Origin of the sequence: Nocardia sp. NPDC050697 (genome assembly GCF_040654395.1) — a bacterium.
Taxonomy (GTDB): domain Bacteria; phylum Actinomycetota; class Actinomycetes; order Mycobacteriales; family Mycobacteriaceae; genus Nocardia.
The window spans coordinates 339,592-450,152 of record NZ_JBFAHY010000004.1 but is presented as its reverse complement, the minus strand read 5'-3'; the positions used below and the strand labels follow the sequence as shown (position 1 = coordinate 450,152).

The window sequence follows — 110,561 nt, the reverse complement described above, 5'->3', positions numbered from 1 at the left end:
CCCGGTAATCGCAGATCAGCCTGCGCACCGGGGAGCGGCGGGCCGCCTCGATCCAGTCCGGCGCGATCCCGGCGCGTTCGGCCTCGCGCCGCACCAGCGGGTCCTCCGGATCGAGGAAGAGGTCGAGTTGCGCTTCGTACAGCGCCTTCTCGTCGCGCACCGACGCCGCCGCGACCACCTTGTCCGCGTCGTAGAGCAGCACGCCGATGTAGCGCAGCCGCCCGACGCAGGTCTCCGAGCACACCGTCGGCAGCCCCACCTCCACCCGCGGGTAGCAGAACGTGCACTTCTCCGCCTTGCCGGTGCGGTGGTTGAAGTACACCTTCTTGTACGGGCAGCCGGTGACGCACTTGCGCCAGCCCCGGCAGCTGTCCTGGTCCACCAGCACGATGCCGTCCTCGGCGCGCTTGTACATGGCGCCGGAGGGGCAGGCGGCGACGCAGGCCGGGTTCAGGCAGTGCTCGCAGATCCGCGGCAGGTAGAACATGAAGCTCTGCTCGAACTCGAAACGCACCGCGTCCGCGGCCTTCTCGCGGGTCTTGCGGACCATCGGGTCCTCGTCGCCGAACTGCGTCGCGCCGCCCAGGTTGTCGTCCCAGTTCGCGCTCCACTCGATCGCCATGTGCTTGCCGGAGAGCAGCGAGCGCGGCCGCGCCACCGGGTAGTCGTCGCCGAGCGGGGCCTCGTGCAGCGTGCGGTAGTCGTAGGTCCACGGCTCGTAGTAGTCCTGGACCAGCGGCAGTACCGGGTTGGAGAAGATGTTCAGCAGCGTGCGCAGCCTGCCGCCGCCCTTGAGCGCGAGCCTGCCGCGCCGGTCCAGGGTCCAGCCGCCGCGCCAGCGCTCCTGGTCCTCGTAGCCGCGCGGGTAGCCGAGCCCGGGCCTGGTCTCCACATTGTTGAACCAGACGTACTCCATGCCCGCCCGGTTGGTCCAGGTCTGCTTGCAGGTCACCGAGCAGGTGTGGCACCCGATGCACTTGTCCAGGTTCATCACCATCGCCAGCTGTGCCATGACGCGCATCAGTACCGCACCTCCTGGGATCGGCGGCGGAGCACCGTCACCTCGTCGCGTTGGTTGCCGGTGGGGCCGAGATAGTTGAAGCCCCAGCACAGCTGGGCGTAGCCGCCGATCAGGTGGGTGGGTTTGAGCAGCACCCGGGTGAGCGAGTTGTGGATGCCGCCGCGCTTGCCGGAGCGCTCGGCGCGCGGCACGTTCACCGTGCGCTCCTGGGCGTGGTGCATGTAGACGGTGCCCGCGGGCATCCGGTGCGAGACGACGGCGCGGGCGACCACGACGCCATTGCGGTTCACCGCCTCGATCCAGTCGTTGTCGCGCACCCCGATGGCCGCCGCGTCCTGCGGCGACACCCAGATCACCTGCCCGCCCCTGGAGAGCGAGAGCATGAGCAGGTTGTCCTGGTACTCGCTGTGGATGGACCACTTGTTGTGCGGGGTCAGGTAGCGCACCGTGACCTGCGTGGTGCCGTCCGGGCCGAGCTCCGGCTCGCCGAAGAGCCGGTGCAGGTCCAGCGGCGGCCGGTAGACCGGAAGCGCCTCGCCGAACTCGTGCATCCAGTCGTGGTCGACGAAGAACTGCTGCCTGCCGGTGAGCGTGTGCCAGGGCCGCAGCTGCTCGGTGTTCTGCGTGAAGGCGGTGTAGCGGCGGCCGCCGGTCTCGCTGCCCGACCACTCCGGCGAGGTGATCACCGGCACCGGCGCGTGCTGGGTGTCGGCGTAGGTCACCCGGGCGCCCTCGTGCTCGGCGGCGAGCTGTGCCATCGGCTGCCCGGTGCGCCCCTCCAGGGTGCGGAACCCCTGGGTGGCGAGCCTGCCGTTGGTGGTGCCGGAGAGCGCGAGAATGGCGTCGGCCCAGCGCACGGCGGTATCCAGCCGCGGCCTGCCCGCCGCCGGGCCGTCGCGCACCACGCCCCCGGACTTCAGCGCCGCCACCTCGACATCCGGCCGCAGCACCAGCCCCTTGACCGGCAGCCCGCGCTCCTCCGCCAGCGGGCCGAGCGCGGCGAACTTCGCGCCGACCGCGGTGTAGTCGCGCTCGACCACGGTCAGCGTCGGCATGGTCTTCCCGGGGATCGGCGGGCACTCGCCGCGCCGCCAGTCCAGCGCCACACCGCCGGGCTGCGCGATCTCACCGGGTGTGTCGTGCTGCAGCGCGGTCGCCACCAGATCGCGCCGCACCCCGAGGTGGTCCCTGGCGAGCTCGGAGAAGCGCTCCGCGATGGCGCGGAAGGCGTCGAAGTCGGTGCGCGCCTGCCACGGCGGGTCGATCGCCGGGCTGAAGGAGTGCACGAAGGGGTGCATGTCGGTGGAGGAGAGGTCGTGCTTCTCGTACCAGGTGGCGGCGGGCAGCGTGATGTCGGAGAGCAGGGTCGAGGAGGTCATCCGGAAGTCCAGCGAGACCAGCAGGTCCAGCTTCCCCACCGGCGCCTCGTCGTGCCAGGTGACATCGCGCGGCCGTGCCCCCGGCGCCGCCTCGGCCGCGGCGAGCGCGGAGTGCGTGCCGAGCAGGTGCCTGGTGAAGTACTCCGCGCCCTTGGCCGACGAGCCGAGCAGATTGGAGCGCCAGAGCGTGAGCACCCGCGGCCAGTTGCGCGGCTCGTCCGGATCCTCGCAGGCGAACCTCAGCTCGCCCGAGCGCAGCCGTTCGACCGCGCTGCCCACCGGGTCGTCGCCATCGCCGAGGTCGAGCGGGTTGCGGTCGAAGGTCGGGTAGCTCGGCATCCAGCCGGAGCGCACCGACTGCGCCAGGCAGTCCACCGCCGCCATGTCCGCGAAGCGGCCGTCGCTGAGCGGGGAGGCCAGCGCGTCGGCGCGGAAGGTGTCGTAGCGCCACTGGTCGGTGTGCAGGAAGAACCAACCGGTGCCGATCATCTGCCTGGCCGGGCGGGCCCAGTCGATCGCGCCCGCCAGCGTCGACCAGCCGGTGAACGGCCGCACCTTCTCCTGCCCCACGTAGTGCGCCCAGCCGCCGCCATTGCGCCCCTGGCAGCCGGTGAGCTGGAGCAGCGCGAGGAAGGTGCGGTAGATCGTTTCCGAATGGAACCAGTGATTGGTTCCGGCGCCCATGAGGATCATGCACCGGCCGCGGGATTTCACCGCGGTCTCGGCGAACTCGCGGGCCAGCCGCGCGCAGGCCGCCGCGGGTACCGAGGTGTGCGTCTGCTGCCAGGCCGGGGTGCCCGGGTGCGCGGCGTCGTCGTAGGACTCCGGCCAGTCGCCGGGCAGCCCCGGCCTGCCGACCCCGTACTGCGCGAGGACCAGGTCGAACACCGTGGTGACGAGCGGGCCGTCCGATCCCAGCCGGCGCGCGGGCACGCCGCGGGTGAGGACCTCGCCCGCGACGTCGAAGCGCGGCAGCGCGATCGGCACCGGCTCGCCGGAGCCGTGCAGCGAGAGGACCGGTTCCACGCCGTCCAGATCCAGATTCCAGCGGCCCTTCCCGGAGTCGGTCCAGCGGAAGCCGAGCGAGCCGCCCGGCACCGCGGGCGCGCCGGTGCCGGCGTCGAGCACCACGGTCTTCCACTCCGCGCCCTCGGCGTCGTCGCCGAGATCGGCCGCGCGCAGGAACTTGCCCGGGAGGTAGCGGCCGTCCCGCTCGGTGAGCGTCACCAGGAAGGGCAGGTCGGTGAAGCGGCGCACGTAGTCGGCGAAGAAGGGGGTCTCGCGGTCGACGAAGTACTCGCGCAGGATGACGTGCCCCATGGCCAGCGCCAGCGCGCCGTCGGTGCCCGGGTGCGGGTGCAGCCACTCGTCGGCGAATTTCGCATTGTCGGCGTAGTCCGGGGCCACCACCACGACCTTCTGGCCGCGGTAGCGCGCCTCCGCCATCCAGTGCGCGTCCGGCGTCCTGGTCACCGGGACATTGGAGCCCCACATGATCAGGTAGGCCGCGTCCCACCAGTCGCCGGACTCCGGCACATCGGTCTGATCCCCGAAAACCTGCGGCGAGGCCACCGGCAGATCCGCGTACCAGTCGTAGAAGGAGAGCATCGGCGCCCCGATGAGCGCCATGAACCGGGCCCCCGCCGCATGCGAGACCATGGACATGGCCGGGATCGGCGAGAACCCCGCCACCCGATCCGGCCCGTGCGTTCGCACCGTGTGCACGTGTGCCGCGGCGATGATCTCCACCGCTTCGTCCCAGCTCGCGCGCACCAGCCCGCCCTTGCCCCGCGCCCGCTGGTAGCGGCGTCTGCGCTCGGGCTCGGCCTGGATGTCGGCCCAGGCCAGCACCGGATCACCGAGCCTGCGCCGCGCCTCCCGGTACTGCTCCAGCAGGACGCCGCGCACGTACGGGTACCGCACCCGGGTCGGCGAGTAGGTGTACCAGGAGAAGGCGGCGCCGCGCGGGCAGCCGCGCGGCTCGTACTCCGGCCGGCCCGGCCCCACCGAGGGGTAGTCGGTGGCCTGGGTCTCCCAGGTGATGATCCCGTCCTTGACGTAGACCTTCCAGCGGCACGACCCGGTGCAGTTCACCCCGTGCGTGGTGTGCACGACCTTGTCGTGACTCCAGCGATCGCGGTAGAAGGTGTCCCCGTCGCGCCCGCCCCGGTACCGCACCTCGTGCAGGTCGGGTGAGGTCTGCGCGCGCGAGAAGAATTTGCCGGTGCGCAGCAGCAGTGCGTCGGGTTCGCTCATCGGTCCCTCACCTCGTGCCGGTGGAGCCTGTGCCACCCCATCAAAACACGATTAGCTGCCCGATTGCTTGACCTCGGTTCGAGTTGCCGCTGTGATAGCCGGGTGGGTGAGCGATGGTGGCGGGAGCTGCCGCCGGCGGCGGGGTCGTTCGTCATGGCCACCGAGATCGTCTCCACCGGGCTGCATCTGGCCGGGTTCGCGGTGCTCTCCTGGTTGTGGTTCGCGCTCGGGGCCGTGCTGTGGGTGTTGCTGGCCCTGGATTTCCTGGAGCGGCTCTTCCGCGAGCGGGAGCGCTGGCGCACCGAGGCCGACACGCCCCCGGCGCTGACCGCGGTCGCCGCCACCACCGTGCTCGGCACCCGCATCGCGCTGCAGGGCGTCTCGTGGCCGGCTTTCGTCCTGCTTGCGGTGGCCTTCGCGGTCTGGCCCGTGCTGCTGACCACCGTGATCCGGCACTGGGGTGCGCGCATGCCCGGCGCCGCGTTCCTGGTCTGCGTGGCCACCCAGGGTCTCGCCGTCCTCGGCGCCACCCTCGGCGGCTGGCTGGTGTGGCCGGCGTTGGCCTGCTTCGGCGGCGGGCTGCTGCTCTACGTCGCGGCGTTCCTGCACTTCGACATCGGCCAGGTGCTCGAGGGCCGCGGCGACCAGTGGGTCGCCACCGGCGCGCTCTCCATCTCCGCCCTGGCCTGCGCCAAGCTGCTCGTGCACTTCCCGTGGCTGCGCCCGGTGGTGCTGGTGCTCCTCGCCCTCGCCCTGCTCGGCTACACGGTGTTGATGGTCGCCGAGGTCGTGCGCCCGCGACCCGGGTACGACATCCGCCGCTGGGCCACCGTCTTCCCGCTCGGCATGACCGCCGTCGCCTGCTGGACCGCGGGGACCGCCGCGGATATGCCCGTCCTCCGCACGGTCGGCGCCGTCTTGCTCGTGGTCGCCGTCGGCGCCTGGCTCCTCACCTTCGGCGCCCTGCTGTACCGGCGTAGGTCGGGGTGATGCCACGCGCCGGTTGGCCGTCCAGCACCTACGCCGCCGGCGCCAGGCCCCTAGACTCGGGGCCAGGCAGCATCGGCCGCAAGGGGGAACCGGTGGAGAACAGGGCTGAGGGTATGACGCGGCGATGGAAGAAGCGTGGGCGTGAGGCTTTGGATCGGATCGGCCCGAGGCGGTCCGAGGATCGGGTCATCGCCGAGGCGGCGCAGTACTGGACCAGCCCCGCCGAACCGGCCTGGGCCGGGAACTCGCACTGGCGGACGGGGATTCCCGGGCAGTGGGAGAAGGTCGGCCGGGACCACCTCGCCCTCTTCGACAAGCTGACCCGGGTCCTCGACACCCCGCCGTCGTTCGGCACGGTGCTGGAGTGGGGCTGCGGTGGCGGCGCCAATGCCGTCGCCTTCGCCCCTCGCGCGGAGCGATTCGTCGCGGTGGACGTCGTCCGGGCGAGCCTCGACGAATGCCGCGAGCACACGCTCGCCGCCTGCTCGGTGGAGTTCGTGCCGCTCCTCGTCGAGGTCGAGAACCCCGAGGCGGCGCTCGCGGTCGTCGGCCGCGCGAGCTGCGACGTGTTCCTGTGCCTGTACGTCGTCGAACTCCTCCCCTCCGCCGAGTACGCCACCCGCGTTCTGCGGATCGCCCGCGAGGTGCTCTCCCCCGGCGGAGTCGCCTTCATCCAGGTGAAGTACCGCGACAGCGACGGCCGGACCGCGCCTCGTCGGAACTACGCCCGAAACCTCGCCTCGCAGACGATCTTTCCGATCGATCGGTTCTGGAAGGTGGCGGAGGAGTCCGGTTTCCGGCCCGAGGCGGTGCACCTCGTCCCGGAGAACGAGCTCGACCGGAACTACGCGTATTTCCTGCTCAGCGCGGTCTAACGGCTGGGCGGTGGCCGGAAACCCACCGGCCACACCGTCCTGTCGTCGTACTTCACCCCCGCGACGCCGACTCCCGTCAAATCGACACCGGTCAGGTCGGCCCCGCTCAGATCCACATGCTCCAGGGATGTAGCCCGGAAAATCGCCCCGTTCAGGTCGGCGTCCTGAAACCCGACCTCGTTCAACTCCCCTCGCTCGAAGACGGCTCCGGAAAGATCGGCACCCCGGAAGGAGGACCGCCACACATCGGAATCACCCATCACCACCCCCCGAAGGTCGGCCGAATCGAAATTCGTATCGAAGATTCCCGAGGAGTTGATGACAGCCCCGCTCAAATCGGCGCCCCGGAAATCTGTATTCGTCAGCGTCACATCCACCATCAACACCCCGGCCAGACACGTACCGCCTATATCCACAGCATGAATCTCCTCCCCCCTGGTCCGCGCCTCCCCATCCTCCTCGTACCCCCGCCGAGCGATAGCGGTCGAAGCCGCTTCGATATCCGGCCCTATCGCGTCACACGCCGCCCCCGCAGGCGCATGCGTCCGGACAAAAGCCGAAAGCACCGAGAACACCCCCCAGTGATCCCGAGGCGAGTCCACCGCCAACCGCTCCAGCGAGTAGATAGCCCCCAGCCTTATATCCAAATTCTCGGACCCGAGCTGCGAAACCGCCTTGTAGTACCGGTCATTGATCTGCGTCTCCCGCTGCGTCTCCACCTGCAGCCGGCTCGCCTCGAACGACCGCGCCGTGAAGAGCACCGCCCCGATAGCCGTCAACGCGGTCACCAACCCCGCGATCTCCGCGATAGTGATCCCCCGGAACCGCTCGGCCACCCCGCGGAAGAAACTCCTGACCCGCCGAAACCTGACGGCATGCGGGACATGGAGCCGCTGACCAGCCGTACTACGCCCCAACCTGCCCCGCCGCGGCGGCGGGAGATTGCGCCGGGCCCGGCGCGGAACCGGCCGCCGCAGCCCCGCCCCCGCGACTCTGCGCGGTACCGGAGAACTCGATCGACGCGGCGCACCGGGAGTCATCTCGCGATCATGCCGCGCTGACGTTCGATGCGCATCCACCTGGCCCGGCGTTTCTCGTCAGTCGCCACCGTCCTGCAGACTCGGGTGAAATGCATCGGGCAATCACACTTCCCGACTCACCAAGCCTGCCGCTGCTCGAATTCAACACCATCGACCGGGATGACGATCCTCTCCGGCGGCCAGCCAGGATCTGGGATAGATGGCGGCATTCCTAGATTAGCGATCTTCCACTCACCCAGACGCCGGCGCACTAACACCGGCAGCGTGAAGAGGTTCTGACCCGACTCCCAGACCACATACTCCCCATCGGTTGGGGAGAAGAGAATGAGTTCAAAGTCCAGACCGTAACGCCGCGGCTTCTCCGCGAAACCCCAGGAGTCGTCGATACCAGCGGTTATGCCGGCCAACTTCTTCAGCTGCGATTGCAAGAACGGCCCGGAAAGCGCGTGGGCGGACCGAACCCTGCGCAGATCTTTCGCCAGCTCATCGCGATCCAGGCCGAGCAACGTAGGATGCCGGGAATTCGCGAGTATCCAGTCCTGCGCCAGAACCATTCGGAAGTCTTGGTCCATCGCTTCCCACACCGCGGGAAGATCGCCCTCGTTGACAGCCCGAATCCACCGGCGGGCGAACTCGCCGGCACCGTCGGGGCCGAAGTGCGCCTTCATCACCGCCATGACATTCGACAACTCACGGCCCGCAGCCTCGTACACTCTAGTCTTCGGTCCGCACTCCACAGCCCGAACAAATGCCTCGACGGATCGACTGTATTGCTGGGACTGATACAAGTGTTCTCCCAGAGTGAAGGCTGCCCGAGCCGCGACGTCCAAATCTGAACTGCCCGCGAGGTCGGTCAGTTTCTTCTCCGCAGCGACGGAGTCAGTCTCCAGCAGTGCCGAAGCTTGCTCCACCGGGTCATTCTTCAGGCCGAAAACCGGCACGCCCAGCGGCGCGGGAACAACCCCCGGCCGCCCGAAGATCTGCCGAATCAGCGGGACCAGTTCTTCCTCGGACAGCGTCTCCAAGCAGTGATAGCTGGTCTGATTCAAAACCGCCGGAATATGTCGAACAGTTGCGCTTTCGGTAACGATCGGGATGAACTTCACCCGCGGACTCTGGGAGTGGTAGAGCTCTCCGGTGATGATTGAGCCCTCCCAATCGACGCCGACCCCACCTCCTGAGTCTCGCCTACCGCTGTAGCGCTCGGCGTATCTCTCGGTGACCACGACGAGCACGACGTCCGACTTCTCGATCTGCTCGGCCATCCACCGGGGCCATGAGCGCGGCGGATCGTGCTCGACGTACCGATCGATCATCACGTCGACGCCATGGCCGCGAAGTGCGTTCGCTATATCGACGACGCGTCCTTTATGTACGTCGTCATCGTGGCTGTACGAGATGAAACATCGCGGAGCCCGCTCCTCACTCGAGGTCGTTGTCACCCGGCCATTTTCGCACCCGGACCAGGAGGCAGCGTTCGGGGGCAGCGTGGGACCCGCACTGCCCTGAACGTCCCAGGCATCGGAGTTCCAAAAGCTATTTGTGGGGCGGGCGGGGCTCGAACCCGCGACCAATGGATTATGAGTCCACGGCTCTAACCGACTGAGCTACCGCCCCCGACCTCGCGATCACGAGTGCCACCGGATGCTACCGGCTCACCTGATCCCGACACCAGTTGCGAGCTCGGCACTAGGGTGGCAGGACGTACCCGCGAGGTTCCGGAGGCCGTGATGGCGAGTGTGTTCGTGAAGCTGTTGCAGGCGCATCAGTGGCTGTACGAACGCAGTGACGGGCGGGTGGGGCACCGGGTGCTGTTCGGGAATCCGACGCTGCTGCTGCGGACCGTGGGGCGGAAGAGCGGGGAGCCGCGGGTGGCGGCGTTGACGTACGGCCGGGATGGGGACAATTTCCTGGTGACGGCCTCGAACGGCGGGGCGGACAGGCCGCCGGGGTGGCTGGCGAATCTGAAGGCGCGGCCGGAGTGCGAGATCCAGGTGGGGCGGGAGCGGATCCGGGTGACGGCCAGGCCGACGTATCCGGGGGATCCGGATTACCTGCGCCGGTGGACGATCGTGGACGGGGTCAACCAGGGGCGGTACACCGACTATCAGAAGCTGACCGCGCGGCCGCTCGCCGTGGTGGTGCTGTCGCCCGCTCACAACGAGCAGGCGTGATCCGTCGCGTCCGATGCGCGAACGCACCGGACGCCGGGACGGGGGTTAGCGGGGGCCGCTGTCGATGCGCGCCTCCCGGGGTTCGGCATTCTCCCAGCGACTGCGATCCAGCGGGGGACGGCTGGCGAGTTGCACGACTCCGATGACCATGAACAGAACGACTGCTACGACCGCGACCACGATCAGAATTTCCACGGACGGCACAGTAGCCCCGCAATCGAGACGCCGCACCGGGTAGCCGGTCTGTACTTCCATGTTTCCCGAACCCGCGGTCACCCAAACCATTCGGGATGGAGCGCCGGTCGGCATCGGCCCTGCTTGTGCAGATTCACAGCCCGCGACCGGCGCTGAATTGTGATCTCCGACAAATTTTCGGGACGAGTGGGGGGCGCTCTCAGGGGAGGGAAGCGGGACACAGCGGGGCGGCAACCGGATCGGTACCGCTAGCTAACGAGTAGCAACGCATACCGGGTCCGGGTTCTGGCAGAAACGGTCAGGAACCCCCGCCGCAGCTGCTACTGCTGCCGCTGCTGCACGAACTTCCGCTGCTGCACGAGGAACCGCTGCTGCACGAACTCCCGCTCGAGCAGGAGCTACCGCTGGAGCAGGACGAACCGTGCGAGTGGTGGTCGTGCGAGTGGTGGTGATGGTGGTGCGACGACGAATCACCGCCGGAGAACCCGAACCCGCTGTCGGACCAGGACGTACTCGAGCTGCCGGAGTCGGCGGCGCTCCACGGTGAGTGCCCGCCGCTGCCGATCCGGGTGGTGAAGTCGCCGAGCTGGTCGTGCGCGCTGGAGACCAGGCGCCACACCAGGAACCCGATGACGAGGAAGACCAGCACCAGCAGCACCAGCGCGACGACGAGAACGGCGGTCATGGCCGAATGGTAGCGCCGAAACCGGCTCCGAGCAGTACGAATCGGTCCCGCTGGCTACAGTGGGGAGGTGGCGCTCCTCCGTTCCCGCGCGGCCGCGCGGCCCGCGATCGACCTGGGCCGGGTCGACCGTGCCGTGGCGGCACTGGAGCTCGTGGAGCCGGTCTTCAAGACCTGCCCGTGGGAGCCGCGCGACCTGGTGATCACCGGGCTGCGGCAGTGGCTGCGCTGCTGCGGGGCCGCGCTGCGCGACGGCCGGATGATCGGCATGCCCTCGCACGCGGTGGACGAGGCGTGGCACGGGCTCATCCTCTGCACCGAGCGGTACGCGGATTTCTGCGCGGCGGCGTACGGGCGATTCCTGCACCACCGCCCGGACGGCTCGGGGAGCGGTACCGCGGAGCCGGTGGAGCGGCAGCTCGGGCGCACGGTGGTGGCCTGGTCGCTGGTGGCGCGGCCGGGTGAGCGGTGCGTGCTGTGGGATCTGGACACGGTGGTCGGGGTGGCCGAGCCGTGGGGGGTGTGCGCGCATCAGATCGCGGCGGTGGAGTCGGAGCTGGCGCGGCTCGCGGCGGGGTGAGCGCTCAGACGTCGAGCACCAGCCGGCCGCCGTCGGCGCGGGAGACGCACGGGAGGATCTCGCCCGCCGCACGCTCTGCGGGGGTGAGCGCGCCGTCGCGGTGGTCGGGTTCGCCCGCCAGTACCCGGGTGACGCAGGTGCGGCAGAAGCCCTGCCTGCACGAGTAGAGGCGGTCGGGGCGCGCCTCGAGCAGGACGTCGAGGGCGGAGCGGTCGGCGGGAACGGCGAGGATCTCGCCGGTGCGGGCGAGTTCCAGTTCGAAGGGGACGCCGTTCTCGACCGGCGCCGGGCCGAAGCGTTCGACGTGCACCTCGACGCCGGGCAGGGGGCGGGTGGCGGCGAGGACGGTGTCGGTCAGGCCGGTGGGGCCGCAGCAGTAGACGGCGGTGCCGGAGCCGAGGCCGGGGAGCAACTCGGTGGCGTCCGGGCGGCCGTCGCGGTCGTCGGTGCGGATGCGCACCCGATCCCCGAAGCGGGCGAGTTCGGTTCGGAACGGCAGGGATTCGGGGGCGCGGCCGGTGTAGACGAGGGACCAGTCGGCGCCGAGCCGGTCGGCGCGGCGGAGCATGGGCAGGATCGGGGTGATGCCGATGCCGCCCGCCACGAAGCACAGCCGGTGCGCCGGGGAGCCGAAGCCGGGGACGGCGAACGGGAAGGCATTGCGGGGGCCGCGGGCAATCAGTGCGCTTCCGGCGGTAAGGGATTCGTGGATCTCCCTGGAACCGCCGCCGCCGGTGTCGATGCGGCGGACGGCGATGCGGTAGGCGTGGCGGTCGTCCGGGTCGCCGCAGAGCGAGTACTGGCGGAGGCGGCCGGAGGGGAGTTCCAGGTCGAGGTGGGCGCCGGGGTGCCAGCGGGGCAGGGCGCCGCCGTCCGGGGCGCGGAGGGTGAGGGCGACGACGTCGTCCGCGACCTGCTCGCGGCGCGCCACGATCAGCGGCAGCCGGTCAGCGTACACCGCCGTGACCGGGGCGCGGCGGTGGGTCAGCGCGGACCAGCGCAGGCGGGCCGAGGCGAGGGCGTGCACCACGCGGAGGGCGCGGTCCGGGCGGCCGTCGCCGAAGAGATCGGCGGGGAGCGGAGGGTCGGCGCTGCCGGAACGACCGGCGCCGGCGTACGTCGCGGCACGCCGCTCCTGCTGTGCCGCACTCACGAGGCCGCCGCCTTCGCGGCGGGCGACTGCGCGAGATACGCCACCGCCTGCGCCGTCGACCCGACCCCGCCCGGGTCATACCCCGGCACGAAAGTGCTTGCCGCACTCCGCAGCAGCGACGGCACACCCGGCAGCGCCCCACGCCACATGGCGGCCCCCACCCGCACCATCAACACCGGATACCCGTGATCCGGCAGCGCCGGATCCTGCCGCACCAGGAACCGGGTCCCCCGCAGCAGAAGCAGCAGGAACACCGGGAAGGTCAGCGTCATGACCGCCGAACGCCGCAGGTACCCCGCCCCGAAATACACCGCGACGTCGTGCGCCACATGCCGGTGCTCCACCTCCTCGGCCCCGTGCCACCGATACAGATCGGCCATCCGCGGATCCGCCCCGAACCCCTCCAGATCCGCATTGAGCACCCAGTCCCCCAGGTACGCGAAGAAGTGCTCCAGGCAGGCGATGAAGGTGAGCCGCTCGACCAGCATCTGGACGGCGCCGTCCGCCCGCGGCCCGAGCGTCTTCCGGAAGAGGAACTCGGCCTGCCGCAGGTACGGCCCCGGATCGATCCCGGCCGCCGCGAGCACCTCGTGCAGCACCCGCTCGTGGGTGTCGGCGTGCACCGCCTCCTGGCCGACGAAGCCGAGCATGGCGGCGCGCAGCCGCTCGTCGCGGACCAGTGGCAGCGCCTCGCCGTAGGCGGCGCAGAACATCCGCTCGCCCTCGGGGAGCAGCAGGTTCAGCGCGTTGATCAGGTGCGAGGCGATGGGCTCGCCCGGCATCCAGTGCAGGGGCGTGTCCGCCCAGTCGAAGCGCACCGCGCGGGCCCGCAGCGCGACCGCGCCGGGGTCGGCGCGCCGGGCGAGCCGTCGAAGCAGCGTCATCGGTACTCCTTCAGTCCCGCTTACCGTAACCACGGGTACGGAGTATCTGCAACACCCAGTTACAGCAATGAGCGGCGTAAGTTCGGTGCCGACGCTCGACCAACGTGAGGAGAACCGGTGAGCCGACTCAGCGGCAAGGTGGCACTGATCAGCGGCGCGGCCCGTGGCATGGGCGCCGCGCACGCCAGGGCGGTGGTGGCCGCGGGCGGCCGGGTGGTGCTCGGCGACATCCTGGACGAGCCGGGCGCGGCGCTGGCCGCGGAGCTCGGCGACGCCGCGGTCTACGTCCCGCTCGACGTCCGCGATCCGGAGGCGTGGAGCGCCGCGGTGCGCACCGCCGAGGAGAGCTTCGGCGGGCTGCACGTGCTGGTCAACAATGCCGGGATCGCGAACGGGAACCTGCTGCCCGATTTCGAGCTGAGCGAGTGGCAGAAGATCATCGATATCAACCTGACCGGCACCTTCCTCGGCATGCGCGCCTCGGTGCCGCTGCTGCGGAGGTCTGGCGGCGGCTCGATCGTGAACATCTCCTCGGTGGAGGGGATGCGGGGCAGCGCGGGGCTGCACGGGTACGTGGCGACCAAGTTCGCGGTGCGCGGGCTCACCAAGTCGGCGGCGCTGGAGCTGGCGCCGCAGGGCATCCGGGTGAACTCGGTGCACCCCGGGCTCATCCGGACGCCCATGACCGAGGGGATCCCGGAGGACTTCCTGCAGATCCCGCTCGGTCGCGGGGCGGAGCCGGAGGAGGTGTCGGCGCTGGTGGTCTTCCTGGCCTCGGACGAGTCCTCGTACTCGACCGGCGCGGAGTTCGTGGTGGACGGCGGGCTCACCGTCGGGGTGCCGCACAAGTCCTAGTTCAGCCGAGCAGCAGCCCGGCGCCGAGCGCCAGCATGATCAGCGCGATGCCGGCGTCCAGCACGCGCCAGGCGCCGGGGCGGGCGAAGAGCGGGCCGAGCAGGCGGGCGCCGTAGCCGAGCGCGAGGAACCACAGGACGCTCGCGGTCATGGCGCCGGCCGCGAGGTACCACCGGTCCGCGCCCGCGTGGGCCGAGGCGAAGGAACCGAACAGGACCACGGTGTCCAGGTAGACGTGCGGGTTGAGCCAGGTCAGGGCCAGGGTCGTGGCGATGGTCGCACCCAGCGCCGGTGCGGAGCGGCGCATCGAGTCCCGGCCCGGAGCCGGACGGCCTCCGCCCTGAATCAGACCACCGTCGACGGTCCGCGGCGAAGTGTCGCCCCTCGGTGCCGCGCCCACGTGCACCAGCGCAGCCGTGTCGACGCCCGGCTCGGGACCAGCGGCCGGAACCAGCGCCACCGGACTCCAGGCTCGCCGCAACGCCGAGACCGCGTACCCGAACAGGAACGCCGCCCCGGCCCACCGCGCCACCACCAGCACCTCCGGCACCGACCGCACCACCGCCCCGAACCCCGCGACCCCGGCCGCGATGAGCAGCACATCCGAGACCGCGCAGACCGCAACCACCGCGCCCACGTGCGCGCGGCTGATCCCCTGCCGCAGCACATACGCGTTCTGCGCGCCGATCGCCACGATGAGCGAGAGTCCGAAGCCGAAACCGGAGAGGATCGAGGTCACCCCGCCAAACTAGGAACGCCGCACCGAACAGTCCAACTGATGATTTTCACGCACCATTAGAATTCCTGAATATGGATCTGCAGCTCGACCAGCTGCGCGCGCTGAGCGCCGCCGTCACCGAGGGCACCTTCGAGGCCGCCGCCCGCAGCCTGCACATCACCCCGTCCGCCCTGAGCCAGCGCATCAAGGCACTGGAGGACGCGGCGGGCCGCATCCTGGTGCAGCGGGTGAAGCCGGTGCGCCCCACCGCATCCGGCGCCGCCGTGCTCCGCCTGGCCAGGCAGCTGGAGCTCCTCGTCGGCGAGACCGCCCGCGAGCTCGGCGCGGAGTCCGGGACCGGCCCGGTGCGGCTTCCGTTCGCGGTGAACGCCGACTCCCTGGACACCTGGGTGATGCCCGCGCTCGCCCGCACCCCGCCGGGGCTGAGCTTCGAGATCCACCGGGAGGACGAGGAGCACACCACCGCGCTGCTGCGCGACGGCACCGTGGTCGCCGCCGTCACCGCGACGCGGCGCGCGGTGCAGGGCTGCTCGGTGCGCCCGCTGGGCAGCATGCGGTACCGCCCGATGGCGGCGCCGGAGTTCGCGGCGACCTGGTTCCCGGACGGCGCCGACGCCGCCTCCCTGGCCAGCGCGCCGGTGGTGAACTTCGACCGCAAGGACAATCTGCAGGAGGAGTACCTGCGCAAACGCACCCGGCGGGCGGTGACGGCGCCGCGGCACTTCGTCCCGACCCCGCACGCCTACGTGGCCGCGATCCGGCTCGGCCTCGGCTGGGGCATGGTGGCCGAACCGCAGCTGGCGGCGGCGCCGGAGCTGGCCCGGATCGATGGCGACGTCACCGTGGACGTGCCGCTCTACTGGCAGCAGTGGAAGGTGGAGTCGCCCGCCCTGGAGGCGCTGGCCGCCGCCATCGCCATCGCGGCGGCCGGCACCCTCCGTCCGGCCGGCCCCTGATCCGCGACCGGCCCCCCGCAGGTCTCAGCGCATGAGTCTGCGCGCGAGCTTGCTGCCGAACCCGAGCCGGATGGTGCGATCCAGCGTCTGCACCATCTGATCGGCGTACGGGTACCAGATGCTCTCCTTCTTCGGCCCCCAGCGGTCGATCAGCACCGGCTGCGCGTGCGTGAAGCCGCGCAGCGCGTCGATGCCGTTCACCTGCCCGAGCCCGCTGTCCTTGCGCCCGCCGAACGGCGCCTCCGGCACCCCGTAGATGACCGAGGCGTCGTTGTGCACCACCGACCCGGTGTGCAGCTCGCGCGCCAGCCGCACCGCCTTCTCCCGATCCCGGGTGAAGACGCTGCCGCTCAGGCCGTAGGCGCTGTCGTTGGCGCGCCGGACCGCCTCGGCCTCGTCGGCGACCCGCATGATCGAGACGATCGGGCCGAAGGTCTCCTCGCGCATGAGCTCCATGTCGTGCGTGACGTCGACGACCACGGTCGGCTGGAAGTAGACGCCGTCGGCGGTGTCCTGCTCGCCGCCGAGCAGCACGGTGGCGCCCTTGTCCCTGGCGTCCTGCACGTGCTTGCTGACGATGTCCAGCTGGCGATCCCAGAAGAGCGGGCCCACATCCTTGTTCGCGCCGTAGGTCACCGCCGCGGCCTTCTCCCGCACCTTGGCGATGAACTCCTCGGCGATGCTCTCCACCACGTAGACGCGCTCGACGCCGACGCACACCTGCCCGCTGTTGAACATGGACAGGTACACCGCGCCCGCCGAGGCCCGCTCCAGATCCGCGTCCGCGCAGACGATCATGGCGTCCTTGCCGCCGAGCTCCAGCGTGCACGGGATGAGCCGCTCGGCGCAGGCCGCCGCGATCCGCTTGCCGGTCGGCACGCTCCCGGTGAACGAGATCTTGTCGATAGCACCGTTGACCAGGGCAGCGCCGGTCTCGCCGTCGCCGTGCAGCACCTGGAGCACGTCCTCGGGGACACCCGCCTCGTGCAGCACCTTCACCGCCCACTCGCCGGAGTGCGGGGTCACCTCGGAGGGCTTGAGCAGCACCGCGTTCCCGGCAAGCAGCGCCTGCGCGACGGGGTTGATGGAAAGCACGAACGGCCCGTTCCAGGGCGTGATCACGCCGACGACGCCGAGCGGGCGGTACCCGACCACCAGCTTCTTCAGCGGCGCCAGGTACCCGTGCAGCCGCCGCTTCTCGTCGGCGAGGTCCTTGGGCGCGCGGCCGCTCCAGTAGTTCAGGAAGTCGCAGGAGGGCAGGATCTCCACCGCCAGCGCCTCGACCAGCGGCTTGCCGGTCTCCCCGCGCACGGTGGCGGCGATCTCTTCGCGCCGGTCCACCAGCACCTGCACCGCCTGCCGGATGATCGCGGCGCGCTCCTTGATCGGGCGCGCCGCCCAGCCGGGCTGGGCCGCGCGGGCCCTCGCGATCGCGGCGGTCACCTCCTCCGGCGTGCGCACCACGATCTCGCCGACATCCGCCCCGTCCGCGGGCGAGCGCAGGCCGAGCCTGCGATGCCCGTCGGCGGTGGGCGTCAGCGTTTCGACGATGGCCATGCGATCTCCTCACACCGAATGGTGGAACAGGTTCTAATTATGCTCGAGCTTACGACACCGGCGCACACCTGTACACCTGTCCGAGCACACCGGCTGGTCAGCATTCAATCAGTTGATTGACAACGCTGCGGCACCGGTCCACGATCGGTGGGCGATCCCTACCCCACCGGAGGCGCCATGCCGAGCGAACCCGCAGAATCCAGCCTCACCGCGCCCTACAGCGTCGAGTTTCCCTTCACCCGCACGGTGGGCCCCACGCTCGGCGTGTTCTTCGGCGGGCTCCGCGAGGCACTGCTCTTCGGCGCCCGCACCGACCGCGGCACCGTGCTCTGCCCGCCGCTGGAGATCGACCCGGAGACCGCCCGCCCCACCGGCGAACTCGTTCCACTCCCGGACGTCGGCACGGTGCTCGGCTGGACCGGGGTGCCGAGCCGGGAGGCCGACGAGCTCGGCCCCGGCCACTTCGCCTGGGCGCTGATCCGGATCGACGGCACCGAGGGCGCGCTCTTCCACGCGGTCGACGTCGGCGGGGAGCTGGACCGGATCACGCCGGGGCTGCGGGTCAGGGTGCGCTGGCGCGCGGAGCGGGAGGGGAGCATCCGCGACATCGTCTGCTTCGAGCCCCTGGAGGAATCGTGACCCTGCCCGCCCCGGTGACCACGTTCACCAGCCCGTTCAAGATGGACTACACCTACGTGGCGGGCGGCGGGCGCTCGCTCTTCCTGCGCGGCCTCGCCCGGCGCGAGCTGCTGGCCCGGCGCTGTCCCGGCTGCGCGCAGGTGTACCTGCCGCCGCCGGAGTTCTGCTCGCGCTGCCTCACCGAGCTCTCCGCGCCCTTCCCGCTGGCGGGCACCGGCACCGTGCGCACCTTCTGCGTGGTGAACTTCCCGTTCCCCGGGCAGCGGTTCGACCCGCCCTACGCCGTCGCACAGATTCAGGTGCACGGCGCCGACACCAGGCTCATGCACCTGGTGCGCGAGATCGATTCGGCCGCACTGGAGATCGGCATGGAGGTGGAGCCGGTGTGGGCCGAGGAGGCGGAGCTGACGCACTCCCTGGACAGCATCCGCTACTTCCGGCCGGTCGGGGGTTCCGATGCGTGATGTCGCGGTGGTGGCGTACGAGCGCTCGCCGGGGAAGGCGGCCGACCGCGAGGTCGACATGGCCGAGATCCTGCTCCCGGTGATGCGCCGGGCGCTGGCCGCGGCCGGGATCACCCGCGACCGGGTCGACTTCTGGGCCTCCGGCAGCCACGACTTCTTCGAGGGCCGCACCTTCGCCTACATCGATTCGCTGGACGCCGTCGGGGCCTGGCCGCCGATCTCCGAATCGCACGTCGAGATGGACGCCGCGTGGGCGCTGCACGAGGCGTGGACCTGGCTGCAGCTCGGCGAGGGCGAGATCGCGGTGGTGTACGGCATCGGCCGCGCCGCGCTCCCCGCCGACCTGGACCAGGTCATGGCCGCCCAGCTCGACCCCTACTTCCTGGCCCCGCTGCGCCCGCACCGGGACGCCGCCGCCGGGCTGCAGGCCGCCGCGCTGCTCGCCGCGGGCGCGCTGGACGAGAAGCAGCTGGCCGAGGTGGTCGCGCGGAGCCTGGCCGCCGCCGTGGACGAGCCGGGCGCGCAGGTCAGCGGGGTGGTGACGGTCGCGGAGCTGCTGGCCGCGCCGTACGTCGCCAGCCCGCTGCGCGCGCACGACTGCGGCCCCGCGGGTGACGCGGCCGCGGTGCTCGTGCTCGCCGCCGGTGACACCGCGCGGGCGCTCGCGGAGCGTCCGGCGTGGCTGCGCGGCATCGACCACCGGATGGACACGCACTACCTCGGCGCGCGGGATCTCACGAAGTGCGACACCGTGATCCGCGCGGCAGCCAGGGCGGCGGAGTTCGCCGGATTCGGCGCCACCGAGGTGGACGTCGCCGAGCTGCACACCGAATACAGCTACCAGGAGCCATTTCTCGCGTCCGCGCTCGGCCTCGGCGCGACCCCGATCAACCCGGGCGGCGGCCCGCTCACCGGCCGCCCCGCCACCGCCACCGGGCTCATCCGGATCGGCGAGGCGGCCGCGCACATCCTGCGCGGCCGGGCCGGGCGCACGCTGGCGCACGCCACCAATGGCCCCGCGCTGCAACAGAACATGATCTGCCTGCTGGAGGGGGACCGATGAGGACCGCGGTAGTCGGGATCGGGCAGAGCAAACAGGCCAAGCGGCGCGAGGTCACCATCGGCGCCATGGTGCGCGAGTCGGTGGACGCCGCGCTCACCGATGCCCGGCTGGAGTTCGCCGACATCGATGCGGTGGTGCTCTCCAAGACCCCCGACCTGTTCGACGGCGTGATGAACCCCGAGCTCTACCTCGCCGACGCCATGGGCGCCCGCGGGCTGCCGGTGACCAGGGTGTTCACCGGCGGCAGCGTGGGCGGGCACGCCGCCATCTACGGCGCGCACCTGGTGCAGGCCGGGCTGGCCAGGCGGGTGCTGGTGGTCGCCTACTCCAAGGAGTCGGAGGGCGATTTCACCTGGGCGCTCTCCCGCGGGCTGCCGTTCAGCGCGCACCTCGGTGCGGGCGCGGGCGCGCACTTCGCCCCGATCATCCGCGAGTACATCCGCCGCTCCGGCGCGCCCGAGCACATCGGCTGGCAGGTCGCGGTGAACCACCGGCTCAATGCCACCCGCAACCCGTACGCGCACATCCAGCGCCCGGACATCACCGTCGAGGAGGTGCGCGAATCGCGCATGCTCTGGGACCCCATCCGCTACCTGGAGTCCTGCCCCTCCTCCGACGGCTCCTGCGCCATCGTGGTCACCGGCGCGGACGACGCGGGCGGCGGCACGCACCCGCCCGCCTGGATCCACGGCATGTCCTGGCGCACCGAGACCGGCCACTTCGCCGGCCGCGACGAGGTGAACCCGGAGGCGGGCCGCCAGTGCGCCGCCGACGCCTACCGGCAGGCCGGGATCACCGACCCCGCGCGCGAGATCGACACCGCCGAGCTGTACATCCCGTACAGCTGGTACGAGCCCATGTGGCTGGAGAACATCGGGCTCGCCGAGGTGGGCCGCGGCTGGGAACTCGTCGACGACGGCAGCACCGCGTTCGGCGGCGCGCTGCCGGTGAACCCCTCCGGCGGCGTGCTCTCCGGCAACCCCACCGGCGCCACCGGGCTGCTCCGCTTCGCCGAGGCCGCGCTGCAGGTGCGCGGCACCGCGGGCGCGCACCAGGTGGACGGCGCGCGCCTGGCCGTCGGGCACGCCATGGGCGGCGCCTCCCAGTTCCACGCCCTGTGGGTCGTCGGCAGCGACCGGCCCTGATCCGAGGAGAACGCATGAGCAACCGGGTTTACGTCGTCGGCGTCGGCATGACGAAGTTCGAGAAGATCCAGAGCCGGGACTGGACGTACCCGCAGATGGTGGCCGAGGCGGTGGGCGGCGCGCTCGGCGACGCCGGCATCGGCTACGACCGGGTGCAGCGGGCCGCCGTCGGCTACGTCTTCCAGCCCTCGACCGCCGGGCAGCGCGCGCTGTACGAGGTGGGGCTCACCGGGATTCCGGCGGTGAACGTCAACAACAACTGCGCCACCGGCACCTCCGCGCTGCTGCTCGCCCAGGAGTGGGTGCGGTTCGGCGCCGCCGAGGTGACGCTGGCGGTCGGCTTCGAACAGATGACAAAGGAGGCCATGGCCGGGTCGGGCGCACGGCCCGCGGTGACCACCATCGACCGGCACCTGGCGGCGCTGAAGGCCGCGGCGGGGTTCGGCACGGCGCCGCTCACCACCCAGTTCTTCGGTGCCGCCGCGGCCGAGCACATGCGGGTGTACGGCACCACCCGGGAGCAGCTGGCCGCGGTCGCGGTGAAGAACCACGAGCACTCGACCCGCAACCCGTACGCGCAGTTCCAGGACGCCTACACCGTCGAGCAGGTGCTCGCCGACAAGCCGGTGCACGACCCGCTGACCCGCTCGCAGTGCTCCCCCATGTCGGACGGCGCCGCCGCGGCGGTGATCGCGAGCGAGCGCTTCGTCGAGGCGCACGGGCTGGGCGGGCAGGCGGTGGAGATCGCGGCGCAGGCGCTGGTCACCGACGACGCCGAGTCCTTCGCGAGCGGGTCGATGATCGACGTGGTGGGCACGCCCATGACGCGGCGGGCCGGGCGGCAGGTCTTCGAGGCGGCCGGGGTCGGCATCGAGGAGGTGGATGTGCTCGAGGTGCACGACTGCTTCTCCATCAACGAGCTGCTCACCTACGAGGGGCTCGGGATGTGCGCGGCCGGGGAGTCCGGGGCGCTGGTGGAGTCGGGGGGGACCACGTACGGCGGGCGCTGGGTGGTGAACCCGTCCGGGGGGTTGATCTCCAAGGGGCACCCGCTCGGCGCGACCGGGCTGGCGCAGTGCGCCGAATTGTCCTGGCAGTTGCGAGGGTTGGCGCAAGGGCGCCAGGTGCCCGGCGCGCGGATCGGGCTCGCGCACAACCTCGGGCTCGGCGGGGCCTGCGCGGTGACGCTGTACCGCGGTCCGCGGGGGTAGCGGACGCTGCCACACCCCGCGCCGTGCGGCCGGGCCCCGCACGCGTCGGGCCGCACGGGCGGCGAGCCGCATAGGCCGGGCCCCGCGAGGGTCACGCCGTACGGGCCGGGCCCGCGAGCCCGGCCCGCTCGACTCACTTCGCCGGAACCGCGAACACTCCCCTGCCCGTGCCGAGCGGCAGATCGGCGGTGGTCCGCAACCCGGGCTCGGCCGCGACCACATCCGGGATGGCGTTCACGATCCGCCCCGCCGCCGCCACGATGGCGGCGTGGTTGTGATCGCCGAGCTCACTGGTCGGGCAGATGTCGACGGTGTACGAGGGCTCGCCGGTGATCTCCACCCGGTACGAACCCCCCTCCTGCGCCGGCCGCGCCCAATCCGGCCGCAGGTCGTCGCGGAGCCGGGTCACGTGCTCCACCACGATCGCCGGATGGCCCTGCACCCGCCCGACGATCTCGAAGCGCAGCGCCGCCACGCCACCCTTCGGCACGTGCCCGGCCGCGATGTCGAACGCCTCCGGCGCGGGCTCCCGCTCGTAACTCTCGGTGATCTCGTCCAGCTCGATCCCGAATCCCGCCGCCAGCTGCCGCAGCGTCGAGCCCCAGGCGATGGTGAGCACGCCGGGGAGCAGCAGCAGCGGCACCTCGTCCAGCGGCTTGCCGAATCCCATGACGTCGAACATCACCGTCGCGCCGTCGTAGGTCGCGTAGTCCGCGATCTCCAGGCAGCGCACCTGCTCGATCCGCTGACAGGTGGAGGCCAGCGCGAACGGGATGAGGTCGTTGGCGAACCCCGGATCCACCCCGGTGACGAAGAAGCTCGCCCCGCCCTCGACCGCAATCTTCTGCACCCGGTCGATCACCTTCTGCGGCAGCACCTGCCACGGGTACTGGAACGAGACCGGCGCCGAACCGACCACGTTCACCCCGGCGGCCAGGAACTTCAGGCAGTCCTCCAGCGCCTCCATCGGCCTGGTGTCGCCCATGGCGCAGTACACCGCGCACTCCGGCTCCAGCGCGAGCAGCGCGTCCAGGTCGTCGACCGCGGTGACCCCGGTGACCACGTCGAGCCCGGCCAGCTCCCCCGCGTCCTTCCCGACCTTGCCCGGCGTCGAGACCGCGAGCCCCGCGAGCTCGAATCGCGGGTCGGTGACGAGCTGGCGCAGGGCCAGCGCGCCCACGTTCCCGGTGGCGATGTGGACGACGCGGATGGGCATGGAAACTCCTCTGCCGGAAGGTGCCCGAGCACCTGTCTGGAAATCTGTCTGGAACCTGTTCCAGATCCTATGGTAGCGTCGGCCCATGGGACGCGTTGACGGCAAAGTTGCACTCATCAGTGGCGGGTCGAGGGGCATGGGCGCCGCGCACGCCCGGCTGCTGGTGGCCGAGGGCGCGCGGGTCGTCATCGGCGACATCCTGGACGACGAGGGCAAGGCGCTGGCCGAGGAGATCGGGCCCAGCGCGCGCTACGTCCACCTCGATGTCACCCAGCCCGAGGAGTGGGACGCGGCCGTCGCCGTCGCCGTGCAGGAGTTCGGCTCGCTGAGCGTGCTGGTGAACAATGCCGGCATCGTGAACGGCGCCCCCGTGCACAAATTCGACCTCGACCAGTGGCGCCGCATCCTGGACGTCAACCTGACCGGCACCTTCCTCGGGTTGCGCGCCGCGGTGCCCGCCATGAAGAAGGCGGGCGGCGGCTCGATCATCAATGTCTCCTCGATCGAGGGGCTGCGCGGGGCGCCGTGGGCGCACGGCTACGTCGCCACCAAGTGGGGCGTGCGCGGGCTGGCCAAGTCGGCCGCGCTGGAGCTGGCGCCGCTCGGCATCCGGGTGAACTCCCTGCACCCCGGGCTGATTCGCACCCCCATGACGGAGAACATCCCGGACGACATGGTCACCATCCCGATGGGCCGCCCCGCCGCGCCGGAGGAGGTCGCGACCTTCGTGCTCTTCCTGGCCAGCGACGAGTCGTCCTACGCCACCGGTGCGGAGTTCATCGTGGACGGCGGGCTGGTCGTCGGCGTGCCGCACAAGACGTCGTAGGCCGATCGCCACGCACGGGGTCGCCCGCGGGCGCCGAGCGGGCACCGGCCCGCATGCGGGTCGCGGGGCGCTAGGGTCGATGTCGTGACTGCGGGCCGGGAAGCTGCGGAGCCGGGCTCCGGCGCACCGCCCGCGGCGGCCACGCTGCCCACCGACCGCCGCTTGGTGGCCGCCGCCGAGCGGCTCTTCGCCGAGCGCGGCATCGATGCCGTCTCGCTGCGCGCGGTGATGGCGGCGGCGGGCGCCAATGTCGCCTCGGTGCACTACCACTTCGGCTCGAAGGACGCCCTGGTGCGGGCCGTGGTCCGGGCCCGCGGCGGCGAGATCTCGGTGCGCCGCGCCGAGCTCCTCGACGCCGCGGCGGCCGCGGAGCCCTCCGCCCGCGCCCTGGCCGAAGCCTTCGTCCGCCCGGTCGCCGAGGCGATGGCGACCGGCGGCGGCGACTGGGTCACCGTCGTCGCCGACGTGATCACGGTGAACCACAGCGCCCTGCACCCGATGACCGCGGAGTTCGCCGGTCAGGCCAGGCGCTTCACCGAGCTGCTCACCCGGCTGCACCCGGAGATCCCGCCCCGCACCCTGCGCTTCCGCCTCACCCAGGCGATGACCTTCACCTTCCAGACCCTCGGGGACCGCGACCGGCTGCGCGACATCCTCGCGCTCAGCGGCACCCAGCTCACCCCCGCCGAGATCATGGACGAGCTGCTCGACACCGTCACCGCCATCCTCGCGGGCCCGCCGGACCGCTGACCGGCCGGCACCGGGCGCGGCACCCCACCGCGCCCGGAAACCGCTGCCGAGCAGCACGATCCGCTCAGTTCACCTGGCGCGCCGACTCGCCCCAGTACTGCGCGCGCAGCGCCTTCTTGTCCGGCTTGCCGAGCGGGCTCACCGGGATGCTCGCCGCGAAATCCACCGACTTCGGCGTGTACACCGCCCCCTTGCGCTCCTTGACCAGCGCCTGCAGCTCCTCCACCGCGACCTCCTGCCCGTCGCGCAGCACCACCACGGCCTTGACCGCCTCGCCCCACTTGTCGTCCGGCACCCCGATCACCGCCGCCGCGCTCACCGCCGGATGCGCCGAGAGCACATCCTCCACCTCGCGCGGGTACACATTGAAGCCGCCGGAGACGATCATGTCCTTCTTGCGGTCGACGATGTAGAGGAACCCCTCCGCGTCCTGCCGCGCGATATCCCCGGTGTGCAGCCAGCCGAACTGGGTCGCCTCCGCCGTCTGCTCCGGCTTGTTCAGATACCCCTGCATGACCAGCGGCCCGCGCACGCAGACCTCGCCCGGCTCACCCGCGGGCACCTCATTGCCCTGGTCGTCGAGGAGCGCCACGTGCAGCCACGGCACCGGCTTGCCGCAGGAGGCCAGCCGCTCCGGCCGGTCCAGGTCGTGATCCTCCTTGCGCAGCACCGAGATCGTCATCGGGCTCTCGGCCTGGCCGTAGAACTGGAAGAAGATCGGCCCGAACTTCCGGATGGCCTCGGCGAGCCGGGTCGGCGAGATGGCCGAGGCGCCGTAGAAGACCGTCTGCAGGCTGGAGAGGTCGTACTTGTCCAGCTCCGGGTAGTCCAGCAGCGCGTAGAGCATCGTCGGCACCAGCATGGTCGAGGTGATCCGGTACTTCTCGATCGCCGCCAGCACCGCCGCCGGGCTGAAACCGGGCAGCACCACGATCGACCCGCCCTGCAGGCTGGTCGGATTCCAGAACGCGCCGCCCGCGTGGCTCAGCGGCGTGCAGACCAGGAAGCGGGTCTCGTCCGGCCACTGCCACTCCGCCATCTGGATGCGCAGCAGCGCCGCCGCCCCCCGATAGCTGAGCATGACCCCCTTCGACTTACCCGTGGTGCCGCCGGTATAGGCCAGGCTCCCGGTGTCGTTGAGCGACACATCCGGCGCGGTCAGCGGCGCGGGCTCGAACCCGGCCGCCGCCGCGATCAGATCCGTCCCCGCCTCGGTGGGGCCGAGCGCCAGCAGGTTCTTCAGGCTCGGCACCGCCGCCGCCAGCTGCGCCGCCCGCTCCTCGTACTTGTCCGGGTCGTAGATCAGCGTCTCGATATCGCCGTCCTCCAGCGCATACGAGTGGTCCTCCAGCGACCCCATCGGATGCAGCGACACGAACCGCACCCCCACCACGCCGTTCGCCCCCTGCGTGAAGAGCACCTCCGGCCGGTTCGCCGAGAGCAGCGCCACCCGGCTCCCCACCTCGAGACCGAGCGCGCGGTACGCCTGCGCGAAGGTGCTGATCCGATCCCGCACCTCGCGATAGGTCAGCGTCTCGTCGCCGATGTGCACGGCCGTCCGATCGGCGTAGCGGTCCAGCGAGCGGATCAGCAGATCCACCGGCAACGGCTCCCGGTGCAGCGGATCGGGCTCCCGGCTCGGCGCAGGTGTGTTCATCGTGCCCCTCTCGGCGCGTTGTTCTCGGTTGCGCCGGACCACGGCCACGACAACCCGGCCGGCGGACGGTCGAAACTATAACACGTTCTAATTACTGGATCGGAATATTCCGGCGGGATCGGTGGGCATGATCGTCGCCGCCCCCTGCTCCAGCACCAGGCACCGCAGGTCGACGTCCTGTTCCAGCACCGGCGGCCGTTCGAACAGCAGCGCGCCGACCGCGACCAGGAAGGTGCGGATCACGGCGTCGCTGCCGCGCTTCATGACCGGCGCCTGGTACAGCAGGAATCGGGCCCGCTGCCAGGCGGTCACCTCGCCGGGCTCGGCACCGGCGAGCAGGTCGACGGCGTGCCGGAACATCTCCGCCCGCGCCGCGTCACCCGCCGTGACCGCGTAGATCGGGTCCCCGCCGGTCTCGATGAATCGGGTGTCGCCACCGCGCCGGGCGATCCGCGCGACCAGCTCGTCGGCAACCTTCCGCGCGGTCGCGCCCCGGACGAGGCCGCTTCCGGTGACGGTGGAGCCGTCCGGTAGCCGGACCGCGTTGCGCAGGACGTCACTGGTGATTCCTTCGCGCCGGAAGCGCAACTCCGCGGCCCGGCCGTAAGCGAGCATGACCCGGTAGGCGGGCGTGCTCACGCCACCCACGTAGACCCGCTTTCGTTCATCCCATACGGAATGGGCGCGCAGCCGCCCTATCGCGCCGAGGCGGTCGTAGTTGGCGCCGTGCTCATCGATGGCCGACCGGAACCGGTCGGGATGTGTCGGCACCCCTCTTCCGATTTGAGGCGGCATTTCCAGCGCCGTTCGATACCGCCATTGCGTCAATTCCCCATAGGAAACTCGCAGCGCCCGCACGCGCTCGGATTTCGACAATGCCGACCATTCCGCGCCGAGCGCCGCGTGCACCTGTCGTGCCGCCGCGACCTGCAGTTCGGCGAATCGCAGGACCCGTTCGAGTTCAGCCGGGTCGGTGGAACAGCGGGCCAGCTGCGGAGTGGGAAAACAGTCGAGCTCGATCACACCCTTCGTCGCGCGCACCCACCGCTTCCCTTTCACCCATGGTCAGGACATCCACGCCGTGGTACCCCGGTAGCCGAGGGCCAATGCCGTGAGCACCACCGGAATCGGCGCGGAGCACTCCAGGGAGGCTCGTTCCCGCCGCCGGCGCCATCTCGAACACCGGAGTAGGCATATTTTTCGCCCTGTGGTCGGTATTCATGCCGTCCGCTCTTTCCGGTGGAACTATTCGCTCAGCGTAGCCCACGATCTGCCCGCGGAGGCGGTTGCGCGGACACCGCCTCGTCCCCGGAGAACCCCCTGCGTGCGACCGGTATTACCCGTACACTCACAGCAAACAAACAATTCCGGCACCAATACACGCGGGGGAGCTTTGCGCAAGTCATTCGAACGATCGACATCGAATACCCGCGGCCGATGAAACAGCCCAGAAACGACGGCGTCGACCGCCGATTCGGCCAGGAACTCCGCAGATTGCGGATGAAACGCGGCCATTCCCTGGGCGACCTCGCCGAATTCGTGCACTACAGCAAGGGGCACCTGAGCAAGATCGAGAACGGCCACGCCTCGCCGACCGCCCCGCTGGCCCGCGCCTGCGATACCGCGCTGGCCGCCGAGGGCCGCCTCATCGCGCTCGCCGCCACCGATACCAGGCCGGACTCCGGGGTCGAGGCGCCGCCGGGGGCGCCGTGGTCGCTCCGGCTGCACCCGGACGGCGCGGCGACCTTCGAGATCGGCGACACGCCGGGACCCGCGGTCACCGCCGTTCCGCCGCTCGCGGCCTTCGGCACCGACCTGGTGCCCGGCCTCATCGCGCTCTTCGACCAGGCCAGGCTGCTCGGCCGGAGCGCGAGCCCGAGCCTGGTGCTGCCGCTGGTGATCGGCCAGACCCACGTCGCCACCGCGGCGGCGCGGCGCGGCGCGGCCAAGTACCGCTCCCCGCTGCTGCACCACGCCGCGCGCACCGCCGAGTTCGCCGGGTGGATGGCGCAGGAGGCCGGAGACAACCGCGGCGCCGGCTGGTGGACCGAGTACGCCGTCGAACTCGCCACCGCCGCGGGCGATTCCAGCATGGTGAGCTACTCGCTGGTCCGGAAGGCGGTGCTGAGCATGTACCAGGCCGACTCGTCGGCGACCATCGCGCTCACCGCGCAACTCATCGGCAACAGCACGATCCAGCCGCGGATTCGCTGGCTCGGCGCGCTCGGCGCGGCGCAGGGGCACGCGCTCGGCGGCGACGAGGGCAATGCCATGCGCGCCCTGGAGCGCGCCGCCGACCTGTGGGAGCGCGCCCACCGGACCGACCCCGAGCACCACCTCGGCCCCGCCACCCTGGACGGCAGGTCGCTGCTGATCGAGGCCTGGTGCCACTACGACCTGGGCAATCTCGAAGTCGCCGCGCAGCTCTTCGACGAGGGCATGGCGGGCGCCGCCGGGCAGTCCGACCGGGATCGGGCCCGGTTCGGGACCCGCCAGGCCCTGGTGCACGCGGCGCTCGGCGACACCGCCCGCGCCTGCGCGCTCATCGAGCCGCTGCTCGACATCATCCGGGCGGTCGACTCGGTGACCATCCGCACCGATCTGCAGGAATTTCACCGCACGGTGCGCCGGTCCCGCGACGACCCGGCGCTGCACCGCATCCAAGCCGCGCTCGCCGACACCCTCGGAAAGCGCTGAGCCGTTGCCCGTTGCGCGTTCGAGCACGCAACGGGCAACCACTCCCCCGAACGCCCCGCACACCGCATGCTGGAAACAGACAGGAGCAAACCCCTTTGACCGACATCTTTCTGAGCTACCGCAGCGCGGACAGCGCCTTCGCGGTAGCCGAGATCTGGAAACGCCTGGCCGAGAGGTTCGGCCGGGAGCACGTTTTCCGCGACGACGATTCGATCCGGCTCGGAACGGCCTACGCCGCCCCGATCCGGGCGGCGCTCGCCGCGAGCGACGTGGTGGCGGCGGTGATCGGACCGCTGTGGTTCGGCACCGACGCCGGTGGCACCCGCCGCATCGACGACCCCGCCGACTGGGTGCGCTACGAACTGCGCACCGCCTACCAATTGGAGATCCCGGTGATCCCGGTGCTGCTCGGCGACACCCCGCTGCCGACGCCGGAGCAATTGCCCGCCGATATCGCGCTGCTGGCGCGATCGCAGTTCTGGCGCATCGGGCACCGGCAGACCGAATCCGATATCGCCGGGCTGGTGCGGCGGCTGCTGCACGAGGCCGGCCACACCGAACAGCCCCGACAGGAGGACCCACCGACCCGCCCGACCTACTACGCGGACCGCGGCAGCACGAACACCATCGCGGACCGTGGCAGCACGATCGTCACCAACCACTACGGCAACCAGTCCGTGACGAACCGGGGCATCCACTGATGTCACACCCCCACCGGTCCGCATCCCCCCGATCGGCACCGGCCCGGCTCGGCGCGGCACCCGTTCCCGTCGCACAGTCGAGCACCGCCCCGCCGAGCGGCCTCGTCCTCCGGGTGTGTTCCCGCGATCCGGAGGACCGCTGGTCCTGAGCCGCCCGCCGGATTCGGGTGCGCGGCCGGTGCGGGATTCTCCCGAAGGAACAGCGCATGACCCGCACCCCCTGCTACCCGTTCGGCGTCCGGCCCGCCCTCAGCACCCGCGAGATCGAGGTGCTGCTCGCCTGGTTCGAGTCCGACTCGAAGACCGAGGCGGGCAAGCGGCTCTTCATCTCCCAGGGCACGATCAACACTCACCTCTCCCGGATCCGGGAGAAGTACGCGGCCGTCGGCCGCCCCGCGCCGACCAAGGCCGCGCTGGTCGCGCGCGCCCTGCAGGACGCGCTGATCGATATCGATGACCTCTGACGACCCCCTCCGGAAAAGAGCACAGTGACCCACCCCGACAGCCTCGCGGCACCGGGACCGCCGGCCATCGGCCAGGTGCTGCACGATCTCACCGACGAGATCCGCCGCCTCAACGACCGCTCCGAGCGCCTCGAGGCGGTCAACACCCGCATGCACGAGCACCTGGCGGCGCTGGAGGGCGATCTGCTGCGGGCCAGCCTGCGCCCCGTGATCAAGGCGCTCGCCGAAATCCACGGCGACTGCGTGCACACCGCGCAGCACGTCCGCGGCGCCGCCGGCGCCGAGCTCGCCCGCGCCCTGGCCGGCGACTCGCTCGCCTTCGCCGCGCGGATCGAGGACATCCTCGAGGGGCTCGGCGCGGTAGCGATCGGCGTCGAGGTCGGCGACCCCTTCGACCGGCGCATCCACCAGCTGCGCGGAACCCGCCCCACCGCGATCGAGGCCGAGCACGACCGGGTCAGCGCCATCCACCACCAGGGCTTCCGCCACGTGGCCTCGGACCGCCCGGTCATCCACGCCAAAGTCACGATCTGGAAGTTCGCCGAAGATTTGCCCGATTGACGTGAGGCTAGCCTGACCTTGCTGTTTCTCCGCGCGGAACCGATCTACGATCATCCCGGAAACCCGCGATACAGCCTGGTCGCGGCCCTTCTACGCACGGAGGAATTCATGACCACGATGGAAATGCCTCACGTCAGCGAATGTACGGTGAGCGATTGCTCGTACAACCACGACGGCTGCCACGCCTTCGCGATCAATGTCGCGGGCGAGAACGGCTCCGCCGACTGCACCACCTTCATCCCGCTCTCCGCCAAGGGCGGCCTGGAGCGCGTCACCTCCATGGTCGGCGCCTGCCAGCGCGCCGATTGCACGCACAACCAGAACCTGGAGTGCAGTGCGCCGAACATCCGCGTCGGGATCGGCTCGGGTGATCACGCGGCCAACTGCCTGACCTACTCCCCCTCCTGACCTTCGCTTCCCGGCGGGCGGCCCTCCCCCGAGGTGCCGCCCGTTCGCGCGTCGCGCGCCGTCACGAATACGAACACCCCGGCAGCGCGGAGAATCCTCCGTCATCCGCACTGATGGTGCCGTAGGTCAGAAGCTTGCTGAGCAGACATACCGGATTACCGAGCCAACCCGCCGAACCGGTATCCGCAACCGCCTCCGACGACGCCACGAGTATCAGCAGGGCAGCCGCGACCGTCACGAACGCGCCCCGCAGAAGATCCTTCATCGCACTCCCCCTCACAGTCGAATAGTGCTGTCGGAGAGAAACTTAGAAGATCAGGCCGCCGCTGACCTGCCCCCGAAACCGATGGGTCGGGTGGCGAGCAGATCATGCTGTGCCGCAGTACACTTCGGCGTCGGCACCTCCGGCTCGGCGTCGAGGCACCAGCCTTTCCGCACTAAATCATCCGTGTGTACCGGGTCGCCTTCGCGCTGGCCGGGCAGACCTCGACAACTGGTTCGCCGAGCGAACCGCGCAGCAATGTTGCATCCGGAAACAAGACGTAGTCGATCTGTGAATCCGGACAGCACCCGGGAACACCGCGGAACCGTTTCGGTCATGATTCGGCTCGACATCGGAGTTCAGCCGATCCGATCAGCGCGCTACGCGGCATTCTCGGACTTCTGACAAACCCATCGCGGATAGTTCTGGCCAACATGATCGAACTTGGCTACGCTACGTGGCGGCAGGATTCTCGAACTGCCGCTGCTACGGCGAACCCGCGTTCGACAATCGTATTCGGAACGTCCGCACGATGCTCGCGTAAGGTCCCCGGGGCTTGAATGCTCGGGTCGGCAGCACTGGCACCAGGCAGTGTCACCCGATGGCAGCCCTGACTGGAATAGTTCAGCCTCTCCTCAGAAACCGTCTCATCTCGCTGTGGCACCTCACCCTGTGTAGCACCTCACTCTCAGCGAAGGAGCAGTCATGACCGAGATCAGTCAGGCCCAGCTACGCCAGGAGGCCGTGGAGATCGCGCTGTGGCAGATGCCCTGCCCCGAGCCGGATGGCGCCACGAGATCCGTGCTCTCGCAGTTCGACTCCGGCAGCCAGGACCTGGCGGTGGGCAACAGCGCGGTGAGCGACGGCAGCTCGCTCCCCGACCTGGGGCCGCTGCAGGGCTTCAAAACGTGGGATTCCGTCGCCGCCACCATCGTGAACAAGGCGTACAGCATCACCAACTTCAATCCGGCCGTCACGGACTTCGACCCGGTCTCGTGGAACAACTTTCTCTACAAGTTCTCCACGATGCCGTTCTTCCAGGGCGGAACGTTCTACGCCGACAACCGTACAGCGGGCATCTCCTCGCTCTCCCTGGAAAAGGGCATCGATGCGGTGAGCGACCTGGTCCTGAGCATTGTGACGCCGGGGCAATTCAATGAAATCGTGACGGCCATCAAGAAGATCGGCCAGCTGGCGTTCCAGAACAAAGGGACGGTGGAGAAGCAGACCAAACAGCAGACCGGGCTCCTGTCGTGCAATGGCGGCAATTACTACCTCGGAGCCGTCCGGACCGAGGTGAGTATGGAGTACAAGGAGGGCAAGGGGTACCAGCAGCTGACCCAGGACCTCACGCTCTACCGCGGCTACGGCGTGCTCGACTTCGACAAGTGCAAGCGCAGCGCCAGCTACCTGCTCGACTGGGATGGCCAGGACGTGTCCGGTTGGGTGGGCGGGACGGCCAGCGCCTCGCTGCCGCCCAATAACAGCCCCGCCTGGAACCACTGAGCCGGTTCGTGGACTCCCCCGGGGCAGGTCTCATGTTCTCCCGAGAAGCGCTGCCTGAGGGCGCGACGGCTTCGACCTTCACCCAGGTCCTCGCCGATAACCTCGGCCACTCGGACGGTGGCTATACCTTCATCCGAGAGGACGGGCGCGAGGATTTCGTGAGCTGGTCGGAGCTGTCGCGGGAGGCCCTGCTCCGGGGGCGCGGGCTGCTTCGCAGCGGCCTGCGCAAGGGCGAGCGCATCGCGCTCATCGTCCCCGAGGAGCGGGAGTTCGTTCTCACCTTCCTTGGCGCGGTCTCGGTGGGCGTCATCCCGGTCCCCCTGTACCCGCCGATGAACTTCGGCAAGTGGGATGCGTACTGCGCGGACGCCGCCGGCATCCTGCGCGCGGCGGGAGCGCGTGTGCTCGTGCTGCCCGGGAACCTGGCGGAGCTGCTGGACCCGCTCGTCCGAGCGGTCGAGGGGTTGCGGTCCGTCGTCGCGGAGGAGTTCTTCGCCGAGCCGCTGGTGGGCGAGGCGCCCCAGCCCGAGGCGATCCTCCCGCAGGACGTGATGTTCCTGCAGTTCACCTCGGGGACCACGGGGGCCCCGAAGGGAGTGCGGGTCACGCATGCCAGCGTCCTGGCCAACTGCGCGGCCATCATCGGCGCCCTCGGCCTCGAGCGCGGCCGAGACCGGGGCGTGAGCTGGTTGCCCATGTACCACGACATGGGGCTGGTCGGTTTCGTGCTGGCACCGCTGATCGTGCGCTGCCCGGTGAGCTTCCTGCCGACGCTGCGCTTCGCGCTCTCCCCGAGGTTGTGGCTGTCGACGGTGAGCCGTCACCGGGCGACCGTGACCTTCGCGCCGAACTTCGGTCTGGCGCTGGCTGTCAAGCACACCTCGGCGCAGGAGCTCGAGCGGCTGGACCTGTCCTGCTTGCGGATCGTGGGCTGCGGCGCCGAGCCCATCCATCCGGAGACGCTGCGCTCCTTCGCGGCGCACTTCGCGGCGGCGGGGCTGCGGCCGGGGGCGGTGGTGCCGTGTTACGGCATGGCGGAGGCGACACTGGCGATCTCGTTCGGCGAGGTCGGAGTTCCGCTCGCCACGGATGTCATCCAGAAGGAGCTCTACCACGCGAGCGGTCTCGCGCGGCCCGCCGCGCAGACCGAGTCCCCCGGGGCGCGGGTGGCGTTCGTGCCCTGCGGACGTCCCATCGCGGGTCACCGAATCCGCATCGTGGACGAAGCGGGCACTCCGCTCCCGGAGCGGCACATCGGGGAGGTGGTCTTCCAGGGGCCGAGCGTGGCCGCGGGCTACCACGGTGACGCGGAGGCGACCCGGCGGAGCTTCACGGCTCACGGCCTGCGCACCGGGGATTGCGGATACCTGGCCGACGGCATCCTCTACGTGACGGGTCGCAAGAAGGACCTGCTCATCATCAATGGGCGCAACCACGACCCCCAGACGGTGGAGTGGGCCGCGGCCGAGGTGCCCGGCCTGCGCAAGGGCAACGTCGTTGCCTTCACCCGGCCGGGCCGGGCTACCGAGGAGGTGGTGATCGTCGGCGAGCTCCGCGGGGGAGACGCCACCACGGTGGCGCGGCAGGTCCGCAGTCACATCCAGGCGACGCTGTCCCTGTCCGTGGCGGAGATCATCCTGCTGCCGCCGGGGGAACTGCCCAAGACCTCCAGCGGCAAGGTGAAGCGCAGCAGAACCCGGCAGCAGTATCTCGAGGGACTGTGGAGAGCTGACCCGGGCGAGTCGCACACCATTCATCCACCCTTCACGAGGAGCAGTCATGAATACCCAGCTGACCCCCAACGAGCGAGAGCAGCTGTACTCCCTGATCCGCGAGAAGCTGGAGCTCAGCGGCACGGAGATCATGAACACCACCGAGGTGAGAGAGCTGCCGGGGGTTGATTCCATGAAACTCCTCGGCCTGCTGGGCGCGGTCGAGCTGGGCTTCCAGGTCAACCTGGGTTTCACGGCCATCCCCCAGGTGCAGACGGTGCAGGACATCGAGCGGTTGATCTGCGAGTCGCGCGCGCAGTACGCCGCACCCGCATCCTGAGTGCCGGAGGAGGGAAGACCGTGAGCACTCTGCTTCGAGAGCAGTTGCGGCGGGAAGCGCTGGAGATCGCCCTGTGGGCGGAGGGCAGGCAGGCGCCCCCGCGGGAGATGCTGGCGAAGCTCGGGCTGCTCGGCCCCGACGGCTCGGAGCTCGACGAGAGCGACCAGGAGACCGGGGTCGGCAATGCCTACGGCGGGGACAACACCGGGCTGCCCGGCCTGGGGCCGCTGGCGTCCTTCGGCTCGTGGCAGTCCGTGGCCGCCACCATCCTGCGCAAGACCGAGGACTCCGCGGGCTTCGATCAGTCATCCACGACCTTCGATGTCTTTCGGTGGATCATCTTCGCACTCCAGTTCGAATCGATGCCGTTCCTGGGCAACATCACCGGCGACAGCCGCAGTGTCTCCATCTCGTCCCTGTCCCTGTCGCCGGCCATCTCGGCGGTGACCGAGCTGGTCGGAGGGCTGGTGACGGCGGACACGCTCACCGGGATCATCAACTCGCTCAGGAAGATCGGCCAGCTGGCGGTCCAGAACAAGGGGTTGCAGGAGAAGGACAGCAACGTGCAGCAGGGCGTCCTGACCGTGGTGAACGGGGATCTGCGCCTCGGGCTGCTCCGGACCACGGTGCAGATGGAGTACAAGACAGGCAAGGGGTATCAGCAGCTCACTCAGCAGATCACCGTCAGCCGCCTGTTCGGGAGTCTCGACTACGACATGTGCATCCGCAATGCCGAGACACTGCTGGAATGGGACGGGCAGGACGTGAACGGCTGGGTGAACGGTGCCTCCAGCGCCAGCTACCCGCCCAACACCAGCCCCGCCTGGGGCAGCTGAATCGCTCTGGCCCAGACCTGGGGGCGGCGGCAGAAAAGCCCCGCACCGTTTACGCTGGTGCGAGGCTCCGTACCGCTCCCCCATCTGGACTCGAACCAGAAACCTGCCGGTCCTTCTAGTCGTATGCCGCAGTCCGTCAAGGTGTACTGGATTCGTTGCAAGACAACGCTTCTTGGGGTCTCGTGACCGCGCGACGTCTGCCAGTGTTCGTCGTAGTGGGCGCACGTTTGTAGTCGAAAAGTAGCCGAGAACACCTGGCGACGACATTCGTCACGACGTGGGACAGTGGGACATCTATCCACTGTCCGCGCCACGCACCGCCAGACGTGCGCTCGCATCCGAACGTTCGCGCCCCTCCGGGCCAGTCCATCCTGAACGCTGATCGTTGATCGCCTGGACGTACCTTTTCCGTATATCGTCAATCGAAATATCGGAAAATCTCGCGTCAATCAATAAGGTGTCCAGTTCGTAAAACCCACCCCTGTTTGCACCCCATTTGGATTGCAATCCAATTGCAAGGCTCAGCGACGATAACAGCGCAGATACGCCCGCAAGAATTGCCGCTTCGCTGCTGCGCGGGGATCAGGCAGCTGAATAAAAAAGACTGCTACTCCGCTGGACACTACAGCGCCAACTATGCTTGCATGATAAACAGTAGACCAGAGCGCAGATCCTCTTCGAAATTGATTTCGCCGCTTTTCGATGTCCTCAATTAGATTTTTGCGAAGCTCCTGTTCCCCGTCGGTCGTCGACTGATCATTGGATGTCGCTGTCGGATCTGCCACGGTAGCGACTCTACGACCAGGACCCGAGTTTCGATCCGGGTGACTTCCTTTCCCCTGCTTCCTCGTCCTGGCCATCCCTGGCTGAGGGAGGTCGTGTCAAGGGCGCTCTTCCCTTGACTCGGCCGAGTGAAGTCAGACAATCGGGCCATGAGGAGGCAGGGACCCCCGCCCCCACCACGCGGCCGGAGGACGCGCAGTAGTCCCGGACCCGAAAACAGCCAGGAGAGGGGGCCGAAGCCCCCTGGCGCTCAGCGGCGGTCGTCCCAGGTCGCGATTGCGCGGTCGTTCGCGAGGTTCCGGAGGTAATGGTGGTGGCAGTAGGCGTTCTCGACGGTGCGGTTCTGCCAGCGGAAGCTGTAGAGGTCGGTGGCGGGGGTGGTGCAGGTGCGGATGAAGCAGATCGGGGCGGGGGTGACGGCCATGGGAGTGGTCCTTTCCGGGTCGGTGGGATCTGGGCTCCGCCTGGACCAGGCCGCGCCCGCCCCGGTACAGGCTCGGCGCCGTCGGGGGCGCGCGGCCCTGCCCATTGAGGTCGCCGCAACCTGATCGCCCCTGCTCGCCGCGTGCCCTCGTCGGCGTCGACAGCGCTTGGCCTGTACCGGGGTGGGTGTGGTCTGGTACACCCCTTGGGCAGATTCCGTCGGCCCGGAAAGGACCACGGACGGCACCCCCGACCCGGTCTGCGGACGCACTTGCGCCATCCCCGCCACCGACCGGAGGTGACCCGGTCGCACCGCGAGGACGCCTGCTGCCACCACCACTACCTCCAGAACCGGACGGCCGCGCTCGATCACGGACGGTGCGGGCGGGTGACCACCGCCATGCCCGAGCACGATGCCGGCCAATTCCGCGCGTACCGTCCGCGCCGGGCCTTCCAGCTCGGTACCAGGATAGTGTCGGTGGGCTGGCCTACGTTCCTACGCAACAGAATCGATTGGAAGCAGGGCATTCACCGTGCAGGTATCAAGGCTGGAACGCTCGTTCGTACTTGAAGCGATCGCCGAGTTCGACAGGCTCGGCCGGAACGCCTTTCTCGCTACCCACAAGTTCGGGCCCGCTCGCGAGTACTTCTTGCTTCACAACGGCGTCGCTTACGACTCCAAACCTATCGTCGGCGTTGCCTATGATCGGATGACTGGCGAGGCACACGGGCCGGGAGACTTCTCGGGCGGTCAAGTACTCGCACTTCGGCTCCGACAGCTCGGTTTCGAAGTCACCGGCGCCTTGGACTGGAAGGCCGAGGAACAGATTCTCGCCTGTGATCTGTTGGTCGCCAACGGCTGGGCAACGATCCCTGAACGAGATGACCGCGTGACTGAGTTGTCCGCCCGCCTACGTGCCCAGTGGGTCTACTCCCCCAGTGTCCCGCAGTACCGAAGCACAAACTCGGTGCACCAGAAGCTTGAAGATCTACGGACCAACCGGCCCGGCTACCCCGGCACCCCCAAGCGCGGCGGAAAACTCACACCGCAGATTGCGGCTGCTTTCGACGCGGAGCCGGAGAAGATGCGCGCCCTGGCCGCGAAACTCTGGGCCGAGGGTGACCTCAGCATTCCGACCGACTTCGACTCCGATGTCACAGACGACACCCCGATACCGGACTCTCCTTCCGCGGCAGACTTGGTCAGAGCAGTCGAAGGCCGAGCCTTGCAGCGCCAGGTCACCGTGTACGAACGGGATCCCAAACTCCGAGCAGCAAAACTCAAGTGGTCGAGAAGGCACCGCGGATCAATCGCCTGCGAAGTGTGCCAGTTCGACTTCGAGAAGGTATATCCCGGACACGGCTCCGGATACGCCGAGGTCCACCACATCAACCCTCTGCACATCACTCAACAGGTCGAGAACACCATTGACGATCTGATCGTGCTTTGCGCTAACTGCCATCGCATGATCCACAAGGGTGGGAGAGCGCTGACACCGGAAGAACTTCGTGGCATCCTCGCGACTTCCTGAGTTCGGCGAGGCCGGAGCTCCGTGGGACGATCGGGTATCCCGAGCTTTGCTTCTGCTCCGCAGGCAGGTTAAGGCCGTTTTCTGGGGTGTCCGGCTGGATGCTCGGGGATCGCGACCTGCCGTTTCGGTATGCCGGGGTAAACCGTGATTCGCGGTACTCGTGACACCCAGGTGACACCGGCTGGCACTGCTGGGTGGTTGGGTTGCGCCGGACGGGTGGGCTGGCTACCGCCTGCCCCATAGAGCCTGCCCTTCTGGCGTAGAGGCTCCGGGGTCAAATGTGGGCGAAGCCCATCCCCAGGGACGCCGTCGGCGCTCTTGAGGCTTGAGGGGTGCGGGAACACAATGCAGGCCACCGCACAGCAGGGCCACGCGGCCGAGGGACGCGGTTCGGTCACCCGAAGGGTGCTCGGCTACGTCGATGATGCTCTCTGAGCAAGCTCGCTCATAGAGGATTCGGCCCGACAGCGCAAGGTTGTCCTGGCGGGTTTGATCCGTCCAGTCTTGTGCAGATTAAGTCTCTGAGCTAAATTTAGTCCATGGACGATACTGACGAGAAGGCGCCGGTCATCGACTTGGGCTTTACCAACCCTTACAGGCCGGGGGCGGGCCACATGCCACCTCATCTGGCAGGTCGCGAACGCGAACATGCCGAATTCAACGAGATGTTGAAACAGGACCCAGTCCTGAAGAACCTGATCTTGACGGGTCTTCGCGGCGTAGGCAAGACGGTCCTGCTGGAAACATTTAAACCGCGCGCAGTCGCCGCCGGTTGGCAGTGGGTAGGAACGGACCTCTCTCAGAGTGCCAGCGTGTCGGAAGACAGCCTTGCTATACGGATTCTGACAGACTTGGCAGTCATTACTTCGACCATGTCCGTCGGTATGCAAGGCGCCAGGCCGCTAGGATTTGGAGCGCCCGCATCTTCGTCTACGGAAATCCCGCTGTCGTACCAGGTCCTGAAACAACTCTACGAGGATGCGCCGGGACTCGTCGCAGATAAACTCAAGTGGGTCATGGTATTCATTTCGGAGCAATTGAAGGCTCAGAGGGGAAACAATCGGGTAATATTCGCTTACGATGAATCTCAGAACCTGAGCGATAACCCTGCTCGTGACGCATACCCACTGTCCACTCTTCTTGATGTATTCCAGTACTTGCAGCGATCGCAGATCCCATTCATGCTCGTGCTGACGGGCTTGCCGACGATGTTTCCGAAACTCGTGGATGCTCGTACTTACAGCGAGCGCATGTTCCGGGTCATAACGCTCGGCAAGCTGGACCGGACGGGCGCTCAAGAGGCAGTAACGAAGCCGCTAGAAACCGCAGCTTGCCCTATCAGATTCAATGACAGTACGGTCGAACAGATCTGCGACAGGTCGGATGGCTACCCGTACTTTATCCAATTCATGTGTCGCGAAGTATTCGATATCTGGATTTCTCAATTGACGGCCGGTGCGCGCCCTGCAACATCGATGGATGCCATCCAAGGAAAGCTCGACAGCGACTTCTTCTCTGGCCGCTGGGATAAAGCGACGGATAGGCAGCGAGACCTGCTTTGGTTGATTGCGCATGTCGATGATCCGGAAGGCGAGTTCACTATTTCCGAAATTGTCGAAAAGGGCAAGGAGCTTCTTGATAAGCCCTTTTCTTCAAGTCATGTAAATCAAATGCTTTCCAGCTTGATTGATCGTGGTTTGATCTACAAGAACAGATTCGGGAAGTACTCTTTCGCCGTTCCACTCCTGTCCGCCTTTATTCGGCGAACCCATCGGCCCGCCACCGGGCTGTAATCGTCAGGTCGCGGCTGGTCTTCGGCTCATCGTCAAACGTGACAACAGCCAGTCAACTGGGCAGTCTGCGGATTGGGCAGGGCTTCAAGTCCGGGAGGCAAGTCGGGGACGGCTAACGTCGCGCCCAGCACTGCCTATAATGTTGCAGAGTGCGGTAGGAGTGTCGTGGCCGTACGTTGCGGGCGCTGGGTGCCGCCGACGCGACCGACGCGCCGCGGCGACCGCGGTTCAGGGAGCCGCGCTGCGCGTCGTAGCGCGGCGGCGGCGCGTAGCGCCGCCGGTGCGCCTTGACTCTATATAGCGAATTTCGGCAACCACTCCTACAGGTGCACGACCGCCAAGGTCTTGTCGTCGTGCTGTTTCGCTCGCGGAAGCTGACGCCCGTCGGGATCGCTGTCGGCCTCCCAGGCGTGGCACTGAGCAAGGAGGGCATCGAGGTCGGCTTGTGAGCGTTCAGCGACCTCGGGCCACGGGATGCCGAGCGCTTCGATGGTGTCGCGGGCACCGTCGGTGGCGATGATGACCCAGGTGAGGGCGTCTCGTGGGTAGTCCACGATGCGGGCGTGACGAGCTGCGGCCGGGTCGGCTTCGGCGATCCAGTAGCCGTCATCGCGATTTCGGCAAACACGTTGAGCTCGCTGGAGTTCGCCGAGTAGCTCGCGGTGCTGTTCGTCGTAGCCCGTCCCGCTGGCCAGTCTGCGGCGGTACTCGTCGGCCTGGGGGATCGCCAGCTCATTCAGCCGGTCGTCAGTCTGCACCTCGTGCGTGCCGTCGGCGCGTCCGGTAACCACGGTCGTGTCTCCGAGAACCAGCACGCGCACCCTGTCACCAGCGAGCTGCACCACCGCGACGGTGCTCGACGGGGATATTCCGGGGCGTAGATGCAGTGCGTGCGCGGTGGCGGAAATTGCTTCGGCAAGTGCCGATGCCGGGTCGCTGTGCCGGTTCAGCCGTGCGATGACCGCGGCTCCGAGTCTGTCGACGTATTCGGAGGCCGGAGGGACATCGGGGCCGTGCGAGGTGGCTCCGTCGAGCACCACCACGCCGTCATCGAAGATCAGCGCCCGGTCCTCGTCGGTGCGGGCGGGCAGCACCGATACCGCGATGTCCATCGGTCATCCTCACTCGGTGAACGGTCCGGCGAGAATCCGGCTGTCGGTGATCGCGCGGTCGGCGTCGAAGTCACATTCGATCACCGCCGCGCTGAACCGCCCACCGGGCCGGTAGACGGCGGCGAGGTTGCCGTTCAGCCAGTGCGCTACCCCGAGTGAGCCGATACTCGTGACCCCGGCGATGTGGACGATGACACGGCCGTCCTCGACTCGGCGGGCAAGATAGCCGATGTCGGTGCGGACGCTGCTGTCCTGGCGGTACGGGGAGCTGAATCGCTCGCCGGTGTGCTTGTCGATCAGGTACCAGGTGCCGTCGATGTTGTCGAAGCTGAGCGTGTCATCTCCGTCGAGAAGGTGCCGGGCGACGGGGGCGGACTTCGGGCCGCAGATGACCACGGCGTCTCCGGGTGGAACCGAATCGGTGTCGGGGTCGATATCGAAGCGGGTGATCGCGAGGGACAGCCGGTCCATGGTGGCCTCGACCTGCTCTCGGGTGGCCTGGTCGCTGGCGTCGAAGTAGGAGCGCTCCCGGCCATCCTCCAGTCCGAACCGGCGGGGAATGCCGACCGCTACCGGGCCGACGCCGAAGTACGCGCGCTCGGCGGGTGGAGCGCTGGTCCTGATCTGGCTGATCCGGCTCTTGGTGATGCCGATCCGCTCGGCGATCTCGGTGAAGTTCAGGCCGGTGCGGCGGGCGTCCTCGATCGCTTCCTTCCGGAGGCGGGATAGCTCGATGGCGCGCTGCTGGTACTGGGTGATCAGGTCGGTCGCCCGCCGCCCGCGCCGGATTGGGTCCGGGTCGGATCGGACCTGCTCGAACTCGTCTGCGCTCGCCACACCACCGAGTTTAGAACCCCTTGACGACACTCGTCCGCCGACGTACGCTTGAGTTTATACCCCCTCAACCGACTCCGGCGGTCCCATGGCCTCAGAGTTTAGGGGGTGTCAACCAATCAGCGAGGAGATGACGACGTGGCTTTGAAGGATGTGTGGTTCACCCCGGAGTTTGAGCAGGCGTTCCCGAAGGGGCTGTTCCTGCTGGGTGATATCGAGCCGGTGACTGAGTTCAGCTCCGATCGCAACGCCCCGAAGGTGCAGCGGTTGGACCTGGACCGCGAGGGCAACGGCTCGGGTAAGCGGCTGTGGCGGGGCACGGTGACGGATCCGACGGCGGCGAATGCGAAGACGGCGTCGTTCGACGTGACGTTCGTGGCTGATGTGATGCCGGTTCCCGCGGCGCCGGAGATCGTGCCGGGGATGCGGCCGGTGAAGCTGGCGGGGTTGCAGATCAAGCCGAAGATCGAGGGCAACGGGGAGTTCAAGCGGATCGGCTGGAACATTCGGGCGGCGGGGATCGAGGGCGACACCAACGCCCCGCGCTCCACCGGCAACGGTGCGGCCGCGAAGGCGGTGGCGTGATGAGCTCCATGACCACCGTCCGCTACAGCGACGACGGCATCACGGCCCGCTACATCCCGGGCGATGTCTACCACTACAAGACCTCGCCGGGCAGCATCGTGATCCCGGCGCGGATCGCGGTCGAGCTGGCCGGAGTCGTCGGCGGTGACGCCTCGCTGTCGCTGTCGATCGAGTACGCGCGCAGCCTGCTGGCCGCGCTGCCGGGTGTACTGGCCGAGCACGACGCCGCCGAAGCCGCCCGGACCGACACCACCACCACTGTGGACGCCGGGAAGGCGGCGTAGTCGTGTCCGAGCACTCGACGGCGATGCGGGCGGCCCGGTGGGTCGCGGTCCTGGTGATCGTGACCATCGGCGTCGCCGCCTTCGCCCTCTCCTTCGCCGCGCTCAAGGAGCTGGCGATCATGGCCCGCACCCCGCCCGAGCTGGCGTGGCTGTGGCCGGTGATCGTGGACGGCACGATCATCCAGGCGACCATCTCCATGCTGGTGCTGGCCTCCGGGCCGGAGCGGCGCTGGTTCCTCGGGGTACTGGTCTGCGGCGCCCTGGTCTCTGTGGTCGGCAACTCCGTGCACGCGGCGATGGAAGGTGAGCATCTGCCCTGGTGGGCTGCTGCTCTCGTGGCCGCGGTGGCGCCGGTGTCGCTGCTGGTCGATACCCACGGGCTGGCGATGCTGTTCCGGGCGTCGAACCGCGAGGATGTTCCGGAGGTGGTGGGCGAGCCCGAGCCGTCGCCGGTGGTGGTCTCTGAGCCGATGCCGGCCGATTCTGCTCGCCCGGTCCCCGCGCCGGTCCGTCGTCGCAAGCCCGCAGCCCGGCGCGATCCGGTCAAGGTCGCCAAGGCGATCGAGATGCACGCCGACGGCGTGAAGTTCCCGGAAATCGCTGCCGCGCTAGGGGTCTCTCCCTCGACGGCCCGCAACTACGTCGGCAAGGCCAAGCCCGCCGACACCCCGGCCCCGGGTCCCGAGCCCGTCCCGATCCCCGAGCCTGCCCCGGCGCCCGCGCCGCTCGCGACTCCTGTTCGTCCCGTTATCCCTGTTCGCCCGCGTCCGGTGGTGCAGCCGATGCTGCCGCTCGCGGTGGGAGGTGCCTGACCCATGAACCTCGAAACTCTCCTCGTCGCTACCGGTGCGGTGACCGGTACCGGTGTACTGGCCTGGTGGCGCTACCTCGACGCGATCGCCGTGCGGCCCACCACGCTCACCGCCGAGCAGATCACCGCCGCTGCTCCGCCCGCTCTGCGCCCGGCCGCGTTCATCCTCTTCGACCCCGCCCAGTCCAGCCTGATGTTCGAGGCCCTCGACCTCGGGCACCGTGACCGCGGCTTCCCTGACATCGTGCGCTGGGACTACACCTCGCACGGCATCGATGTTGAGGTGCAGATGCTCGGCGGGCAGAAGCTGAGCGACTGGACCAACGAGGACACCTGCGACCAGCTCGCCACCTACTTCGCCGTCCCCACGGTCACCGCGGCCGGGACCGACCCGAGCCATGTCCGGCTGTCCCTGCGGGTCTTCGACACCCTCTCCGACAGCATCCCTACCGACGTGGTCTCCGGCGCCGTGCAGGAGGCGGCACCGGACCCCGTCACCCCGGCGTCGGTCGGGGTCGACCTGGAGGCGGTCCCGGTCGGGGTCGCTGAGGACGGCTCGCCGTGGCTGCTGCGGGTGCTGGGCTCGCAGATCCTCGTGGCCGGGGCGACCGGCTCGGGTAAGGGCTCGGTGCTGCATTCGATCATCGGCGGTCTCGGCCCCGCGATCCGCGCCGGGCTGGTGGATGTGTGGATGTGTGACCCCAAGGGCGGGGCGGAGTTCGGTAGCGGCGCGGATCGGTTGTTCGTCCGCTTCGGGGTCGACGCCGCCACGATCATCGGAATGCTTTCCGAGGCAGTCGGACTCATGGATGAGCGGCTGGTGCGGATGCGCCGCTCGGGTACCCGCAAGCTCTTCCCGAGCCTCGATGAGCCGTTGATGCTGATCGTCATCGATGAGGCTGCCGCGCTGTCGTCGTACGCGAGCCGGGAGGAGCAGAACGAGTTCCGGCGCCTGTCGGGGCTGCTGCTGTCCAAGGGCCGCGCCGCCGCGGTGGTCGTGGTCGCGGCGTTGCAGGACCCGTCCAAGGAGACCATGCCGAACCGGCAGCTGTTCTCCGTCCGGATCGGGCTGCGCCTGGACGAGCCGACGCAGACCGCGATGGTCCACGGCCAGGGCGCCCGCGAACGGGGTGCTCGCTGCGATCAGATCAGCGAGCTCACTCCGGGTGTCGGCTACGTGGGTGAGGACGGCACGACCGGGTTCAAGCGGGTCCGCGCGTTCTGGGTCTCCGATGACGCGGTCGACGCCATCGTGGACACCTTCTCCCCGGCCCAGCCCGACACCGCCCCCGCGAGCGATTACTCCGACTTCGACCCTGACGACCTCGGCGACGACCAAGGTCCGGTGGCGGCATGACCAACACTCACAAGCCGCGGCTGCTGGACCTGTGCTGCAAGGCCGGTGGCGCCGCAATGGGCTACCACCGCGCGGGATTCGAGGTCGTCGGGGTCGATATCGAGGCCCAGCCCCGGTACCCGTTCGAGTTCCACCAGGCCGACGCCCTCGAATACCTGGCCGCCCACGGCCACGAGTACGACTTAATCCACGCCAGCCCGCCGTGCCAGCTGTTCACCGCCTACCGACGCCGCGGCGGAGGGGTCGGCGACTCCTACCCGAATCTGATTGCCCCGATCCGGCAGCTGTTGCGTGAGCTCGGTCTGCCGTTCGTGATCGAGAACGTCGCCGGAGCACCGCTGTCGGACCCGATCCTGCTGTGTGGCTCCAGCTTCGGGCTCGACGTGCGGCGGCACCGGCTGTTCGAAAGCAACCTGGCGTTGACGGCGCCGCCGTGTGATCACTCCTGGCAGACACCGCGATTTCCTCCCGCTACCAACCGCACCAACCTGCGCCGCACGGTGGAGGTCGGGGTGTGGCGGATCCCGCTGAAGGTGCAGCAGCAGGCGATGGGGATCGACTGGATGAACAGCGCCGAGCTCTCCCAGGCCATCCCCCCGGCCTACACCGAGCACATCGGCCGCGAACTGCTCACCCACCCCATCAACCCTGCCAGGACGGCGGCGGCATGAGCACCGACCGCAAGCCCGCCGCCGACAAGGTGCACCCGATCGTCGCCAAGGCCGCGGCCGAGGTCCGCAAGCGCCGGACCCGCACCACCCCTATCCCGTTCGCCCCGACACCGGGGCAGCTCGAACTGTTCGACCCCGCCAACCTGGAGGACCAGCCGTGAAGACCACCACAACCACCGAGCAGGGCACCGACCCGTTCGACGCCATCCTCACCGGCGCGGGCTACGGCCTGCTCTACACCGGCTACGCTGCCGCGCTGGCGATCAAGTGGGCGGTGCTGTTCCCGGTCATCTCCGGCCCGCTCGGCTTCGCCGTCACCGCGGGCTTGCTGTTCGGCTGGCCGGTCGGCCTCGGGCTCGGGCTCGTGGCCCTCGCGGGGATCATGCTCTGGCGACACCGTCGTCCGGAGATGTTCGAGCGATGGGTCACCGCCCGCGCCCGCACCCGGTTCCTGACCTGGTGGCGCTACACCCGCCGCTGGCGCCGCCTCCTCGATGCCTGCAACCTCACCATCCGCGAGGGCGAGCGCGTCTTCTGCCCGCGGCTGCTCTCGGTCCCGGTCGGTGCTTCCACCGACGTGGTGCGGGTGCGGATGCTCGCCGGGCAATCGCCGGCCGATTTCGAGAACCGCGCCGAGCACCTGGCCCACGCATTCGGTGCCGACGCTGCCCGTGTCGCCATCACCGGCCCGGCCACCGTCGAGCTGTCGCTGCGCTACGGCGATTCCCTGGCCGAGGTGATCGACCTCCCGTCCCACCGTCCGCTGCCCGGCTCGGGCTCGAACGACAAGGACGCCGCATGACCCACACCGCCCCGGTGGTGAACGATGACCCGTCACAGCCCGCGATCCGGCAGACTGCGGCGGATCGTCGTGCGCTCCCGAACCTCGACGCCATCGCCGAATCCGCCGCCGACAAGGAAGGCATCTGCGCCCGCGTCCTGCCGATGCGCGCAGTGGAGGTCGAGACCGGCCGGGTGAGCTACATCGGCGCCCCCTGCAAGTCCACCCTCGAATCCGTCTGCCCGGCCTGCGCGAAGGCGGCCCGGTACACGCGCATGATGCAGTGCACGGAAGGGTGGTGCCTCGACGCCGAGCCGGAGGTTCCGACCCCGGAAACCACTGCTGCACAAAACGATCTGCTCGCCGCCCGCGCACACCTGTTCGGCGAGTACCAGAACGCCCGCGGCGCCGAGGATGACGAACTCTGCGCCTCGATCGCCGCGCTGGTGGCCGAGCTCGATGAGGAGCTGCGCGAGCTCGGCGTCCGCGGCCCGTTCCCGCCGCTGGAAGCCCGCCCGAAGCGTAAGGCCAAGTCCACCCGGCGCCGCGATGATGTGCCGGACCTGCCGCGGTTGAAGGTGGCCAAGACCACCGTCGGGCGGGAGTACGGCGGCAAGTACCGCCCCTCGACCTTCTTCACCCTGACCCTGCCCTCCTACGGGCACATCAACCGGGTCCCCGGCCCGACCGGCGAGCAGGTCACCGACGGTTCCCCGCGCGACCCGGAGTCCTACGACTACACCCGCGCCGCGCGCGACATCGTGCACTTCAAAGCGCTCTGGGATCGGTGGGTACAGAACCTGCGCCGGGCGGTGGGCTGGAACGTGCAGTACTTCGCCACGGTCGAGCCGCAGAAGCGCGGCGCCCCGCACATCCACGTAGCCCTGCGCGGCAGCGTGCCGAACGCGGTGCTCAAGCAGGTCACCGCGGCGACCTACCGCAATATCTGGTGGCCGCATCACGACCGCGAGGTCTACAGCGACGGGCACATGCCGGTCTGGGACTACCAGGCAGACACCTTCACCGACCCCGAAACCGGCGCCCCGCTCACCTCGTGGGAGGACGCGCTGGCGGTCATGGATGAGGTCGATGAGCTGGAGCCCTCGCACACGATCCGGTTCGGGGAGCAGTCCAAGCCGGTGCAGATCCTCGCCGGGACCGATGAGCAGGAGCGCAAGGTGCGCTACCTGACCAAGTACCTCACCAAATCGGTCTCGGAGATTCTGACCGCCGACAGCACCCGGGTGGCCGTGCACTACGACCGCCTGGAGGAGGAGTTGAAGCACACCCCGTGCTCGCCCACCTGCGGGGTGTGGCTGCGCTACGGCATCGTCCCCAAGGGCGCCAAGGCGAAAATGGTCCCCGGCCGCTGCAAGGGCAAAGCCCACCGCCGCGACACCCTCGGGCTCCCGGGGCAGCGGGTGCTCGCTTCCGGGTTGTGGACGGGCAAGACGGTGGTCGACCACAAAGCCGATCGCGCGGAGTTCGTCCGCCAGACCCTCGCCGCGGTCGGCATCACCCGCCCCGAACGCCCGGAGCTGCGCATCAGCCTGGTCCGGCCTGGCGACAAGGACGCTCCCCCGCGCTCGCACCTGATCATCGCCACGGTCGCCGAGCGGATTCGCCAGCGCGCCGAGTACGACTCCGCCCGCCTCGCACTCGCAGAGGGGCCACCCGGCCAACCTGACCCCGATTTCGTTCAGCAGTCCGCCGCATAGGAAGAGGTACCCGCCATGTCCAAGCTCCTGACCGAGCAGGAAGTCCGCAAACTGATCCCGATCGGGCACAGCAAGTACTACGAACTCATCGGCACCGGCGCGCTCCGCTCGGTGAAGATCGGGCGCCGCCGCTTCGTCACTGAGCAGGCCGTCACCGACTACATCGCCGGGCTCGACCAGGCTGCCTGATGCCGCGGCAACGCCTCGCCCCCGGTGAGTGGGGCAAGATCACCGTGACCGAGACGGGTCCGGGCAAGTTCACGGCTTCGACCTACGTTCGGGATGAGGATGGGGAGCGCAGGAAGGCTTCCCGGAGCGGCGGAAGTGTTGAGGACGCGCGGCGAAACCTGCAACGGCACTTGAAGGTTCGCACGACACCGCTGTCAGACTCGATGGTCAATGACCGCACGACGCTGGCCGAGCTGTTCGAGCTGTGGCTCGCGTCGAAGAGCAACCTCAAGCGGCAGTCACAGCACCAGTACCGGCAGGCGTGGAAGCGAAACGGCGCCCGGAAGCTGGGAGCGCTGCGGATCCGGGAGCTGCCGACGAGTCGAGCGGAACGGCATCTCGCCGCGGTGGCTGCTCGCTCGGCGTCGAACGCGAAGACGCTGCGGGTGGTGCTGGTCGGCATGTTCGCGATGGCGGTGCGCTTCGACGTGGTGGCGGTGAACCCGATCCGGGAGACGAGCCGGGCGCCAGGAAAGCGATCGAAAGTGCGCGCGCTGACTCCGGCGGAATTCGCGCAGGTGCGGCATGCTGTTCGTGAGTTCCGCGACCAGGAGCGCCGGAACGGTCCGAAACCGGGGCGCCAGCTTCCCGAGTTCGTGGATGTGCTGGTTTCGACCGGGTGCCGGCCGAACGAGATCCTGTCGTTGCGCTGGTCCGATGTGGATCTGTTGGCCGACCCGCCGACGATGACGGTCTCCGGCACGATGCTCGATCACGGCGCCATCGAGGGTGAGGCACTGCATCGGCAGGATGAGCGGAAGGGCGACGCGCCGGATCACACGGTGATCTTGCCCAGGCTCGCGGTGGAGGCGCTGACCACGCTGTTCGGAGCCGCGGCTGGCCCGGATGCTCCGGTGTTCACCAACCGGGACGGCGGCTGGATGAGCTTGGCGAACCTCCGCCGCTCGCTGCGCACCGCGCTGCCCGAGGAACTGCGCTGGGTGACGCCGCGGAGCTTCCGCCCGAGGGTGGCGACGGTGGTGCGGGACAACCTCAGCCCGGCCGACGCGCAGGCGCAGCTGTCGCACGCGAAGCTCGCCACGACCGAGCGGCATTACCTGGAGCGAAAGACCGTCGGCCCGGACGCCAGAATCGCGCTCGATCGGTACGCCGAGGGAAAGTAGCGACTTGTTTGTAGTCGGAAAGTACCGAATTCCGGGCTCGGCGCTTCGGGATACGAAGAAGCCCCTCACCGCTTATGCTGGTGAGGGGCTTTCCACTGCTCCCCCATCTGGACTCGAACCAGAAACCTGCCGATTAACAGTCGGCTGCTCTGCCAATTGAGCTATAGGGGACTACCACGACCTTCCCTGTCCGGGCTGGCCGAGAGGAAACTTTAGCGTATGCACCGACGCCAGCCCAAATCGCGGTTCTAGCTGGGAACATGCCCGGATCGACAGGTGGGGCGGGGGTCGGGCAGGATGGTGGGCGCGGACAGGCGAATCGGGAGGAGCTCACAGGCATGCTGCGGTTGATCATCGGTGTCGCGGCCGGGTACGTGCTGGGTAGCAAGGCGGGACGGGCGCGGTACGAGCAGATCTCCGCGGCGACGCGGGCGGTGGCGGGCAGTCCGGTCACGCGGAAGCTGGTGCTGGTCGGCAGGCAGCGGCTGTCGGACCGGTTGAGCACGCAGCAGAAGCTGGAGCCGATGGAGCCGCTGGGCGAGCGCACCACGATCCTGGTGCCGCACGATCAGCTGCGGCGCGGGGCGCGTTAACCGCTGGTGGCGAAGTCGCCGTGGTTGCCCATGGCCTGCGTGAGCAGGCTCTTGCGGTACTGCTCGAGCGCGACCAGGTCGCCGAAGAGCGCCATGTAGTCCTGATCGGTCGATGACACCCGCTGCAGCTTGGACTTGAGCTCGGCGATCTGCCTGCCGACCCAGGCCTCCTGGGCCCTGGCCAGCACGCCGGTGACGAAGCGCGGGATGTCGGCGTCGGTCTTGACCGGGAGCGGCTGGCCGGCGAGTTCGCTGATCAGGCCGCGCAGGGTGAGGTCGTCGGCGCGGTCGGCGACGGCGCTGATCCAGGCGGCGCCGTCGAGGCCCGCTGCGGTGCCGCCGGCCTCGGCGATGAGGGCGCGGACGGCGGCCAGGGTGGGGTGGGTGAAGACCTCGGGCTCCAGCGCGTCGAAGGCGACGCCGGCGATGCCGGGGTACTGCAGCGCGGCGGCGAGGGCCTGGCGCTGCGGGATGAGCGCGGGGTCGGCGAGCGGGCTCGGCTCGGGGCGCGGGGCGGGGGCGGCGACGGTGGCGCCCGCGCGGCGGTGCTCGGTACGGGGGCCGCGGCGGGCCTCCTCGCCGACGCGGCGCACCACGGTCTGGATGTCGTCCCAGCCGACCCACCCGGCCAGCTTGGTCGCGTACGCCTTGCGCAGCGCGTTGTCCTTGATCCGCGCCACCACCGGCACGGCGCGGCGCAGCGCCTCGACCTGACCTTCGGCGGTGTCCAGGTTGTGCTCGGCGAGCAGGCCGCGGATGACGAACTCGTAGAGCGGGGTGCGGCGGGCCACGAGGTCGCGCAGGGCGGCGTCGCCGGAGTGCTGGCGCAGGTCGCAGGGGTCCTGGCCGTCGGGGGCGACGGCGATGTAGGTCTGCCCGGCCAGTTTCTGGTCGCCGGAGAAGGCCTTAACGGCCGCGGCCTGCCCGGCGGCGTCGCCGTCGAAGGTGTAGATGATCTCGCCGCGCCAGAAGTTGTCGTCCATGAGCAGCCTGCGCAGGATGGCCATGTGGTCGTCGCCGAAGGCGGTGCCGCAGGAGGCGACCGCCGTCTTCACGCCGGCCAGGTGCATGGCCATGACATCGGTGTAGCCCTCGACCACCACCGCCTGGTGGCCCTTGGCGATCTCGCGCTTGGCCAGGTCGAGCCCGAAGAGCACCTGGGACTTCTTGTAGAGCAGGGTCTCCGGCGTGTTGACGTACTTGCCGGGCATGGTGTCGTCCTCGAAGAGCTTGCGCGCGCCGAAGCCGATGACGTCGCCGCCGAGGTTCCGGATCGGCCACAGCAGCCGCCGGTGGAAGCGGTCGATCGGGCCGTGCCTGCCCTGCTTGGAGAGCCCGGCGGCCTCCAGCTCCTTGAACTCGAACCCGCGGGTGAGCAGGTGCTTGCTGAGCGCATCCCAGCCGCCGGGGGCGTAGCCGCAGCCGAACTGGCGGGCGGCGGCGGAGTCGAAGTTGCGCTCGGTCAGGTAGTTCCGCGCGGCCTCGGCCTCGGGCTGGTTCAGCTGGGCCTGGTAGAACTCGTGCGCGGCGGCATTGGCCGCGACCAGCCTGGCCCTGGTCCCGCGGTCGCGCTGCACCGAGGTGCCGCCGCCCTCGTAGTTGATCCGGTAGCCGAGCCGGTCGGCCATCTGCTCGACGGCCTCGACGAAGCCGATGTGCTCGATCTTCTGCAGGAAGGCGTAGACGTCGCCGCCCTCGCCGCAGCCGAAGCAGTGGAAGAGCCCGAGGTGCGGGCGCACGTGGAAGGACGGCGACTTCTCGTCGTGGAACGGGCAGAGCCCGCGCATGGACTGCGGCCCGGCGCTGCGCAGCGCGACGTACTCACCCACCACGTCCTCGATCCGGACGCGTTCTCTGATCGCCGCGATATCGCGGTCGGGAAGTCGTCCGGCCACGGGTCGAGTCTAGGTCAGCCGGGCAGGGTGGTGGCCACCCGCTCCAGGCGGCTCTCGGTGTAGGAGGCGATCTGGTCGACGATCACCCGGACCCGCGCGGTGTCGTCGCCCGCCGCCTTCCACCACGGCAGCAGCACCGGGTCGAGGTAGCGCGGGGCCGCCTGGAGCAGCGCCTCGGCGACGGCGAGGATGGTCGCGCGCTGCTCGGCCTGGCGCATCTTGTGCACCCGGTCGGACATGACGTAGCGCAGCGCGACGGTCTTGAGCACGGCGACCTCGGCGGCCACGACCCGCGGCACCTCCAGGTCGGCGGCGTACCGGGTGAGCGGCTCCGGCCCCGCGACCACCCTGGTGGCGGCGACCGCGGCGGTGGTGAAGCGCCCGACCAGCTCGCTGGTCAGCCGCTTGAGCGCGACCGAGGCGCGGAAGGTGGCGTCGTAGCCGGTGGCGTCGGCGACCACCGGGAGCTCGGAGAGGCGCTGGGCGGCGGCGCAGAGCTCGTCCACCGAGAGGTCGCGGTTGTGCCCGAGCGCGGCGAGGGCGCGCTGCTCGGCGGGGTCGGCGAGGGCCCGCAGGTCGATGCGGCCGGCGATCACGCCGTCCTCCACGTCGTGCACCGAGTAGGCGACGTCGTCGGCCCAGTCCATGACCTGGCACTCCAGCGTCTGCCTGCGCTCGGGGGCGCCCTCCCGCACCCAGGCCAGCCGGTCGGCGTCGACGGCGTAGGCGCCGAACTTGCTGCGCGGGGCATCGCGCACCCACGGGTACTTGATGGCGGCGTCCAGGGCGGCCCTGGTGAGGTTGAGCCCGGCCGAGGCGCCCTCGGGGGTGACCACCTTGGGCTCCAGCCGGGTGAGGATGCGCAGGTTCTGCGCGTTGCCCTCGAAGCCGCCGTACGCCTCGGCGAAGATGTCGAGCGCGCGCTCGCCGTTGTGGCCGTACGGCGGGTGGCCGATGTCGTGCGCGAGCCCGGCCAGGTCGGCGAGGTCGGGGTCGCAGCCGAGGCCGTCGGCGATGCCGCGGCCGATCTGCGCGACCTCCAGCGAGTGGGTGAGCCTGGTGCGCGGGGTGTCGCCGTCGCGTGGCCCCATCACCTGGGTCTTGTCCGCGAGCCGGCGCAGCGCGGCGGAGTGCAGCACCCGGGCCCGGTCGCGGGCGAACTCGGTGCGGTGCCCGGTCTCCTCGCTGCCGGGGCCGAGCCCGGCGCTCTTGGCCGCCTCCCCGGCGATCCGGGCGCGGTCGTGGTCGGTGTAGGTCATTGTCCCGCTGTGTATTCGAAGTCGGCGGAGAAGTGGGTGAGCTGGTACCAGAGCAGCGCGCCGGTCTCCCTGGCGATGCCGTGCGCCTGCGATTCGCGGGTGTAGACGGCGGGGCCGGAGCGGGTGGGCGCGGTCCAGGCCGCCAGTCCGGCGTCGCGCGCCATGGTCCTGGTGCGCAGCGAGTGCCAGGGGTCGCTGACCAGCGCCGCCGACGACCAGCCCCGCTCCCGCATGGCGGCGGCGACCGCCTCGATGCTGCGCAGCGTGTCCGACCCGGTCTCCACCGCGAGGATCGCCTCCTCGGGCACGCCCTGGTCCATGAGGTAGTTCTTGCCGGAGGCGGCCTCGGTGTAGAGGTCGCCCTCCTGTTTGCCGCCGACCGTGATCACCACCGGCGCGACCCCGGCCTTGTACAGCCGGTTGGCCCGCTCCAGCCTGGCCTCGAAGACCGAGGAGGGGGTGCCGGAGTACTGCGCGGCGCCGAGCACCACGATGGCGTCGGCCGGGGTGTAGTCGTCGATCCGTGCCACCTGCCAGACCCGGAGCGCGGTGCCGCCGACCAGCACCATCGCCATCAGCAGCGCGCCGAGGAAGAACCGCGTGATCCAGCGCCACAGCGCCGCGCCGAAGCCGCGCCGCGGGTCGCGCGGCGTCTGCGGCAGCGGGCGGGTCTGCAGCTGAGCGGGATTCACGGGTCAAGTCTGCCAGGTCGGCGCCATACTCACCTCGGGGTAGGTAGCCAACGACGAAGTGCGTACTTGTGGGGGTGTTCCGGGGTCGGGAGGATCGGTGGCGGCGCCGCCCTCGTTCCTCCGATTTCCGGGAGTTCCGTATGACCCCCTCCGTGACCGTGCTCGGTCAGGGCGCCATGGGCCGGGCGCTGGCCAGCGCGCTGCTCGCCGCCGGGTACCCGGCCACCGTCTGGAACCGCACGCCGGGGCGGCCGGTGCCCGCGGGCGCCGCTGAGCTGCCGCTGCCCGAGGCGCTGACCGGCGAACTCGTGATCGTCTGCCTGTTCGACCACGCGTCGATCCACGAGACGCTGGACCCGTTCGCCGGGAAACTCGCCGGGCGGGCCGTCGTCAACCTCACCAGCACCGAGCCCGCCGGTGCCAGGGAACTGGCCGGGTGGGCGGCCGGGCACGGCATCGAGTACCTGGACGGCGGCATCATGGCGACGCCGCCGATGATCGGCGGGCCCGGGGCGTCGCTGCTCTACAGCGGGTCGGCGGCGGTGTTCGAGCGGTACCGGGCGGTGCTCGAGGTGTTCGGCACGGCGGAGTACTTCGGGGCCGACGCCGGGTGCGCCTCGCTCGTCGATTTCGCGCTGCTGGCCGGGATGTACACCATGTTCGCCGGGTTCTACCACGGTGCGGCCATGGTCCGTCCCGCCGGGATTCCGGCCGCGGAGTTCGGCGCGCGGGCTGCCGCCTGGGTCTCCGCCATCGCGGGCTCGCTGCCGGAGATGGGGGCGACGATCGACTCCGGGGACTACGCGGAGCCGCACCAGTCGCTCACCTTCACCAAGGCCGCGCTGGACGCGATCGTGGGCGCCAGCCGGGAGGCCGGGGTGGATCTCGACATCGTCGGGGCGGTCCGGAATCTCGCGGATCGGCAGATCGCGGCGGGGTTCGGGGCGCACAGCTCCGAGCGGATGTTCGAGAGCCTCACCCCACCTGCAGCCCGGTGGCCACCTTCACCTGCACCTGCTGCTCGGTGACCTCCTGCACGGTCACGTTCAGCCCCTCGCCCGCCTGCTGGGTATCCCCCGCCGGCACAGTCACCTGCTGGCCGGCGATCTCCAGGGTGACCAGGTTGCCGTTCACCGCAACGAGTTCCGCGTCCACGCCGAGAATGCTCGCGGAGGCGGAGACGCCGCGCTCGAAGGTGACGAGGCAGCCGGAGACATCGCAGGTGGTCTGCGAGCCGGGCCCCTGCGCGGTGCAGGCCGCGAGCAGCGCCGCCGCACCGGCGGCGAAGAGGGTACGGACGGACATACGGGCCGAAACGGGCATGGGGTCAGTGTAGGGAGCCGGGGCGCGCCCTCACCATCCCCGCTCGCGCCACTCCGCGAGCCGCGGCCGCTCGGCGGCGAGGGTGGTGTCGTCGCCGTGCCCGGGGTAGACGACGGCGTCCTCGTAGCGCTCGAAGAGCTTGGTGCGGACGCCGGTGAGCAGGGATTCGAAGCTCTCGGCGCCGGAGGTCTTGCCGATGCCGCCGGGGAAGAGGCAGTCGCCGGTGAAGATGTGCACCGCGCCGTCGCCGTCGCGCAGGACCAGCGCGACCGAGCCGGGGGTGTGGCCCTGCAGGTGGACGACGTCGAAGCGGAGCTCGCCGATCTCGACGGTGTCGCCGTCGGCGAGCAGCCGGTCGGGGGCGACGGGGAGCGGGCCCGCGTCGAGAGCGTGCGCGGCGGTGCGGGCGCCGGTGGCGGCGGCGACGTCGGCGAGCGCCTGCCAGTGGTCGCCGTGCTGGTGGGTGGTGACGATGAGCTCCACCCGGTCGTTCGCCTCCTGGACGAGCAGGGCGCGGAGCCGGTCGGGTTCGTTGGCGGCGTCGATGAGCAGCGCGGCGCCGGTGGCGGCGCACTGCACCAGGTAGCTGTTGTTGTCCATCGGGCCGACCGACAGTTTGACGATGCGGGCGCCGGGGACGTCGCGCTGCTGCGGGTTCGATCCCGGGGAGACGTGGCCGGTGTAGGGCTGGTCGATCGTGATCACGGTTCGATGCTAGCCAGCGCGCGGCGCGCGGTCTGGTTGGATCGGGGCCATGTCGGTGCTGAAGGTGCGCGTGGTTCTGCTGCTCGCGTTGTTGCTCGCCCTGCTCCCGGTCGCGCCCGCGGGCGCGGAGCCGCCGCTGCGGATCGGGCCGCACGTGCTGGACGAGGCGAACGCGCTCGACACCGCGGGCAGCGATCGGGTGAACGCCGCGGTCGACAACCTCTACGGCAACCACCAGGTGCGGCTCTGGGTGGTCTACGTGCCCGATTTCGACGGCATGGCGCCACAGAGCTGGGCCGAGCGCACCGCGGCGCTCTCCGGCTTCGGCTCGCGCGACCTGCTGCTCGCGGTGGCGACCGAGGACCGGGCGTACTGGTTCGACGGCGAGCTGCCCGCCGGGCTCACCGGCGGCGAGCTGGACGACGTCCTGGCCGAGCGGGTGGAGCCGGAGCTGCGGGCGGAGCGCTGGGCGGGCGCCGGCGTCGCGGCGGCCGACGGCATCGACGCGGCGCTGCGCGGCGGCGGAGTGAGCCCGGTGGGGCTGGTGATCGTGGTGGTGCTGGTGGTGGCGGTCGCCGCGGGGCTGGTCGTGTGGTCGCGGCTCCGGCGAAAGCGCAGGCGTGCCGCGGAATTGGCGGCCGCGCGCAACCTGGACCCGGACAACGTGGCCGGAATGGGCGCGCTCTCGCTGGAGACGCTGCACGCCCGCTCGCGCGAGGTGCTGGTCGAGCTGGACGACGCCATCCGCACCAGCGGCGAGGAGCTGGAGATCGCCACCGGCGAGTTCGGCGCCACCGCGACCACCCCGTTCCGCACCGCGCTGGACAGCGCGCGGCAGGCGGCGAGCCGCGCCTTCCAGCTCAGGCAGCAGCTGGACGACGCCGTCCCGGAGACCCCGGACCAGCAGCGCACGCTGCTGCTGGAGCTGCTCGGCACGGTCGGCAGGGCGGATCGCGAACTGGACGGGCGGGTCGGGGAATTCGACGCCATGCGGGATCTGCTGCTGAACGGCGGTACCCGGCTGGACGCGCTCACCCGCGACCTGGTCGAGCTCACCGGCGCGGTGCCGGGCGCCGAGGCCGAGCTGGCCCGGCTCACCGGCACCTACCCGGCGAGCACGCTCGTCTCGGTCCAGGGCAATGTCGCGGCGGCGCGAGAGCGGATCACCTTCGGCGAGCGGGCGATCGATGCCGGGCGGGCAGCGCTGGCGAAGCCGGTGGGTGAGCAGGGCGAGGCGGTGGCGGCGATCCGCGGCGCCGAGGCGGCGCTCGGCCAGGCCCGCACGCTGCTCGGCGCGATCGCCACGGCGGCCGCGGATATCGCCTCCGCGCGGGCGGGGCTGCCCGCCGCGCTCGCCGAGCTGCGGGCCGATCTGGAGACGGCGGCCGGGCTCACCGCGCACGGCGGGGCGCCGCTGGCGGCCGCGCGCTCGGCCGCGCAGACCGCGCTGGCCGGGGCCGAGGCGGCGGCGGAGAGCGACCCGCTCGGGGCCTTCCGCGAGGTCGTGCGGGCCGACGGCGAGCTGGACCGGGTGATCGCGGCCGCGACCGAGCACCGGCGGGCCGAGGAGGAGCTGCGCGGGCGGCTGGAGCACGCGCTCACCGCGGCGCGCGGGCAGATCGCGGCCGCGGGCGATTTCGTCGGCACCCGGCGCGGCGCGGTGGACGTGCAGGCGCGGACCCGGCTCTCCGAGGCGCAGCGGCGGCTGGACGAGGCGCAGCGGCTGGCCGCGGGCGACCCCGCCGCGGCGCTGGAGAACGCGCGCGCGGCGGCCGAGCTCGGCGGCACCGCGCTGCGCGAGGCGCAGGCCGATGTGCGGCGCTGGGAGGCGAACCGGGCGCCGTCCGGCGGCGGGCAGGCGGGTGCCGTGCTCGGCGGCATCCTGGTGGAGGGTTTGCTGCGCGGTGCCGCCGGGGGTGCGGGCGGGTACCGGCCGCGCTCGTACGGCGGGTCGTCCGGGTCGCGGCGGATCGGGCGCGGCGGGCGGTTCTGAGCCGGGTCCGAGAAATGGCCGGACCCCGAATTCGGGCACGACCTGCTCACCGACGCCGGTACGCACGGCCCGGCGCGACCGCTGAGCGATGCCGGTCACCACGGGCCGGGCACGGCCGCTGCCCGACGCCCGGCGGGGCCGCCAGCCGTGAGCACGTCCGCCGACCCCTGGCTCAACCCGCGACCGGAACCCCTTCCACCAGCAGCTCCAGCTCCGCGCGCACAGCTGCCACCATCCGCTCCGGATCGCCACCACCGAGCACCCCGACGCTCAGCCGCCCGGCATAGGTGTAGACCAGGAACGTCACCGCGGCGCTCGCCCCCGCCGACGGCCGGGGATGCGCGGAGAGGTAGACGATCTCGTAGTCGGTCAGCTGCAGCCCGGCGGGCACCGTGAACGGCCGCACGACACCGGTATTGGTGATCGCGACGTGCCCGGCCAGCGAATGCACCCGCCGCTCCCCGTAGAACTCCGGGAAGTGCAGCACCGACTGCTGCACGATGCCCTCGGCGAGATCGTGCCGCAGCGTACTGGTCACCCGCTGCGCCAGCTCGACCGGATCGTCCGCCCGATCGATCTCCGCCACGAACCCCGCGAGCCCGGCCATATTGGTGCCGCCGAACGCCGCGACCGGCTGCCCGAGCCGGGTGCGCAGATCCACCGGGTAGACGCAGCCGACCGGCCCGCGCTCCGGTGCGAGTTCTGCGAAGGCGCGCAGCAGCGCGGCGGTCACCACGCCGTTCATCGAGACCCCGTGCGCGCGGGCGTACCCGGTGAGCCGCGCGGTCGCGGCCTGGTCGAGGACGAGCCGGTGGGGCCGTGCCAGCGCCTGCGGCCCCGGCGCGTGCCCGGTGGGCGGCGGTGGCGGCGGCACCGGCGCGATCACCCCCTCCAGCCCGGAGACGCCCGCCCGGCTCAGCCCGGCCGCGCGCACGTGCTGCTCCAGCGGCAGCGGCACCGGGTGCTCGCGCACCGTGGCCACCCCGAACTCGGCTCGCTCGGTGTAGAGCTCCCACAGCCGGGCGAAGAGCGCGAGGCAGTGCCCGGCGTCGGCGACCGCGTGGTGCACGTACAGCGTCACCCGGGCCAGGCCGCGGTCGCGGACCACGTCCAGGTAGCCGAGCGCGCGGTCCGGGCGCAGCGCGCGGCGCGGCAGCGGCACCGCGGCCGGGTCGCCGGTGGCGAGCCAGAGCCGGGGCGCCCGGCCACGCGGCGCGAGCAGGCGGGCGGGGTCGGTGGCGATGCGGCAGCGCAGGATCGGGTACGACGCCTGCAGGTCCGCGAAGGCTCTTCGGAGCACCCGGATATCGAGGGCACCGGACACCGCGACGGAACGTCCGGTGAACGTTCCGTGCCGAACGAATCGCTCCTCCGACGGCGCCAGTTCGCGCACCGCATCGACCCTCTCCCGCAACACATCCGCAAGGGTGAGGCAAACGGGGGACGGACGCAATCCGGATCGCCGTCACACCATGCGAATACTGCGAATCCCGGCAACCTCCCGGAAAACTCCCCCGGCGCCCCAGCATCGTTCCAGCAACCAATCCGCAGCGGCCACCGGAACGAACCCGTGACACATCACCGATCGGCGGAGGAGAGGTCCCATGACGCGTCCGGCCGTGGCGAGCCGCGACGAATGGCTCGCGGCCCGCGCAGAGCTGCTCGCCGCGGAGAAGGCGCTCACCCGCGGGCTGGACGCGCTCGCCGCGCGCAGGCGGGCGCTGCCGATGGTCCCGGTCTCGGAGGAGTACGTCTTCGAGGGGGCCGCGGGGCGGGTCCGGCTGGCCGAGCTCTTCGAGGGCCGCAGGCAGCTGATCGTCTACCACCTGATGTGGCAGTGGGACCTGGACGAGGGCTGCCCCGGCTGCGCCGCCGTGCTCGACGGCATCCCGCGACTACCCGGACGGGACACCGCCTTCACCGCGATCAGCCGCGGCCCGTGGGAGCGGCTGGCCGGCTACCACGCCGCGCACGGCTGGACCTTCCCGATGTACTCGTCCTTCGGCAGCCGCTTCAACTACGACTTCCACGCCTCGCTGGACGCCGATATCGCGCCGGTCCGCTACAACTACCGCTCCGCCACGGAGCACGCGCTCGCCGGGCGCCCGCTCGCCGACGAGCAGCCCGGCGTCAGCGTCTTCTGGCGGGACGACGACGACGCGGTCTTCCACACCTACTCGGCGTACGCGCGCGGCCTCGAGCCGCTGATCGGCGCGCACGCCCTGCTCGACCTCACGCCGCTGGGGCGCGCGCGCTGATCAGGCGCCGATCAGGTGCTGCGCCAGGTACCCCTCGACCTTGTCCAGCGCGATCCGCTCCTGCGTCATGGAGTCCCGCTCGCGCACCGTGACGGCCTGGTCCTCCAGGGTGTCGAAGTCGACGGTGATGCAGAACGGGGTGCCGATCTCGTCCTGGCGCCGGTAGCGGCGGCCGATGGCGCCGGCGTCGTCGAAGTCGACGTTCCAGTTCCGGCGCAGCTGCGCGGCGAGATCCTTGGCCTTGGGGGTCAGGTCGGCATTGCGGGAGAGCGGCAGCACCGCGGCCTTGACCGGGGAGAGCCGCCGGTCCAGCCGGAGCACGGTGCGGACGTCGACCCCGCCCTTGGCATTCGGCGCCTCGTCCTCGGCATAGGCGTCCACCAGGAAGGCCATCAGTGAGCGGGTGAGCCCGGCGGCCGGCTCGATCACGTACGGGATGTAGCGCTCGCCCGCGGCCTGGTCGAAGTAGCTCAGGTCGGCGCCGGAGTGCTCGGCGTGCGTGCGCAGGTCGTAGTCGGTGCGGTTGGCCAGCCCCTCCAGCTCGCCCCACTCGCTGCCCTGGAAGCGGAAGCGGTACTCGATGTCGACCGTGCGGGTCGAGTAGTGCGAGAGCTTCTCCTTGGGGTGCTCGTAGAGCCGCAGGTTCTCCGGGTCGATGCCGAGGTCGGTGTACCAGGCCAGCCGGGTGTCGATCCAGTACTGGTGCCACTTCTCGTCCTCGCCCGGCTTGACGAAGAACTCCATCTCCATCTGCTCGAACTCGCGGGTGCGGAAGATGAAGTTGCCCGGCGTGATCTCGTTGCGGAAGCTCTTGCCGATCTGCGCGATGCCGAACGGCGGCTTCTTGCGCGCGGTGGTCTCGACGTTCTTGTAGTTGACGAAGATGCCCTGCGCGGTCTCCGGGCGCAGGTAGTGCAGCCCCTCCTCGTCGTCCACCGCGCCGAGGAAGGTCTTGAGCAGGCCGGAGAAGTTGCGCGGCTCGGTCCACTTCCCCGGGTCGCCGGTCTCTGGGTCGCGGATGTCGGCGAGGCCGTTGGCCGGCGGGTGGCCGTGCTTCTCCTCGTACGCTTCCAGCAGGTGGTCGGCGCGGTACCGCTTGTGCGTGATCAGCGACTCGACCAGCGGGTCGGTGAAGGTCGCGACGTGGCCGGAGGCCTCCCAGACCTGGCGCGGCAGGATCACCGAGGAGTCCAGCCCGACGACGTCGTCGCGGCTGGTGACCATGGTGCGCCACCACTGCCGCTTGATGTTCTCCTTCAGCTCGACGCCGAGCGGGCCGTAATCCCAGGCCGACTTGGTGCCGCCGTAGATCTCACCGCACGGGTACACCAGACCCCGGCGCTTGGCGAGGTTGGCAACGGTGTCCACCTTCGACTTGGGTGCCACGCGAAAATTCTCCATCCTGGGAATCGGCTCGACTTCGGTGCCGCGACGGCAACGGCCGCGTAGTGCGCAGGCGCTACGCACTGCTACGCACGCCGCTACGCACCCGATCAGCCTAACGGGAGCGCATTCGACCGCCGCCACCAGCACAGCCATGAAGCGTGTCCGTTTGACATGCGCAACCGTGCATATCAAAATGGGATCGCTTTCCGATAAGGAGATGGTCCGATGACAGCCGCCGTGCCGCACAACCCCTATCGCTCCCCCGCCCCGGCTCCGGTGCCGAGCCGGGCCGTCCTGGAGGACGCCGGTGAGCTGCTGCGCGCACTCGCCGCCCCCGTTCGCATCGCGATCGTGTTGCAATTGCGGGAGTCGCCGCGCTGCGTGCACGAACTGGTGGACGCGCTCGGCGTCACCCAGCCGCTGGTGAGCCAGCACCTGCGGATTCTCAAGGCGGCGGGGGTCGTGCACGGCGAGCGCTCGGGCCGGGAGGTGCTCTACGAGCTGGTCGACGACCACCTGGCGCACATCGTCGTGGACGCCGTCGCCCATGCCGAGGAAGGATGACCGTGGCCGAGAAGTCCACCGCCAGGGCGGTCGGGGTGCGCAGCACGCGCCAGCGCAATGCCATCGCGGCGCTGCTCTGCGATATCGAGGAGTTCCGCTCCGCCCAGGAGCTGCACGACGAGCTGCGCAAGCGCGGCGAGGGGATCGGGCTCACCACCGTCTACCGCACCCTGCAGTCGCTCTCCGACGCCGGCATGGTCGACGTGCTGCGCACCGACACCGGCGAGTCCGTCTACCGGCAGTGCTCCACCGGACACCACCACCACCTGGTCTGCCGGCACTGCGGGCGGACCGTCGAGGTGGCGGGCCCCGCGGTCGAGGCGTGGGCCGACGCCACCGCCGCCGAGTACGGCTTCACCGAGGTCAGCCACACCCTGGAGATCTTCGGCACCTGTGCCGACTGCCTGCGCACGCGCTGAGCGGGCCCGGCCCGGAGCAGCGGGCCCGCCGTCCGCCCGGACCGGCGGCGCACCCGCGAAGCGGGCCCCGCTCCGAGGAACGGGACCCGCTCGTGAACTGCCCGATCAGGCGGGCTGCGGGACGGCGCGGGCCGGCTCCGGTTCGACGTTCCGCTCCCTGACCACGCCGACCCCGAGCAGCACCAGCGCGACGGCCGCCCAGATCAGCAGCACCAGCAGCGGCCCGCCCGCGCCGGCCCCGTCGAAGAAGGCGACCGAGCGGAGCAGCGAGACCGCAGCGCCCGGCGGCAGCGCCTGGCCGATGGCGCCCCACGGCTGCGGCAGCAGCTCCGGCGCCGAGGTGGCCGCGGAGAACGGATTGCCGACCAGCAGCATGGTGAGCGCGGCGATGCCGATCCCGGCCCGGCCGACGGCGGTCGCCAGCCCGGCCACCGCCCCCGCCACCGCGAACGAGACCAGCCCCGCGACCCCGGCCAGCACCGGGTACTCCCCGGGCAGGATGGACAGCCAGCCCTGCACGATCACCATGCTCAGCAGCCCACCGGCCACCGCGAAGGTGGCGAGTCCGGCGATCCGCGCCGCCGCCGTCGGCACCAGCAGGCTGAGCAGCACCCCGGCCGCGATCCCCGACATCACCAGCGGCAGCGCCATGGCCCCGAAGCCGGCGCCGCGCGGGTCGTCCGGATCGGCGGGCACCACATCCTCCACCGCGCTCGCCGACTGCACGCCGGAGAGCTGCTGCGCGAGCTGGGTGAGCTGCTGCGCCACCAGCGGGCTCGCCCCCGAGGCCACCAGCACCCGCGGCTGCGGCCCGGTCAGGATCGCGCCGTAGACCTCGCGCTCGGCGAGCGCGGCGCGGGCCGCGGCCTCGTCGCTCACGGTGCGCGGCTCGATGGCGCCGGGGCTGCGCTCCGCCAGCCGCTGCACCACCTGCGCCACGCCCGGGCCGGTGACGGCGACCGGCAGGTCGCGCGGCGCGGTGTGCACGGCGGGCCAGGCGAAGGCGATCAGCATCAGCGCCTGGAGCAGGGCCGCTCCGAGGCCGACGGCGACCGCGCGCTGCGGGATGTTCATGACCACTCCCCATAAATCGAATGTTCGTTCTTTTAAGGTGTACCCACCGTCGCACCCCACCCCGGTGTTGTCAAGAACGAACATCCGTTTTAGTTTGGAGCCATGCCGAGAGTCAGCGAAGAACACCTGGAGCGCCGCAGGCAGCAGATCGTCGAGGCGGCGCAGCGCTGCTTCGCGCGCAAGGGCTTCCACCAGTCCTCGATGCAGGACGTCTTCGCCGAGTCCGGGCTCTCGGCCGGCGCGGTGTACCGCTACTTCAAGAGCAAGGACGAGCTGGTCGCGGCGCTGGCCTCGAATGCGGGCACCGACATCAGGGCCGTGCTGATCGAGGCCATCCGGCGCGATCCGCTCCCCACCCCCGCCGCGGTGGTCGGCGCGGTGACCACGTGGATGTCGCAGAACACCGGCCTCGACGGCCGGCTCCGGCTGGCGCCGCAGGCCTGGACGCTGGCGCTCACCGACCCGGAGGCGGCCGGCTACGTCAAGCTGGCGATGACCGGGATCCGCGGGATGTGGCGGGAGTACGCGGAGCGCATGGCCGAGGAGGGGTGGCTGCCCGCCGACGCGGATCTGGACGCCGTGGCGGCGACCCTGTTCGGGCTGCTCCCCGGCTTCCTGCTGCAGTTCCTCATCGTCGGCGACCTGGAACCGGCGGCGCTGGAGCGCGGGGTGCGCGCCCTGCTCCCCTACGGCCCGGCGTGACTCAGGCCGGGACGACCAGCCCCTGCCTGGCCTTGCCCGCGCCGGAGAGCACGAGCAGCAGCATGGTGCCGAGCGCGCCGTCGTTCAGCCCGACCGCGGGGAAGGTGTAGCGCAGCACCACGTCGGCGAGCCTCTCCCTGGCGACCACGACGATCGAGCCGAACTGCAGCGTGGCATTGCGCTCCGCGACCCGCTTGTGCAGCTGCGGTTTGAGCGGGCGGTCCCAGGCGAGCACGCAGGTCAGGGTGAGCACGTCGAGCCCTGGCGCCAGGGTGACGGCGTCCAGCGAGCAGAGCGCGCCCTCGTAGTCGAAGCGCAGCGAGCCGTCGTTGTCCACCCGCACGTCGACGTCGTAGATGGAGAGCACCGCGCCCGCCGACGCCTTGAGCTCCATGGCGGGGTCGAGCGGCTCGCTCACTTGGCGCCCCCGAAGCGGCGGTCGCGGCGGGCGTAGGCCAGGCAGGCCTCCCACAGGTTGCGGCGGTCGAAGTCGGGGAAGAGCGTCTCCTGGAAGACGAATTCGGCGTACGCGGACTGCCAGAGCAGGAAGTTCGAGGTGCGGAACTCGCCGGAGGGGCGGAGGAAGAGGTCGACGTCGGGCATGTCCGGCTCGTCCAGGAAGCGGGCCACCGTGGACTCGTCGACCTTCTCCGGGTCGATCTCGCCCGCCGCCACCCGGCGCGCGATCTCCCGTGCGGCGTCGGCGATCTCGGCGCGGCCGCCGTAGTTGACGCACATGGTGAGCGTCATGACGGTGTTGTCCCTGGTGAGCTCCTCGGCGACCTCGAGCTCCTTGATCACGCTGCGCCACAGCCGCGGCCGCCTGCCCGCCCAGCGCACCCGGACGCCCATCTCGTGCATCTCGTCCCGGCGGCGGCGGATGACGTCGCGGTTGAAGCCCATGAGGAAGCGCACCTCGTCCGGGCTGCGCCGCCAGTTCTCGGTGGAGAAGGCGTAGGCGCTGAGCCACTTGACGCCGATCTCGATGCAGCCCTCGACGGTGTCCATGAGCACCGCCTCGCCGCGCTCGTGCCCCGCCGTCCTGGCCAGCCCGCGCTCCTGCGCCCAGCGGCCGTTGCCGTCCATCACCAGCGCGACGTGCGCGGGCACCAGCTCGCGCGGCAGCTCCGGCGGGCGGGCGCCGGAGGGGTGCGGCGTCGGCGGGCGGACGGTGCGCGGGCCGTCGGACAGTGCGCTGCCCGTTCCGGACCCGGAGGAGTCGCGACGGAGGATCACGCCCCCATCCTGCCCGATGGCCGCGGGCCGGTGTAGCGGGCTCCCGCCGGACATCGCCGCCCGCCGTGCCCGGGGAGTGCGCACGGCTCCGGCGCGGCTACCCGCGTGCCGACTGCGGGTGGTGATCACGGTGCGGCCGCGGGCACCGGCGCCCGGCCCGGCCTACCCACGCGCGCATCCCGCGGCGCGTGCCACTCAGGGGACCGAGGGCGTGCGCTCCAGCAGCGGCAGGGTGCGCAACCGACGCTCGAGGTGCCACTGCAGGTGCGCGGCGACCAGCCCGCTGGCCCGCGTGCGCACCGGGACGGGCACCGCCTCCACCCTCTCCCACTCCCCGCGCAGCAGCGCCACCAGCAACTCCAGCGCCCCCTCCGGCGGGCTGGAAGCCCCCGGCGGGCGGCAGTGCACGCACACCGCCCCACCGGCGGCGACGTGGAAGGCCCGGTGCGGGCCGGGGGTGGCGCACTTGGCGCACTCGTCCAGCGCGGGCGCCCAGCCCGCGAACCCCATGGCGCGCAGCAGGAAGGCGTCCAGGATCAGCTCGTGCGGCCGCTGCCCGGCGGCGATGGCGCGCAGCGCGCTCGCGGTGAGCGCGTGCAGCTTGGGCGCGGGCGCGCGCTCCTCGCCCGCCAGCCGCTCCGCGGTCTCCAGCACCGCGCAGGCGGTGGTGTAGCGGCCGTAGTCGGCCACGATGTCGGCGGCGAACGCCTCCACGGTGTGCACCTGGGTGACGGTGTCGAAGCTGCGCCCCGGATACAGCTGCACGTCGACGTAGGCGAACGGCTCCAGCCGCGCCCCGAACCGCGAGCCGGTGCGCCGCACCCCCTTGGCCACCGCCCGCACCAGGCCGTTGCGCCGGGTCAGCAGCGTGACGATGCGGTCGGCCTCGCCCAGCTTGTGCTGGCGCACCACCACCGCCTCATCCCGATACGAACGCACCGGCCCATCCTCGCACGGACCGGGGACAGCGTCAGCGAACCGGCGGCACACCCATGGTCGCGGTGACCGCGACCACCTGGATCTGCTCCAGCGTCTGCCCCAGCGCCGCCAGCCGGGCGATCACGCCGAGCCGGTGCTCCGGCGAGCCGGGGCGGACCAGCACCGGCGGCCCGGCATTGCGCGGCCGGACGAAGGCGCCGTGCTCGCTCACGTACCGCATCGGCACGCCGTCCCGCACCGCGCGGTAGGCGTCCAGGTCGAGGTCGGCGTGGCGCACCGGGTCGATGTGCAGGTCGGCGAGGTGCCGCTCGGCCTGGGCCAGCCGCAGCGCGCGATCCTCCTGGTCCAGGAAGCGCACCCAGTGCCCGATCCGCAGGCGGTAGGCCGCCACCGCGTCCCTGAGCAGCTCGCGGTGCCGTTCGGCGACCGCGGCCAGCTCGGGTAGCTCCCCGGCGACGGAATCGAACGCCGGGTGCCCGGTGTACAGATCGGTCATCTTCGCCCCCAAACCTCGGTCGCGAATAGCGCTGCGCGGCAACCTGATCGGGATCTCGCAGAGCACCATTGTGCCCTACCGGGGCCGGTGGCGGAACGGATCGGGCGGCGCGGGGGCGGTGCCGGGGCGGAAAACGGCCCCGGGGTCAGAATCCGAGGCGGCGCAGCTGCTTCGGATCGCGCTGCCAGTCCTTGGCGACCTTGACGTGCAGGTCCAGGTAGATCCGGGTGCCGAGGATGTGTTCGATCTGCTTGCGGGCGCTGGTGCCGACCTGCTTGAGCCGGGAACCCCCCTTGCCGATGATGATGGCCTTCTGGCTCGGCCGCTCGACGTAGAGCAGGGCGTGCACGTCGAGCAGGTCGTCCCGGTCCTCGCGCGGCATGACCTCCTCGATGACCACGGCCAGCGAGTGCGGCAGCTCGTCCCGGACACCCTCCAGCGCGGCCTCCCGGATGAGCTCGGCCATCAGGGTTTCCTCCGGCTCGTCGGTGAGCTCGCCGTCCGGGTAGAAGGCCGGCCCCTCCGGCATCTTCGAGGCGATCACCTCGACCAGCACCTCGACCTGCTCGCCGCGCACCGCGGAGACCGGAACCAGCTCGGCCTCGGGGCCGAGCAGCTTCGAGACGGCGAGCAGCTGCGCCGCCACCTCGTCCCGGCTCACCTTATCGATCTTGGTGACCACGCCGAGCAGCGTGGTCTTCGGCGCCATCTGCCGGATCTGCTGCACGATCCAGCGGTCACCGGGGCCGATCTTCTCGTCCGCCGGGATGCAGAGCGCGATCACGTCGACCTCGGAGTAGGTGTCCCGCACGAGGTCGTTGAGGCGCGCGCCGAGCAGCGTGCGCGGGCGGTGCAGCCCGGGCGTGTCCACCAGGATGAGCTGCGCGTGCTCCCGGTGCACGATGCCGCGGATGGTGTGCCGCGTGGTCTGCGGGCGGGAGGAGGTGATGGCGATCTTCTGCCCGACGAGCGCGTTCGTCAGCGTCGACTTGCCGGTGTTCGGACGGCCGACGAAACAGACGAAGCCGGAGCGGAATTCAGGCACCGGACACCTCGGCCGCGGCGTCGTCGACGATGTCGAAGACCGAGCCGGAGCGGTCGGCGAAGACGATCCGAGCGCTCGCCGAGACCTCGCGGACCGCGGGCACCCCGGCGTCCTTGAACTGCCCGCCGACCACGACGGCGGCCTCGAAACCCTCGGCGCCGCTGGAGATCGCGGCCGCGACGGCGGCCTGCAGCGCGGTCAGCCGCAGCTCCTGCAGCGCCACCTCGCCCGCGGCGTAGGTGCGGCCTTCGGTGTCCCGGACGGCCGCGCCCGCCGCGCCCCCGGTCCGGCCCATCGCCCCGCGCGCGAGCGTGAGCAGTTTGGTGTCCTCGGCGTCGAGCTCGGTCATTCGGATCCCTCCTGGTCGCGGTCGGCCGTCGTGGTGCGGCTCGATCCGTTCTGCGCTGCCTCCGCCGCCGCGGCCTCGCCGCGGTCCTTCCGGCGGCCACCCTTGTCGGCGCTCCGATCCTTGCGCCCGCGCTCGCCCTCGCGCGGTGGCTCGGCCTGCTCGTCCTCGCCGGAGGCCTTGTCCCGGCGCACCACGACGGTCTGCACCCGCAGCCGGCCGCGGGCGTCCGGGCCCCCCTCGCCGCGCAGCACCAGCCCGTGCGCGGTCACCTTGGAGCCGGGCAGCGGCACCCGCTCCAGCTCGTGCGCGAGCAGCCCGCCGACGGTGTCGACCTCCTCGTCGGCGATCTGCACCCCGAACAGCTCGGCCAGGTCCTGCACCGGCAGCCGCGCCGAGACCCGGTAGCGGCCGTCGCCGAGCTCCTCGATCGGCGGCGTCTCGCCGATGTCGTACTCGTCCGCGATCTCGCCGACGATCTCCTCCAGCACGTCCTCGATGGTGACCAGCCCGGCGATGCCGCCGTACTCGTCCACCAGCAGCGCCATGTGGTTGCGCCGGCGCTGCATCTCGTCGAGCAGGCTGTCCAGCGGCTTGGAGTCCGGCATGAAGACGGCGGGGCGCATGACCTCGCGGACCTTCACCTTGCGGCTGCGGTCGGCATAGGGCACCAGGTCCTTGAGGTAGACCACGCCGAGGATGTCGTCCACGTTCTCGCCGATCACCGGCATCCGGGAGTGGCCGCTGCGCACCGCGAGCGACATGGCCTGGGCGGCGGTCTTGTCCGCCTCGATCCAGATCATCTCGGTGCGCGGCACCATGACCGCGCGGGCCGCGGTGTCGCCGAGCTCGAAGACCGACTGGATCATCCGCCGCTCCTCGTCGGCGACCACGCCGCGCTCGCCGGCCATCTCGACCACCTCGCGCAGCTCGATCTCGGAGGCGAACGGGCCGTTGCGGAACCCGCGGCCCGGCGTGATCGCGTTGCCGATCAGGATGAGCAGCCTGCTCACCGGCCCGAGCAGCACGCCGATCAGCTGCAGCGGCAGCGCCGCGGCGAGCGCGATGGAGTAGGCGTGCTGGCGGCCGAGGGTGCGCGGGCCGACGCCGATCACCACGTAGTCGACCAGCACCATGACCACCGCGGTGCCGAGCAGCGCCCAGCCGTCCGCCCAGACGTCGAGCAGCGCGGCCGCGAGCAGCACCGTCGCGGTGATCTCGCAGAGCACCCGGAGCAGCACCATGAGGTTCACGTAGCGCGGCCGGTCGTCCATGATCCGGAGCAGCCGGGCGGCGCCGGCGCGCTCGGCGCGCACCATGTCGTCGAGCCGGGCCCTGGAGACGGTGTTGAGCGCGGCGTCCAGCCCGGCGAAGAGCCCGCCCGCGGGGACGAGCAGCACCGCGAGCACGATCAGCGTCGCGGAGCTCACGTCTGCCCCGGTGTGTCGCCCGGCGCGGTGAAGCCGGTCTTGCCGAGCAGCCTGGTGTCGCGTTCGGCCAGCTCGGCGCGGTACCGCGCCTCGCGCAGGCTCTCGTACCACTCCTCGAGCAGCCGGGCCTGCAGGGCGAACATCTCCTTCTCCTCGTCCGGCTCGGCGTGGTCGTAGCCGAGCAGGTGCAGCACGCCGTGCACGGTGAGCAGGGCCAGCTCGTGCTGCAGCGAGTGCCCGGCCTTGCGCGCCTGCCCGGCGGCGAACTCCGGGCAGAGCACGATGTCGCCGAGCATGGAGGGGCCGGGCTCCGGGCTGTCCGGCCGCCCGCCCGGCTCCAGCTCGTCCATCGGGAAGGACATCACGTCGGTGGGGCCCGGGAGGTCCATCCAGCGCACGTGCAGGTCGGCCATGGTGTCCAGATCCACAAGCACCATCGACAACTCGGCGGCCGGGTGGACGTCCATGCGCGCGATGGCGAAGCGCGCGACGCCCACCAGATCCTCTTCGGGGACGTCGAACCCCGACTCGTTGGCGATCTCGATGCTCACCCGAACAGGGTAGGCAATCGGGTCAGCGCCGGTCTCCCCGGCTCGCGGCTCGGCGCTGCGCCCGGTTGCCCGGGTAGTGCGCCCCCACCGGTGCCCGCACCTCCGACTCGAATCGGTCGTAGGCGTCGACGATCTCCGAGACCAGCCGGTGCCGCACCACATCGCTGCTGGTGAGCTGGGCGAAGTGGATGTCCTCGATATCGGTGAGGATCTCGCTGGCCGCGCGCAGCCCGGACCGCGCCCCGCCGGGCAGGTCGACCTGCGTGACGTCGCCCGTCACCACGATCTTGGAGCCGAAGCCGAGCCTGGTCAGGAACATCTTCATCTGCTCTGCCGTGGTGTTCTGCGCCTCGTCCAGCACGATGAAGGAGTCGTTGAGCGTGCGCCCGCGCATGTACGCCAGCGGCGCCACCTCGATGACGCCCGCCGCCATGAGCTTGGGGATCGCCTCGGGATCCATCATGTCGTGCAGCGCGTCGTAGAGCGGCCGCAGGTACGGGTCGATCTTCTCGTTCAGCGTGCCGGGCAGGAAGCCGAGCCGCTCGCCCGCCTCCACCGCCGGCCGGGTGAGGATGATCCGGTTGACCTGCTTGGTCTGCAGCGCCTGCACCGCCTTGGCCATGGCCAGGTAGGTCTTGCCGGTACCGGCCGGGCCGATGCCGAAGACCACGGTGTTGGTGTCGATGGCGTCGACGTAGCGCTTCTGGTTCAGCGTCTTGGGCCGGATGGTCTTGCCGCGCCGGGACAGGATGTCCAGGCTGAGCACCTCGGCCGGGGACTCCTCGCTGCCCTCGGTGAGCATGGAGACCGTGTGCCGGACGGTGTCCGGCGTGATGCCCTTGTTCTTGCCGGTCAGCGAGACCAGCTCGCCGATGATCCGCTCGGCGAGCGCCACCTCGGCCGGCCGGCCGGTGAGCGTCAGCGAGCTACCCCGCACGTGGATATCCGCCTCGAGCAGCCGCTCCAGCTCACGCAGATTCTCATCCGCCGATCCGAGGAGCGGGAACACCGATTCGGGGGCCAGTTCGAGGCTGGAGCGCACGCTCTTCATGGCCGGAGCGGCGTTGTCGTCGTTGCCGGATGCGCCCGGGTCGGCCGGGGCTCCGGAAGTGTTGCCGAATTCGTCTGGTGTTCGCAAAAGTCGCCGCAGCCTCTTCTCGATCTCGGGGGAACCGGGGTGGCCCGGGTGCGGTGCTACCGCCCCCTTCCCGCCACGGAGTTTACCGCCCGGTACCGACAGCCGACAGGGAATATGCCCCCGGCGAACGGTGCGCCGCCCAGCCCTGGATCGCGGTGCGGAACCGGCGCGCCGCCTCCGGCATCGGCCGGTCCGCGGCCCACACCAGCCCGACCTCGCGCACCGCGCCCGGATCGGCCAGCGGCACCCTGGCGACCGCCGGGCTCGGGGTCGCCCCCGGCGGCGGGTCCTCCAGCGGCACCAGCGCCACGCCGAGCCCCGCCGCCACCAGCCCGGTGACCGTCACCAGGTCGCTCGATTCGAAGACGATGCGCGGGTGCAGCCCCGCCGCCGCGGCGAGCTCGTCCAGCAGCCGGCGCATGCCGTACCCGGGGCGCATGGCGATGACATCCTCGCCGCCCAGATCGGCGAGGTGCAGCTGGCGCCGTCCGGCCAGCCGGTGCCCCGCGGGCACCGCGAGCACCAGCGGCTGGCGCAGCAGCCCCGACCAGCCGAGCCCCGCTTCGGCCGGGCGCGGCGAGACCACCGCGAGGTCGGCCTCGCCGTCCAGCACCATGCGGGTGATGGTGCCCGCCGCGTCCTGGTGCAGCGAGACCGCGACCCGCCCCGCCTGCCTGCGAAAATCCCCGACCAGCTGGGGTACCAGCCAGCTGCCGAAGGAGTGCAGGAAGGCGAGGCGCACGGTGCCCTCGGCCGGGTCGGCGAGATCGGCGACGGCCCGCGCGCCCGCGTCCAGCTCGATCCGGGCGCGCCGGGCGTGCTCGTAGTACGCCCGGCCGAACTCGTTGAGCCGGAGCCGCTTGCCCACCCGGTCGAAGAGCCGCACCCCGAGCCTGCGCTCCAGCCGGGCCAGCATGCGGGAGAGCGTGGGCTGCGCGAGGTGCAGGCGATCGGCCGTGGCGCCCACGTGCTCGAGTTCCGCGAGTGTGATGAACCACGTCAGGTCGTCCCCGAGCACATCGTCACCTCTGCTAATGCCGCTGCTGCATTGATTTGTCCTCGATTATGCATTTCCTTCGCCGATCGCGCCGGGCGCAGGCTGGCGCTATGAGCGGATCGAGCGGACGGGAGCGGCGGATCGTCACCGCGCTCTTCGCGGCGGGGCTGACCACCTTCGCCTCGATGTACAGCGCGCAGGCGCTGCTGCCGAGCCTCGCGGCGGCGTTCGGGGTCGCGCCCGCGCGGGCCGCGCTGGCGGTCTCGCTCACCACCGGCTTCCTGGCGCTGGCGATCATCCCGGTGAGCGCGCTCTCCGGCCGGTTCGGGCGGACCAGGGTGATGGTGTGGTCCGCCGCGGTCTCCGCCGCCATCGGGCTGCTGCTTCCCCTGGCGCCGACGCTGGACGTGCTGCTCGCCGCCCGCGCGGTGCAGGGCATCACGCTGGCCGGGGTGCCCGCCGTGGCCATGGCCTACCTGGCCGAGGAGATCGACGCGGGCCGGTTGGGCGCCGCAATGGGCGTCTACGTCTCCGGCACCACGCTCGGCGGGCTCACCGGGCGGCTGATCCCCGCCTTCGCGCTGGACCACACCTCCTGGCGGTGGGCGCAGGCGCTCATCGCCGTGATCGGCGCGCTGTGCACGGTGTGGTTCGTGCGGGCGCTGCCTGCCTCGCGCGGGTTCCGGCCGCGCACCTCCGGGGCCGGGCGGGATCTGGTCGCCCAGCTGCGGGAGCCGCGGCTGCTCGCGCTCTTCACCCTGGCCTTCGTGCTCATGGGTGGGTTCGTCTCGGTCTACAACTACCTGGGGTTCCGGCTGCTCGCCGCGCCCTTCGGGCTGCCCGCGAGCGTGGCCGGGCTGGTGTTCGTGCTGTACCTGGCGGGGACCGTCGCCTCGACCACCGCCGGGCGGCTCGCCGATCGCTTCGGGCGCGGGCCGGTGCTGGCCGGTTCGGTAGCGCTCACCGGCTTCGGGGCCGCGTTGTCGCTGCCGGATCGGCTGCCGCTCGTGCTGGCCGGGATTCTGCTGTTCACGGCCGGTTTCTTCGGTGCGCACGCGGTGGCGAGTGCCTGGGTCGGCGCGGCGGCGGCGCGGGGGAATCGCGCGGCCGCGTCGTCGCTGTACCTGTTCTGCTACTACCTGGGGAGTGCGGTGCTCGGCGGGTTGTCCGGGCTGGCGTTCGCGGAGTTCGGGTGGGGTGGGCTGGTTGCCGGGGTCGGGGTGCTGCTGGTGCTGGCCGGGTGCGGTGGTGGTTGTGGTTCGGGGGGAGAGGGGCGTGGTGGAGGGGGAGTTGGTCGGGGTGGGGCGGTAGGGCAGTTGGCTCCGAGGGGGGCGTTCTGCGCACCGGAACGCGGCCCATCTCGCGCGCCTCCGCACACGCAGCAGCGCCACCAGCGTGGGTCAGCGCCCCCGAACCGCTCCTGAACAGCGCGCGGCGCTACCAGCGCGAGGTGAGAGCCCCGAGCGCACCGAGCGCAACAGCACCGGCGGTCGAGGTGCGCAGCACAGTAGGCCCGAGCAGCACAGCAGTAGCCCCCGCCTCGGTGAAAGCCGAAATCTCGGAATCGTCCAACCCACCCTCGGGCCCCACGATCAACACCACCCGCAAAGCCTCCCCGAACGGCAGCGCCGTGAACCGCCCCACCCCCGACTCGTGCAACGCCGCCACCACTCCCCCCTCGGCCACGGTGGCCCGCACCAACTCCACGACCTCCCGGGTCCGCCGAACCGCACCGACCTCGGGAATGTAGGCCCGCCGAGACTGCCGAGCCGCACTCCGCGCCGCAGCCCGCCACTTCTCGACCCCCTTGCCCGCCTTCCCGTCCCAATTGGCCACACACCGGGCCGCCTGCCACGGCACGATCACATCGACCCCCGCCTCGGTCATGAGCTCGACCGCCAGCTCGGACCGATCCGATTTCGGCAACGCCTGCACCACCGTTACCGCGGGCACGACCGGCTCGGCAACCCGCCGATCCAGAACCGCGAGCTCCAGCCGATCCTTCTGCGCCCCGATCACCTCGGACTCCGCGACCACCCCGCGCCCGTCGGAGAGCGTGATCGACTCCCCCACCCGGATCCGCCGCACGGTGGCGGCATGCCTGCCCTCCGGCCCGTCCAGCACCGCAACCGCACCGGGCTGCGGAATCTCGTCCAGGTAGAAGACCGTCGCGGCCACTCAGCGACCGCTGAAGGACGCCCGCAGCCGGGCGAAGAGCCCGCTGTTGTGCTCGGACTGCGCGGAAACGACCTCGGCCCGATCGCGCTCCCGCAGCCCCTTGTACTTGCGCAGCAGCTCGTTCTGCTTGCTGTCCAGCTTGGACGGCACCACGATCTCCAGGTGCGCGAGCAGGTCACCGCGCGCCCCGGACCGCAGCTTGGGCATGCCGTGCCCGCGCAGCACCGAGACCTCGCCGGGCTGGGTGCCCGGTGTGATGCTCAACTCGGTCGGCCCGTCCAGAATGGTGTCGATCACCACGGTGGTGCCGAGCGCGGCGTCCACCATCGGCACCCGGATGGTGCAGTGCAGATCGTCGCCGTCCCGGACGAAGATGTCGTGCGGCTGCTCCACCACCTCGACGTACAGATCGCCCGCGTGCCCGCCGCCGGGGCCGACCTCGCCCTGCGCGGCCAGCCGCACCCGCATGCCGTTCGCCACACCGGCCGGGATCGGCGCCGCGATCTCACGACGGGCCCGCACCCGGCCGTCGCCCCCGCACTTGTTGCACGGGTCCGGAATGGTCTCGCCCGCACCGCGGCAGGTGGGGCAGGGCCGCGAGGTGAGCACCTGGCCGAGGAACGAGCGCTGCACCGACTGCACCTCGCCCGCACCGCCACAGGTCTCACAGCGCACCGGCTTGGAATCCCCGTTGGTCCCCGCGCCGTGGCACAGGTCGCACAGGATCGCCGTGTCGACGGTCAGGTGCTTGGTCACGCCGACCGCGCACTCCGCCAGGCTGAGCCGGGTGCGCAGCAGCGAGTCGGCGCCGGGCTGCACCCGGCCGCGCGGCTTGCGCTGCCCCCCGGAGGCGTTCATCCCGCCGAAGAAGGCCTCGAAGACGTCGCCGAGGCCGCCGAAGCCGGCGCCGGAAAAGCCGCCCGCGCCGCCGCCGTTCTCCAGCGGGTCACCGCCCATGTCGACGATGCGCCGCCGCTCCGGGTCGGACAGCACCTCGTAGGCGGTCGACACGTCCCGGAACCTCGCCTGCGCCGCCTCGTCGGGGTTGACGTCCGGGTGGAGCTCCCGGGCCAGCTTGCGGTAGGCGCGCTTGATCTCCTGATCGGTCGCGTTCTTCGCGACGCCGAGCAGTCCGTAGTAGTCCCGTGCCACTTCGCTTCTCTAGTCCTTGGTCGCCGTTTACCGATATCGGACGGTCCGCGCGGCACACGCCGCCGGGCCGGGCCCCGACACCGGCCTTAGTCGGATGCACTCAACTTTATCCGCTCGGGCGCGCGGCCCGGCAGCGGAGTCCCCCGAAAGCCCGGACGGACCTCAGCGTCCGGCCAGCACTTCCCCGATATAGCGGGCCACCGCCGCCACCGAGGCGATGGTGCCCGGGTAATCCATGCGCGTCGGCCCCAGCACCCCCATGCCACCGAGAACCGCGCCCGCCGCACCGTACCCCGTGGTGACGACCGAGGTCCCGCGCATCTCCTCGACCTGCGTCTCCTCGCCGATCCGGACCGTGATCGTGCCAGGCTGCTGCGCGGCCGCGAGCAGCTTGAGCACCACCACCTGTTCCTCCAGCGCCTCCAGCACCGTGCGCAGCGAACCCGGCAGCCCGAAGTCGGCCGCATTGCGGGTCAGGTTCGCGGTGCCGCCCAGCACCAGCCGCTCCTCCGGATGCTCGACCAGCGTCTCCACCAGCACCGTCGACACCCGGATCAGCACATCCCGCAGCTTCCCCGGCGCGTTCTCCGGCAGCGCCGCGACCGCCGCCGAGGCGGTGGCCAGGCGCTTGCCGTCCATGGCGCCGCCGAGCAGCGCGCGCAGCGCCGCCAGGTCCTCGTCGTCCACCAGCGCGCCGAGCTCGACGATCCGCTGATCGACCCGCCCGGTGTCGGTGATCACCACCAGCAGCAGCCGCGCCGGATTCAGCGCCACCACCTCGATGTGCCGCACCGTCGACGCCGACACCGTCGGGTACTGCACCACCGCGACCTGCCTGGTCAGCTGCGCGAGCAGCCGCACCCCGCGCCGCAGCACGTCGTCCAGATCGACCCCGGACTCCAGGAATTCCAGAATCGCCCGCCGCTCCGCCGACGAGAGCGGCTTCACCTCGGCGATCCGATCCACGAACTGCCGATACCCCTTGTCCGTCGGGATCCGCCCCGAGCTGGTGTGCGGCTGCGCGATGTAACCCTCCGCCTCCAGCACCGCCATGTCATTGCGCACCGTGGCACTCGATACGCCCAGGTTGTGCCGCTCGACCAGCGTCTTCGACCCGATCGGCTCCTTGGTCGCGACGTAGTCGGCAACGATCGCCCGCAGAACCTCGAAACGACGATCCTCGGTACTCGACACGGCCTACCTCCTCGCTTGCGATCCATTCTAGGTGCCCGGACCCCGATATCCCCCGTTCTGCATCCGGGCTGTGGATGGATTGCCCGGGTTGACGAGAGTTGTCCACAGGCGCCTTGCCCGGGGTGCGGTGCGCCGGTAGCGTCACGGGCCAGACCAGGGGGACGTCGGCTTCGAGGGGGACTCGTGCGATTCGGCACCGCGGCTCTCGCCGCTCTTACCGTTTTTTTCATTGCGGGATGTGACTCGTCGGGCGGTTCAGGGACATCGTCGACGAGCCCGGCGACACCGACTGGTGCACCAACCGCCTTTGATCCTTGCGCAGACATCCCCCAGAGCCTGCTCGATTCCGAGGGCCTCCGGAACGAGCACGAGGCGGATGACAACGCCGGCGGTATTCAGTGGCGGGGTTGCGACTGGGTACAGGTCGACGGGTACGCGGCAAGTATTCAGACGACGAATCTGACCGTCGCGATGGTGCGCGACAAGAAGTTCGCGGATGCCCGCGAATTCGCCATCGGCGATCGGCAGGCGATTTCAGGGAGGTCGAGCACCGATCGTCCCGACGAGGAGTGCGCGGTCAATGTGTCGATCCAGGGCGGAAGTCTGGAGGTTGGTCTGACCAACCCGGACTCGAGCAAGAAAACCGGGCACCTCGATACTTGCGAACTGGCCCGTGCCCTCACGGAAAAAGTTGTCGCGGCCCTTCCGCAGGGAGTGTGACCTACATGTTCGACTGCGGCATATGGGGAGGTACCGGCCATGACCAACGATGAACGCCCGATGAAGAACCTGCTCGACGCAGTCGGCAACGGTGCCGGCGTCAGTTTGCGTCCCGAAGAGTTCGTCAATATCGAACGCGATTGCGAGCACTTCAAGCTCACGATTCGCGAGATCCAGCGAACCATGGACCGAGTCGCTCGCCACTCGACGTGGAATCTCGGTGAGAACCATCCCCTGATGGTCTCGGGGCAGACCGTCGTCGACCGTTTCAGGAAGAAGGCCGCCGGTTCCGGCGATGGCAACGACGTCCACGCTGTCATGGAACAGCACTACAAGATCGTCGAGGACATCCAGGAAGTTCATCGGATAGTCCGACAGCGCATGATGGACACCGACGCCGACTTCGCCTCCGAGTTCCAGCGGCTCAGCACCGAACTCGAGGAGCGACCACCCGTACAGCCCAAACTGGGCCCGTACCTGCTTCCGGACGGGAGCGCACGATGAACGGATACGAGCAGCCACGAATTCCGGGCGGCGGGGAGCAGACGGACAGCTGGGAGCACCCCGACATCAAGAACGCGTTCGATCCGCTGGATACGACGGAGGCGGTGGAGCAGGCCCAGAAGTACTGGGAGGTGCACCAACTGTGGGAGCAGGGGCTGGCGACGTTCGCCCGGTCCATTCAGAACTCCATTGCGCAGGCCTGGTCCGGCCCGGCGGCCGATAAGGCGAGGGATGCGATTGCGAACTATGCGGCGGATGCGCAGCAGTTGAGTCCGGCGCTGGCGGAGATGTATACGCGGGTGCGGGATGCTGCCACGGCGATCGTGGATACGAAGAACGCGATTCCGGAGCCGGTGGAGGTGAGCTGGACGTCGTGGGCGTGGCCACCGCACCGGTGGGACCTGCAGCGGGAGCAGTCGGAGGCGGCGCAGGTGGCGCGGACCGAGATGCGGCAGCGGTATGTGGAGCCATTCGGGCAGGTGGATGGGCAGATTCCGGTGCTGCCCACGCCGATCGGTCCGACCGTGTCGCCGGATATCGCGGTGCCGCCGCCGGGTGGGTACGTCGCCACCGACAGTGGTGAGGATTCGCCCGGCTCCGGTAGCGGGGTGGGTAGCGGGGCGCCGGGTACGGGCAGCCCGGGTGCGGAGGAATCGGAGAAGTCCGAGGACGGTGGCGAGGGCGCGCCGGAGGGTAGCGAGGAACCGCAGGACGGGGCCGAGCAGCAGGACGGTAGCGAGACCACCTCCGCGGGTACTGCGCCGAGTACTGCTAATCAGCAGTCCACGTCGAATGATTCGACTCCGCGGACGACCAATGATCCGAGCCGGACGGTTGCGGCGAGCACGGTGCCGGCGAGCACGGTGCCGGCGAGTACGGTGCCGACGAGTACGACGCCGACCGGGACGCCGGGGTATACGCCGAGCGGAACACCGTCGCCGACGAGTTCGCCGGGTTCGCCGAGCAGCACCAATCAGCCGGGGCCGGGGCGCAGTATCCCCGGCGGGCCGGGGAGCACGGTGGCACCGGCCGCGGCGGCGGCAGCCGCGCAGGCACAGGCGGGCCGCTCGGCCAGCGGGTACCCGGGCATGTTCGGTGCGGGGGCGGGGCGCGGGCGTGGAGAGGGGGATTCCGAGCATCAGCGGCCGGACTATCTGGTCAATCAGGAGAACACCGACGAACTGCTCGGTGAGACCCCGCGGACGGTGGCGGGTGGCGTGATCGGCGGCGACCGGACGGAACCGCCGCGGTGAACCGCTCGGGCGCATGACCGAATGGAGCTGGGCCACGGATGATTTCGCGGCCCTCTGGTACGACGACGCCCGGGATCGGTTTCCCAGTCCGCTGCGGTACACCAGCCGGTTTCGGTTGCGGGACGAGTTCGCCGCGCATCGGTCGGCGGTGTTCGCCCGGTACGGGGTGGACGAGCGGGACGAGATCGACGCGGCGCTCGGCACCTTGGCCGATGCGGAGATTCGGATCGAGATTCTCGGTGGGAGTAGCAGGCATCGGCAGAGCACCGGGCCGGAGGATGTCCGGCAATATCGGATCGTGGGGGCGCGGACGGGTTTTCGGGCGGTGGTGGCGGTGCAGTACGGGACCGATTCCGAGCACGGGCCGATCCGGCTGCGGATGAGCCGGGTGGAGGATCTGCCCGCGCGGTTGGTGGCAGCGATACCGGCGTGCGCGCCGGGGAGTGCGGGGGGCGAGACCTTCCACCCTGATGATCTGCGGCCGGCCAGGGACAGCTATCTGGAGGACAACGGGCGCAATACGCCGCGGGATCGGTACCGGCGGCTGCTCGGGCGGCCAGCCGATGGGGGCGGGAGTGCGGTTCTGCTGGTGGGGCCGATCAATCGGCTGGATCCGCCGTTGGCCGCTGTGCAGTGGTACGACATCAGCGGTGATGGGCGGTACACCGAGCGGCGGGGGGCGCATGTGAGTGTGCGGCCCACTACTACCGCCGACCTGGTCGCCGGGTTCGGTGGGTGGATCGAGCGGGCTGAGCAGCGGCTTCAGGACGAGGGGTGAGTACGGCACCGGTGCCGTTGCCCGGGGTCGACAACTCCGGTCGGTGGTGAGCGTCGACAAGGCCGGTCGGCTGGAGGGCCGAACGTGTGCAGCGCCCGCGACCAGCGGCGCGCTCGGCTGGTCGGCGGGCGCCGCGGCCCTCCCGGTCTCGATCCTGACCTACCCCGGTGCTGGACGTCGCCCCGAGCGGGAACGTCGACCTGTGGACGGGGACAACCGCCGAGGCAGGCACCTGCGTGCGGACGAACTGCGAACTCGGTCAGGGCCGGTCGCGGACAGGCGCGCTGCTGCGACCTTCGTCCCGCCCGCTCAGCTCGGCATCGAGCGTGACCTGGGCGATCCGCATCCCCTCGGCATATTCGGGCTGCTGGAGCCGCTCCCAGATCGCATCGGGGCCGACCTCCTCCCGCTGGCTGCTGACCCACCAGATATTGCCGAAGGGATCCTTGATCCGGCCGCCGCGCTGCCCGAAGGCGTCATCGGCGATCGGGGTCACCACCGCCGCGCCCGCGGCGAGGGCGGCGGCGAAGGCGGCGTCCGGGTCGGGGACGAAGATCCGGAGCAGGCTGGGGATGACGGGCCAGTCGGGGCGGCGATCGAAGGCGAGGATGACAGTGTCGCCGACCCGGATCTCGCCGTGGCCGATCGAGCCGTCCTCGACGGGGACCCGGCCCAGCTCCTGACCGCCGAACACCTCGGCGACGAAGTCGAGGAGGGCACCGGTGTCATCGGTGACCACCCAGGGTGAGACGGTGTTGTACCCCTTCGGCACGCCAGTCGACAGTTCAGGCATCGCGATCCTTCCGCGCGGATTGTGTACAGCCCCGACGGTAGGAGTCATAGCGGTCGGAATCCGACCGCAATGTCAGACCAGCAGGTCGCGCACGACACCGTCCGCCAGCAGCCGGCCGCGATCGGTGAGCACCAGCCGCTCGCCGCGCACCTCGGCCAGTCCACCCGCCACGATGCCGGGCACCGCGGCACGCCCGTGCGCGTCGAGATCGGCGAGCGGCAAGCCGGTGCGCAGCCGCACGGCGAGCATGACCCGCTCGGTGTGGCGCTCGGCGGCGCTCAGCTCCTCCCACCCGGCGGCGGGCAGCCCCCCGGCGGCCACCCGGTCGGCGTACCGGGCGGGGTGCTTGACATTCCACCAGCGCACGCCGCCGAGGTGGCTGTGCGCACCGGGACCGGCGCCGAGCCAGTCACCGCCGTCCCAGTAGCCGAGGTTGTGCCTGCACCGGGCGGCGTCACCGCGGGCCCAGTTGGAGACCTCGTACCACTCCAGCCCGGCACCGCGCAGCCTGGCGTCGATGCGCTCGTAGCGGGCGGCGAGCACGTCCTCGTCGGGCGCGGGCAGCTCGCCGCGGCGCACCCGGCGGGCGAGGGCGGTGCCGTCCTCGACGATCAGCGAGTAGGCGGAGACGTGGTCGACCGCCGCGGCCAGTACGGCGTCCAGGCTGGCGGCCAGGTCGGCATCGGACTCGCCGGGGGTGCCGTAGATCAGGTCCAGGTTGACGTGCTCGAAGCCGGCCGCGCGCGCCTCGAGGGCGGCGGCGACGGCACGGCCGGGGGTGTGCGTGCGGTCCAGCACGGCGAGCACGTGCGCGGCCGCCGACTGCATGCCGAGTGAGATCCGGGTGAACCCGGCGGCCCGCAGCCGCGCGAAGAAGGCGGGATCGGTGGACTCCGGATTCGACTCGGTGGTCACCTCCGCATCCGGCGCCAGGGAGAAATTCGCCCGTACCGCGTCGAGCACCGAGGCCAGGCCGTCGCCGCCGAGCAACGAGGGTGTGCCGCCGCCGACGAAGACCGTCGCCACCTCGGGAGTCGCCGACGGCAGGGCGTCGAAGGCCGCCGCGGCGGCGGCCAGCTCACCGCGCAGAGCTTCCAGCCAGGAGGCGGGGGACGCCACGGTGCCGAGCTCGCCCGCGGTGTAGGTGTTGAAGTCGCAGTATCCGCAGCGGGTCGCGCAGAACGGGACGTGCACGTAGATGCCGAACGGCCCGTCCCCGAAGTCGCCGAGGACGGGGCTCACGCCGGGGCTGCGGACGGGAAGGCTCACGGCTCCAGTCTGGCAAGTGCGTCGCAGCGGGCTCGACCCGCGTGTCGGCGTATGACTGGCGTCACAGTTGCTCCGGTCGGTCCTGGGGATTCTCCGCATTTTTCCGGGAAATATCCCCCGACGGTCTGGACGACCGCCCTGACGTGGCACAATAGGACGCATGCGCAACGGTGGAGTTCGATTGGTGGCCCGGCGCCACGTCGACTTCAAGCGCGTCTGCAGTGCGTGCTGTCTGCCGGAGTGTCAACCCTAGCCCCCTTGCGGCGCACCTCCCGACAGCCCCGGTGAAACGTCGAATCCACACTTTCGGTTCCGTCCGATCGACGCGGAGCGCCGCCCTGCGCGAGTGACGTTTCTCGCGCGTTCAGCACGGACGTACCACTCAGATCCAGCAGGAGCGATTCATGACGTCGAGCACCGACGCCGGCCCCGGCGAGAACTCCACCGCCGCGACCGAAGCGGCGGCGCCCGCCCGGCACCGGCCGGAGCGCCCCGCCTCCGAGCGCCGGGTCCGCCCGGACCGCCCGCGCGCGGCCGCCGCCGATGCCGCGCCCCGCGCCCGCACCGGCAAGCCGGCCCGGCGCCGGGCCGAGGGCCAGTGGGCGCTCGGCTACCGCGAGCCGCTCAACCCGAACGAGCAGTCCAAAAAGGACGACAACCCGCTGAACGTGCGGGCGCGGATCGAGAACATCTACAGCAAGACCGGCTTCGACGGCATCGACAAGGGCGATCTGCGCGGCCGGTTCCGCTGGTGGGGCCTCTACACCCAGCGTGAGCAGGGGTACGACGGCACCTGGACCGGCGACGAGAACATCGACATCCTCGAAGCCAAGTACTTCATGATGCGCATCCGCTGCGACGGCGGCGCGCTGGACGTCGCGCAGCTGCGCACCCTCGGCGGGATCTCCACCGAGTTCGGCCGGGACACCGCCGACCTCTCGGACCGGGAGAACGTCCAGTACCACTGGATCGAGGTGGAGAACGTCCCGGAGATCTGGAAGCGGATCGAGGGCGTCGGGCTCAAGACCACCGAGGCCTGCGGCGACTGCCCGCGCGTCGTGCTCGGCTCGCCGCTGGCCGGTGAGTCGCTGGACGAGGTCATCGACCCCACCCCGGCGATCGACGAGATCGTGCGCCGCTACATCGGCAAGCCGGAGTACTCCAACCTGCCGCGCAAGTTCAAGACCGCGATCTCCGGCCAGCAGGACGTGGTGCACGAGATCAACGATGTCGCCTTCATCGGGGTGAACCACCCGGAGCACGGCCCCGGCCTCGACCTCTGGGTCGGCGGCGGGCTCTCCACCAACCCGATGCTGGCGCAGCGGGTCGGCGTGTGGGTGCCGCTGGCCGAGGTCGCGGACGTGTGGGAGGGCGTGGTCTCGATCTTCCGGGACTACGGCTACCGGCGGCTGCGCACCAAGGCCAGGCTCAAGTTCCTGATCAAGGACTGGGGCATCGAGAAGTTCCGCCAGGTGCTGGAGGACGAGTACCTGAAGCGCAAGCTCATCGACGGCCCGGCCCCGGTGCAGCCGACCCGGCCGATCGACCACGTCGGCGTGCAGAAGCTGCGCAACGGCCGCAATGCCGTCGGCTTCTCCCCCATCGCGGGCCGGGTCTCCGGCACCATCCTGACCAAGGTCGCCGATGCCGCCGAGCGGGCGGGCTCGGACCGGATCCGGTTCACGCCGTATCAGAAGCTCATCGTGCTCGATGTGCCGGACGGGCAGGTCGAGGCGCTGATCGCGGAGCTGGAGCCGCTCGGGCTGCAGGCGCGGCCCTCGGTGTGGCGGCGGAACCTGATGGCGTGCAGCGGGATCGAGTTCTGCAAGCTCTCCTTCGCCGAGACCCGCAAGCGCTCGCAGGCGCTGGTCCCGGAGCTGGAGCAGCGGCTCGCCGACCTGAACGCCGGGCTGGACGTGCCGATCACGATCAATATCAACGGCTGCCCGAATTCGTGCGCCCGCTCCCAGATCGCCGATATCGGCTTCAAGGGGCAGCTGGTGGACGACGGCGAGGGCAACCAGGTCGAGGGCTTCCAGGTGCACCTCGGCGGCAGTCTCGGGCTGGACAGCGCGTTCGGCCGCAAGCTGCGGCAGCACAAGGTGACCACCGGTGAGCTGGGCGATTACGTCGAGCGGGTGGTGCGCAACTTCGTGAAGCACCGTACGGAAGGCGAACGGTTCGCCCAGTGGGCCGTCCGCGCCGAGGAAGCCGACCTCCGGTGACGGGGGCGGCGGCACTGCTGAGGGGAGATCAGCGATGACAACGGGACTGACGGAGAAGCTCTCCGAGGACGAGCTGCGGGCGATCGCCGAGCGAGGCGCCGCCGAGCTCGACGGCGCCTCGGCGCTCGATCTGCTGCGCTGGACCGACGAGACCTTCGGCGCCGGCTATATCGTCGCCTCGAACATGCAGGACGGCGTGCTGGTGCACCTGGCCGCGCAGGTGCGGTCCGGGGTGGACGTGCTCTTCCTGGACACCGGCTACCACTTCGCCGAGACCATCGGCACCAGGGACGCGGTCGAGGCCGTGTACGGGGTGAACGTGGTGAACGTGCGGCCGGAGCGGAGCGTCGCCGAGCAGGACGAACTGCTCGGGCGCGATCTGTTCGCCCGGGATGCCGCCGAGTGCTGCCGGCTGCGCAAGGTGGTGCCGTTGCAGCGCTCGCTGAGCGGCTACAACGCCTGGGTCACCGGCATCCGCCGGGTGGAGGCGCCGACCCGCGCCAATGCCCCGCTGGTCTCCTACGACGAGGGCTTCGGGCTGGTGAAGATCAACCCGATCGCGCCGTGGTCCGACGATGAGATGCACGCCTACATCGAGGCGCACGGCATTCTCGTCAATCCCCTGGTGGAGGAGGGATATCCGTCCATCGGCTGCGCTCCGTGCACGCGGAAGCCGGAGCCGGGTTCCGATCCGCGAAGCGGCCGCTGGGCCGGCTCCGCCAAGACCGAATGCGGGTTGCACGCCTCATGACCGACACGATTCGTACCGAGCGATCCCTCGGGCTCAGCGATTTCGACACCCTCGACGCGCTGGAGTCGGAGGCGATCCACATCTTCCGCGAGGTCGCGGGCGAGTTCGAGCGGCCGGTGATCCTCTTCTCCGGCGGCAAGGACTCGACGGTGCTGCTGCACCTGGCGCTCAAGGCCTTCTGGCCCGCGCCGCTGCCCTTCGCGCTGCTGCACGTCGACACCGGGCACAACCTGCCCGAGGTGCTGGAATTCCGGGACCGGATCGTCGAGCGGCACGGGCTGCGGCTGCACGTGGCCAGCGTCGAGGAGTACCTGGCCGACGGCAGGCTCACCGAGCGCCCGGACGGCATCCGCAACCCGCTGCAGACGGTCCCGCTGCTCGACGCCATCACCGAGAACCGCTTCGACGCGGTCTTCGGCGGCGGCCGCAGGGACGAGGAGCGCTCGCGCGCCAAGGAGCGGATCTTCTCGCTGCGCAACGCCTTCGGCCAGTGGGACCCGAAGCGGCAGCGCCCCGAGCTGTGGAACCTGTACAACGGCAGGCACGCGCCGGGCGAGCACGTCCGGGTGTTCCCGCTGAGCAACTGGACCGAGCTCGATATCTGGCGATACATCGCGCGCGAGGATGTCGATCTCGCGAGCATCTACTACACGCACCAGCGCCCGGTGTTCCAGCGCGACGGCATGTGGATGACGCCGGGCGTGTGGGGCGGCCCGCGCGACGGCGAGGTGCTGGAGACCAGGGCGGTGCGGTACCGCACCGTGGGCGACGGCTCCTCCACCGGCGCGGTGCTCTCCGAGGCCGCGACCAACGAGGCCATCCTGGCCGAGGTCGCCGCCTCCCGGCTCACCGAGCGCGGCGCCACCCGCGGCGACGACCGGGTCTCCGAGGCCGCGATGGAAGACCGCAAGCGAGAGGGTTACTTCTGATGGCCGACACGGTGCCGACCGAGCCGCCGGCTCAGCTGCTCCGGCTGGCGACCGCCGGCTCGGTGGACGACGGCAAGTCAACGCTGGTGGGGCGGTTGCTGTACGACACCAAGTCGGTGCTCGCCGATCAGATCGACGCCGTCACCCGGGCCTCGGTGGACCGCGGGCTGGCGACGCCGGATCTGTCGCTGCTGGTCGACGGGTTGCGCGCGGAGCGTGAGCAGGGCATCACCATCGACGTGGCGTACCGCTACTTCGCCACGCCGAAGCGCTCCTTCGTGCTCGCCGACACCCCCGGCCACGTGCAGTACACCCGCAACACCGTCTCCGGCGCCTCCACCGCGCAGCTGGTGATCCTGCTGGTCGACGCGCGCAAGGGCGTGATCGAGCAGACCCGCAGGCACGCGGCGGTGCTGGCGCTGCTCGGCGTGCCGAAGCTGGTGCTCGCGGTGAACAAGATCGATCTGGTGGACGACGCCGCCGAGGTGTTCGCGCGGATCTCCGCCGAGTTCACCGCGCTCACCGGCGCGCTGGGGTGGGCGCCGGAGGACGTGCTGGAGATCCCGGTCTCCGCGCTGCACGGCGACAATATCGCCACCCGCTCGGCGGGCACCCCGTTCTACGACGGCCCCTCGCTGATCGAGCACCTGGAGTCGGTGCCGGTGGACGCGGACAGCACCGGCACGCACTCGCTCGGGCTGCGCTTCCCGGTGCAGTACGTGATCCGGCCGCGCACCGCCGAGTACCCGGACTACCGCGGCTACGCCGGGCAGATCGCCGCCGGTTCGGTGGCGCCGGGCGACGAGATCGTGGTGCTGCCCTCCGGGGTGCGCACCACGGTGGAGCGGATCGACACCCCCGCGGGCGAGCTCGCGGTGGCGCAGGCCGGGCGCAGCGTCACGCTGATCCTCAGCGACGACGTGGACATCTCGCGCGGCGACATCATCGCCGCGGCCGCGGACGCGCCGGAGCCGATCGACGACTTCGACGCGACGGTGTGCTGGCTCGGCGACAAGCCGCTGCGTGCGGGCGCGCGGCTGCTGCTCAAGCACGGCACCAAGACCACGCAGGCCATTGTCGGCGCGCTGGTCGAGCGCTTCGACGAGCAGCGGCTGGCCGCCGATCCGGCGCCGGAGACGCTGGCGCTCAACGACATCGGGCGGATCTCGGTGCGGGTCGCTGAGCCGATTCCGGCCGACGACTACCGGGTGAACCGGCATACCGGCAGCTTCCTGCTCATCGACCCGGCCAACGGGAACACGCTCGCGGCCGGGCTGGTCGGCGACGTGCTCACCGCGGTCGAGGTCGGTGCCGGGGTCTGAGGTGGGGCTCCCGGCCGGGCCCGGTGCTCCGGTGCCGGGCCGGACGGGGCCGGTGCTGATCGGGGTCGGGCACGGGAGCCGGGATCCGCGCTCGGCGGGGACGGTGGGCGCGATAGTCGACGCGGTCGCGGCCGCGCGGCCGGGCCATCCGGTGCGTGCGGCGTTCCTCGATCTGAACGCTCCCTCGGTGGAGCAGGTGCTGGATGCCGTCGCGGGGGCGGGGCACCGGCACGCCGTTGTCGTTCCGCTGCTGCTCGGCAGTGCTTTTCATGCCCGAGTGGATCTGCCGGGGTTGCTGGCCGAGGCGCGGGGGCGGCACCCGCTGCTGCGCATCGACCAGGCCGATGTCCTCGGGCCGGACGCGCGGCTGGTGGACGCGCTCGCCGATCGCGTGCGGGAAGCGCTGGGCGGCGCGCCCACCTCCGCAGCCACGCGGGACCTCGGTGGGCCGGCGCGGGGCGAGCGGTCGCCGGTTGGCGTGATCGTCGCGGCGGTCGGCGCCTCCTCGGCGGCGGCGAACGCGCGCACCCGGCTGGTGGCGGAGGAGTTCGCCGCGCGCACGGGGCTGCGCACCGAACTGTGCTTCGCCACCGCCGATCCCGGCGTCGAGATCGCCCGCGAGCGGCTGCTCGCCCGTGGCGCCCGGCGCCTCGTCGTCGCCCCCTACTTCCTGTCCCCCGGCCTGCTCACCGACCGGATCGCCGCCGCGGCGCCGGAGCTCGCGCACGCCGCGGCGCTGGGTGCGCACCCGGCGCTCACCGAGCTGATCTGGGACCGCTACGACACCGCCGGCGCCGAACGGCACCGCCACTCCGCCTGAGCGGCCCGGCTCAGTCCGGCCCGCCGCGCATATCGAGCGCGATCTGCTCGGCATCGATGGTGGCGAGCGCGTACTGGAGCACCTCGGCGTCGAAGACGCCGTCGTCGCGGGCGTCGAGCACGACGTCGCGCTGCGCGTCCAGCACCGCGAGCCGGTGCCGCTTCGGGCTGAGCCCCTCGTGCGACACCCCGAGTTCGGCGCTGCGCAGCAGCGCGAGCAGCTCGCGGCGCTCGGACTCCGCCTCGGCCGGGTCGGTCTCCGGCAGGATCCGCCGCGCGATCGGCCCGATGGTGCCGCCCTGGATCAGCAGCGAGAGCGTCGCCACCGCGAAGGCGACGAAGACCAGCAGCGAGCGGTGCGGGGTGTCGGCGGGCAGGGTCTGCGCGGCCGCCACGGTGACCGCGCCGCGCATCCCCGCCCACACCACCACGAACCCCTGGCGCGCGCCGAGCGGCTGGGCCTGCAGGTAGTCGATATCGGAGAGGGTGCGGCGCAGGCGGGTGCCGAGCCGCTCGGTGCGGCGCGTGCCGAGCGGCCGCGGCCCCCTCGGCTCCAGGGTGCCCGCGGCGAGCCGCTGCTGGAAGTCGAGCATCCGCGGCTGCACCGCGGCGCCGCGCCGGGCCCGGCGGGCCAGCCCGGCGAGCAGCAGCCCGACGTAGGCCGCGCGCACCACCATGCCGAGCAGCAGCGCGGCGACCGCGATCAGGGTCGCGGTGCCGAGCCCGGCGTGCTCGCGGTGCACCTCGCCGACGATGCCGGAGAGCTGCAACCCCATGGTCAGGAAGACCAGCCCCTCCAGCACCACCTCGATCGTGCGCCAGTTGATCGAGTCGGTGAGTCGGTTGCGCGGCGACAGCTCGCGCGGCGCGCCGTAGCCGGTGACCAGCCCGGCCACCACCGCCGCGACCAGGCCGGAGCCGCCGAGCTCCTCGGCCGGGAAGGCCGCGAGGTAGGGCACGGTGAAGGAGATCACCGTGTTCACCGTGGCGTCCGGGATCCGGCTGCGCACCGCGAGGGTGACCCGCCCGACCACCGCGCCGACCGCGGTCGCCACCGCGACGGCGAGCACGAAGCTGCCGAGCGCGGCACCGAAGGAGAAGGCGGCGGCGGTGGCCGCGACCGCGGTGCGCAGCAGCACCAGCGCGGTGGCGTCGTTGAGCAGTGATTCGCCGTCCAGGATGGTCACCACCCGCGGCGGCACCCGGCCGCGCTCGACGATCGAGGTCGCCACGGCGTCGGTGGGGCTGAGCACCGCGCCGAGCGCGATCCCCCACCACACGCTCAGCCCGGGGATCACCCAGGCGAGGAAGAGCCCGAGCACCACCGCGCTCGCCAGCACGAGCAGCACCGAGAGGCCGCCGATGGCGCGGAAGTCGCGCCGGAAGTTCATGGCGGGCATGGAGACCGCCGAGGAGTAGAGCAGCGGCGGCAGCAGCCCCTGCAGCACCAGCTCCGGGTCGATATCCAGCTCGGGGACGAAGGGCAGCACGCTGCCGAGCAGCCCGGCGCCGACCAGGAGCAGCGGGGCCGCGACGCCGAGCCGCGGGCCGATGGTGGCGGCCGCGGCGATCACCACGAGCATGACGACGCCACCGAGCAACAGATCGGTCATCCGCCAACCCTCTCAGATGCCGGGTCAGCCGATGAGCCGGTCCACCAGGGTGCGGGCGGCGGCGAGGCTCGCCTCGTCGCCGAGCTGATTGGCGGTATTGGCGGCGGCGACCAGGGCATCCAGCTGGAAGGCGAGGAGCTCGGGTTCGCCGTCCGGGTGGATGTGGCCGATCTGGCGGGCGAGGAAGCTCAGCCACTCGTAGTGGTCGGCGGCGACGGCATCGCGCACCGGCCCCGGCCGCCCGTCGAACTCGGCCAGGGTGGCTACCCGGAAGCAACCGCCGCGCAGCACCGGCGCGGTGATGAAGGCGAACCAGCCGTCGATCAGGGCGCGCAGCCGCTCCGGCCCGCGCGGGTGCGCCAGCGCGGGCCGCACCACGTGCTCCACGAACACCGCGCGGGCGGCGGCCACCGCGGCCTGCTGCAGCGCCTCCTTGGTGCCGAAGAGGGTGGCGACGCCGCTCTTGCTGAGCCCCAGCTCGTCCGCGACCCGGGCCAGGCTGAGCCCGGTGAGCCCCTCCAGCGAGGCGATGTCCGCCGCGCGGTGCGCGATGGCGGCACGGGCGCGGTCGCCCTTGGCGCGCCTGCCGTCGGCGGCGGGCGGCGCCGGCTCGGCGGGCGGGTCGTAGTTCACGGACCCCATTGTGCGGCACCCCTTGATCGAAAGCACGAACGGTCGTACTGTCATTTTACGCACGATCGTTCGTGTTGTTTTCTCGTCCGAGATGGAGAACCCATGCAGACCTTCACCGAAGCCGACGACCCCGCCCTGCTCACCGTGGAGACCGCCGCCGCGCTGCTCGCGGATGCGCCCTGGCACCGCTTCGCGGTGGTCGGCGACTCCATCGCGCGGGGCGTCGGCGACCCGACGCCCGGGTACCGGGACGCGGGCTGGGCCGATCGGGTGGCGGAGGCGTTGCGCCGGGTGCGGCCGGAGCTGGCCTACCTGAACACCGGGCGCACCGGCGCCACCAGCGCCGAGGTGCTGGCCGAGCAGCTGGACACCGCGCTGGCCTTCGAACCCGACCTGGTGCACATCGTCTGCGGCGGGAACGACCTCTTCGTGCCGGAGCCGGATCTCGAGGCCACGTACGCCAACCTGGACACGCTCTTCGCGGCCTTCGCGGTGCGCGGAGTACCGATCTCGACCTTCACCCTGACCGATGTCTGGGACCGCGAGCAGATGCGGGCCATGCGCGGCATGCGCGCGCGGATGTCGGCGCTCAACGACGTCATCCGCGCGGTGGCGGCGCGCTACGACGCGGTGCTGCTGGAGCTGTGGCCGCACCCCATCCGGCTGCGCCCCGACCTGATGAGCGCCGACCTCATCCACTTCTCCATGAGCGGGCAGGCCGCGCTGGCCTCCGCGGTGGTGCAGCGGCTGGCTCAGGAGCTGGAGGCGGTGCCGCGGTAGCGGGCGAGCAGCTCGGCGCCGATCCGGGCGAGTTCGGCGCGGACCGAGTCCGGCTCGACGACCTCGAGTTCGGCGCCCCAGCCCGCCAGCTGCTGGGCGATCATTCGCGGAGTCGGGGCGGTGACCCGGACCCGCACCCGGCCGTCGCCGTCCGGGCCGAGGACCGTGCAGTGCCTGCCCTGCTGGTTCGCCAGCACCGGCACCAGGTGCGCGGCGATCAGCACGGTGGCGCCCGCGGCGGCGCGGCGCCGCTCCATGGCGCCGACCACCTCGCGCCAGGCCGCCGCCGGGTCGAAATCGGCGGGGCGCTCGAAGGTGTCGCCGGTGGGCTCGGCCGCGGTCACCCGGTCCAGCCGGAAGGTGCGGCGGCCGCGGTCGGTTTCGGCGATGAGGTACCAGATGCCGTCCTTGTCGACCAGGCTCAGCGGGTCGACCAGCCGGGTGCTGCGCGCGCCCCGGCTGCGGTACTCGAGGCGCAGCCGGTCGCGCCGGATCACGGCGTCCTGCACCGCGGCGACCAGCGGCGGGGTCGCGGTGGCGTGCGCGCCCCAGCCCGCCGGGTCGAGCAGCACCGAGTCGGCGGCGGCCGCGGCCTCGCCGCGGAAGGTCCTGGGTAGCGCGCGGACCAGCTTGCGCAGCGCCGAGCGCCCCTCCGGCACCGCACCGGCGGCGGGCCCGGCCAGCAGGAACAGCGCCCGCGCTTCCCCCGCGGTGAGGCCGGTCAGGTCGGTGCGGGCGCCGCCGACCAGCTGCCAGCCGCCGCCCCGGCCCGGCTGCGGATACACCGGCACCCCGGCCCGGCCGAGCGCCTCCAGGTCGCGCCGGGCGGTCGCCACCGAGATCTCCAGCTCGGCGGCGACCTCGGCCGCCGTCACCCGGCCGCGCGTCTGCATGAGCAGCAGCACGGCCACCAATCTGTCCGCTCGCATGGGAGCCATCCTCCCCGGAAAAGTGCGCAGAAGATGAGCACTTCACCGCCGAGGATGGAATCCGAGACCGAATCCCGACCCGAGGAGACCGACATGCTGCGCGGACTGGCGACGCTCACCTTCTACGCCGACGACCTGGAGGCGGCCAGGGACTGGTACACCGAATTCCTGGGCACCGAGCCCTACTACACCGTGGCCGGCGGCTACTACGAGTGGCGGATCGGCGACTACCAGGCCGAGTTCGGCATCGTGAACCGCGCCTACGCACCGGCGGGTGCGAAGAACCCGCCCGGCGGGGCCATCGCCAACTGGGCGGTCACGGAGCTGGAGGCCACGCTGGACCGGCTGCTGGAACTCGGCGCCACGCTCTACGACCCGATCACCCCGCGCGGCGAGGGCACCGGCTTCGTCACCGCGTCGGTGGTCGACCCGTTCGGCAATGTGCTCGGGCTGATGAGCAACCCGCACTACGAGGAGATCCTGGCGAAGACCGGGCCCGCGTAGGGGTCAGCGGAACCAGCGCTCGAGGACGAGCGCGACGCCGTCGTCGAGCACGTCGGCGGTCACCTCGTCGGCGGCCGCCCTGATCTCGGCGGGCGCATTGGCCATGGCGACCGAGTGCCCGGCCCAGGCCAGCATCTCCCGGTCGTTGAGGTGGTCGCCGATGGCGAGGGTGGCCTCCGGCGGCACCTCCAGGGTCTGCCGGAGCTGCTCCAGCGCCCAGCCCTTGGAGACGCCGTGCCGGGAGACGGTGAGCCAGGGGCCGAAGTCGCCGTGGATCCAGGCGGTGCCGGGGACGTCGAACTCGCGCAGCAGCTCCGCCATCTGCGCGTCGGTGCCGCCGGGCCACCAGCCGCTGAGCCGGGGCGTGTGCTCGCTGCCGAGCAGGTCGTGGTCGACCACCCGGACGTGGCCGAGCGGGTAATCGCTCGGGCCGTCGCCGGTCACCCACATGCCGACCCCGACCCTCTCCACCGCCAGCACCATCTCCGGTGCGCCCGCGCGCAGCGCCGTGATGGCGGGCAGCGGGTCGAAATCGGCGACGGCGAGTGCCTCGCCGCGGGCGACATCCAGGTGCACGGCGCCGTTCGAGCAGAGCGCGTGCCCCTCCAGCAGGCCGAGCTCGGCGAGGACCGGGGCCGCGGAGAGCATGGAGCGGCCGGTGGTCACCACGACGTGCGCGCCCGCGGCCACGGCGGCGCGCACGGCGTCCACCACGCGGCGGGTCACCGGCGAGCCGGATTTCAGCAGGGTGCCGTCGACGTCCAGCGCGATCAGGCGCGGTTCTCCCCCGGTAGCGTCCACCCCTCCATTCTGCCCCGGCCACCCGGGCGCGCCCGAGGTTTTCCCTTGTCGATCCGGTACGGGACCGGACCCACCTCGGGTGGGCGCCGCGGGTGGCCGGGCCGGCCGCCGGAGTTGTCCGGCGGCACCCGACCGGTTGTTACCGGTCGGAGCCTTTTCCGCCCGAGCCGCCGGAACCGGCCGAGCCACCGGAGCCGCCTGAGCCGCCCTTGCCGCCCGAACCGCCCTTGCCGCCGGAACCTCCGGAGCCGGCCGCGCCGTCGGAGTTCGAGCCGCCGTGGCCGCCGCCGTTCTTGCCGCCCTTGCCGGAGCCGCCGCCGCCCGGTCCGGACCTGTCGGAGCCGCCGCCCTGTCCGGCGCTGTCGGAGCCGCCGCCGTTCGAGCCATCGCCGCCCGAGCCCGCATGGCCCGAGCCACCGCCCGTCCCACCGCCGCTCGCACCACCGGCGCCCGCGTTATCCGAACCGCCGCCCGAGCCCGCATGGGCCGAGCCGCCACCCGAGCCACCACCATCGTCAGCGCCGCCGCCCGAGCCACCACCGTCGGACCCGCCGCTACCCGTGCCGCCTCCGCCCGCGCCTCCGCCGGGGCCATCGCCGACCGCGCCCGAGGCACCGCCGTCGGAGCCACCGCCGCCCGCGTCGCCTGCGCCGGAGGCACCACCGCTCGAGCCATCGCCGCCGACACCACCCGCGCCCGCGCCGCCGCCCGACCCGTCACCGCTCGGGGCGCCACCCCCGCCGGACGCCCCATCGACCGCCGCCCCGTCGGCGGGCCCACCGGCACCGGCCGGACTCGCTCCCGACGTCCCCGCCGCGTCGGCGCTCGCTCCGCCCGGTGCCTGCCCGGCGGCGACCTCCCCGCCCGGCGAACCGGCCGGGCCGGCGCCGACGCGCCCGAGGTCCGGCCCGATCCCGTCCCGCGCGTCCAGGCCGAAACCGAGGCGCTCCAGGAACGGCAGCGGATTGGTGAACCGCGCCGGATTCGTATAGGTCCCGGTACTCGGCGCCACCCGCGGCGCACCGTCCCCGCCCCGCCCGCTGCGGGAGACCGGCGTGAGCGGCGGCCCGAATACCCGAACCGGCGAAGCAGCCGAAGCCTGCGGCGCGCCCCGCCCACCGGAGGCGACCGGCACCCGCCACCCGCCCACGGCCTGCGCGACCCCGGCGACGGGCACCCGGGCGATCCCCTGCCCGATCCCGAACTGCCCCTCCACCCCGGGGAACCGCTCCAACCCGGGCGCCGACTGCGGCGCGGGCCCGCCGAAGACCGTCGCGGCCGACATGGCCAGCGCGGATACCAGTGCGGCGCTGGAGAACACCCCGATGTGCGGGCCGGGCTCGGCCCGCCGCACCGGCGGCGCCAGGGTGCGCGCCGCGAACTGCGCGGCGCCGAGCGCGATGGTGTGTCCCGGGTCGGCGCCGCGCAGCACCGGCATCCCGAGCTCGCCGAGGACCCGCGCGACCTCGGGCGGCCGCGCCGCACCGCCGACCAGCAGGATGCCGGTGAACTCGGACCGGTCGATGCCGCTGTCCGCGAGGCACTCCAGCACCAGCGGGAAGGTCGCCCGGATGTGCTCCGCCCGCAGCGCTTCGATATCCAGCCCGCGTGTGCCGGCGGAGCCCGGCCGATACGCCCGCTCGGCGATCACCGCGCCGAGCGGCTCACCGCCGAAATCCCGCGCGCGCACGGGTGTTCCGACGATCGGGTGGTCCGGCCAGTCCGCCCCGACCCGCACGATACCGAGGTCGAGGCTGGTGGCACCGAGGTCGTAGACGAGCACGAAACCCGCTGTCAGCGGCCCCGTCTCGCACTCCAGCCACTCGGCGGCGGCGACCGGCTCCGGCACCGGGAGCACGTGCCCGGCCCCGGCGAGGTCCAGTGCCTGCGTCAGCCTGGCGACCTCGCCCGCGCCGTAGACGGCGGGGTGCGCGAGGACCACCCCGGCCCCCGGCGGCTCGGCGCGCAGCAGGTCGCCGACCACGGCGGCGACCAGCGCGGCCGGGGTCCACAGCCGCCCGCCGACGACGATCGGCTCGACCTCGACGGTGAGGTCGGCGAAATTTGCTGCCGGACCGCTGATCTCCGCGGCCGCCCCGACTCGCGCGACGCCGGGCGCGCCGATCCCGGCGGTGCCGCGGCTGTCGAAGGAGACCGTCGTGTGCCGCACCCGCACCGATGGCCGCGGTTGCCCGGCGGTGACCGAAGCCGTCACCGAGGTCGCCGAGCCCATGCAGATACCCACGCCAGTAGTCATCGCCATCCCGTCAACGCACCGTGACCACGTCCAGCACAACGGATGCCCGTGTGGCCGCGGTCGTCTTCCAAACAGCCACTACAGATTAGCTGTTCCGAGTCCGAACACATGCCGAATTGATATGAAGCAGCGCATTTTTAGGCCGACCGGTTCGTGTTATAAGACAAAACCGCAGCGGAGAGCGTATTCGGACCGGTCGGCTCGTTTTATGGTTCGAGCGTGTCGGACAGCAGTCGGTTACCGATCAGCGATCGGAACCGACGGCGCGAAGCAGGAAGGGGAGACCGAAGCCCGGCCCTGACCGACCGGTTGGTAGCCAATAGGTAACCACAAACGAAAGCGGCGCCGCCGGACCTGGGGGGAAGTCCGGCGGCGCCTACTCGAAGCGCGGTTCGCAGGGGGGTTCGAACCGCGATACGGGCCAACTCTTGGGGGGAGTAGCTGACCCATTGCCGATCGTACGCCCGGAGCGCGAGATTTGGCGATTTTTGTCACTGAATCGACATGTCAGGCCACGGAAACCGGCAAATAGCCCGTAGATCGCGGCCGAACCGCGCAGGCTGCCCGCCCCGAAATGCGGAACTCGCCCGATCAGCCCTGCGCGAGCAGGCCCCGGAACCGCGATCGCTTGGTCGCGGGCAGCGCCGCGCCGCCCGGCCGCACCCGCGGTGCCCGCAGCCGGACCAGCCGGTCGAACTCGTCCGCACCGCGCGGCGGCGTGCCGAGCAGCCCGGCATTGAAGTCCGCCGCGAGCTGCCGCACCGTCTCCTGCGCGCACGACTTGTTGGTGCCGATGAACCCGGTCGGGCCGCGCTTGATCCAGCCCGTGACGTAGCTGCCGGTGACCGGCGCCCCGCCCGGCTCGGCGAGCACCCGGCCCGCCTCGTTCGGCACCACCCCGCGCGCCTCGTCGAAGGGCAGCCCCGGCACCGCGACGCCCCGGTACCCGACCGAGGTCAGCACCAGCCCGGCATCGATCCGCTCGACCTCGCCGGTCGGCACCGCGGCCACCCGGCCGTCGGCGCCGGTGGTCAGCGCGGTGCGGGCGAGCTCCAGCCCGGTGACCCGGTCGGTACCGAGGATCGCGGTCGGCGCGGCCAGGTAGCGGAAGACGATCCGCCGCCGCGCGCCGACCGGGCGCTTCGCCACCTCGTGCAGCAGCCGCAGCTTCTGCTCGACCCGGTAGGGCAGCTCCGGGGTGATCGGCGGCAACTCGCCCTCGACCACGATGTCCACGTCGGCGCCGAGCAGCCCGACGAACTCGGGGACGGTGAAGGCGGACTCGGCCGGGCCGCGCCTGCCGAGCACCACCACCTCCTCGACCTTGCTCTCGCGCAGCGCGCGCAGCGCATAGGGCGCGATATCGGTGGCGGCGAGCGTCTCCGGGTCGGCGGTGAGGATCCGCGCGACGTCCAGCGCCACATTGCCGTTGCCGACGATCACCGCGCGCCGCTGGTCCAGGTCGAACCCGGCGTGTGCGTGGTCGGGGTGGCCGTTGTACCAGGCCACGAAGTCGGTGGCGGAGACGGTGCCGGGCAGCCCCTCGCCCGGGATCCCGAGCTTGCGGTCGGTGGAGGCGCCGACGGCGTAGATCACCGCGTGGAAGTGGTCGCGCAGCTCGTCCGCGGCGATATCGGCGCCGATCTCCACATTCAGGTACGAGCCGAAGCCCGGCTGCGCGGAGATCACGTCGAAGAGCGCGCTGACCTGCCTGGTCCTGCCGTGGTCGGGCGCGACGCCGTGCCTGGCCAGGCCGTACGGCACCGGCAGCCGGTCCAGCACCGTCACCGCGACGTCCGGCTGGGTGAGCAGTTCATCCGCCGCGTACATCGCGGAGGGGCCGGAGCCGACGATCGCGACCCGCAGCGGGCTGCGCTCGGTCTCGATCCGCGCGGCGGGCACCGGCCGCGCCAGCAGCGGGCGCGGCCGGGCCTGGCGGTAGAAGTCCGCGTTGATCTCGATGAACGGCTGCTGCTCCGGCGTCAGCTTCTTGCTGGAGGTGATGGCGTCCACCGGGCAGGCCGAGGCGCAGGCGCCGCAGTCGACGCAGGCGGCCGGGTCGACGTAGAGCATCTCCGCGGTGGCGAAGTCCGGCTCGTCCGGCGTGGGGTGGATGCAGTTCACCGGGCAGGCGTAGACGCAGGAGGCGTCGCTGCAGCAGGACTGGGTGACGACGTAGGGCATGTCAGGCGGTCTTCACCAGGCGCAGCGGCTCGGAGCGGAACCGGGTGACGTGGCCGTTCATGCCGAGCGCTTTCCACAGCCGCCGGGAGATCGGGTTCATCATGCCGATCTTCTCGGCCAGCATCCGGACGTCGCCGAAGTAGTCGGCGAAGACCTTCTTGGCCTCGTCCGAGCCGTAGAACAACTCCTTGCGCACCTCGTCCGGCACGTCGAACTCGTCGAAGAAGGTGCGCGGCGGGGTGGCGATGGCGCGGCCGAGGATCCACATGATCAGCGGCATGGCCAGCGAGAGCACGAAGCGCTGCGCGGCGTTGCGCTCCGGCACGTGCTGCTCCAGGAACTCGTGCGCGAAGGAGATGTGCCGCGCCTCCTCGGCGATGTGGATCGCCATCACGCCGCGCATGATCGGGTGGATATTGTCGGTGGAGCGCAGGATGTCCTTCTGGATGTGGTCGATCGGCTCCTCGCCGGCCAGCACCGCCATGAAGAACAGGTTCGGGAAGTTCACCGCGACCGGCACCGCGAGGTGCCGCAGCTGGCGCACCAGCGGGCCCATGCCGGGCACGTCGACGCCGATCCGGTTCACCATCTCCTGGAACATCAGGGTGTGGTTGTGCTCCTCGATCATCTCGTGGGAGCAGTAGCGGAACTCCGGCGAGCCGTTCGGCAGCCCGAAGACGTGCTGCATCATGCCGCTGATCAGGATGGCCTCGAACTGCAGCCCGACCTTGGCGATATTCGCCTGCCGGTACTTGCCGATCTCGATCTGCCGCTCCTTCGGGAGCGAGGTGTACCACGGGTGCCTGCCGAGCGGGTCGGCGGAGGGCGGCAGGATCCAGCGCTCCTCGCCCGCGTCGGCGGCGAAGTCCGGGTTGTCCCAGTCGATGTCGGTGAAGGGGTCGAAGTTCTTGTTGACCGAGCCCTCCGACAACAGCAGCAGCTTCGCGGCGTACTCCTGGGCCCGCGCGAGGTCGGGATCCGCGAAGGGCTTCTCGGCTGTCGACATCGTCGTCACTGCCTCTCGTAGGTGGCTTTAACTGTTCCCCATGGTTACACCTACGTAGAGTCACGTCAACTGTGTTGGATTTGTCCGGCTTCGCCGGACGTGTTCGCGGCCCCGAAAAGTCTCGCCGCCGAGCACTCGAGACTTGCGCCTGCGGCGCGTGCGCTTCGAGTGCTCGGCGGCGAGACGGGCCGCGAACGGGGCTCGTAGTACTCGCCCCCTCGGGGCGAGTATCACTCGCCTAGATTTCCGGGATTCGGGTGGCGCGGACGTAGACCGTCTCGCCGTCGGCCAGGCGCAGCGCCTCGGCGTCGCCGCGGGTGACCTGGGCGGCGAACAGGTCGTGGGTGGCGGCGTTGCGGAGCTCGACCCGCACCTCGAAGCCGAGCCGGACCACCCGCTCGACGGTGGCGCGGGTGACGCCGGCGGACTCGGCGGTGCCCTCGTTCTCGGCGAGCGCCATGCCGGGATCGCGGCCGACCCGGATGTCGTGCGGGCGCACCAGGTGGCCGTTGAGCCGCGCCACCTCGCCGAGGAAGGACATGACGAACTCGTTGGCGGGGCGGTCGTAGACGTCCTCGGGGCTGCCGACCTGCTCGATCCGGCCCCTGTTCATGACCGCGATCCGATCGGCGACGTCCAGCGCCTCCTCCTGGTCGTGCGTGACCAGCACCGTGGTCACGTGCACCTCCTCGTGCAGCCGCCGCAGCCACTTGCGCAGGTCGGCGCGGACCTTGGCGTCCAGCGCGCCGAACGGCTCGTCCAGCAGCAGCACCTTGGGGTCGACGGCGAGCGCGCGGGCCAGCGCCATGCGCTGCCGCTGGCCGCCGGAGAGCTGCGCGGGGTAGCGGTGCTGGAAACCGTCGAGCCCGACGATGCCGAGCAGCTCGTCCACCCGCTTGGTGATCTCCGGCTTCGGCCGCTTGCGGATGGTGAGCCCGAAGGCCACGTTGTCCCGCACGGTCATGTGCTTGAACGCCGCGTAGTGCTGGAACACGAAGCCGATATCGCGCTTCTGCGGCGGCACCCGGGTGACGTCGCGGCCGGCGATCACCACCACGCCGGAGTCCAGCGACTCCAGCCCGGCGATCGCGCGCAGCAGCGTCGACTTGCCGGAGCCGGAGGGGCCGAGCAGCGCGGTGAGCTCGCCCGCGGGGATCTCCAGCGTGACGTCGTCCAGCGCGGCGAAGGTGCCGTAGTGCTTGTTCGCGTTGGTCACGGTGATCGTCATCGGGAGCTCCGCTTGCGGTCGAGGAGGGTCATGAGCAGCAGGGTGATCAGGGCGAGCCCCATCAGCACGGTGGCGGCGGAGTAGGCGCCGAACACGTTGTGGTCGTTGATGTAGCGGCCGTGCACCAGCAGGGTCAGGGTGAGCGACTTGCCCGGCAGCGCGGAGGAGACCATGATCACCGCGCCGAACTCGCCGAGCGACCGGGCGACGGTGAGCACGATGCCGTAGGTGAGCCCCCAGCGGATGGCGGGCAGCGTGATCCGCCAGAAGGTCTGCCAGCCGTTGGCGCCGAGCGTGGCCGCCGCCTGCTCCTGCTCGTCACCGATCTCGCGGAGCACCGGCTCCACCTCGCGCACCACGAACGGCAGCGTCACGAAGATGGTCGCGATCACCATGCCGGGCAGCGCGAAGATCACGGTGATGCCGACGTTCGCCAGCCCGCTGAACCAGCCGCCGACGCCCCAGAGCAGGATCAGCGAGACGCCGACCACCACCGGCGAGACCGCGAACGGCAGGTCCACGATGCCCTGCACCAGGCTGCGCCCCGGGAATTTGCTGCGCACCAGCGCCAGCGCGGTGACGATGCCGAAGACGACGTTCACCGGCACCACGATCACCAGGATGAGCAGCGAGAGCTGGAACGCCGAGACCGCGGCCGGGGTGGTCACCGATTCGAAGAACGCCCCGATACCGCGCTCGAAGGTGCGCCACAGGATGACCAGCAGCGGCAGCACCAGCAGCACGAAGAGGTAGCCGAGCGCGATCACGCGCAGCGACAGCCGCGCCGGAAGTGAGAGTTTCATCGGCTCGCCGCCTCCCGCCGGGAGCTGCGCTCGGCCAGCAGCCGGAGCACGAGCAGGGACGCGAACGAGATCGCGAGCAGCGCCACCGACACCGCGGCCGCGTTCACCTGCCTGTCGATCTCGATCTGCTTCTGGATGTACTGCGACGCCATCTCGGTCTTGCGCGGGATATTGCCGCCGATCAGCACCACCGAGCCGTACTCGCCGATGGCGCGGGCGAAGGCGAGGCCACCGCCGCTGAGCACCGCGGGGGTGAGCGTGGGCAGCACGATCCGCCGGAAGGTGGTCCAGTTGCTCGCGCCGAGCGAGAGCGCGGCCTGCTCCACCTCGCGGTCGGCCTCGATCAGCACCGGCTGCACCGCGCGCACCACGAACGGCAGCGTCACGAAGGCCAGCGCCACCACCAGGCCGGGCTGGGTGGCGTTGAGGTGGATGTCGACCGGGCTCTCCGGGCCGTACAGCGAGAGCAGCACGATGCTGGCCACGATGGTCGGCAGCGCGAACGGCAGGTCGATCAGCGCGTTGACCACGCTCTTGCCGGGGAACTCGTCGCGGACCAGGACCCAGGCCACCAGGGTGCCCATCACCACGTTGAGCACCGCGACGATCACCGAGACGATCACGGTGATGCGCAGCGAGTCCAGCGCGGCGGGGGCGGTGACGGCGTCCCAGAAGCCGGACCAGCCGTTCTCGAACGAGGTCACGGTGAGCGCCGCCAGCGGCAGCACCACGATGATGCTGAGCCACAGCACCGCCGTGCCGATGCCGAGCGGCCCCACCGACCCGGTCACCTTCAGCCAGGAGAGGTCGCGGCGCGGTTTCGCGGGGGCGGGGGCGGTGATCACCGCCGGGCCGGGTGCGGCGGTGGCCGCCACCGGCTCGGGCTCCGGCGCGGCGGCCTCCGCGGAATCCACCCGCTTCGCCTCCGCGCCGAGTTCGGCACGCTCGCCCGCGCTCGGCTCGGCCGCGTCCGCAACCGGATCGGCCGTAGGGCGGTCGCCGTCGGCGGCGGCCCGATCCGCGGCGCCGGACGCACTCTCGGGAACACCGGAGCCGGGCTCGCGCCCGGCTCCGGATGCACTGCTCTCGGTCACGATCGTCCAGTATCCCGTGTGCTCGGAGTCACACCGTCACTTGGTCGCGTTGTCGTAGATGACCGCGACCTTGCCGGTCTCCGCCGTGAACAGCTCCTTGTCGACGGCCTTCCAGCCACCGAGGTCGGCGATCGTCCACTCCTTCTGCGGGGCCGGGAAGTCGGCCTTGAACTCGGCGGCGATCGCCGGGTCAACCGGGCGGAACCCGGCCGAGCCCCAGGCGCGCTGCCCCTCGGCGGTGAACTGGAAGTCGCGGAACGCCTTCGCCTTCTCCAGGTTCGGGCTGTTCTTCAGCACCGCGATCGGGTTCTCGATCTTGAAGGTGATCGGCGGGATGACGTGCTCGATCTGGTCGCCGTTGCGCTCCGAGAAGATGGCCTCGTTCTCGTAGCTCAGCAGCACGTCACCGGTGCCCTGCAGGAAGGTCTCGGTCGCCTCGCGGCCGGACTTCGGCTGCACCTTGACGTGCTCCGGCGAGACCAGCTGGGACAGGTAGTCCAGCCCGGCCTGCGGGTTCTTGCCGCCCTCGGACTTGGCGGCGTACGGGGCGAGCAGGTTCCACTTGGCCGAGCCCGAGCTGAACGGGTTCGGGGTGACCACCTCGACGCCGGGCTTCAGCAGGTCGTCCCAGTCCTTGATGCCCTTGGGGTTGCCCTTGCGCACCACGATGGCGACCACGGAGCCGAACGGGATGCCCTTGTCGGCGCCGGCGTTCCAGCTGGCGTCGACCAGCCCGGCGTCGACCAGGCGGGTGATGTCCGGCTCGACCGAGAAGTTCACCACGTCGGCGGCGGCGCCGTCCTTGACCTTGCGGGACTGGTCGCCGGAGGCGCCGTAGGACTGCTGGACCTGCACGCCCTTGCCCGCGTCGGTCTTGTTGAACTCGGGGATCACCTTGTCGAAGCCGGGCTTCGGCACCGCGTAGGCGTAGAGGTTCAGCGTGCCGCCGCTGCCGTCGGCGCCGCCGCCGTCGGTGGAGTCACTCGCGCCGCCGCCGCAGGCGGTGAGCGCGACGGCGGCGAGCGCCGTGAGGGCAACCGCGAGCGGCTTGCGACGGGACCGGGTACGACCGGCGAACAACGACCTGCGAGACATCGCTGGACCTTCCTGTGTGATCCACCGCGACGGGGTTGCTTGGGTGCGGCGGACATCCGAAACGACGCGCGGGATCGCAGCACGATCCACTGATTCTCGGAGCCCCGTCGCCGGATGCGCGCCGGTTCATCGAACGGACGCGACGGTGACCCCGCGGATCACCGACAGAGGATATCGGCGACCGCGAGATTGCCGACAGCGATCAACGCCAATTCATGGCGGACCTGCGGGACGGCACTCGGAGACACGGGCAGACTGTAGCAGAGCATCGGTAGCTGTTCGAGTCGAGCGAGTTTCACAAGATCGCGGGAAACCCCATGTCGACCGCGGCTCGGCACCCGGAAGCACCCCGCGGACCGCACGGCCCCGCTAGCGGGTGAGCAGCCAGGCGACCACGATCAGCACCAGCAGCGCGACCAGCGCCAGCTGCACCCGCGAGCGCGGCATCAGCGCACCCCCGCCGAGCCGGCGGCGGCCAGCGGGCCGACGAACTCGGTGACGATCGGCGCGACGTCGGCGCCGGGCCCGGCGGGCGGGCCGGCGGGCCCGGCGGCACCGGGCATCTCCCCCGGCTCCGGCGTGCGATCCCGGCCGAGCAGGTGCAGCACCGCGCGCAGCGTGCGGTCCAGCCCCATCGCGATGGCGACGCTGATCGGCACCATGCCGAGCAGCACGACGAGGAACTGCGGGATGAACGGCAGCCCCGCCACCCAGAGTTCGAACCCGTCCCACCAGCCTGCGATCTGCTCCACGCCCCCACCCTAGTGGTCGCCGCCGGAAGCGGGCGTAACCCGGCATCATGGGGGCATGGCGCCGACCGATCACCCCGACCAGACCGCGCTCAGCGACTCGCCTCCGGCAGCGGCGGGCAGTGGCGAGGTGCCGCTGCTCAACCCGACCACCGAGGCGCGGCGCTACGGCGCCTACCCGCCGATCGACGACTACGCCTTCCTCAGCGACTGCGAGACCACCTGCCTGATCGCCAGCAATGGCGCGGTGGAGTGGATGTGCGTGCCGCGCCCGGACTCGCCGAGCATCTTCGGCGCCGTGCTGGACCGCAGCGCCGGGCACTTCCGGATCGGGCCGTACGGCCGCAATGTCCCGGCCGCCCGGCGCTACCTGCCCGGCGGCATGATCCTGGAGACCACCTGGCAGACCGAGACCGGCTGGCTCATCGTGCGGGACGCGCTGGTGCTCGGGCCGTGGCACAACAACGACCAGCGCAGCCGCACGCACCGGCGCACCCCGATGGACTGGGATGCCGAGCACATGCTGCTGCGCATGGTGAAGTGCGTGAACGGCACCGTCGAGCTGGAGATGAGCTGCGAGCCCGCCTTCGACTACCACCGGGCCGCGGCGCGCTGGGAGTACACCGGCAAGGTGTACGAGGAGGCGACCGCCACCGTGGCGGCCGACCCGGCGGCCGGGCCGACGCTGACGCTCACCTCCGACCTGCGGCTCGGGCTGGAGGGCAGGGAGGCGAGGGCGCGCACCAGGATGGAAGAGGGCGACGAGGTGTTCGTCGCGCTCACCTGGTCGGAGCTGCCCGCGCCGAAGAGCTACGCCGAGGCGGCGGAGAAGATGTGGGCCACCATCGAGTGCTGGCGGCAGTGGGTCACGCTCGGCAAGTTCCCCGACCACCCGTGGCGCAACTACCTGCAGCGCAGCGCGCTCACGCTGAAGGGCCTCACCTACGCCCCGACCGGCGCGCTGATGGCCGCCGCCACCACCTCGCTCCCGGAGACCCCGCACGGCGAACGCAACTGGGACTACCGCTACAGCTGGGTGCGCGATTCCAGCTTCGCGCTCTGGGGGCTCTACACCCTCGGCCTGGACCGCGAGGCCGACGATTTCTTCGCCTTCCTCAACGACGTCACCACCGGCCCGGACGGCGAACCCGTTCCGCTGCAGGTGCTCTACGGCATCGGCGGCGAGCGCGAGATCACCGAGAGTACCCTCGACCACCTGTCCGGGTACGACGGCGCGCGCCCGGTGCGGGTCGGCAATGCCGCCTACGACCAGGTGCAGCACGATATCTGGGGCACCATGCTGGACTCGGTGTACCTGCACGTGCGCTCCAGGCAGCAGGTGCCGGAGACGCTCTGGCCGCTGCTGGAGCGGCAGGTGCGGGCCGCCGTCGAGCACTGGCGGGAGCCGGACCGCGGGATCTGGGAGGTGCGCGGCGAGCCGCAGCACTTCACCTCGTCCAAGATCATGTGCTGGGTGGCGCTGGACCGCGGCGCGCGCCTGGCCGAGCTGCACGGCCAGGTCGAGCACGCCGCCGAGTGGTTCGCCGTCGCCGCGGAGATCAAGGCCGACGTGCTGGCCAACGGGGTGAACGCGGACGGCGTCCTCACCCAGGCCTACGGCAGCGACTCCCTGGACGCCTCGCTGCTGCTCGCGGTGCTCGTCCGCTTCCTGCCCCCGGACGACGAGCGGATCCGGGCCACCGTGCTCGCCATCGCCGACGGGCTCACCGTGAACGGCCTGGTGCTGCGCTACCACACGCAGACCACCGATGACGGCCTCTCCGGCGCCGAGGGCTCCTTCGCCATTTGCTCGTTCTGGCTGGTCTCCGCGCTGGTGGAGATCGGCGAGCTACAGCGGGCCAGGCACCTCTGCGAGCGGCTGCTGGGGCTGGCCAGTCCGCTGCGGCTCTACGCGGAAGAGATCGACCCGCGCAGCGGCAGGCACCTCGGCAACTTCCCGCAGGCCTTCACCCACCTGGCGCTGATCAACGCGGTGACGCACGTGATCCGGGCCGAGCAGACGCGCGACGCCGGGTTCTTCCAGCCCGCGCACTCCCCGCCCGCGCCGGGGCACTGAGCGGTCAGAAGGGCGCGAGCGCCTCGGCCCGGCCGCGTACGCCGCGCAGCTCGTCGAGGTGCCGCTCCAGCTCGGCGAGGCGCTCGGCGCGGCGGTGGCCGTAGCGGCCGTCGGCCTCCGATGCCACCCGCAGCACCTCGTCGGCGCCGCGCAGCACCTCGGTGGCCAGCTCGGTGAAGTGGTCGCGGAGCGCGCGCTGCACCGCGCGCAGCCGGTTCCTGGATTCCTTGCCGACCTGGAAGACCACGTCGTCCATGAGCCGGGCCACCGCGACCTTCGCCTCGGCGCGGCGGCGCTGCTTGCGCGCCTTCCGGTCGTCCCAGAGCGCGTTCACGCCGAGCAGCACCCCGGCTCCGGCCGAGTACCAGTTCACCAGCGACATGCCGAGCAGGCTGGTGGCGAGGCCGACCATGAGGATGCCGCCGTAGGAGCCGCGCAGCGCGGAGAGGAACTGCTGGGTGACGCCGGGCTTGCCGCTCTCCAGCGGCTCCAGCGGGGCCACCTCCTCCAGCACCTCGCCGGGGTTGGCCAGCCGCAGGTCGGGCAGCGGCGGCATCCGGTGGTGCGCCGGGAACTTCCCCGCCACCTGCTCGCACAGCTCCACCGAGCGGTAGTGCGCGACCACGAAGTTCTCCTCGACCGCCTCGCAGATCCTGGCGTCCAGGTCGGCGGCGAACTCCTTCCAGCGCTTGGCCGGATCGCTCTCGGTGATCTCGGCCTCGGCGTCGCGGACCAGGCTGCGCAGCCGGTGCCGCAGGTCGTGCTCGATATCGGCCATCAGCTCGGTGCTGCCGTCCACCAGCGTCACCTGCCAGTTCGCGGTGCGCTGCCGGAGCTGGTCGGCCTCGTCCCTGGCCAGGGATAGTCGCCGGGTGATCTCGGCGCGCCTGCGCGGATCGCGCAGCGACTCCTGCTCGGTGCGCAGCGAGCCCTCCAGGTGCCCGGCGATCAGCCGGATGTCGCCGATGGCGGCCTCCCTGGCCACCACGTCGGCGCGGCCGACCACGAAATCGCGCAGGTGGTCGACGAGCTGCGGCAGCCCGGATTCGATATCCCGGTGGTAGTCGCCGTCGGCGACCGCGTCCAGGTGCAGCTGCGCGGAGATCGGGGCGACCGCGAGGCCGAGCCCGGCCGAGTCGAGCAGGTCGCGGTTGCGCTGCTGCACCGCGGACCAGTGCGGGTACTGGTCGATCTTGGTGAGCACGCAGATGACGGTCGGGCAGACCCGGTGGATGCGGTCCAGCTGCTCCAGCTGCTCGGCGTCGAACTCGGCGCCCGCGTCGGTCACGTAGAGCACCGCGTCGGCGGCGGCGATCATCGACCACGAGGTGTGGTCGTCGCCGGTCGAGCCGGGCGCGTCCATGAGCACGATGCCGTCGGCCAGGAACGGGCTCGGCTCGGTGTACTCGATCCGGACCACGCCGTCGGTGGCGGCCAGCGCCGCGGCGACCCCGCGCGGATCGATCGGGGCCCGCTCGGTGCGCCCCGGCGCGATCGACTTGACCAGCGTCGCAGCCGATTCCGTCCCGTACTCGACGATCACCGGGACGCCGTCGCCGTCGGTGATGCTCACCGCGGCGCCGATCAGGCTGTTCACCACGGTGCTCATCCCGGACCTGGGCCGCCCGACGACGACCAGCCGCACCCGCGGATCGCTGAGCTTGGCCAGCGCCATGCCGATGCGGCCGTTCAGATCCTCGCGCCCCGCGAACCGGGCCGTCTCCCTGAGGTCCTCGAGGATCCGGATGAGCGGCGCCATGACCTCCGGATTCTTCGCCGTCGCTGCCTCAAGCCCGGCTACGGCAGACAAGCCGGTCTCCTCACTCTCGATCCTCGCGAAGCCGACCGGCGCCGCGATGTTTCCAGCCATAGTGGTGCATCGGACCGCCGTTCGCATCGGCGCGGTACGAAACCGCTCGGTCCGGCCGCTACAGCAGCGCGCCGTGGTGGTCGTCCGGCAGCGGGTGCAGCGGGTCACCGTAGCCGAACGCGGCGGTGGTGCCGAATTCGCTCGCCGCCAGGGTGTGCGGGGCGTGGTGGGTCAGCGCGGGCAGCTGCCACCAGTGCCCGCTGCCGTCGTCCGCGATGCCGTGCGCGCTCGGCTTCGGCTGGGTGGCGGGGTTCGGCGGGACCGGGACGGACGGATTGTCCACCGTCGGAACGGTACCCGGCTGATCGGCGGTAGGCGGCTTGACCGGGGTCGGCACCGCCTGCGTGGGGACGTCGACGGTCGGCGCCGTGCCGGTGCCTGATCCGCCGCTGTCGCCGCCCGAGGTGGGGCGGCCGGTGCCGGGATCACCACCGGTGGCAGGGCGGCTCGGCTCCGGCTGGTCCGCGGTGCTCGGCCGGGTCGGGGCCTCCGGGCGGGTGGCCGGCGCGGTCGGCGCCGTGCTGCCCGCGCCGCCGGGGGTGGTGGCGTCGGCGCTCGGGGCGGTGCTGCCCTGGCTCGGACGGGTGTCGGCGGTGGGCGGGATCTTGGTGACGGTGACGTCGGGGAGCGTGGTCGGCGCGGGCTTGGTGGTCACGCCGGTCTCGGCGCCGGGCCGGGTGGCCGGGGTGCTCGGCTCCACCGGCGGCACCTGGACCGTGGTCCGGGTGACCGTGGTCGGCAGCCCGGTGCCCGGACCGGCCGGATCACCGTGCGGCGCGGTGTGATCGGTGACCGGCGGGGTGCTCGGCTCCGGGCGCGGCGGCGGCTGCACCACGGCCGGGAAGAGCAGCGGCAGGTCGGCGGCGGGCGCGGTGAGCGGCGACGGCCCCGGCGGCGGCGCGAGCACATTGGCGATCGGGGTGCTCGCGGCGTCCGGCTGGATGGTGGTCTGCAGCGGGGTCGCGGCCACCACCGGCGGCGCGACAACGGCCGGGGCGACGGCGATCGGCACCGCGGCGGCCGGTGCCACCGGCGCGGGCTGCGGCGCGGGCGCGGTGGCGGCGTGGACCGGCGCCGGCGGCGGCACGAAGCCGGGACCCGCGGGCGCGCCCGCGCCGGAGCCGCCGAGCCCGGAGCTAAGCCCGGAGCCGCTCGCCCCCGGCAGCGCGCTCTCGGTGCCGGTGCGGCCGGCGCCGGGGGTGGAGCCGAGCCACTCGCCGAAGCGGTCGAGCTGGTCGCCGATGCCGGTGCCCGCGGCGGTCTCCACCGTGACCCCGGCGGAGGCCTCCACCCGGAGATCGGTGTAGAGGTAGGCGCCCTGCGGCCCGAGCCCGAAGTCCACGGTGAAGTGGGTATCGATCTCCGCGCCCGCGTCGACGCCGAAGTACACGCCGAACGGGTCGCTGCCGATGCCGTCGAAGAGCCCGCCGCCGAAACCCGTTCCCGGCGTGCCGGAGTCGTGGTGGCCGTGGTGGCCGTCCTCGGTGCGCACCGCGTCGGCGTCCGACATCCGGGTCAGGCCGAGCGGGTCGGCGCCCGGTGCGGTGAAAGTGATGTCGCCGGTGCCGAAGCCGTGCCCGGCCTGGCCGAGGCCGTGCGCCGGGAGGCCGAAGCCGTCGGCCTGGTCGTCGTCCTCCGGCTTGCCGCCGATCCCGTCCCACCAGCTCGGCATCTCGGGCGCCTGGAAGAGCGGCGTCCCGGTGCCGGGCAGCTCGAACTCGTGCCCGGACCAGCCCGGGGTCGGCGACACCGCCGCGGAGTCCCAGCCGGGGGTGAGCGGGATCTGGCCCGCGCCGGGCGCGTGGCCGACCTCGAGACCCGGCGTCGCCGCGCCGCCCCAGCCGGGGGTCGGCGGGACGGCGGCCACCATGCTGTCGGTGCCGCCGGGCGGCGTGCCGAAGCGGAGCCCCGGCGCCGGGAGCGTCACCTCGGTCGCCGCCGGCGGGGCGCTCGGCCCCGGGTGCGCGACCGGGTGCGGCGCCGCGGTGGCCGGGCCCTGGTCCGGAAAGGTCAGGACCGGGCTCGGGACATCGGGATCCGGATCGCTGCTCCGCGCCCAGCCCGCGTTCCAGCTGTCCAGGTGCTGCTCCGACCCGGGCTGGGCGGGCACGCCGCCGCCGTTTGCCGCGACCAGCGCGCCGCCGGTGACGTAGGCGCCGGCCCGCGCGGTGCGCGCCACG

110 protein-coding genes and 2 tRNA genes (2 of these 112 only partly in view) are annotated in these 110,561 nt (G+C 71.0%); 55 read left to right on the top strand and 57 right to left on the bottom strand.

Annotation, left to right across the window (positions count from 1 at the left end; all coding sequences use genetic code 11):
* Nucleotides 1-1,021 carry the 5' portion of a nitrate reductase subunit beta gene (narH, locus tag AB0H71_RS17700; protein ID WP_357021533.1) on the bottom strand. It extends 572 nt beyond the left edge of the window, so 1,021 of the gene's 1,593 nt are visible here — the first part of the coding sequence; the start codon lies at nt 1,019-1,021; its stop codon lies beyond the left edge, outside the window.
* On the bottom strand, nt 1,021-4,656 hold the full coding sequence (locus AB0H71_RS17695) for a nitrate reductase subunit alpha (protein WP_357021530.1): 3,636 nt from the start codon (nt 4,654-4,656) through the stop codon (nt 1,021-1,023). The genes narH and AB0H71_RS17695 overlap by 1 nt, the downstream gene beginning before the upstream one ends.
* 102 nt (nt 4,657-4,758) lie before the next feature.
* On the opposite strand from AB0H71_RS17695, the gene AB0H71_RS17690 reads away from it, so the two are divergent.
* Both AB0H71_RS17690 and AB0H71_RS17685 read left to right on the top strand, forming a co-directional pair.
* Nucleotides 4,759-5,646: a tellurite resistance/C4-dicarboxylate transporter family protein gene (locus AB0H71_RS17690; protein WP_357021527.1), complete on the top strand. Its 888-nt coding sequence runs from the start codon at nt 4,759-4,761 to the stop codon at nt 5,644-5,646.
* A gap of 113 nt (nt 5,647-5,759) precedes the next feature.
* The gene (locus AB0H71_RS17685) at nt 5,760-6,521 is read left to right on the top strand and encodes a class I SAM-dependent methyltransferase (protein ID WP_357021524.1); all 762 of its coding nucleotides are present in this window, start codon (nt 5,760-5,762) and stop codon (nt 6,519-6,521) included.
* Here the strand turns inward: AB0H71_RS17685 and AB0H71_RS17680 are convergent.
* The 3 genes from AB0H71_RS17680 to AB0H71_RS17670 form a co-directional block, all read right to left on the bottom strand.
* Nucleotides 6,518-7,357 (bottom strand): pentapeptide repeat-containing protein, encoded by an 840-nt coding sequence (locus tag AB0H71_RS17680; RefSeq protein ID WP_357021521.1) that lies wholly within the window; start codon nt 7,355-7,357, stop codon nt 6,518-6,520. The genes AB0H71_RS17685 and AB0H71_RS17680 overlap by 4 nt on opposite strands.
* Before the next feature lie 320 nt (nt 7,358-7,677).
* Nucleotides 7,678-9,003, bottom strand: a complete 1,326-nt coding sequence (locus AB0H71_RS17675) for a toll/interleukin-1 receptor domain-containing protein (RefSeq protein WP_357021520.1) — start codon at nt 9,001-9,003, stop codon at nt 7,678-7,680.
* Nucleotides 9,004-9,104: 101 nt separating this feature from the next.
* Nucleotides 9,105-9,178, bottom strand: a tRNA-Ile gene (locus AB0H71_RS17670).
* Nucleotides 9,179-9,291: 113 nt separating this feature from the next.
* On the opposite strand from AB0H71_RS17670, the gene AB0H71_RS17665 reads away from it, so the two are divergent.
* Nucleotides 9,292-9,735 carry a nitroreductase family deazaflavin-dependent oxidoreductase gene (locus tag AB0H71_RS17665; RefSeq protein ID WP_357021517.1) on the top strand — a complete coding sequence of 148 codons (444 nt, stop codon included), beginning with the start codon at nt 9,292-9,294 and terminating at the stop codon, nt 9,733-9,735.
* Nucleotides 9,736-9,780: 45 nt separating this feature from the next.
* Here the strand turns inward: AB0H71_RS17665 and AB0H71_RS17660 are convergent, their stop codons facing one another.
* Nucleotides 9,781-9,930: a hypothetical protein gene (locus tag AB0H71_RS17660; protein WP_357021514.1), complete on the bottom strand. Its 150-nt coding sequence runs from the start codon at nt 9,928-9,930 to the stop codon at nt 9,781-9,783.
* A gap of 298 nt (nt 9,931-10,228) precedes the next feature.
* Nucleotides 10,229-10,615, bottom strand: coding sequence for a hypothetical protein (locus tag AB0H71_RS17655; RefSeq protein ID WP_357021511.1), 387 nt, complete (start codon nt 10,613-10,615; stop codon nt 10,229-10,231).
* Nucleotides 10,616-10,682: 67 nt separating this feature from the next.
* On the opposite strand from AB0H71_RS17655, the gene AB0H71_RS17650 reads away from it, so the two are divergent.
* Nucleotides 10,683-11,192, top strand: a complete 510-nt coding sequence (locus tag AB0H71_RS17650) for a hypothetical protein (protein ID WP_357021508.1) — start codon at nt 10,683-10,685, stop codon at nt 11,190-11,192.
* Nucleotides 11,193-11,196: 4 nt separating this feature from the next.
* Here the strand turns inward: AB0H71_RS17650 and AB0H71_RS17645 are convergent, their stop codons facing one another.
* Together AB0H71_RS17645 and AB0H71_RS17640 are read right to left on the bottom strand one after the other, a co-directional pair.
* The gene (locus AB0H71_RS17645; protein ID WP_357021505.1) at nt 11,197-12,345 is read right to left on the bottom strand and encodes a PDR/VanB family oxidoreductase; all 1,149 of its coding nucleotides are present in this window, start codon (nt 12,343-12,345) and stop codon (nt 11,197-11,199) included.
* Nucleotides 12,342-13,229 (bottom strand): metal-dependent hydrolase, encoded by an 888-nt coding sequence (locus AB0H71_RS17640; protein ID WP_357021503.1) that lies wholly within the window; start codon nt 13,227-13,229, stop codon nt 12,342-12,344. Before AB0H71_RS17640 ends, AB0H71_RS17645 begins: the two co-directional genes overlap by 4 nt.
* A 117-nt stretch (nt 13,230-13,346) precedes the next feature.
* Between AB0H71_RS17640 and AB0H71_RS17635 the strand changes: the two genes are divergently transcribed.
* On the top strand, nt 13,347-14,084 hold the full coding sequence (locus tag AB0H71_RS17635; protein ID WP_357021500.1) for a glucose 1-dehydrogenase: 738 nt from the start codon (nt 13,347-13,349) through the stop codon (nt 14,082-14,084).
* Nucleotide 14,085: 1 nt separating this feature from the next.
* Here AB0H71_RS17635 and AB0H71_RS17630 read toward each other — a convergent pair whose 3' ends face one another.
* Nucleotides 14,086-14,823 carry a LysE/ArgO family amino acid transporter gene (locus tag AB0H71_RS17630; protein ID WP_357021498.1) on the bottom strand — a complete coding sequence of 246 codons (738 nt, stop codon included), beginning with the start codon at nt 14,821-14,823 and terminating at the stop codon, nt 14,086-14,088.
* 71 nt (nt 14,824-14,894) lie between these two features.
* On the opposite strand from AB0H71_RS17630, the gene AB0H71_RS17625 reads away from it, so the two are divergent.
* Entirely contained in the window at nt 14,895-15,779 is an 885-nt protein-coding gene (locus AB0H71_RS17625) for a LysR family transcriptional regulator ArgP (RefSeq protein ID WP_357021496.1), read from the top strand.
* 24 nt (nt 15,780-15,803) lie between these two features.
* Here AB0H71_RS17625 and AB0H71_RS17620 read toward each other — a convergent pair whose 3' ends face one another.
* Nucleotides 15,804-17,336: an aldehyde dehydrogenase family protein gene (locus AB0H71_RS17620; protein WP_357021493.1), complete on the bottom strand. Its 1,533-nt coding sequence runs from the start codon at nt 17,334-17,336 to the stop codon at nt 15,804-15,806.
* Between the two features lie 177 nt (nt 17,337-17,513).
* On the opposite strand from AB0H71_RS17620, the gene AB0H71_RS17615 reads away from it, so the two are divergent.
* From AB0H71_RS17615 to AB0H71_RS17595, 5 genes are read left to right on the top strand one after another with little or no spacing between them, the layout of a single operon-like run.
* Nucleotides 17,514-17,975 (top strand): DNA-binding protein, encoded by a 462-nt coding sequence (locus AB0H71_RS17615; protein ID WP_357021490.1) that lies wholly within the window; start codon nt 17,514-17,516, stop codon nt 17,973-17,975.
* Entirely contained in the window at nt 17,969-18,439 is a 471-nt protein-coding gene (locus AB0H71_RS17610; RefSeq protein ID WP_357021964.1) for a Zn-ribbon domain-containing OB-fold protein, read from the top strand. The genes AB0H71_RS17615 and AB0H71_RS17610 overlap by 7 nt, the downstream gene beginning before the upstream one ends.
* Nucleotides 18,432-19,502 (top strand): lipid-transfer protein, encoded by a 1,071-nt coding sequence (locus AB0H71_RS17605; protein WP_357021487.1) that lies wholly within the window; start codon nt 18,432-18,434, stop codon nt 19,500-19,502. The genes AB0H71_RS17610 and AB0H71_RS17605 overlap by 8 nt, the downstream gene beginning before the upstream one ends.
* Nucleotides 19,499-20,647, top strand: a complete 1,149-nt coding sequence (locus AB0H71_RS17600) for a thiolase domain-containing protein (RefSeq protein WP_357021484.1) — start codon at nt 19,499-19,501, stop codon at nt 20,645-20,647. Before AB0H71_RS17605 ends, AB0H71_RS17600 begins: the two co-directional genes overlap by 4 nt.
* A gap of 14 nt (nt 20,648-20,661) precedes the next feature.
* Nucleotides 20,662-21,858 carry a beta-ketoacyl synthase N-terminal-like domain-containing protein gene (locus AB0H71_RS17595; RefSeq protein ID WP_357021481.1) on the top strand — a complete coding sequence of 399 codons (1,197 nt, stop codon included), beginning with the start codon at nt 20,662-20,664 and terminating at the stop codon, nt 21,856-21,858.
* 133 nt (nt 21,859-21,991) lie between these two features.
* On the opposite strand, the gene AB0H71_RS17590 is transcribed toward AB0H71_RS17595, so the two are convergent.
* Nucleotides 21,992-23,074, bottom strand: a complete 1,083-nt coding sequence (locus AB0H71_RS17590; RefSeq protein ID WP_357021478.1) for a diacylglycerol kinase — start codon at nt 23,072-23,074, stop codon at nt 21,992-21,994.
* Nucleotides 23,075-23,159: 85 nt separating this feature from the next.
* Here AB0H71_RS17590 and AB0H71_RS17585 point away from each other — a divergent pair, with 85 nt between their 5' ends.
* Together AB0H71_RS17585 and AB0H71_RS17580 are read left to right on the top strand one after the other, a co-directional pair.
* Entirely contained in the window at nt 23,160-23,900 is a 741-nt protein-coding gene (locus tag AB0H71_RS17585; protein WP_357021475.1) for a glucose 1-dehydrogenase, read from the top strand.
* Nucleotides 23,901-23,984: 84 nt separating this feature from the next.
* Nucleotides 23,985-24,650, top strand: coding sequence for a TetR/AcrR family transcriptional regulator (locus AB0H71_RS17580; RefSeq protein WP_357021473.1), 666 nt, complete (start codon nt 23,985-23,987; stop codon nt 24,648-24,650).
* A 64-nt stretch (nt 24,651-24,714) separates the two neighbouring features.
* Here the strand turns inward: AB0H71_RS17580 and AB0H71_RS17575 are convergent, their stop codons facing one another.
* The gene (locus AB0H71_RS17575; RefSeq protein ID WP_357021470.1) at nt 24,715-26,307 is read right to left on the bottom strand and encodes an AMP-binding protein; all 1,593 of its coding nucleotides are present in this window, start codon (nt 26,305-26,307) and stop codon (nt 24,715-24,717) included.
* Between the two features lie 87 nt (nt 26,308-26,394).
* Nucleotides 26,395-27,348, bottom strand: a complete 954-nt coding sequence (locus tag AB0H71_RS17570; protein WP_357021467.1) for a hypothetical protein — start codon at nt 27,346-27,348, stop codon at nt 26,395-26,397.
* Nucleotides 27,349-27,744: 396 nt separating this feature from the next.
* Here AB0H71_RS17570 and AB0H71_RS17565 point away from each other — a divergent pair, with 396 nt between their 5' ends.
* The 5 genes from AB0H71_RS17565 to AB0H71_RS17545 all read left to right on the top strand — a co-directional run bounded on the left by AB0H71_RS17565 (nt 27,745) and on the right by AB0H71_RS17545 (nt 31,138).
* Nucleotides 27,745-29,004 (top strand): helix-turn-helix domain-containing protein, encoded by a 1,260-nt coding sequence (locus AB0H71_RS17565; RefSeq protein WP_357021465.1) that lies wholly within the window; start codon nt 27,745-27,747, stop codon nt 29,002-29,004.
* Nucleotides 29,005-29,099: 95 nt separating this feature from the next.
* Nucleotides 29,100-29,705, top strand: a complete 606-nt coding sequence (locus AB0H71_RS17560) for a toll/interleukin-1 receptor domain-containing protein (protein ID WP_357021462.1) — start codon at nt 29,100-29,102, stop codon at nt 29,703-29,705.
* A gap of 206 nt (nt 29,706-29,911) precedes the next feature.
* A complete protein-coding gene (locus AB0H71_RS17555) occupies nt 29,912-30,169 on the top strand; it encodes a LuxR C-terminal-related transcriptional regulator (RefSeq protein ID WP_357021459.1) in 258 nt (85 codons plus the stop codon).
* Nucleotides 30,170-30,193: 24 nt separating this feature from the next.
* Nucleotides 30,194-30,730: a hypothetical protein gene (locus AB0H71_RS17550; protein WP_357021457.1), complete on the top strand. Its 537-nt coding sequence runs from the start codon at nt 30,194-30,196 to the stop codon at nt 30,728-30,730.
* A 108-nt stretch (nt 30,731-30,838) separates the two neighbouring features.
* Nucleotides 30,839-31,138: a DUF1540 domain-containing protein gene (locus AB0H71_RS17545; protein ID WP_357021454.1), complete on the top strand. Its 300-nt coding sequence runs from the start codon at nt 30,839-30,841 to the stop codon at nt 31,136-31,138.
* A gap of 61 nt (nt 31,139-31,199) precedes the next feature.
* Here AB0H71_RS17545 and AB0H71_RS17540 read toward each other — a convergent pair whose 3' ends face one another.
* A complete protein-coding gene (locus AB0H71_RS17540) occupies nt 31,200-31,403 on the bottom strand; it encodes a hypothetical protein (protein WP_357021451.1) in 204 nt (67 codons plus the stop codon).
* 702 nt (nt 31,404-32,105) lie between these two features.
* On the opposite strand from AB0H71_RS17540, the gene AB0H71_RS17535 reads away from it, so the two are divergent.
* From AB0H71_RS17535 to AB0H71_RS17520, 4 genes are read left to right on the top strand one after another with little or no spacing between them, the layout of a single operon-like run.
* A complete protein-coding gene (locus AB0H71_RS17535) occupies nt 32,106-32,906 on the top strand; it encodes a hypothetical protein (protein WP_357021449.1) in 801 nt (266 codons plus the stop codon).
* Between the two features lie 32 nt (nt 32,907-32,938).
* On the top strand, nt 32,939-34,807 hold the full coding sequence (locus tag AB0H71_RS17530; RefSeq protein WP_357021446.1) for a fatty acyl-AMP ligase: 1,869 nt from the start codon (nt 32,939-32,941) through the stop codon (nt 34,805-34,807).
* Nucleotides 34,770-34,958: an acyl carrier protein gene (locus AB0H71_RS17525; protein ID WP_357021443.1), complete on the top strand. Its 189-nt coding sequence runs from the start codon at nt 34,770-34,772 to the stop codon at nt 34,956-34,958. Before AB0H71_RS17530 ends, AB0H71_RS17525 begins: the two co-directional genes overlap by 38 nt.
* Nucleotides 34,959-34,978: 20 nt before the next feature.
* Nucleotides 34,979-35,794 carry a hypothetical protein gene (locus AB0H71_RS17520; RefSeq protein WP_357021440.1) on the top strand — a complete coding sequence of 272 codons (816 nt, stop codon included), beginning with the start codon at nt 34,979-34,981 and terminating at the stop codon, nt 35,792-35,794.
* A 1,033-nt stretch (nt 35,795-36,827) separates the two neighbouring features.
* Here AB0H71_RS17520 and AB0H71_RS17515 read toward each other — a convergent pair.
* Complete coding sequence (locus tag AB0H71_RS17515) at nt 36,828-37,001, bottom strand: hypothetical protein (RefSeq protein WP_357021438.1); 174 nt, start codon at nt 36,999-37,001, stop codon at nt 36,828-36,830.
* A gap of 532 nt (nt 37,002-37,533) precedes the next feature.
* Here AB0H71_RS17515 and AB0H71_RS17510 point away from each other — a divergent pair.
* Both AB0H71_RS17510 and AB0H71_RS17505 read left to right on the top strand, forming a co-directional pair.
* A complete protein-coding gene (locus AB0H71_RS17510) occupies nt 37,534-38,532 on the top strand; it encodes an HNH endonuclease (RefSeq protein WP_357021435.1) in 999 nt (332 codons plus the stop codon).
* 539 nt (nt 38,533-39,071) lie between these two features.
* Nucleotides 39,072-40,325 (top strand): ATP-binding protein, encoded by a 1,254-nt coding sequence (locus AB0H71_RS17505; RefSeq protein ID WP_357021432.1) that lies wholly within the window; start codon nt 39,072-39,074, stop codon nt 40,323-40,325.
* A 320-nt stretch (nt 40,326-40,645) separates the two neighbouring features.
* Here the strand turns inward: AB0H71_RS17505 and AB0H71_RS17500 are convergent, their stop codons facing one another.
* Entirely contained in the window at nt 40,646-41,437 is a 792-nt protein-coding gene (locus tag AB0H71_RS17500; RefSeq protein WP_357021429.1) for a protein phosphatase 2C domain-containing protein, read from the bottom strand.
* 9 nt (nt 41,438-41,446) lie between these two features.
* The gene (locus AB0H71_RS17495) at nt 41,447-42,304 is read right to left on the bottom strand and encodes a sigma-70 family RNA polymerase sigma factor (protein ID WP_357021426.1); all 858 of its coding nucleotides are present in this window, start codon (nt 42,302-42,304) and stop codon (nt 41,447-41,449) included.
* 105 nt (nt 42,305-42,409) lie between these two features.
* Between AB0H71_RS17495 and AB0H71_RS17490 the strand changes: the two genes are divergently transcribed.
* From AB0H71_RS17490 to AB0H71_RS17445, 10 genes are read left to right on the top strand one after another with little or no spacing between them, the layout of a single operon-like run.
* Nucleotides 42,410-42,856 carry a hypothetical protein gene (locus AB0H71_RS17490; RefSeq protein WP_357021423.1) on the top strand — a complete coding sequence of 149 codons (447 nt, stop codon included), beginning with the start codon at nt 42,410-42,412 and terminating at the stop codon, nt 42,854-42,856.
* The gene (locus AB0H71_RS17485) at nt 42,856-43,140 is read left to right on the top strand and encodes a hypothetical protein (RefSeq protein WP_357021420.1); all 285 of its coding nucleotides are present in this window, start codon (nt 42,856-42,858) and stop codon (nt 43,138-43,140) included. The genes AB0H71_RS17490 and AB0H71_RS17485 overlap by 1 nt, the downstream gene beginning before the upstream one ends.
* A 2-nt stretch (nt 43,141-43,142) precedes the next feature.
* Complete coding sequence (locus AB0H71_RS17480; protein WP_357021418.1) at nt 43,143-43,952, top strand: DUF2637 domain-containing protein; 810 nt, start codon at nt 43,143-43,145, stop codon at nt 43,950-43,952.
* A gap of 3 nt (nt 43,953-43,955) precedes the next feature.
* Nucleotides 43,956-45,308 carry an FtsK/SpoIIIE domain-containing protein gene (locus tag AB0H71_RS17475; protein WP_357021415.1) on the top strand — a complete coding sequence of 451 codons (1,353 nt, stop codon included), beginning with the start codon at nt 43,956-43,958 and terminating at the stop codon, nt 45,306-45,308.
* Complete coding sequence (locus AB0H71_RS17470; protein ID WP_357021412.1) at nt 45,305-45,979, top strand: DNA cytosine methyltransferase; 675 nt, start codon at nt 45,305-45,307, stop codon at nt 45,977-45,979. Before AB0H71_RS17475 ends, AB0H71_RS17470 begins: the two co-directional genes overlap by 4 nt.
* On the top strand, nt 45,976-46,140 hold the full coding sequence (locus AB0H71_RS17465) for a hypothetical protein (RefSeq protein ID WP_357021410.1): 165 nt from the start codon (nt 45,976-45,978) through the stop codon (nt 46,138-46,140). The genes AB0H71_RS17470 and AB0H71_RS17465 overlap by 4 nt, the downstream gene beginning before the upstream one ends.
* A complete protein-coding gene (locus AB0H71_RS17460) occupies nt 46,137-46,781 on the top strand; it encodes a hypothetical protein (protein ID WP_357021407.1) in 645 nt (214 codons plus the stop codon). Before AB0H71_RS17465 ends, AB0H71_RS17460 begins: the two co-directional genes overlap by 4 nt.
* Nucleotides 46,778-48,478, top strand: coding sequence for a replication initiator (locus tag AB0H71_RS17455; protein ID WP_357021404.1), 1,701 nt, complete (start codon nt 46,778-46,780; stop codon nt 48,476-48,478). The genes AB0H71_RS17460 and AB0H71_RS17455 overlap by 4 nt, the downstream gene beginning before the upstream one ends.
* Nucleotides 48,479-48,493: 15 nt before the next feature.
* Nucleotides 48,494-48,667 carry a hypothetical protein gene (locus AB0H71_RS17450; protein ID WP_357020094.1) on the top strand — a complete coding sequence of 58 codons (174 nt, stop codon included), beginning with the start codon at nt 48,494-48,496 and terminating at the stop codon, nt 48,665-48,667.
* Nucleotides 48,667-49,830: a tyrosine-type recombinase/integrase gene (locus AB0H71_RS17445; protein WP_357021401.1), complete on the top strand. Its 1,164-nt coding sequence runs from the start codon at nt 48,667-48,669 to the stop codon at nt 49,828-49,830. The genes AB0H71_RS17450 and AB0H71_RS17445 overlap by 1 nt, the downstream gene beginning before the upstream one ends.
* Before the next feature lie 98 nt (nt 49,831-49,928).
* Here AB0H71_RS17445 and AB0H71_RS17440 read toward each other — a convergent pair.
* Nucleotides 49,929-50,001: transfer RNA gene (locus tag AB0H71_RS17440), tRNA-Asn, on the bottom strand.
* Nucleotides 50,002-50,168: 167 nt separating this feature from the next.
* On the opposite strand from AB0H71_RS17440, the gene AB0H71_RS17435 reads away from it, so the two are divergent.
* Nucleotides 50,169-50,423 carry a hypothetical protein gene (locus tag AB0H71_RS17435; RefSeq protein ID WP_357021398.1) on the top strand — a complete coding sequence of 85 codons (255 nt, stop codon included), beginning with the start codon at nt 50,169-50,171 and terminating at the stop codon, nt 50,421-50,423.
* On the opposite strand, the gene dnaG is transcribed toward AB0H71_RS17435, so the two are convergent.
* The 3 genes from dnaG to AB0H71_RS17420 are packed head-to-tail and all read right to left on the bottom strand — an operon-like array spanning nt 50,420 to nt 54,152.
* The gene (gene dnaG / locus AB0H71_RS17430) at nt 50,420-52,318 is read right to left on the bottom strand and encodes a DNA primase (protein ID WP_357021396.1); all 1,899 of its coding nucleotides are present in this window, start codon (nt 52,316-52,318) and stop codon (nt 50,420-50,422) included. The genes AB0H71_RS17435 and dnaG overlap by 4 nt on opposite strands.
* Nucleotides 52,319-52,332: 14 nt before the next feature.
* Nucleotides 52,333-53,577, bottom strand: a complete 1,245-nt coding sequence (locus AB0H71_RS17425) for a deoxyguanosinetriphosphate triphosphohydrolase (RefSeq protein ID WP_357021393.1) — start codon at nt 53,575-53,577, stop codon at nt 52,333-52,335.
* Nucleotides 53,574-54,152, bottom strand: coding sequence for a YdcF family protein (locus tag AB0H71_RS17420; RefSeq protein ID WP_233021193.1), 579 nt, complete (start codon nt 54,150-54,152; stop codon nt 53,574-53,576). Before AB0H71_RS17420 ends, AB0H71_RS17425 begins: the two co-directional genes overlap by 4 nt.
* Nucleotides 54,153-54,409: 257 nt before the next feature.
* Here AB0H71_RS17420 and AB0H71_RS17415 point away from each other — a divergent pair, with 257 nt between their 5' ends.
* Nucleotides 54,410-55,297, top strand: a complete 888-nt coding sequence (locus AB0H71_RS17415) for an NAD(P)-binding domain-containing protein (RefSeq protein ID WP_357021390.1) — start codon at nt 54,410-54,412, stop codon at nt 55,295-55,297.
* Here AB0H71_RS17415 and AB0H71_RS17410 read toward each other — a convergent pair.
* Both AB0H71_RS17410 and AB0H71_RS17405 read right to left on the bottom strand, forming a co-directional pair.
* Nucleotides 55,245-55,592 (bottom strand): hypothetical protein, encoded by a 348-nt coding sequence (locus tag AB0H71_RS17410; protein ID WP_357021387.1) that lies wholly within the window; start codon nt 55,590-55,592, stop codon nt 55,245-55,247. The two genes, AB0H71_RS17415 and AB0H71_RS17410, sit on opposite strands and share 53 nt — an antisense overlap.
* A gap of 30 nt (nt 55,593-55,622) precedes the next feature.
* Nucleotides 55,623-56,297, bottom strand: a complete 675-nt coding sequence (locus AB0H71_RS17405) for an MBL fold metallo-hydrolase (protein WP_357021384.1) — start codon at nt 56,295-56,297, stop codon at nt 55,623-55,625.
* Between the two features lie 49 nt (nt 56,298-56,346).
* On the opposite strand from AB0H71_RS17405, the gene AB0H71_RS17400 reads away from it, so the two are divergent.
* Nucleotides 56,347-58,290 carry a TPM domain-containing protein gene (locus AB0H71_RS17400; protein WP_357021381.1) on the top strand — a complete coding sequence of 648 codons (1,944 nt, stop codon included), beginning with the start codon at nt 56,347-56,349 and terminating at the stop codon, nt 58,288-58,290.
* 172 nt (nt 58,291-58,462) lie between these two features.
* Here AB0H71_RS17400 and AB0H71_RS17395 read toward each other — a convergent pair whose 3' ends face one another.
* Entirely contained in the window at nt 58,463-59,614 is a 1,152-nt protein-coding gene (locus AB0H71_RS17395; protein WP_357021378.1) for an acyltransferase, read from the bottom strand.
* Nucleotides 59,615-59,894: 280 nt separating this feature from the next.
* On the opposite strand from AB0H71_RS17395, the gene AB0H71_RS17390 reads away from it, so the two are divergent.
* Complete coding sequence (locus tag AB0H71_RS17390; protein ID WP_357021375.1) at nt 59,895-60,548, top strand: DUF899 family protein; 654 nt, start codon at nt 59,895-59,897, stop codon at nt 60,546-60,548.
* Here AB0H71_RS17390 and AB0H71_RS17385 read toward each other — a convergent pair whose 3' ends face one another.
* Complete coding sequence (locus tag AB0H71_RS17385) at nt 60,549-61,934, bottom strand: glycine--tRNA ligase (RefSeq protein WP_357021372.1); 1,386 nt, start codon at nt 61,932-61,934, stop codon at nt 60,549-60,551. It lies immediately after the preceding gene.
* Between the two features lie 225 nt (nt 61,935-62,159).
* On the opposite strand from AB0H71_RS17385, the gene AB0H71_RS17380 reads away from it, so the two are divergent.
* Both AB0H71_RS17380 and AB0H71_RS17375 read left to right on the top strand, forming a co-directional pair.
* Nucleotides 62,160-62,498, top strand: a complete 339-nt coding sequence (locus tag AB0H71_RS17380; RefSeq protein WP_067654691.1) for a metalloregulator ArsR/SmtB family transcription factor — start codon at nt 62,160-62,162, stop codon at nt 62,496-62,498.
* The gene (locus AB0H71_RS17375; RefSeq protein WP_357021368.1) at nt 62,495-62,917 is read left to right on the top strand and encodes a Fur family transcriptional regulator; all 423 of its coding nucleotides are present in this window, start codon (nt 62,495-62,497) and stop codon (nt 62,915-62,917) included. Before AB0H71_RS17380 ends, AB0H71_RS17375 begins: the two co-directional genes overlap by 4 nt.
* Nucleotides 62,918-63,022: 105 nt before the next feature.
* On the opposite strand, the gene AB0H71_RS17370 is transcribed toward AB0H71_RS17375, so the two are convergent.
* Nucleotides 63,023-63,991: a hypothetical protein gene (locus AB0H71_RS17370; RefSeq protein WP_357021366.1), complete on the bottom strand. Its 969-nt coding sequence runs from the start codon at nt 63,989-63,991 to the stop codon at nt 63,023-63,025.
* A 102-nt stretch (nt 63,992-64,093) separates the two neighbouring features.
* Here AB0H71_RS17370 and AB0H71_RS17365 point away from each other — a divergent pair, with 102 nt between their 5' ends.
* Nucleotides 64,094-64,693, top strand: a complete 600-nt coding sequence (locus AB0H71_RS17365; protein WP_357021364.1) for a TetR/AcrR family transcriptional regulator — start codon at nt 64,094-64,096, stop codon at nt 64,691-64,693.
* A gap of 1 nt (nt 64,694) precedes the next feature.
* On the opposite strand, the gene AB0H71_RS17360 is transcribed toward AB0H71_RS17365, so the two are convergent.
* The 10 genes from AB0H71_RS17360 to AB0H71_RS17315 all read right to left on the bottom strand — a co-directional run bounded on the left by AB0H71_RS17360 (nt 64,695) and on the right by AB0H71_RS17315 (nt 72,892).
* Nucleotides 64,695-65,087 (bottom strand): hypothetical protein, encoded by a 393-nt coding sequence (locus AB0H71_RS17360; protein WP_357021961.1) that lies wholly within the window; start codon nt 65,085-65,087, stop codon nt 64,695-64,697.
* Nucleotides 65,088-65,107: 20 nt separating this feature from the next.
* On the bottom strand, nt 65,108-65,929 hold the full coding sequence (locus AB0H71_RS17355) for an isoprenyl transferase (RefSeq protein ID WP_357021361.1): 822 nt from the start codon (nt 65,927-65,929) through the stop codon (nt 65,108-65,110).
* Between the two features lie 195 nt (nt 65,930-66,124).
* Nucleotides 66,125-66,868, bottom strand: coding sequence for a DNA repair protein RecO (recO, locus tag AB0H71_RS17350; protein ID WP_357021358.1), 744 nt, complete (start codon nt 66,866-66,868; stop codon nt 66,125-66,127).
* Between the two features lie 31 nt (nt 66,869-66,899).
* Nucleotides 66,900-67,364, bottom strand: a complete 465-nt coding sequence (locus AB0H71_RS17345; RefSeq protein ID WP_357021355.1) for a hypothetical protein — start codon at nt 67,362-67,364, stop codon at nt 66,900-66,902.
* A gap of 145 nt (nt 67,365-67,509) precedes the next feature.
* On the bottom strand, nt 67,510-68,409 hold the full coding sequence (gene era, locus AB0H71_RS17340) for a GTPase Era (protein WP_357021352.1): 900 nt from the start codon (nt 68,407-68,409) through the stop codon (nt 67,510-67,512).
* Nucleotides 68,402-68,758, bottom strand: coding sequence for a cytidine deaminase (locus AB0H71_RS17335; protein WP_357021349.1), 357 nt, complete (start codon nt 68,756-68,758; stop codon nt 68,402-68,404). The genes era and AB0H71_RS17335 overlap by 8 nt, the downstream gene beginning before the upstream one ends.
* Entirely contained in the window at nt 68,755-70,185 is a 1,431-nt protein-coding gene (locus AB0H71_RS17330) for a hemolysin family protein (RefSeq protein WP_357021346.1), read from the bottom strand. Before AB0H71_RS17330 ends, AB0H71_RS17335 begins: the two co-directional genes overlap by 4 nt.
* Nucleotides 70,182-70,736 carry an rRNA maturation RNase YbeY gene (gene ybeY / locus AB0H71_RS17325; protein ID WP_357021343.1) on the bottom strand — a complete coding sequence of 185 codons (555 nt, stop codon included), beginning with the start codon at nt 70,734-70,736 and terminating at the stop codon, nt 70,182-70,184. The genes AB0H71_RS17330 and ybeY overlap by 4 nt, the downstream gene beginning before the upstream one ends.
* Before the next feature lie 22 nt (nt 70,737-70,758).
* Nucleotides 70,759-71,787 carry a PhoH family protein gene (locus AB0H71_RS17320; RefSeq protein WP_357021339.1) on the bottom strand — a complete coding sequence of 343 codons (1,029 nt, stop codon included), beginning with the start codon at nt 71,785-71,787 and terminating at the stop codon, nt 70,759-70,761.
* A gap of 169 nt (nt 71,788-71,956) precedes the next feature.
* Nucleotides 71,957-72,892 carry a LysR family transcriptional regulator gene (locus AB0H71_RS17315; RefSeq protein WP_357021336.1) on the bottom strand — a complete coding sequence of 312 codons (936 nt, stop codon included), beginning with the start codon at nt 72,890-72,892 and terminating at the stop codon, nt 71,957-71,959.
* Nucleotides 72,893-72,981: 89 nt separating this feature from the next.
* Here AB0H71_RS17315 and AB0H71_RS17310 point away from each other — a divergent pair, with 89 nt between their 5' ends.
* Nucleotides 72,982-74,295, top strand: a complete 1,314-nt coding sequence (locus tag AB0H71_RS17310) for an MFS transporter (RefSeq protein WP_357021333.1) — start codon at nt 72,982-72,984, stop codon at nt 74,293-74,295.
* Between the two features lie 13 nt (nt 74,296-74,308).
* On the opposite strand, the gene AB0H71_RS17305 is transcribed toward AB0H71_RS17310, so the two are convergent.
* The 3 genes from AB0H71_RS17305 to hrcA all read right to left on the bottom strand — a co-directional run bounded on the left by AB0H71_RS17305 (nt 74,309) and on the right by hrcA (nt 77,395).
* Nucleotides 74,309-75,049, bottom strand: a complete 741-nt coding sequence (locus AB0H71_RS17305; protein ID WP_357021330.1) for a 16S rRNA (uracil(1498)-N(3))-methyltransferase — start codon at nt 75,047-75,049, stop codon at nt 74,309-74,311.
* A complete protein-coding gene (gene dnaJ / locus AB0H71_RS17300) occupies nt 75,050-76,201 on the bottom strand; it encodes a molecular chaperone DnaJ (RefSeq protein ID WP_357021327.1) in 1,152 nt (383 codons plus the stop codon).
* Nucleotides 76,202-76,363: 162 nt separating this feature from the next.
* The gene (hrcA, locus tag AB0H71_RS17295) at nt 76,364-77,395 is read right to left on the bottom strand and encodes a heat-inducible transcriptional repressor HrcA (protein WP_067654649.1); all 1,032 of its coding nucleotides are present in this window, start codon (nt 77,393-77,395) and stop codon (nt 76,364-76,366) included.
* Between the two features lie 183 nt (nt 77,396-77,578).
* Between hrcA and AB0H71_RS17290 the strand changes: the two genes are divergently transcribed.
* From AB0H71_RS17290 to AB0H71_RS17275, 4 genes are read left to right on the top strand one after another with little or no spacing between them, the layout of a single operon-like run.
* A complete protein-coding gene (locus AB0H71_RS17290) occupies nt 77,579-78,115 on the top strand; it encodes a DUF3558 domain-containing protein (RefSeq protein ID WP_357021325.1) in 537 nt (178 codons plus the stop codon).
* A gap of 39 nt (nt 78,116-78,154) precedes the next feature.
* Nucleotides 78,155-78,619 carry a hypothetical protein gene (locus AB0H71_RS17285; RefSeq protein ID WP_357021322.1) on the top strand — a complete coding sequence of 155 codons (465 nt, stop codon included), beginning with the start codon at nt 78,155-78,157 and terminating at the stop codon, nt 78,617-78,619.
* The gene (locus tag AB0H71_RS17280; protein WP_357021319.1) at nt 78,616-79,872 is read left to right on the top strand and encodes a hypothetical protein; all 1,257 of its coding nucleotides are present in this window, start codon (nt 78,616-78,618) and stop codon (nt 79,870-79,872) included. Before AB0H71_RS17285 ends, AB0H71_RS17280 begins: the two co-directional genes overlap by 4 nt.
* 13 nt (nt 79,873-79,885) lie before the next feature.
* Nucleotides 79,886-80,650 (top strand): ESX secretion-associated protein EspG, encoded by a 765-nt coding sequence (locus AB0H71_RS17275; RefSeq protein WP_357021317.1) that lies wholly within the window; start codon nt 79,886-79,888, stop codon nt 80,648-80,650.
* Nucleotides 80,651-80,909: 259 nt separating this feature from the next.
* Here AB0H71_RS17275 and AB0H71_RS17270 read toward each other — a convergent pair whose 3' ends face one another.
* Nucleotides 80,910-81,443 (bottom strand): VOC family protein, encoded by a 534-nt coding sequence (locus tag AB0H71_RS17270; RefSeq protein ID WP_357021314.1) that lies wholly within the window; start codon nt 81,441-81,443, stop codon nt 80,910-80,912.
* A gap of 72 nt (nt 81,444-81,515) precedes the next feature.
* On the bottom strand, nt 81,516-82,712 hold the full coding sequence (hemW, locus tag AB0H71_RS17265; RefSeq protein WP_357021312.1) for a radical SAM family heme chaperone HemW: 1,197 nt from the start codon (nt 82,710-82,712) through the stop codon (nt 81,516-81,518).
* A 160-nt stretch (nt 82,713-82,872) separates the two neighbouring features.
* On the opposite strand from hemW, the gene AB0H71_RS17260 reads away from it, so the two are divergent.
* From AB0H71_RS17260 to AB0H71_RS17235, 6 genes are all read left to right on the top strand, one after another.
* On the top strand, nt 82,873-82,965 hold the full coding sequence (locus AB0H71_RS17260) for an Ms4527A family Cys-rich leader peptide (RefSeq protein WP_357021309.1): 93 nt from the start codon (nt 82,873-82,875) through the stop codon (nt 82,963-82,965).
* A gap of 151 nt (nt 82,966-83,116) precedes the next feature.
* Nucleotides 83,117-84,937, top strand: coding sequence for a nitrite/sulfite reductase (locus AB0H71_RS17255; protein ID WP_357021306.1), 1,821 nt, complete (start codon nt 83,117-83,119; stop codon nt 84,935-84,937).
* A 34-nt stretch (nt 84,938-84,971) separates the two neighbouring features.
* Nucleotides 84,972-85,688, top strand: coding sequence for a phosphoadenylyl-sulfate reductase (locus AB0H71_RS17250; RefSeq protein WP_357021303.1), 717 nt, complete (start codon nt 84,972-84,974; stop codon nt 85,686-85,688).
* Nucleotides 85,685-86,617, top strand: a complete 933-nt coding sequence (cysD, locus tag AB0H71_RS17245) for a sulfate adenylyltransferase subunit CysD (RefSeq protein WP_357021300.1) — start codon at nt 85,685-85,687, stop codon at nt 86,615-86,617. The genes AB0H71_RS17250 and cysD overlap by 4 nt, the downstream gene beginning before the upstream one ends.
* Nucleotides 86,617-87,939, top strand: coding sequence for a GTP-binding protein (locus tag AB0H71_RS17240; RefSeq protein ID WP_357021297.1), 1,323 nt, complete (start codon nt 86,617-86,619; stop codon nt 87,937-87,939). The genes cysD and AB0H71_RS17240 overlap by 1 nt, the downstream gene beginning before the upstream one ends.
* Before the next feature lie 31 nt (nt 87,940-87,970).
* Entirely contained in the window at nt 87,971-88,759 is a 789-nt protein-coding gene (locus tag AB0H71_RS17235) for a CbiX/SirB N-terminal domain-containing protein (RefSeq protein WP_357021295.1), read from the top strand.
* 10 nt (nt 88,760-88,769) lie between these two features.
* On the opposite strand, the gene AB0H71_RS17230 is transcribed toward AB0H71_RS17235, so the two are convergent.
* A complete protein-coding gene (locus AB0H71_RS17230) occupies nt 88,770-90,371 on the bottom strand; it encodes a cation:proton antiporter (RefSeq protein ID WP_357021292.1) in 1,602 nt (533 codons plus the stop codon).
* Between the two features lie 24 nt (nt 90,372-90,395).
* Nucleotides 90,396-91,004, bottom strand: a complete 609-nt coding sequence (locus AB0H71_RS17225) for a TetR/AcrR family transcriptional regulator (protein ID WP_357021290.1) — start codon at nt 91,002-91,004, stop codon at nt 90,396-90,398.
* Nucleotides 91,005-91,106: 102 nt separating this feature from the next.
* Here AB0H71_RS17225 and AB0H71_RS17220 point away from each other — a divergent pair, with 102 nt between their 5' ends.
* Nucleotides 91,107-91,784 carry an SGNH/GDSL hydrolase family protein gene (locus AB0H71_RS17220; protein WP_357021287.1) on the top strand — a complete coding sequence of 226 codons (678 nt, stop codon included), beginning with the start codon at nt 91,107-91,109 and terminating at the stop codon, nt 91,782-91,784.
* Here AB0H71_RS17220 and AB0H71_RS17215 read toward each other — a convergent pair.
* Nucleotides 91,757-92,713: a WYL domain-containing protein gene (locus AB0H71_RS17215; protein ID WP_357021283.1), complete on the bottom strand. Its 957-nt coding sequence runs from the start codon at nt 92,711-92,713 to the stop codon at nt 91,757-91,759. The genes AB0H71_RS17220 and AB0H71_RS17215 overlap by 28 nt on opposite strands.
* 93 nt (nt 92,714-92,806) lie before the next feature.
* Between AB0H71_RS17215 and AB0H71_RS17210 the strand changes: the two genes are divergently transcribed.
* Entirely contained in the window at nt 92,807-93,217 is a 411-nt protein-coding gene (locus AB0H71_RS17210; protein ID WP_357021280.1) for a VOC family protein, read from the top strand.
* A gap of 3 nt (nt 93,218-93,220) precedes the next feature.
* On the opposite strand, the gene AB0H71_RS17205 is transcribed toward AB0H71_RS17210, so the two are convergent.
* The 10 genes from AB0H71_RS17205 to AB0H71_RS17160 all read right to left on the bottom strand — a co-directional run bounded on the left by AB0H71_RS17205 (nt 93,221) and on the right by AB0H71_RS17160 (nt 104,437).
* Entirely contained in the window at nt 93,221-94,018 is a 798-nt protein-coding gene (locus AB0H71_RS17205) for an HAD hydrolase family protein (RefSeq protein ID WP_357021277.1), read from the bottom strand.
* A 139-nt stretch (nt 94,019-94,157) separates the two neighbouring features.
* On the bottom strand, nt 94,158-96,275 hold the full coding sequence (locus AB0H71_RS17200) for an Hsp70 family protein (RefSeq protein WP_357021274.1): 2,118 nt from the start codon (nt 96,273-96,275) through the stop codon (nt 94,158-94,160).
* Nucleotides 96,276-96,866: 591 nt separating this feature from the next.
* The gene (locus AB0H71_RS17195) at nt 96,867-98,459 is read right to left on the bottom strand and encodes an FAD-dependent oxidoreductase (protein ID WP_357021272.1); all 1,593 of its coding nucleotides are present in this window, start codon (nt 98,457-98,459) and stop codon (nt 96,867-96,869) included.
* A 1-nt stretch (nt 98,460) separates the two neighbouring features.
* Nucleotides 98,461-99,465 carry a diiron oxygenase gene (locus tag AB0H71_RS17190; protein WP_357021269.1) on the bottom strand — a complete coding sequence of 335 codons (1,005 nt, stop codon included), beginning with the start codon at nt 99,463-99,465 and terminating at the stop codon, nt 98,461-98,463.
* A 238-nt stretch (nt 99,466-99,703) separates the two neighbouring features.
* Nucleotides 99,704-100,693 carry a sulfate ABC transporter ATP-binding protein gene (locus tag AB0H71_RS17185; protein WP_357021266.1) on the bottom strand — a complete coding sequence of 330 codons (990 nt, stop codon included), beginning with the start codon at nt 100,691-100,693 and terminating at the stop codon, nt 99,704-99,706.
* Nucleotides 100,690-101,496, bottom strand: a complete 807-nt coding sequence (gene cysW, locus AB0H71_RS17180) for a sulfate ABC transporter permease subunit CysW (protein WP_357021264.1) — start codon at nt 101,494-101,496, stop codon at nt 100,690-100,692. The genes AB0H71_RS17185 and cysW overlap by 4 nt, the downstream gene beginning before the upstream one ends.
* On the bottom strand, nt 101,493-102,341 hold the full coding sequence (cysT, locus tag AB0H71_RS17175; RefSeq protein ID WP_357021958.1) for a sulfate ABC transporter permease subunit CysT: 849 nt from the start codon (nt 102,339-102,341) through the stop codon (nt 101,493-101,495). The genes cysW and cysT overlap by 4 nt, the downstream gene beginning before the upstream one ends.
* Nucleotides 102,342-102,626: 285 nt before the next feature.
* On the bottom strand, nt 102,627-103,685 hold the full coding sequence (locus tag AB0H71_RS17170; RefSeq protein WP_357021261.1) for a sulfate ABC transporter substrate-binding protein: 1,059 nt from the start codon (nt 103,683-103,685) through the stop codon (nt 102,627-102,629).
* A gap of 158 nt (nt 103,686-103,843) precedes the next feature.
* On the bottom strand, nt 103,844-103,933 hold the full coding sequence (locus tag AB0H71_RS17165; protein WP_357021258.1) for an Ms4533A family Cys-rich leader peptide: 90 nt from the start codon (nt 103,931-103,933) through the stop codon (nt 103,844-103,846).
* A gap of 198 nt (nt 103,934-104,131) precedes the next feature.
* Nucleotides 104,132-104,437, bottom strand: a complete 306-nt coding sequence (locus tag AB0H71_RS17160) for a hypothetical protein (RefSeq protein WP_357021255.1) — start codon at nt 104,435-104,437, stop codon at nt 104,132-104,134.
* A gap of 55 nt (nt 104,438-104,492) precedes the next feature.
* Here AB0H71_RS17160 and AB0H71_RS17155 point away from each other — a divergent pair, with 55 nt between their 5' ends.
* On the top strand, nt 104,493-106,511 hold the full coding sequence (locus tag AB0H71_RS17155) for a glycoside hydrolase family 15 protein (RefSeq protein ID WP_357021252.1): 2,019 nt from the start codon (nt 104,493-104,495) through the stop codon (nt 106,509-106,511).
* A gap of 4 nt (nt 106,512-106,515) precedes the next feature.
* On the opposite strand, the gene AB0H71_RS17150 is transcribed toward AB0H71_RS17155, so the two are convergent.
* The gene (locus AB0H71_RS17150; RefSeq protein ID WP_357021250.1) at nt 106,516-108,321 is read right to left on the bottom strand and encodes a dynamin family protein; all 1,806 of its coding nucleotides are present in this window, start codon (nt 108,319-108,321) and stop codon (nt 106,516-106,518) included.
* Nucleotides 108,322-108,439: 118 nt separating this feature from the next.
* Nucleotides 108,440-110,561, bottom strand: the 3' portion of a protein-coding gene (locus AB0H71_RS17145; RefSeq protein ID WP_357021247.1) for a hypothetical protein. The gene runs 80 nt beyond the window's last position; 2,122 of the gene's 2,202 nt are visible here — the last part of the coding sequence; its start codon lies off the right edge, out of view; it ends in the stop codon at nt 108,440-108,442.

Excerpts from the sequence above, each read along its gene's own strand:
- AB0H71_RS17695 (WP_357021530.1), bottom strand. The coding sequence starts at position 4,656 with ATGAGCGAACCCGACGCACTGCTGCTGCGCACCGGCAAATTCTTCTCG.
- AB0H71_RS17685 (WP_357021524.1), top strand. The coding sequence starts at position 5,760 with ATGACGCGGCGATGGAAGAAGCGTGGGCGTGAGGCTTTGGATCGGATC.
- AB0H71_RS17665 (WP_357021517.1), top strand. The coding sequence starts at position 9,292 with ATGGCGAGTGTGTTCGTGAAGCTGTTGCAGGCGCATCAGTGGCTGTAC.
- AB0H71_RS17655 (WP_357021511.1), bottom strand. The coding sequence starts at position 10,615 with ATGACCGCCGTTCTCGTCGTCGCGCTGGTGCTGCTGGTGCTGGTCTTC.
- AB0H71_RS17640 (WP_357021503.1), bottom strand. The coding sequence starts at position 13,229 with ATGACGCTGCTTCGACGGCTCGCCCGGCGCGCCGACCCCGGCGCGGTC.
- AB0H71_RS17625 (WP_357021496.1), top strand. The coding sequence starts at position 14,895 with ATGGATCTGCAGCTCGACCAGCTGCGCGCGCTGAGCGCCGCCGTCACC.
- AB0H71_RS17620 (WP_357021493.1), bottom strand. The coding sequence starts at position 17,336 with ATGGCCATCGTCGAAACGCTGACGCCCACCGCCGACGGGCATCGCAGG.
- AB0H71_RS17615 (WP_357021490.1), top strand. The coding sequence starts at position 17,514 with ATGCCGAGCGAACCCGCAGAATCCAGCCTCACCGCGCCCTACAGCGTC.
- AB0H71_RS17605 (WP_357021487.1), top strand. The coding sequence starts at position 18,432 with ATGCGTGATGTCGCGGTGGTGGCGTACGAGCGCTCGCCGGGGAAGGCG.
- AB0H71_RS17600 (WP_357021484.1), top strand. The coding sequence starts at position 19,499 with ATGAGGACCGCGGTAGTCGGGATCGGGCAGAGCAAACAGGCCAAGCGG.
- AB0H71_RS17595 (WP_357021481.1), top strand. The coding sequence starts at position 20,662 with ATGAGCAACCGGGTTTACGTCGTCGGCGTCGGCATGACGAAGTTCGAG.
- AB0H71_RS17590 (WP_357021478.1), bottom strand. The coding sequence starts at position 23,074 with ATGCCCATCCGCGTCGTCCACATCGCCACCGGGAACGTGGGCGCGCTG.
- AB0H71_RS17585 (WP_357021475.1), top strand. The coding sequence starts at position 23,160 with ATGGGACGCGTTGACGGCAAAGTTGCACTCATCAGTGGCGGGTCGAGG.
- AB0H71_RS17575 (WP_357021470.1), bottom strand. The coding sequence starts at position 26,307 with ATGAACACACCTGCGCCGAGCCGGGAGCCCGATCCGCTGCACCGGGAG.
- AB0H71_RS17565 (WP_357021465.1), top strand. The coding sequence starts at position 27,745 with ATGAAACAGCCCAGAAACGACGGCGTCGACCGCCGATTCGGCCAGGAA.
- AB0H71_RS17555 (WP_357021459.1), top strand. The coding sequence starts at position 29,912 with ATGACCCGCACCCCCTGCTACCCGTTCGGCGTCCGGCCCGCCCTCAGC.
- AB0H71_RS17545 (WP_357021454.1), top strand. The coding sequence starts at position 30,839 with ATGACCACGATGGAAATGCCTCACGTCAGCGAATGTACGGTGAGCGAT.
- AB0H71_RS17540 (WP_357021451.1), bottom strand. The coding sequence starts at position 31,403 with ATGAAGGATCTTCTGCGGGGCGCGTTCGTGACGGTCGCGGCTGCCCTG.
- AB0H71_RS17535 (WP_357021449.1), top strand. The coding sequence starts at position 32,106 with ATGACCGAGATCAGTCAGGCCCAGCTACGCCAGGAGGCCGTGGAGATC.
- AB0H71_RS17530 (WP_357021446.1), top strand. The coding sequence starts at position 32,939 with ATGTTCTCCCGAGAAGCGCTGCCTGAGGGCGCGACGGCTTCGACCTTC.
- AB0H71_RS17525 (WP_357021443.1), top strand. The coding sequence starts at position 34,770 with ATGAACACCACCGAGGTGAGAGAGCTGCCGGGGGTTGATTCCATGAAA.
- AB0H71_RS17515 (WP_357021438.1), bottom strand. The coding sequence starts at position 37,001 with ATGGCCGTCACCCCCGCCCCGATCTGCTTCATCCGCACCTGCACCACC.
- AB0H71_RS17505 (WP_357021432.1), top strand. The coding sequence starts at position 39,072 with ATGGACGATACTGACGAGAAGGCGCCGGTCATCGACTTGGGCTTTACC.
- AB0H71_RS17500 (WP_357021429.1), bottom strand. The coding sequence starts at position 41,437 with ATGGACATCGCGGTATCGGTGCTGCCCGCCCGCACCGACGAGGACCGG.
- AB0H71_RS17485 (WP_357021420.1), top strand. The coding sequence starts at position 42,856 with ATGAGCTCCATGACCACCGTCCGCTACAGCGACGACGGCATCACGGCC.
- AB0H71_RS17475 (WP_357021415.1), top strand. The coding sequence starts at position 43,956 with ATGAACCTCGAAACTCTCCTCGTCGCTACCGGTGCGGTGACCGGTACC.
- AB0H71_RS17470 (WP_357021412.1), top strand. The coding sequence starts at position 45,305 with ATGACCAACACTCACAAGCCGCGGCTGCTGGACCTGTGCTGCAAGGCC.
- AB0H71_RS17465 (WP_357021410.1), top strand. The coding sequence starts at position 45,976 with ATGAGCACCGACCGCAAGCCCGCCGCCGACAAGGTGCACCCGATCGTC.
- AB0H71_RS17455 (WP_357021404.1), top strand. The coding sequence starts at position 46,778 with ATGACCCACACCGCCCCGGTGGTGAACGATGACCCGTCACAGCCCGCG.
- AB0H71_RS17450 (WP_357020094.1), top strand. The coding sequence starts at position 48,494 with ATGTCCAAGCTCCTGACCGAGCAGGAAGTCCGCAAACTGATCCCGATC.
- AB0H71_RS17445 (WP_357021401.1), top strand. The coding sequence starts at position 48,667 with ATGCCGCGGCAACGCCTCGCCCCCGGTGAGTGGGGCAAGATCACCGTG.
- AB0H71_RS17435 (WP_357021398.1), top strand. The coding sequence starts at position 50,169 with ATGCTGCGGTTGATCATCGGTGTCGCGGCCGGGTACGTGCTGGGTAGC.
- AB0H71_RS17425 (WP_357021393.1), bottom strand. The coding sequence starts at position 53,577 with ATGACCTACACCGACCACGACCGCGCCCGGATCGCCGGGGAGGCGGCC.
- AB0H71_RS17420 (WP_233021193.1), bottom strand. The coding sequence starts at position 54,152 with ATGGCGATGGTGCTGGTCGGCGGCACCGCGCTCCGGGTCTGGCAGGTG.
- AB0H71_RS17415 (WP_357021390.1), top strand. The coding sequence starts at position 54,410 with ATGACCCCCTCCGTGACCGTGCTCGGTCAGGGCGCCATGGGCCGGGCG.
- AB0H71_RS17410 (WP_357021387.1), bottom strand. The coding sequence starts at position 55,592 with ATGCCCGTTTCGGCCCGTATGTCCGTCCGTACCCTCTTCGCCGCCGGT.
- AB0H71_RS17400 (WP_357021381.1), top strand. The coding sequence starts at position 56,347 with ATGTCGGTGCTGAAGGTGCGCGTGGTTCTGCTGCTCGCGTTGTTGCTC.
- AB0H71_RS17390 (WP_357021375.1), top strand. The coding sequence starts at position 59,895 with ATGACGCGTCCGGCCGTGGCGAGCCGCGACGAATGGCTCGCGGCCCGC.
- AB0H71_RS17380 (WP_067654691.1), top strand. The coding sequence starts at position 62,160 with ATGACAGCCGCCGTGCCGCACAACCCCTATCGCTCCCCCGCCCCGGCT.
- AB0H71_RS17375 (WP_357021368.1), top strand. The coding sequence starts at position 62,495 with ATGACCGTGGCCGAGAAGTCCACCGCCAGGGCGGTCGGGGTGCGCAGC.
- AB0H71_RS17370 (WP_357021366.1), bottom strand. The coding sequence starts at position 63,991 with ATGAACATCCCGCAGCGCGCGGTCGCCGTCGGCCTCGGAGCGGCCCTG.
- AB0H71_RS17365 (WP_357021364.1), top strand. The coding sequence starts at position 64,094 with ATGCCGAGAGTCAGCGAAGAACACCTGGAGCGCCGCAGGCAGCAGATC.
- AB0H71_RS17360 (WP_357021961.1), bottom strand. The coding sequence starts at position 65,087 with ATGGAGCTCAAGGCGTCGGCGGGCGCGGTGCTCTCCATCTACGACGTC.
- AB0H71_RS17345 (WP_357021355.1), bottom strand. The coding sequence starts at position 67,364 with ATGACCGATCTGTACACCGGGCACCCGGCGTTCGATTCCGTCGCCGGG.
- AB0H71_RS17335 (WP_357021349.1), bottom strand. The coding sequence starts at position 68,758 with ATGACCGAGCTCGACGCCGAGGACACCAAACTGCTCACGCTCGCGCGC.
- AB0H71_RS17320 (WP_357021339.1), bottom strand. The coding sequence starts at position 71,787 with ATGAAGAGCGTGCGCTCCAGCCTCGAACTGGCCCCCGAATCGGTGTTC.
- AB0H71_RS17310 (WP_357021333.1), top strand. The coding sequence starts at position 72,982 with ATGAGCGGATCGAGCGGACGGGAGCGGCGGATCGTCACCGCGCTCTTC.
- AB0H71_RS17285 (WP_357021322.1), top strand. The coding sequence starts at position 78,155 with ATGACCAACGATGAACGCCCGATGAAGAACCTGCTCGACGCAGTCGGC.
- AB0H71_RS17280 (WP_357021319.1), top strand. The coding sequence starts at position 78,616 with ATGAACGGATACGAGCAGCCACGAATTCCGGGCGGCGGGGAGCAGACG.
- AB0H71_RS17275 (WP_357021317.1), top strand. The coding sequence starts at position 79,886 with ATGACCGAATGGAGCTGGGCCACGGATGATTTCGCGGCCCTCTGGTAC.
- AB0H71_RS17270 (WP_357021314.1), bottom strand. The coding sequence starts at position 81,443 with ATGCCTGAACTGTCGACTGGCGTGCCGAAGGGGTACAACACCGTCTCA.
- AB0H71_RS17260 (WP_357021309.1), top strand. The coding sequence starts at position 82,873 with ATGCGCAACGGTGGAGTTCGATTGGTGGCCCGGCGCCACGTCGACTTC.
- AB0H71_RS17255 (WP_357021306.1), top strand. The coding sequence starts at position 83,117 with ATGACGTCGAGCACCGACGCCGGCCCCGGCGAGAACTCCACCGCCGCG.
- AB0H71_RS17250 (WP_357021303.1), top strand. The coding sequence starts at position 84,972 with ATGACAACGGGACTGACGGAGAAGCTCTCCGAGGACGAGCTGCGGGCG.
- cysD (WP_357021300.1), top strand. The coding sequence starts at position 85,685 with ATGACCGACACGATTCGTACCGAGCGATCCCTCGGGCTCAGCGATTTC.
- AB0H71_RS17240 (WP_357021297.1), top strand. The coding sequence starts at position 86,617 with ATGGCCGACACGGTGCCGACCGAGCCGCCGGCTCAGCTGCTCCGGCTG.
- AB0H71_RS17230 (WP_357021292.1), bottom strand. The coding sequence starts at position 90,371 with ATGACCGATCTGTTGCTCGGTGGCGTCGTCATGCTCGTGGTGATCGCC.
- AB0H71_RS17220 (WP_357021287.1), top strand. The coding sequence starts at position 91,107 with ATGCAGACCTTCACCGAAGCCGACGACCCCGCCCTGCTCACCGTGGAG.
- AB0H71_RS17215 (WP_357021283.1), bottom strand. The coding sequence starts at position 92,713 with ATGCGAGCGGACAGATTGGTGGCCGTGCTGCTGCTCATGCAGACGCGC.
- AB0H71_RS17210 (WP_357021280.1), top strand. The coding sequence starts at position 92,807 with ATGCTGCGCGGACTGGCGACGCTCACCTTCTACGCCGACGACCTGGAG.
- AB0H71_RS17200 (WP_357021274.1), bottom strand. The coding sequence starts at position 96,275 with ATGACTACTGGCGTGGGTATCTGCATGGGCTCGGCGACCTCGGTGACG.
- AB0H71_RS17195 (WP_357021272.1), bottom strand. The coding sequence starts at position 98,459 with ATGCCCTACGTCGTCACCCAGTCCTGCTGCAGCGACGCCTCCTGCGTC.
- AB0H71_RS17190 (WP_357021269.1), bottom strand. The coding sequence starts at position 99,465 with ATGTCGACAGCCGAGAAGCCCTTCGCGGATCCCGACCTCGCGCGGGCC.
- AB0H71_RS17185 (WP_357021266.1), bottom strand. The coding sequence starts at position 100,693 with ATGACGATCACCGTGACCAACGCGAACAAGCACTACGGCACCTTCGCC.
- cysW (WP_357021264.1), bottom strand. The coding sequence starts at position 101,496 with ATGAAACTCTCACTTCCGGCGCGGCTGTCGCTGCGCGTGATCGCGCTC.
- AB0H71_RS17170 (WP_357021261.1), bottom strand. The coding sequence starts at position 103,685 with ATGTCTCGCAGGTCGTTGTTCGCCGGTCGTACCCGGTCCCGTCGCAAG.
- AB0H71_RS17155 (WP_357021252.1), top strand. The coding sequence starts at position 104,493 with ATGGCGCCGACCGATCACCCCGACCAGACCGCGCTCAGCGACTCGCCT.